Below are 84,251 nucleotides of genomic sequence, written 5' to 3' on the forward strand. Positions count from 1 at the left end.
TGATCTGATCACCAAACGTCATGAATGTTCCTATCTTTTTTATCTTATTGATATCGCAATATTATTTGTGGGGATACCTCAGACTCTGACCCCAATCTTCGAAATGTACTCTGACCCCACTATTTGCTGGGATTATGCTTCGGTTTGTAGGGCTTGCTTCTTCAGTGTTTCTATCATGTATTCGCGCATTTTAAACTTCTGAAGCTTCCCTGTTACCGTCATGGGGTACTCTTTAACTACGCTGATGTATTTGGGTACTTTAAAGTAGGCTAGTTTGGATTTAAGGTAGTCGCGTATCTGATCTTCGTCTATATGTCGATTTTCCTTTGCCTTAATCCATAGGCATACTTGCTCGCCATATTTGTTGTCAGGAATACCAAAGACAGCGGCGTCTGACACATCCGCATGTTGATACAAGACTTCTTCAATTTCTCGTGGATAAATGTTCTCGCCGCCGCGAATAATCATGTCCTTTATTCTACCAACTATTGTGACGTAGCCTTCTTCATCCATTTCTCCAAGATCGCCAGAATGAAGCCAACCTTCATCGTCTATGGTGGCTTTCGTCTTAACCTCATCACCCCAATAACCTTTCATTACACAGTAGCCTCTCGCGCAGATTTCGCCAGGTTCTCCAATAGGCACCGTATTGCCTTGGGGATCTATGATCTTCACTTCTGTATGGGGCATAGCGCGTCCTACGGTTTTGACCTGCTTTTCAAAAGGCGAGTCAATGTCAGTAATATGATTGATAGGGCTACACTCTGTCTGACCATAACCTATGACGACTTCTGTCATATGAAATTCACTATGGACCTTTCGCATGAGCTCTTCTGGACAGGTACTACCTGCCATGACACCTGTTCTTAGTGTTGATAGATCAAAAGCTTTGAAGTTGGATAGTTCGAGCTCGGCAATAAACATGGTTGGTACGCCATGTAATCCCGTGCACTTTTCTTCTTCTACTGTACGGAGTGTTGTCTCAGGGTCGAATGACTCCCCGGGGAATACTGCACATGCACCTGATGCTAAGCAAACTAAGTTGCCCAATACCATTCCAAAGCAGTGATAAAGCGGTACGGGAATACAAAGTTTGTCTTTGTGTGTGAACCTCATTGCTTGTGATACTAATAACCCATTATTTAGAATGTTTCGGTGCGTTAACGTTGCGCCTTTCGGATTTCCCGTCGTGCCAGAGGTAAACTGAATATTGATGTTATCATCCGCGCTAAGGTTCGATTCAACGGCCTCCAACTGAGACTTGAGCGCTTCCGTTGGTTCTATTTGCAATGCAGAAAAAGCCTGTAATCCTTCTACAGGCTTATCGCCAATAGTGTATACATATTTAAGTGAAGGCAACTTAGCAAGCGTTAGAGGACGCCTTGGTGTGTTCTTATCTTGGCTGTCTATTTCTGGCGCAAGCTCTTTCAACATGGCGACGTAATTTGACTGCTTGAATGACTGCGCCATGACTAAGTATTTTACGGAAACGTTATTAATAGCAAACGCTAATTCATCAGGACGATAAGCAGGGTTCAGGCATACCATGATCGCCCCGATTCGCGCAGTGGCCATCTGTACGATCGACCATTCGATATTGTTCGGAGACCATATACCCACGCGGTCGCCAGGTTCTACACCGTTTGCAAGTAAGCCGCAAGCAACACGTTCTACTTCATACCAATACTGCTGATAGGTCCAGCTAACGTCTTGATGTTTTACAATAATCGCTGGGTTATCGCCATAATTGTCGACAACATTTTTGAAATACTGACCGATAGTGAGTGACGTCAACTCAGCGTCATCAGAGCCAGTAAACTCACTTTTCTGAAGAGGGAGTAGTGAGTTTGGTGTAAATTTTGATTCCATCATATCTTGCCTCCATGCGCGTACGCATATGATTTATATATAAATAATAGAGTTGGCTGTTTCGGCTTTTGGTGCCAAATAACCAATGGCAACAATTGCAGTAAATGCTGAATACGCAACGAACAAAACAAATAATTTAATCTTTATTAACAATATTGTTGCAAACAAGTTTTGTCGACAAGATGTTAGTCGTATATGGCGTTATTCAACGATGAATTTGTGAGACTCGTCGTACACGCTGAAAGAAGAGTAATAACTAAAAGTGACAATGTATTTGATGTCTAAAGAAAATTGTCTCGACTTTAATGAAACAAAAAAGCCTCCGACGAAGGAGGCTTCTCAAAAATTTTTACTTTACGAGTGGTGAGCGTCTATTCAGACTCAATACCTTCGAAGTATGCACGATATTCCATACGGGTAACGTAAGAATCGCCATTTTCATCCATCATCTCAAAGTCACCTTCGACATGTGCAACCTTTAACTCCTCGGCTGTAAGCTTACCGTCGCTGTCTACATCAATTTCAGTAAACTTATTGTCGGCTGTGGCTGACATTTCAGTACGAAGCTCCTTATTCTTCTCTGATATCATTTCACCGTCTGCTTTAGAGAATAATTCAGGGTTGCCCTTTTCCGAGAGTAGAGCGTCATTGGTGCCTTCAGTTTTCACCTGAGTAATGATGTCGTCGCTAAACATTGATGGTTTTTCATCAACAAACTTGTTGAATTCAACACGGCTAATCATGCTGTCACCATCGGTATCCATTTTTGCGAGAAGCTTACTGTCAATAACGCCAGAAGACTCTGAACCGACGATATAGCCGTTTCCATCCTTATCCATTGCGTTAAATCCCATCGAGATCTTCTCTTCGTGGTGGCCTGCTACTGCTGAAGCAGATAGTGTTGCAGCAATAACAGCACTGGTAATCATACTTAGTTTTGTGATCTTCATAATCAAATTCCTTCTGGCTTTTACAGTGAACTCGGGCGTTCAATTGCCCTAACCACTAGGTCCACAGACCTCAACATAGGTGCAGATTGGAAGTAAGTTTCAATCTGACACCGCTAATGACTTACGTAATTCATTATTCATTGAATGTGCCAAATGCATAACTAACTGATTTAGTGAGGTAATAAAAATTTAAGGCGAGGTTTTCAATGTTATTGCTATGTTAAATTGTCGCAGTGTTTGCAAGATCTTCATACGTCAAACTTAAGCTGTTCTCAGATATAGATAGAACCCCATTAATGAGATTAAAACAGCGAGAGTTGATCGTTCGCTATTGTCTCAAAATTCAGGCCAATAAGTGGCAAGATACTATCGGCAATGGGTTGGATTTGCTTTTCAATATAGTGGTCATATTGAAGGGGGGCCGTGGCGGTTTCTGCTGTTTGAGGGCCCTGTACTGTAATAACATAAGCAATGGTAGTATTAAACTGATAGCGAAGTGGCAACCCCTGTTCTTTATAGTACTCGTCCGCTAATCGCGCTGCCTTTACGTGGGGAGGTAGCGACTTGGTATACGACGACAAAGGCTTTCGCAGCCGCTTTTTATAGACCAAAGCGTGATCCATTTCACCGGACTTTATCGCTGCTATCGTGCTATTTATGTAGTCTTCAACAGGCTGTCCAGTAAACACTTTTTTGTACAGCTCGTACTGGAAGGTTTTAGCTAGTACCGTCCAATCAGAGCGGACATTTTCTAAGCCTTTAAAGACAAGTTCACCGCCCTTCATTCCTGCGTAACGTTTTTTGCTGCCTTCGGAAGAGCCTCGGATCGTCGGCATAAAAAACGTAGAAAAGTGAGATTCAAACTCAATTTCTAAGTGGCAATCAATGTCGAACTCACTTTTTAGTAACTCTGTCCACTTTCGATTAATAATGCTAGCGAGCTCAAGTCCAGTCTCTGGGGGCGTACCCAGTGCATCATTCCCTTCTACATGAACAAATGTTGAGTCGGTATCGCCGTAAATAACCGTATAGCCTAGTTCTTCAATCCAACCCGCAGTGGTTTGCATAATCTCGTGACCCCTTAATGTGATTGAGCTAGCCAGGCGAGGATCGTAGAAAGGGCAACCTCCACTACCAAGCACACCATAGAAGGAGTTCATTAATATTTTGATGGCCTGAGAGCGCGGTGCGTCATTCTGTTTTTTGGCTTCGTCGCGCTGCAGCCATAGGTTTTCAATGATGGAAGGTAGAAAATGAGATTCGCGGCTAAATACTGCGCCTTTAAAACCTTCTATCGCCGTGTCAGGAGACTTAAGCCCTTCTGCAAGTCCTAACGGGTCGATTTTAAATGTACGAATGATGGAAGGATATAGGCTCTTAAAATCGAGGACTAAAACGTCTTTATATAAACCTGGCTGGGAACGCATGACATAACCACCCGGACTAGCCAAGCCTCCATTTTCAGGTCTTACCCCCGCGACATAAGACTTGCGGTGAAGCTTAGGCAAGTACACATTTAAAAACGCGGCCACTGACCCTCCGGGGCGACTCATATCTAGGCCGGTAAGAATACTGCGCAGCGCCAGAAAATCGATAAATTGGGTTTTATCCTGAATGCGATTGACCAGTTCCGTGTCTTTAAAGTTATAGTTAGCGAGTGCAACAGGGTCGCTATGATAAAGACGCTTTATCGCTTCAAGCTTGTCTGCAGCCTGAATAAGCTTATTTTCGCCAAGCAGTTCTTCAGATACGTGATCGAGCGAGAACGACTCGAATTGATAAGTCATTGTTTTTAGTGCTTCGATACCATCAATGACGCATCGTCCTGGCACATCAACGAGGGTTTGATCTTCCCACTGTCTTACAGAAGCCTCTCTGCCATGGCGGCCGATAGCATACTTTAGCGAGTTAGCCCTAGCGCGGCGTTCAAGTACTGCCATATCGAACTGTTTAACGTTCCAGCCTAAAATGATATCTGGGTCGTAGGATGTAAGATAAGAAAAAAATGCTTCAAGCAGTACTTTTTCTGATTCAACGGTAATGAGCTCGTACGCGCTGTCTTCTTGTCCCTGCAATGTTTGCCCAACAAAATGTGGTGGGCATAGTAGCAGCACAACGTTGAGTCCTTCACCGGCTAACGCAATGCTAAAGAGTTCTTCATGCTCATTGCATTCGATGTCTATGCTAAGTGATGTAAATGTGGTTCTGAATTGACAGGGTCTGATTTGCGCATTTTCTATAACGATCTGAGGCGTATCGTCGAAATCTTGCGGAGCCAGAAATTCCACCGCGCCATACACAAAGCGCTCCATTAAGTAGCGATCGGCAACGCGAATATCCGCTTCGTACAATATAATACTGCTTTCCTGCGCATGCTGGCGAAGCTGATGCATATGTGATTCGGTTGCGGTTTTTACCGTCGCAACAGGAACTTGTTCCAGCGTGTGAAACTCGTCATCTGAAATACTGATCTTTGCTGAAATACGCTCGGCGATATTGCGTAAATCATTGGCGTGATCAACAGATACAAAGCAAGTGGGGTATTGGGGTGAAGAAATTAACCTAGCGGTACTACTGGGCGTTTTAACCCATAGCTCAACATACACCTTGCCTCGCCGGGTAAACGTACTTTTATTGAGTATGAACCCTTGTTGTATTGTTGAGGCTGACATGAATCTAATTTACTAACCGGCTTTGTTGACGTTAATTTCTTTAAATAGCCTCATGGGCGTGTACGTTTTATAAACTCGCATTACCATTATCTGTTCAATAACTGGCGCAAAGGTGCAATAAAAATGCGCTACCACTGTGCACGAGAAACGGCAGTAGGCTCAGTATAACGTTTGTTATCACCTACTCCTATAGATCTCTATTCGACAGATATGTTTGTTTTTGTAAGCAGCGCGAGTTAAAACGAAAACGTACAGTCTTTGTGCACGTTAGACCATGCACGATAGAAAAGGTAAGGGCGATATGGAATATCTATTCGATAAACAGGTAGAGCCGGGCGAGCTAATAGAAGTGGCCGATGGTGTTCTTTGGCTAACAATGCCGCTTCCATTTGAACTTGACCACATAAATTTGTACCTGATCCGCGGTGAAGGCGGTTGGGTGGTCATTGATACTGGCATAGGAACGTCCACCACCAAAGCGCTGTGGGAGCGTATATTCAAGCAATTAGACGGGCCAATAGTTGGTGTCATCGTTACGCATTTACATCCTGATCATGTAGGGTTAGCGGGCTGGATAGCCGACACGTATAATGTTCCCTTTTATATGTCTCAAACTGAGTATTTTACTGCCCGAGCGTTTGCGGCTGGAAGAAATGGCGCAACGAATGACCGGGATGTGCAATATTACCAGCGAGCAGGTTTAGACGAATCCATGATCGCAAAGCTTACTTCTGGTGAAGGCAACGGCTACAGCAGCGTTGTTTCACCACTACCCATTAGCTACATCCGTCTAAAACATGGTATGACACTGCCACTTGGCGGTAACGAATGGCAGATCATCATTGGCCGCGGCCACTCTCCTGAGCATGCGTGCCTTTACAATAAGCAAAAAAATATTCTCATATCAGGCGATCATATTTTGCCGATTATCACGCCAAACATTGGCGCCTACTCAACTGAGCCTGACGCCAACACCTTAGATGACTACCTTACCACGCTGCCGCAATTCAAGAATTTGCCCAAAGATGCGACAGTATTACCTGCTCACAAGCTACCCTTTATCGGCCTGCATGAGCGAGTAGATTCGCTTATTGCTCATCATCACGAGCACCTAAAAGCACTGTTAAATGCTTGCGAGCAACCTCAAACGGTCGTAGAGCTATTACCGGTTATGTTTAAGCGCAAGCTCTCTAGTCGCAACATGGTGTTTGCAGTAGCAGAGTGTTTGTCTCACCTTAATTACTTGCTTAATGAAGGAGTCATTTCGCGGACGTTAAACAGCAAGGGTGTGTATACATTTAAAGCCTGTGAAGTAAAAAAGCTTGCTTGTTAGTTCAGTCAGAGGACATACAAACAGAGTGAGGATTAACAACGACTTACTCTGTACTGGGCTATCTGTTTTCTAGGCCGTTTGAGAATTTTCCGCTTCGTTCTCTTTATTCTCTTCATTATCTTCACTTGACGGGGGCTGTGTTGCAGGCTGTTTCGGAATGGTGATCTCTACCACGGTTCCTTTTGCCTCTTTGCTGCTAATAGATATTTTACCTTGATGTTGTTCGATGGCGGTGTAAGCCACAGAAAGGCCCAGCCCTTGGCCTTGCCCTTCGGGTTTTGTAGTAAAGAAGGGTTCAAAGACTCGCTTTAGATGTTTCGTAGGAATACCGCAACCCGAGTCCAGTATTTTGATAGTCACCAACGTAGGTGAATTGAGCACAGTAAGCTTAATGAAGCCCTTATCTTTTATGGCTTGCGCAGCATTTATCATGACGTTCATGAGCGCCTGTTTCAACGGTCCAGGGTTTCCCATTACCTCCACTTTCTCATGCTCACATTCAAATTTATATTGGGGCGCGCTGTACTGGGCAGAAATAAGAGTAATTAACTGGTGACACACGGCGCAAACATCTACTATCTGCACGCCTTCGGTAGTCTCCAGCGAAAAGTTCTTAAGGTTTTCGACGATATCTTTAACGCGGGTAAGACCGTCTGTCGATTCGGCAATAAGCTCAGTAATATCGTCCTTTAACAGGTCGTAGTGATTAGACTCAAACAGCGCGTCGATCTGTTCTTTAAGCTCGTCGGTAAAGTATTCGAGTTGCCCTTGGACGCCATCACAAATCGCAATAAGGTGAGCTGCGTATTGCTCAAGTGTATTGAGGTTGGCGTTCACAAAACCAATAGGGTTATTAATTTCGTGGGCGATCCCCGCCGCTAGCTGACCAGTAGAAGCCATTTTCTCTGCTTGAATAAGCTGGCTCTGTGCGGTATCGAGTTTGCGAATTAACTTTTTTTGCGCTTCGTGTTCTTTCTTCAATGCTTCAGAAAGCTTTTGCTGGGCTCTAAAATAGCTAGCTTGGGCGGTCACATCTTGCAGAAAAATACACGCCAATTTTTGCCCTGTGTTTTTGTCTTTAATGGGCAAGATTTCCATGTTTTGATACATCTGTGTTTCTTCACCCGTTATAGGGCGAGAGCTCTTAAACGGAAAGATGTGGGGGCGTTGTTCCCAATAGCTAAAGCTAGGATGCTGCAGAACAAAAACTGACTTTAGTCTGCGTTTTAGAAACTTACCTTGTCCTTGAAATAACTCAACAACTGGCGTTTCTTTATAGCAGTCGCGCATATTGTGAGGAAGTCGATCTAAAAAGAAGTCGTTTAGATAAACAACCTTAAAGCTCTCATCGACTATACCAATTCCGACAGGTAATTTACCTACCAGTTGTTCAAACATTATGCGAGTAACTCATCCAATGTGTCTTTCATGCGTGCAAGAGATTCATCGTCTAAGCAGAAAACAACGCGCATGCTAAACGACGAGATCGCGATAATAAACTGCACTTCCATCACTAAGCTGTGCTGCCATTGCAACTCATCGAAGTTCGCTTTATCGGGCAAGAATAACGTGGGCATGTTCAAATTAGTGGTAAGTTCCAACTGGTCGGAAAGACCAGCCAAACACGCACCTGCCAAAATGTTACAAAGCTCCAAGATAATCTCTTGAATATCTTCTTTGCTTAATGGTTCATCGTAATCCATTAACGTTGCGACCTCATTCAATCCAGCTTGAGATAGCACAGACATCACTTCGCCGTGTACGTCGCCTAAAAAAGACTGACGGGTATAGAAAGCGTCTTCGGTTTCAAATAAGAGACTGTAAAGCTCGGTGGGAGTAACCGCTGAAATTTTTGGAATAGAAATGCCGATTTTGGTTTCAATTAACTGCGCAAGAGAATTGGCTGCTTGTCCCATGGAAATATTTAGGAGTTCTTGAAGGGCGTCTCTTTGCTCTTCGTCTAGTGATAGGACAGTGCTCATAGATACCCCAACTCAAACAACGTCATTGCTAATTCTTCTTTATCAAGCGGTTTGCGCAGAAAGCGTTTAGCGCCGAGAGACATAACAATTTTTTGTTTTTCTGGCTGAAAGTCAGCGCTGATCACAATAACATTCGGGGCGTCGGGTCTCTCATGCAGGAATTCTAACACACCAACGCCGTCAACTTCTGGCATAGTAAGATCTAGAAGAACCAGAGCAAATTCACTCTCTGACAAAGCGTTTATAGCTTCTTGCCCGTTTGTTGCTTCGGTGATGTCATACTCTAAGTCTTGGGGAAGTGAGCGAATCACGCTGCGCCTCGCCAACTTAGAATCATCAGCTACTAATACAGAAATTGACATTTACAGCCTCCTAGAACGGCATTTAATGCGATGCCTTTTTAGTAAAGTATGTGCAACTTTAGCGTTACTGCAACAATACCGTAAAAATTTTCCAATTAGCGTATTCTTTGAGCAGCGGCGCTTTAATTTTAGTATATGACAGAAGTGACTTTTATGCGTATTAGACTTTTAGTTGAAAATGCGGAGAAGAGTGGAAAACAGTAAGAAGTAAAATATATAGGGTTTAAGTAGAGAGGTGTGCACTGGTAGACAATACACACCCTTAACGTTAAGTTAAGTATTCTGCATAGTGTACATTTTTTCAAGTGCACTGGGCATGGCATCAACATAGCGTTTTACATCGCCAATTTTTCCCATACTCACCCGAGACCAGTTGTCGTACGTACGGTAGATTCCTCTAATCAGCACGTCCCGTTCAGCCATGGCTTGGCGGAAGTACTCTGCGTTGCCGTCACCTAAATTAACAAAAATAAAGTTAGTACTAGAAGGTAGCGCTGTCAATCCATTTGCTTTTACTGCGTCCATAACCATAGATTTACCTTCATAAATTTTCTCTTTAGAGAAAGTTAAAAAGGCATCGTCATTGTAGCTGGCGATAGCCGCGGCAAGGCCTGCTTGATTCAATGTATAGCCGCCCATGCCGTAGCGATTAATCCACTCAGTATTTTCCTCTGATGCGATTAAATAGCCCACGCGCATACCCGCGAGGCCATAAATCTTTGAGAAGGTTCTGGCTACAATGACATTATGACCAGCTTTAACGAGCGGAATCATTGAATGCTTAGGAGGCTCATCGATAAGCTCGTTATATGCCTCATCGACCAACACCAGTGTTTTTTTAGATGCTTTTATGCAGAATTCGCGAAGCTTATTCGGATCGAGCACTTTTCCCGTTGGATTGTTCGGGTTACAAATGTGCACCATACCAATAGAGTCGTCTATTGCGGCGTACATGGCATCAAGGTCAATATCAAGCTCTGCCGTATTAGCAACTCTCACTATTTCTGGCGCACCTTGTTTTTCAGGTGCTTTAGACGTGGTGTCCCAAAAAAGGTCCGGGCCCAGAATTTTTCCGTTCTTGCTGGCCGCAAGGGCGGCGTAGGAAAGAATAGGGCTTGAACCTGCGCTTAAAGAAATGTGCTTTCGAGTAATGCCATAGCGCTCGGCAATCATATCTAATAGTGTCATAGCGGCAGGGTAAGCATAGTAGGCTCCACCTTCCGCCGATGCTTTTGCGATAGCGTCTAGCGCTTTTGGGCTCGGTCCAAACGGGTTTTCATTGGCGTTAAGCTTTGCAACCCCAGGCTTTGGTCCATACATAACAGACGATGGGGAAGCGCTTGCACTAACAGATTGGGCGCTCACAAGGTGACTTATGCCACTCGCACCTATTGCTGACGCTGCAACTGTGCCACCAATAAACAAGCGTCTTGAACGGTTATAACTCACGGGTTGTCTCCTTCTTCTTTTAAATGGCTTTATAGAACATTGCGCTAGAAACAATGACGAGATAGATGCCAAATAAGCGCTTTAGCTTCTTTTCACTGAAGTTGTGCGCCATTTTGGCTCCGATTGGAGCGGTAAAGATTGCCCCAATACTGATAGCAATAAGCGCAGGTATATTGATGTAGCCAATAGTGCCTACCGGCAACGAGGCGGTTTCAGGGTGCTTCATAAACAAAAAGCCAATGGCACCAGGAAGCCCGATAAGAAAACCGACGCCTGCGGCGGTCGCGACAGCCTGTTGAATGGTGCGCTGGCACATCACCATCGTGATTACGGTTGGCGTGCCACCACCTATGCCAAGCAGAGCAGAGAAACCACCCAGAACAAACGCCAAAACCGCTTTGCCTATGCCTTTAGGCATATCGAAAACAAGCCCGGGTCTTACAACGAACTCAGGGAAAAGGAAGTATACGGAGTAAAGTAGAACACCTGCAGCAAACACCACCGTTAAACCATTGGCGCTGGAGTTGTTTGCGATGAGCAGCCCGCCACCAACGCCAAGAATAAGCCAAATACTCCACGAGCGAAGAATGTCAAAATCCACCGCACCTTTAGCGCGATGCGCCATCACTGACCGAGCGCTTGATACCACAATGGATGCCAATGATGTTCCGATGGCTACCTTAACGAGGGCTTCTGATGGAGGAGTAAAAAACGGAAAAACAGCGAGAAGAGCAGGCACGACAACAAACCCCCCGCCATTACCAAACAGACCTGCCGTGATACCTGCAATGGCACCCGTTATACATAAAGTAACTACAAACCACAGTAGCTCTATTTCCATTTGCTTTTTACTCCGCATGAAACAGCTTTAAACATGAATGACCTTTTAAGTTTTTCTTATATACAGTTAACTACATACACAAACACCGACTTATGTCGGTGTTTGCAAGGAGCCAGTTAAAAACGGGCTGCAAGTCGGGTGTAGTAATATCCTCCCTGCCAATCAACCACCGAGGCAGAGTCATAGACTTCACCGCAACAGGCGTCGCCGTTAGTACTTACATCTGGGTAATTGTCGAAGAGATTTCTTACCCCCACTGACAGGGTGAGGTTCTCGTTAATAAGGTAGGAGCCCTCTATATCGAACATATATTCGTCACCGAAGGTTTGAATATTCGTGGCGTTTACCCCGTCATCGCTTCCCGCATTTTCGTATTCGCCAAAATAGCTAAGACGTGCAACGGCAGACCACACGTCGTAACTGTGGGTAACTGAGAAAACACCACGCATTTCGGGACGGCCATTTTCAAAGTCGAACTGATCCTCAGCGTTCAAGTATTCACTCGGATCAGAATCGAATTCTGTTTTGTTGTAATTCACAGAGCCGGTTAGCACGGTTGCGCCATACCTCGATTCCATCTTGTAAGTAGCAACAACGTCCACGCCTTCGGTTACGGTATCGAAAGCGTTTTGGAAGAAGAACACACCACCAATGGACTCGGCGCCAGAAACATTGGCACCTGATAGGGCTAGATAGTTTTGGTATGCGTCATAACCGTCTGCTTGAGGGTCGGTAACGACAGTGGTGGAAACATCTCGGGTAGACACAGAGTAAAGGCGGTCTTCAAGCTTGATGTTGTAGTAATCAACAGTGAGCGTTAAATCGCCATAGTTCGCAGTCATGCCCAGCGTAAAGTTGGTCGATTTTTCGGGTGAAAGCTCGTTGGCACCAAGCGCCTGCGCTACTTCGCCGCCGGCTGGGAACAAACCTGTTGCTACTGGGAAGCCATCGGGCAGACGTGTAGATACGTTGGTGGTGCCTTGCTGACCTGGAGTAGGGGCTCTAAAGCCAGTGCCAAAAGATGACCTAAAGCCTACTTCATCACTAAACTGATAGAACCCTGCTACTTTGTATACTACTTCTGAGCCAAAGTCAGAATAGTCTTCATAACGCAGCGCAGCCTGAGCAAACAACTCGTCTGTAATGTCACCAGAGATATCCGTGTATACCGCATATGAGTCACGCTCGTATGAGCCCGAATAGTCTGGTGAATAGCCAGGAAAGCCGTTGGAGCCAACGCCTACAACGGTATAAACGGCGTCTACTCCAGCGAATCCATCATCTTCAACCCCATCGTCGTTACTGTCAGCACTGGTGTAGTTGGCACAATTCAGAGTTGAACCGTTAGCAATGACAGCAGCGCCCAGTGCCGTAGTGGTGTAGTCGTCGTTACAAAACTCCCAAGGGTCGGATGTGGCGTAAGAGCCTGCAAAATAGGAACTTAGCTCGCCTTCAGAGATTTCGTATGACTCGTCTAAGTAACTTGCACCGAAGGCAAGAACATACTGGTTCAAGTCATAGGTGAAGTCAGCTTGAATCTGTGTTTCTTCGTTGGTTAAGTCACCCGGCTTAAATGAAGTAGGTGACTCGTTACCCAGTGACGGGTTAATGGTATTGGCTAGTGTGTAAGAGATTTCATTATTGCCGTAACGACCACTGATATCATAAGTAAGGTCGCCCGACATGCCCTTAACACCACCAACAAATGCGTAGTCAGTCACATCACCGAAGAAACGAGGCGTGAAGCCACCAGGGAAGAACTCTAGCGGGTTCCAGATTGAACCGTCCTCAAGTCGAATGTCTTCAATGGTGCCATTGCCTGGATAGCGATAATAGAATGAACCGTCACCTTCACTTTCTGAATAGTTACCGAATGCGTAGAGTTCAAGTTCACCGGATAGTGCGTAACCGGCGTTAAAGAAAACACGCGTCCCGCTTGTATTTGGTTGCCCCCATGGTTGGACTACGTCTGAACCATGAACGCTGTTGGCCATGGCCGTAGCATCAGCGATGTATTGATCTGACTGGTCATCCACACAAAACCATGGCTCACAATATTGCTCACCGCGAAAGGTGGCCTCGCTGTCAGAGTATTCGGCTGAAATACTGAAAAAGCCATCGTCGCCTAACGCGAAACCTTTATTCCCAGTAACGGTAATTTGATCGCCATCTCCTTCGTAGTAGCTGCCGTAGTCGGCAGTGAACGAGCCGCCTTCGGTGTTATTTTTTAATTGAAAGTTGATAACACCTGCAATGGCATCTGAGCCATATTGCGCAGCTGCACCGTCGCGCAACACTTCAACACTTTGAATTGCAGCGGTTGGAATAGTTGCGATGTCTGGCCCCTGTGTGCCAGAACCGCCAATTGAAACAAGTGCGGCCCTGTGACGACGTTTAGAGTTAACCAAAACAAGCGTTTTATCGGTGGGCATACCTCGAAGCGTTGCTGGACGGATAAACGTTCCGCCGTCGGAAATGGGTTGACGGCCTACGGAATAAGAGGGAACGAGTGTCATAAGGACATTGTTCATATCGGTAAACGCAACGGCTTCAACGTCTTCGGCGGTGAGTACATCAACCGGTACAGGGGAGCTGGTCACCGAACGCGGTGCACCGCGGGCACCAACAACGGCAATGCGTTCTAGGTCTTTGGCTTCTGTGGTTTCTTCAGTCACTTCTTGCGCCTGTACAAGCAATGAAGTAGTGAAAAGTGTTAATCCGGTAAGTGCGTAACGTACTGCAGTGTGGAGCTTTTTCTGTTTCATTTGTGTTCCCAATCGTGCTTATTGCTACTTAGTTTTGTGGGTGTGGATTATTAAAATCTGCACTCTTTTTAGGCACGCACGAGCACTACTTTGATGCGAGAAGCATCTTGTTATTGTTGTCTAGCCACTCGTGTACAAGAACAAGGCTAAAAACTCTTTGGCTTTGCAGGAAGAAAGAAGATTATTCAGGGGTATAAGAAAAATATTGAGCCGTCTCACAGGGCGCTAATTTAATGCTATTAGACTTAAGTATGGGGGGAGACAAGATTTTCATGCCCCACTGCTTTTAGCCCATTTTTACAATTTTGCTTCATATAACTTAATGGAATGGCATATTCGTTGCTGCCGTCTTCATTAAACCGTTCCCGTTCTAGAACTCACCACCTTTGTAAGGAGGGCAAGTGCATTCAAAACAGCTGCATTATTTTGTTATGACTGTGCGTAAGGGTAGTATTGCTGCGGCGGCAAGAGCATTGGATATCGCTCAACCCGCCATTAGTCAGCAGTTGGCAAGTTTAGAAAGAGAGATGAAAGCGACGCTGCTTGAAAGAAGTTTTTCGGGAGTAAACCTAACATCGGCGGGCGAAATTTTTTATAAACATGCATTAAAGCTGCTAACCGAAATAGACAACGTTAAGGCCGCATTGGAAGCCTTTCAAACTGGACAAAAGAAGGTAGTAAAAATAGGAATGCTACCATCAATCGGCAATGTGCTTTCTTTACCGCTGCTCACGGAAATAACGGCGAACCATAAAGGGCTCAAAGTCGAAATCAGCACTGGACCGTCTTACACCATTAATGATTGGCTTGAGTCAAAGCAGGTGGATGTTGCGCTTACTTATCAGCAAGCTGTCGACCCTAAATTCATGCGAGTCACACCGCTAATTCAAGAAGATCTTCATTTGGTTTTTTCTGCTTCCTCATCGTGTGAACAATACGCCAAGCTTCGAGATAGAACGACGATCCGTTTTTGGGAAATCAGTGAATTACCTTTGCTATCACCGGGTAACAAAGATGCATTGGGTCAACTAATTGCTGACTATGAAAAAGCAACGGGCGTTAGTTTGCAGCACGATTTGGCTTATTCTGGACAACTCATGACTGGCCTTAGGCAAGTTATGCAGGGAGAAGGCGTGATGATCCTTCCTACATCAGCTATTTTTCATTTAGAGGAGTCTGGCCTAGTTTCATCACTGAAAATAACACAGCCAGAAATGCAGCGTACTGTACTCGCTGCGACAAACAAAAGTGCCAAGACGCTGCTAGATAGCAGTCCGATCATTGATATTCTCAGAAAAGTAGTGGCTCAAGAAAACGCACTGAAGCACTGGTGCGGTACGTTAGAATTTGCCGCTTCATCGTTCATAGCGCAACCTGCGTAGCACTGTGCCAACACAAGATGAGGCTAAATCTCGCGTACGACGAGAATAATGCAACCCGTTAAGTGCAAAAGATCACTGGGTTAGTAGTTCTGGGGCAGTTCAATATCAACAAGTACAGGTAAATGATCTGACAAGATTCGAGTTTTCGCATTTTTTAATTTTCTGCACGCTTTTACCTTGATGTCGTCAGACACCCATACTCTATCAAGAGCAAATACAGGAAAATGGCTTGGAAATGTTGCCCCCACTTTTTGCTGTAATAGCAAGTCGTTAAGTGCTTTAAACGCTTTTGAGAAAAACTGCCACTCGTTGAAATCACCGGCTAGAACTAGAGGGATTTGCTTCTCTTTCATCCTTGAAGAAAGGTGCTCATGAAGCAAAGAAAACTGTGAGCGACGTTCTAGCTTCTTAAGTCCCTTATGGGTATTCACCACCGTAAGAGGTGTTTTTTCCGTCTTGAGCTCTACGATCTGAACATTTCTAGGCTGTCGCCCGTTTTGGCTAACATCCAGTGTATCGTGCGCCAACACGTCAAAGCGAGTGAGGATGGCGTTACCATACCAGCCATCAGATTCCCTAATGGCTGGTGATGGAATAAGCTTAAACGTGTTTTCAGCGCAGATATCTTTAACGTCCTGTGCTGTACTTCGCTCAGAGGGACGAGTATCCATTTCTTGCAGCAGCACCACGTCGGCGCCACTGTTTGCCAAGAATTGCCCTATGCGTTTGTAATCGTGCTTTTTGTCTCTACCTATTCCGCTGTGAATGTTGTAGGTCACTATGCGGCACATTTATCTACCTCATCTTTGTCACTATTATCACTGGCAGTATCTTGATTCCCCGACTCCTTTCGAGCTTGGTAGTAGCGGGCAAATTTTTGCGAGCCCCAAATCATAAGGCCCCATAAAACGATACCGCCAACTAAATAGCTAATGGTTTCCACAGAAGGGTTTTGCCAAATTTGTGCTATCGAATCACCCACAAGCCCTTTCGCAATCATGGGCGGGAACATGCCTAAAAATGTCCCTACTAAAAACTGGAAAATGCCAATAGATGAGATGCCCGCTACCAAATTCACCAAACTAAAGGGCGCTACAGGCAACATTCGAATGGCTGCGACGCCAACGATACCACTACGCTTTAGTTTTTCGTCAACGGCAGCTACCTTTGGACCTCCAATTTTTCTAAGCCCCGCGTTGCCTGATAGCTTGCCTATTCCAAACATGATTGCAGAGCTCATTAGTGCTCCCATGATGCCGTAGATGGGCCCCCATATAGGGCCAAAAATAGCAGCCACAGCAAGTGACAGTACAGTGACCGGGAAGAATAAAACGCCGCCGACCACATAGACCAGCAACACGGTAGGCAGAGCAAAGTAGGTTCCACGACTTTTCTCTAGAAAGGCGTTAATGCTGTCAGAACTTAACCAAGGTATTGACTGGCTAGCCCAAAACATAAGCCCGCCAAGAACAGCAATGATGGCAAGACCAATCAAAATCATAATACTGCGACGTCTTGGGTTACGTGCAGGCATAGCAGCTCCATCAAAGGTTGGCACCGAAATAAGGGGTTCTTCAGGGTCAGATAACGCTCTGAACACATTCTTAACGGATTGTTCGGTAAACACCTCATCGCGAACTTCGGTAAGTACGTAGCCGTGTGCTATCTGATCCTGCATTAATGCTTCAACCGGATATTCATTGTTGAATAACGCCGGCATTGCATCAATATCACGCCCCGTGTGCTCTGCGAGTAAGTCGTTTCTCACTTGCTCAATACACGCCTGATTGTCTTTGGTGTTACCAAACAGCACCGTGTCGATTTCGGTGTCTAGCGTCATTGAGCGATTACTCAAGTTTGATGACCCGATAACAAGGTATTTGTTATCAATGGTCATCACTTTGGAGTGGATGCGCTTGTATGCCTTGCGGCCTTGCATGTCTTCAATTGAAGAATAAGTCAGTTTTACTCGCTTAGGGTCAATCCCTTTTTCTAAAATTTCCTTGAATTCTATGCGGCTTGCCCAAAATGCTTCGCACTCAAACTTACCTTTTGGCTCGTAGGAACTTACGATAATGACCGAAAGATTAGGTTTCAGTTTGAGCTGCTTATTCAGCGCTTCAGCGATCTCCTGACGCGTTGTAAATTGATTCTCAATGTAGATTACAGACTCTGCTTCACCGATAAGATCAAGCAGCATATGACGTACCTCTTGAGCAGGCTCGACCTCATCCATAAATGGAATTGTTCTGGCAAGTGCACACTCTACGTCTTCAAAAAGGGGAGGATAATCTTGTGGCCAAGCATCAGGCAACGGGGCATTTTCATCAATGCGCGCGTCCTCGCGGATATCAATAGGTGAAGAGTCAGCAACACGCTGCCACCTCCATCGAACTAATTTTGAAAAGTCGGCTACTACAGGTCCACTTGATACCATTTGCACATCATGAAGAGGACCATACTCCCCATCAGGTCCATCACGCTCTTCTGAAACTACGGGGTGGTCACGGGTATCCCAGCGGTTGGTAGATACATCCATTCCACCTGAGAATACAAGTTCATCATCGATAACCACAATTTTTTGGTGCTGACTTCCGCCCATCGGAATCGTGTCATCGAGCTCGGTTTGCACATTGTCTGGAGTTTTTTCTTCCCACACTTCCTTTGCCCACATTTCGCGCTGCGCGAAAAAGGCTAGCGATGAGTCCCAACGTAGCAGGTAAATTTTAATGTCAGGATTTTGCTCAGCTTTCCACTTAAGTAAATCACTTATTACGCTCGGCGCTTCACTGTTCGCTTCGTCGTCGCCTCTCAGCAAGCGAATGCGGCTATCTATATCCCATCCAACAATGAAGATACTGTGCTTAGCTTTAACGATAGAGCTGTGCAAGGCTTTATAATAGTTTCCGCAATCTATCAAAGGTGTAGAAAAGCGAGCCTTGCTCTCTACCCAACAGTTTTGACCGGGTTGAAATACACTCTTTCCTGATTGCATGTGACGTTTCCTATTTATTCATTTTTCACTATTTGTATTCTGTTGCAGAATTTGTACCTCTATAAAACGCAAGAAAAAAATATATAAGTGTATGATTTTTAACTGATAAGTGGTGTTTTTAAGTTCGTGTGTAAGATGTATCAGTTCGCAATGTGTAATATTTTCACTGTGAAACGAGTTTAATATTCATAGTTGGAAAAACAGGCGCTAGATAAATCAAGTTTTATCCGAAGACTATTAAGCGATACAAGCGGCACGAGCAGGTGAAAGAGAAGAGGGTTTGCGGTTTTGGCTGATGAAGTACGAACGTTAGCGGGTAACTCCCAGTCCTCATCCAATGAAATTAACAACTTAGTTAAAACGACAGTGTCAAAAATAGAGGAACTGGCGCAGCTCATCCAGAAAGTAGATGGGTAGCAAAAAAAAGCCTTGGCTGTGTTGCCAAGGCTTTAGCATTCTCATTAAGTCACGTTGTTAAACGTGAGGCAACCAATGTCTTAGAAACGATACTCAACACCAATACTGGCTTGCTTAAGATCGGTTTCAAAATCAGTGTCGTCGATGTCATCAAACGCTTCGTCTGCATCAAGCTCTGTATCATAAACAGTGTACTCGGCGTTTACTAAAAAGTTACTAGTAATCGCGTAGCTTAGACCTGCGCCTACAAACAAGCTTTCGTCATCGTTATCACGTGAAACGCCAGCAAAGTTATACTCGGTTTCTGACCAAAGTTGACCTGCTTTCGCGTAGAGAGAAAAACGCTCTGTTAATGGAAGAATACCCTTGATCGCCGCTGTGTAGCCGTCTGTTTCAGCACCTGCAAGGTCGTTACCGTAATCACCAAAATCGATGTAGCCACCTTCAATTGCAATCCACTCATTGAATTTATATCCAACAAGGCCTTGCCAAACATCTTTGTCATCGTCAAAGTCATCTTCACCTTCAACGCGTAGGTAACCGTAATTACCACCTACATAAAAACCACTGTCTTTTGCTTCAATTTGATTTGATTGAGCATGCGCACCGAATGAAGCCATAGCACTGATAGAGGCAACAGCTGCAAGTCCGGTAAGTGTATTAAGTGTGTTTTTCATAAGTTCATCCTCATTACTTCTTTAACATTCCATCGACTTCTTATCTGAAGTTGATGCGTCTTTAATTGCATCATCTCCGTATCAATTGCTGTGCCATGGTAGAAATTGCAGAATGTATTTCAATTAGATGAAAACTTTACATAAACCGACACTTTTTAGTTGGTTATTTAGCCGCTTATAGAAAGTATGGAAAAGTTTCACTCTTCAAGAAGCGAAAAAATTTCCCAATCTCTGAAAGAGATTCACAGATCTAACTCATTTTCCGCATTACATAGTTCTGCTGAGCGACAGTCGTTTACGTCATAAAGTGAACTGGGTTTTTAAGGTGTTGAAATTATACAACTTTTGATTGATTGGATTTTCTAATCAGTTGAATTCATTTTATCAACTGTAAATATTCTCTAAGCCTGTCTATCTTTTAACTGCTTATGAGGTAAACAAAATGTTAACAAATTGGTGGTGTGATTTGCTCTCACGCTTTGGTAACTACAACAAACTCAGACGGGAAAAGACCATGACTATAAACAGGTTTAAAAAAACCACATTATCAGTACTTGTTGCCCTATCGCTTGGTGCAACAGGGGCTATTGCCAACGATCAAATTAGTAAGCCTGCTGGTGCTAAAGGCACGGGCACTGCTAAAGCTTTTCAAGCGAAAAATAATCAATTTTGGTGGCCTGATCAGCTCGATCTCTCTCCGTTAAGAGATCACGATAATCGCTCAAACCCACTAGGTGATGATTTCAGTTATGCAAAGGCATTCGCTAAGCTAGATCTCGACCAAGTAAAAAAAGATATTAATGAGCTACTCACTACTTCTCAAGATTGGTGGCCGGCCGACTTCGGAAATTATGGTCCTTTCTTCATTCGACTTTCATGGCACAGTGCAGGTACCTATCGTACGCTAGATGGTCGTGGCGGCGGTGACGGTGGTCAAATGCGTTTTGATCCGCTGAACAGCTGGCCAGACAACGGAAACCTTGATAAAGCGCGTCGCTTGCTTTGGCCTATTAAGCAAAAGTACGGTGAAAGTTTATCTTGGGGCGACTTAATGATCCTTGCGGGTACCGTAGGCATGGAAAACATGGGCTTTGACACCTATGGATTTGCGGGTGGTCGTACCGACGACTGGGAACCTGACATGGTTTATTGGGGCCCAGAAGTGGAAATGCTTGCGAGCGATCGTGAAGAGCGCGACGGTAAGCTTCAGCGTCCGTTGGGGGCAACGCACATGGGCTTGATCTATGTTAACCCTGAAGGCCCTAAAGGTGTGCCTGATCCGATGGGATCTGCTAAAAATATTCGCACTGCATTTGGCCGTATGGCGATGAATGATGAAGAGACCGTTGCCCTAATAGCGGGTGGTCATACATTTGGAAAAATGCACGGCGCACACAAGCCTGCTGATTGTTTAGAAGCTGAGCCAGGCGGTGCAGGCTTAGAAGAGCAGGGACTAGGTTGGAAGAACAATTGCGGTAAAGGCAATGCAGAAGACACAGTAACGAGCGGTTTGGAAGGTGCTTGGACACAGCTACCTACTAAATGGACGAGCCTATATCTCCAAAACTTATTGGGCTTTGAGTGGAAACAAACTCGCAGTCCTGCCGGCGCTATCCAGTGGATCCCTACCGATGAATCGCTTCATAAATCAGTACCAGATGCGCACGTAGAAGGTAAGAAAAATCCTCCTGTGATGACCACAGCTGACTTGGCGCTTAAGTATGATCCAGAGTATCGAAAAATTGCCGAGCGCTTCTTAGCGGATCCCAAAGAGTATCAAACGGCATTTGCTAAAGCGTGGTTCAAGCTAACTCACCGTGATATGGGTCCTAAGGCACGTTACTTGGGTAACGATATCCCAGAAGAGAACTTCATCTGGCAAGATCCAGTGCCTAAAGCTGACTATAAAGCGATCTCTGAAAAAGACGTTAAGAAACTTAAAGCTGACATCTTAGACAGTGGCTTAACCGTTCAGCAACTTGTGAAAACAGCATGGGCGGCAGCATCTAGCTTCCGAGCATCTGATTTACGCGGTGGAGCGAACGGTGCTCGTATTGCCCTTGAACCGCAAATGAATTGGGAAGCCAACGAGCCTGAAACCGTTCAAGCCGTTGTTTCTAAGCTTAAAGAGATGCAAGAAGACTACAATTCACGCATGTTTTCTAAGAAGAAAGTGTCTCTTGCTGACCTCATTGTGATTGGCGGTGCGGCAGCAATTGAAAAAGCAGCGGCAGATGCTGGCGTCAAGGTTACTGTGCCAGTGGTTCCGGGTCGAACTGATGCTACGCAAGAGCAAACAGACGTTAATTCGTTTTCATTGTTAGAGCCAACAGCCGATGCGTTTAGAAACTATTACAACGCAGAAGCTAGCTATCGTTCGCCAACCGACATGCTGGTAGACAAAGCCGATCAGCTTAATCTAACGGTACCAGAAATGACTGTTTTGCTTGGTGGTCTGCGTTCATTGGGAGCAAATACAGGTGGCACTAGCCACGGTGTATTTACTGACAAAGTAGGCACGCTTAACAACGATTTCTTCGTAACGCTTCTTGATATGGGCGTTAAGTGGAGAAAAACAGATAACCCGTCTGTATATGAAGGTGTAAACAGAACTACTGGTGAAGTTATGTATACAGGTACGCCTGTAGACCTGGTCTTTGGATCAAACAGTGAGCTGCGTGCAGTGGCCGAAGTTTATGCCTACGACAACGCGAAAAGCCGTTTTGTTAAAGACTTCGTCGACGCTTGGACCAAAGTGATGACGCTAGACCGTTTCGATTTACGTCACGATCTAAACGCCAGCTTGGGTAAATAGATGCGGTATAACTGCTATCGCGAATTAGCTTAACAACTAATTCTCAATAGACATAAATCTAAAAGGGCGCTTCCGCGCCCTTTTTAATTGATTTCTATAAGTTGTGTTATGAATTCTTAATGTGATTAAAACGCCCGCGAGACCATCGCAAACCCATCTTTAATTCGATACACTGAACCTTTATTTTTCGCTTCTATAGACAATTACCACAATGGCTAGTCTTCAACGAACGTTGGTCAATTTAGAAATGCTAAGCGACGATATTAATGCACTTCACGTCGATGCACTTAATACGCATGCCCACATTATGCTTTTACACAATGTGTTGAATGAGCTAAAGAACGCCGAGCAATTTGTTGCCTTAGAAACAGAGGCCAGTTTCCAAAAGTCGTTATCCGGCTCACTGTTTGAGAACATATTTGAGCGAAAGCGTATGGTGGGTGTTTACATAAAGCTGGTGGGCTATGTTATTACAGCGTGGGAAGCGACCAATAAAGCGAATGCAATCATCAGTGAAAACTTCGATTCAAGTGCCGATAAGCGATTGGAGTTACTGCAGGTAAAAGCAATCAAAGCCAAATCTCAGTTAAAAACCGTAGCGTCAGCGATGGGCAAAGAAGACTATGCAAAGTTTGTCCAGACGCTAGGTCTGTCTACTCAAGAGTGGCAGTGGGATACACTTCGCGCTAGGTTTTAGCCAGCGCGAAGGTATGACTGAAAGCGCTCATGTCATGAGCGAGTTTAGCTACGGTGTGGTATTTCGAATACCAATGTCTTGTTCGTTGATTACTCTTACTTCGCGTTGAGGGAACGGTATTTCAATGTTGTGCTCGCGTAATGTTTCAAACACAGTAAGCAGCAAATCGCCACCCACGCGGTTTTTACCATCGTCCACACCTTCCATCCAAAACTCAACGAACATGTTAACGCCAGAGTCGCCAAAGCTATCTATTTCACAGTCAGGCAGCTCTTCAAATGGAACATCATCGCCACTGATCACCTGCGGGTGTTCCGATACCGCCTCTTTAATAATCTCCACCATCGCGCGGATATCCGTTTTATAGGCGACAGAAAAGTCGATGCGGTAACGTTGTTTTTGGTTTTTGTGTGTCCAGTTTATCAGCAAGGAGCTAATGAACTTTTCGTTAGGCACCAGTACATCTTTACCGTCATAAGTCTCTAATACGGCATAGCGCATTTTAAATTCTCTGACGATACCTTTTTGCCCGTCTTCCAATTCAACGTAATCGCCTACGGTCAACGATTTATCCAATAGAATAATGATGCCCGAAATGAAGTTTGATGCGATGGATTGCAGACCTAAGCCTAAACCCACACCTACTGCACCACCGAACACGGCTAATGCGGTAAGGTTAATTCCCATGACGTTAAGCAATAAAAGAAACACCACACAGAACAGGGCAACTTCAAACAGCTTTGCGAACACTTCTTTGGTAGAAACGTCGAGCGACTTATGGTTTCGAATAATATCTTGACCAATGGCGTTCGAGCTGCGGCCTAGCCAGAACAGTAAGCCACCAAACAACAACACTCTTGTTACGCCATAAGCTGAAATTTCAACATTGCCGACTGATATTGCCATTGACTCCAATGCTGAAGTTATCAGCGGAAGCACGCCAACTAAGTGTAAAAATAGGATAGGTAAACCCACCCATCGCATAAACGCTGCAATGGTGTTGTTTTCGACAAAACCAGTAATCAAGGAATTAACAAACAGCATTAGTGCTACAACAACGGCTATTTCCAATAGCCATGCATCAAACTGAAATTGTGCCCCCAACACGGTAGTAAGCTTTAGCATACTGATGGTGATAAGCGGGAATAGTGCCTCACCCAGATTGTATAAAAAGCCGTGCACAGTATGTGCGCCTTGCTGTGGCTTTTCTCGGGTAAACTTAAATGGCTTTTTTACTTGTCGTGCAAGCAAAAACGCAACGCAATAAATAATTGCGATTGTTGTAAGCTGGATAACAAAGCTATCAGACATCACCGATGCTTTGACTAAAGCCAACTTTTCCTCAAAGTGCTGGGTTAAACTATCAACATTCATGTTTTCTACTTCACTTGTTTGCCACACTGCAGTAGCGTGGATGTAATTTGAGCGTGGAATAACTGCGCGCTTTTTATCTGTTATAACAAATATGGTAAAGCTTTTTTTATCCATCCAACAGAAATTGGCTATCAAGTTGTCTTTAATTTCAAAGGTTTTGAGGTGTTTTTACGTAGACGAGCCCTGTTTAACTTGTTTTTTTAACGCACACTTTTAAAAGCTAAATGTCTTAAGGTATTGATAAATAAAATTAAACTCTGTTACTTGATAAGTTTACGTTTCTAGGTCGCAAAATTCGTATTAAATAGATATTTATCGTTTTGATAAAAATATAAATATAACAATATCTCTCCTAAAAATGAGGGAAGACAGTACGGTTTAAGACCATTCCCTTAGTGCGAAAAGCCGATGAAACTTCCCTTGCTGTTATGCTATGTAAATTGGAACTTATTAAGTGAAACGTCAGGAAAGCTTAACTAGATTTTGAACAAAAAATGCGCTGGTGGCTTTCGGCTTTTAGTGGTAGACTCCGCGCGCAATTTGTAAGAGTAAACACCTACGTTCTTTTCTTGATGTCAAACACCAATAAGCCAAGTTGGCAATGGCGTATCTCTTTAGGTTTTCCCAGTAATCTATAACCCCCACGGTTAGCAATAAAGCACTAACGCACTAACGCTTATACCTTTGCGGTATGCAATTTTTCATAAATACCTATGACAGGAGTTTATTAATGTCATTTACCCAATTAGGGCTCGCTGAACCCTTGTTAAAAGCTATTGAAAAACGAGGATTTAGTACACCATCACCAATCCAGGAAAAGGCAATACCAGAAGTATTGCAAGGAAAGGATGTGTTGGCAGCTGCGCAAACGGGAACAGGGAAAACTGCAGGATTTGGACTTCCTATTTTACAGAGATTGATGGAAGGACAACCTGTATCTGGCAACAATGTTCGGGCACTTATCTTAACACCCACACGAGAACTTGCTGCTCAGGTAGAAGAGAGCATCAGAGCGTTCAGCGAGTTTTTGCCGTTAAAAACTGCTGTGGTATTTGGTGGTGTAGGCATTAATCCTCAAATGATGAAGCTGCGTAAAGGTGTGGATGTGTTAATTGCTACGCCTGGACGATTGCTTGACCTCTACCAGCAAAACGCTGTTAAGTTTTCTCAGCTTGAAGTGTTGGTATTGGATGAAGCCGACAGAATGCTTGATATGGGCTTTATTCACGACATTAAGAGAGTATTGAAGCTATTGCCACAAGAGCGTCAAAGCTTACTGTTTTCAGCCACGTTTTCTGATGAAATCACTGCGCTGGCGAAAACAATAACGCGCAACCCTGTGAGTATTTCAACCGCGCCAGCGAATACCACGGTAGAAGCGGTTCAGCAGCACTTAGTGACCATTGATAAATCTAAAAAGACGACCGCGCTTATTTGTCTGATCAAACAGCAGAAGTGGGAGCAGGTGTTAGTATTTAGCCGCACGAAACACGGTGCTAATCGTATTGCAGAAAAGCTAACTCGGTCAAAAATTCCAAGTGCCGCTATTCACGGTAATAAAAGCCAAGGAGCGAGAACTAAAGCGCTTGCTGACTTTAAAAATGGCGCAATTAAAGTGCTAGTAGCCACCGATATCGCAGCACGCGGCATCGACATTAGTGAATTGCCTATCGTTGTAAACCTAGACTTACCCAATACGGCAGCTGATTATGTTCACCGAATTGGTCGTACAGGGCGCGCAGGCGCTAGTGGACAGGCTTGGTCATTTGTATGTGCTGAAGAACTACAAAACCTGAAAGATATTGAGACGTTGATTCAAAAGCTGCTTCCTCGTGAAATGTTGGAAGGTTTCGAGCCTCAGCAAGCCGTGCCTGTTACCACGCTTTCTAAGCCTAAAAAGCCCAAGAAGCCGAAAAAGCCGAAAGCACCACATGGTGAGAGCGGCAGCGAAGGTAAACGAAGTGGCGAGAATAAAAAGTCGGGTCAACGTCAAGGCAACCGTAGCGGAAATGGTAATCCGCGCGCAGGTAAACCGGATTCGCGCAACAATAGCGGTGGAAAGCCTGCAGGTCGAAGACGCTCAGGAAGTGAAGGAAGTGCCGCTAAACGACCAGCTAAGCGCAGAAGTAATCCGTCAAATAGCACCACTAATAATACGGCATCAAACAGGGCAAAAGCGTAAACAGCTGAACTGCGCTTCATAAAACCGAGTTTATTAAAAAAGGGCCGTTGGAAAGGCCCTTTTTAATGTCCGTATTCTTTGTTGCGTCACCTTGATGTAGAACCACTATACTTGCGATAACACGCCGCGATTACGAACATTTTAAATCTCGCTGAGTGGGTAATGAATTATGTGGACTGGTATTAGGGCCTATTGATCTTTGTTGTACATTTTTGCAGCGGTCTGTGTGCCATCTAGACAAGGCGAATGTTTGACGGTTTAGTGGTTCTAAATCGAGAACATTCAACGCAGTATAGACACCAAAGGTCAACAGGCCCTAATTATGTTCCCACGAAAACGGATTGTAGTGTCGCAATGCTGGCGTGGTGTTTACTCCGTTGCCATTCTCAGAATCTAACGTAAGCTCGGCGCGCTTTATCAGCGTTTTTTGCAGTTCAGTGCGAAACCCTTTGGTCTCTTTCCATAGCTCGTTAAGCCCTTGTGGGGTATTACCTTGTAAATCTAGCGCAAGTAGCGGACCCAGTTTGTCATAAGCGCTTTGTAATCTGAGTGCTTGCTCTTTATTGTAAGCTTCTTCTTCATCTGTCGCTTCCCAGTTAATAAACGGGGCTTTTTGCGCAGTTGTCATTGCAGGAAAGCGAGAGAAATACTGAATGTACTCCGATAAGGGAATGCTGTCAGCGCGCCCCCATATATCCATTGACGTTCTGTTTAACAATGCGCTGGTTTTAGGTTCAACCACCATTACTGTTGGTGTGGCGTAATAAATGGGGTAGTCAAATCGCTCGGTTATATTTCTTCTGTCTTCAAGTGTTCCCACATCAACAAATACGGTTTCATAATGAGCGCGTAGAATAAGGTCCATTTCCTTTGTCGCAAAACGCTCAGCTAAGCCAGTACTGTCGTGGCACCACTGAGCACCCAGTACAACCAAAAGTAATTTGCTTTGTTCCACAGCTCGCTGCTGTGCATTGACCACATCTTGATAGGGTGATGCAGACGGAGCGTAAGTGTAAGGACTTTCATTTTGAGTACTTACACAGCCATTTAACGTGGTGACAGCGGCAATTAGGACAGCAATGTTTAGGCACTGTCTAAAAAAGGGGGCTCGGCGAGTAATGAAATTTTTTTGCATACGGTTATCAAAATAGTAGTTAAATCAACAGCAATGTAGCATAAAAAGGATGCAGCGACGCACCTAAAACGCAGTAGAGTAACTTAAGCTCTGTAGGGCAAAGCCAGGCAAACTCGGGTGCCTGATGGTTTGTTCTGGGAAATATCAAACTCGCCATTTATCAACTTTGCGCGTTCTCTCATCGACAGCAGGCCGAGTGTGGGTTCGGCGTTTGCTAGTTGGGCAATATGCTCAGGGATGCCGCCGCCGTCGTCAGTAACGGTAAACACGGCACTGTGTTGCGCATAGTTGATATCAATGCTGAGCGACGTCGCATTGGCATATTTTATACTGTTTGTCACCGCTTCCTGCACAATGCGATAGATGTGTATTTTCTGGTCTGAATCGAACGGTACTGGCGTGCCGCTAACGTTAAACGAATAGTCTATGTTTGCGCGTTTGAGCGTGGTAATAATCTCTGAACGTTGAATCACGCTTTCAATGGGAAGTGTATCAATACCGGACGGACGCAATCCCCCTAAGCTTTTCTTCATTGCGTGGTATAGAGCATCTATCTTATTGAGCATCATGTCGTTGTCGCTTTCTCTGCTATCTAACGACAGTTGAAGTTTCAAATCGACTATGCGGTGACCAAAGTCGTCGTGTAAATCCCGCGATAAGCGCTTTCGTTCATCTTCTTGCACTACCACTAATTGACTGGCCAGTGCTTGAGCGCTTTGCACCGATAGTTCAAGAGCCTCGTTTTTCTTCGCAAGCTTCATATTCAACAAGGTAGATTGGTTAATTGACGCACCTAAAATGAGGCAACCTGTACATGATGCTAAGATGTAAAACTGATGCTCAATGGGAGGAAGTGCGCTCTGGCTTGCCACCACGAGCGCAGTAATGCCTATGAGTAAACACGAAAACGCACTGCCAACTATGGCATAGCGATATGATAAAAACAGCGCAGGGAAAACCGCTAGATATTTAACCTGATAGCTGATGTTAATTTGTTGGGAGAAGGCATAGCTGCTCAGTATCAGCAAAACCAGCCAAGCGATTGTTGTAAGGTATAGTGCTAAGTGACTCTTAGGGATAGATGGCCGTTTATATAATGCGAAGAGAAACGGACAAAGAACAACAATTCCTACAAAATCACCTAATGAAAAATCAAACAAAATAGAAAGAAAAACCTCTATGCCTGTTTGCAGTTCAATAGCCCTTCTGCCCAAAAATACCGCCCCAAGAGCAACACTTATAAGAATACCAAAAGCCAACGTGGCAAGGGTGCTGGAAACATTGTCTATATAAGGTGCGCTAAAGCGACGTCTGAATAAATAAACGCATGTACAAATTACCGCGGGTGACAGCACTAAATGGACTAAATACCAACCTATTGTTCCACTTAAAAACGCCGTATTGTCGAGAATGCCACCGGGGTGAAATAAAATGAAGTGGGTTAATTTTTCTGCGATGAGTAGCAGTGGCCAGCTGTAAATTGGCAGTAGTAAAAACGCCGCCAGGCGAACACCAGCGGGCAAATACCAGCTCACCGTACCTGAAATAATTTCAAATTGGGTGCTGAGCAACCACACGCCGTGAAATAGCGCGGTATAACCTAATCCCATTAGTAAATAGGTAACGTTGAAATACCGCGTTAAATTCATCAATTTGCTTTGACTAGCGTATCGTCGTAGATAACGTCAGAAACGTCGAGGTACCCAGTTTCTAACGCAATTCTAAGTAAACCAAATTGGGAGGTTACATTGAGTTTCTTGTAAATATTAGTTCTGTGAACCATCACTGTTTTCGGGGCTGTGTCTATGTAGTAGGCAATCTGTTTTGGCTGGAATCCTTTTGCTAACAGTAAGAAAATTTCCTTTTCCCTTTCAGTAAGGATAGAGGTTAGCTGTTTATCACCGAAAGCTAACTTTTTACTAATATCAGTGCTTAGATAATTCTCGTCTTTTTCTAGAGCTTCCAACGCGTCCATTAACTCTTTGGTGGCAGCATTCTTTGTAACGTAGCCATCGGCGCCGAGTTCAAGCGCTTTACTGATATAGCCAACATGATCATACATGCTCAGCATTAAGCACTTTATAAACGGCGCGTCTTTCTTGATTTTTACTAGTGTGTCGAAACCACTTTCCTGTGCTAACGAGATATCTAGAATGGCAACGTCAATATCGTCTAACGTAGCGAAGGAGGGAAGAGCATCCAGAGAGCTTACTGCGTAAGAAACATGCCAGCCATACTCTTGCTCGATGAGTGTTTTAATGCCATCCCTTACAATTTCGTGATCGTCAATAATGAGTATGTGCATGAAAAAGTGCTTATTATTTCTTAATGCATCAAGTGTACGTTGTATTTGGCTTATAGTGAATAAGCCGATGGCTTAGAGTGGTGCTCTCTTTAATTCAGAATAAAAAAGCCGGCCTATCCTTGGCCGGCTATTGCTTAACTTTTAACTGTTCAGCGTTTCATTCGCCAACTGTCACGAAGAGCGCGTCAGCGATACGCAAACTACATTAAAGGTTTACAGACACTGGTGCAGAGCATGCAGAGGTTTCATCACAAACCATATAAGTATACTCACCAGGTTGAACGCCTCTGCTTCTGTCGCGATAACGTCCAGTGTTGCTTACTACTTCAACTAACTCACCGTTGCGATAAATCATTACAGTATCGGCCATCGAGCCACTATATGATAAATCTACGCGTAACGAACCGAATCGAGACAGCATAGCGCGGTCAATCTCGGCAACAATGGTGCTATCTGAAACTGATACGGTTTCTGTTGATACGCCAGTTTGACCTTCAGAGTCGGTAACCGTAAGGGTTACGTCATAGGCGCCAGTGCTCGCGTAAACATGCGTTGGGTTCTCTTCCGTTGAAGTAGAGCCATCGCCAAAGTCCCAGCTATAGCTGACAATGTCGTCATTAACGTCGTTACTGTTATTAGTAAAGCTTACTGATAAGCCTGAAGCGTCATAGGTAAACGCAGAGTTAGGCGGTGTTGGGCCTACTTCACCAATACCGGTCACCACAAGGCTCCATGTGTTTACAGTGCCGTTGTCACCGTTGAACGTATCAAGCACGTTCAAGGTCCAATCGCCTGTTGCTACTTCGCCGTTGAAGGCATCAGAGTTATAGCTCTCAACGATATCATCTGTACCGCCACCTTGGTTCTGACGAAGAACGGTGGTTGTACCCTGAGGAGAAGTCAGTGATAGTACGAGGTCACCGCTATAGGTGTGTGTGATATCTACCGACGCCTGCATACCGAATACTGTTAAGTCGTCAGGAACGTTAATCACTAGGTCAACGCCAACATCGTCAGGATCTTCTTCATTCGGTAACGTAGGTACTGCATCACCAGAATACGCGTAAGGGAATTCGTTTAGCCCTTGAGGGTAAACATAAAGGTTCGCTGATTTAGATTTCTCAATATCACCGCTTACACCGTTAACCGTAAAGCTGTACGGACCCCAAGGCGTTTCCTCAGATGTCTCTACGGTCAGTGTTACTGTATCGCCAGGCATTGCCGAGCTTGCGCTTAAAGACGCGATATCACTTGGCTCAGCAAGCGATAGCTGTACTTCTTCTTCGTAGCCAGCAATTGAACCAACTTCAATAGTGAAGGTGTAGGTCTCACCCGCTTCTATTTCAGCTGAACCAGGTGTAATGCCCAGTTTAAAACCTGGAGTAGGATCAGCTTCTTCAAGTGCATTAAGTACATTTAGGCGGTTGCCAGACACGGTGCGACCATCAGCCCATAGGCTAGTTTCACCTGTAGACATTAACAGCTCTTTCATTTCAGATGGCGTAAGTTCTGGGTTTAGCGACCACACAAGTGCTGCTGCACCCGTAACATGTGGCGTTGCCATTGATGTGCCCGAGTATGTCGCATAGCCGTCACCTGGTATTGTAGATAGGATAGCTGTACCCGGCGCCGCGATGTCTACAGTTTCAATACCGTATGAGAAGCCGCTGTCTCCGTCAGTACGAGTGTGGCTAGCAACTGCAACCAGACTGTTTGTTGTAGTGACATAGTTAGACGGGTAGTTATCTACGTTGTCGTTGTTTGAACCAGAGTTACCTGCCGCAGCAACAAACAAAATACCCGCTTGGCCAGCTTCTTCAATAGCGGTTTCTAGCGCTTCACTATAGCCGCCGCCACCCCAGCTGTTGTTGGTAGCCTTAATATTGATGCCACGGTTCTCTTTAAGGTCGGTGAAGTAATCGATACATTCAATAGCGCCAGCGGTTGAACCCGTTCCATCTGCTCCAAGGAATTTACAGCCAGCGATTGACACGTCATGGTTTACACCAACTACACCGATGCCATTACCGCCCACAGCACCAATGGTGCCTGCTACGTGTGTACCGTGAGAGTCGTCGTCCATTGGGTCGGTATCACCGTTTGCGGTATCGATACCGTAAACATCGTCAATATAGCCGTTGCCATCATCATCAATACCGTTTCCAGCGATTTCACCTGGGTTAATCCATGCGTTATCTGCAAGGTCTTCATGATTGTAGTCAACACCCGTATCGATAACGCCGATGACCACATCGCTATCACCGGTTGTAATATCCCATGCTTCTGGTGCGTCAATATCCACATCTGCAGTACCGCCGGCTTGACCTGTGTTATTCAAACCCCATAGGTCACCATAAGAAGGATCGTTAGGTACCAGGGCTTTGCGGTACAAGAAGTTTGGCTCGGCGATTTTAACCGCAGGATTTTTCTTTAAGATTTCTATGGCGTCTTTTACAGACTTGCCACGAAGTTCCAGTTTGGCAATGCGACCATTTAAAAGGTTAAAGAAGCGATCATCTACTTCATCACGGTTTGCGTCACTAATTCGTGCACGTACCGAAGAGCGAGCGCGCATCTTTTCCGCTTTGCTTACATTTTCTTTGTACACAACGATAACGCTATCGTCGAAAATTTCGGCTTTTGCGGCGTGTGCATGACTAGATACCATTAGCGGTAGAAGGGCTAATGAAAGTGCTGAAAGGCCTGTTTTAAAAGGCTTTGTTTTCATAATTAGATTCCATAATTAGCAATAATGCTTTAATCACAGAACCTTCTCGTTCGGTCTGATATAACTAACGGTTAAAACTTATAACGCAAATTTAAAAACCTGCCACCCCTAACAGTAAAATTTACTTAAAAATACTACTTAAACACTAGGGGAAAGTGAAAAGAGAAGCCTAAAGTGGTACTTAATTACTATGATTTTTGACATGTAGTTGAGGTCTTTATGTCTCAGAGTCTCGCTATAGCAATACCCATTAAGAGACCCTACAAAAACTAGGTGGTCTTACCAATAATTACTCGGTGCGTGAGTTTTCGTCAAATCTAGCACTATGGTATTACCCATTATAAATAACTTGTTGATTTACCGTGTGCTAACTGTATTTGACCTGTAATAAATACAACTTATTGGTGATGGATTATTGCCGTCTTAAAGAGTGTTATAGAGGGGTCACCTTTGTTGTTAATCAAGGAAACAGTCGTTCGCATGGACAAGAAGTTAAAGGTTAAAAAGAGCCAGTTTGCTTATAACGCTAAGGCATGCAGAGCCGTTGCGTTGGCAGCCATAACGGGGTGCAGTCTTCTAGCCGTAAATCTTCCTGTTTATGCGCAACAGTCCGACTTATCAACAAGCTCAGACATGGTGGAATCTTCTCTTTCAATGAGTCTGAATGCTCAAGCTATAACGATAGACGATGAAACGGTCTTCATCGCTGTTAGTCAGTTTGGGTTAAATAACATAACTAACATTATCCAAAGCGGCAACGGCGCCAACCTATCGAATGTTGTTCAAAACGGCAGTAATAACGAAGCTCTTATCACTCAGTTGGGTGAGGGGAACGTCGTTAATTTATTGCAGCAAAACAACAATAACTATTTCGAGATTATACAAGATGGGTTCGACAATGTAGCCAATGTTAATCAATTGGGTGAACAGTCTTTTACTGTTTACCAGATAGGGAATGAAATGGTGATTAACATCACACAATATCAAGAATGATGTGATTACCATAGGGAGACAAATGTGAAAATGAAAAAAACAAAAATAGCGAGTGCATTGCTTTTAGTAGCAGCGACAGGGTGGGCATCAGCTCAGGAAGTTCCAGCGAGTAAGACAGTTGATTTCAGTGCTTCCGCAGATTTTATTGCTGCAGCTGAAGGCAATGAAATTACGCTAATCCAAACGGCACCAGAGGGAAATGAGGTAGGTAATGAATCTATTTTAAGTCAGGAAGGTGACTTAAATGCAATCTTTGTAGAAATAACGGGTGACGCAAACGAAGTACTTGCTTCACAAATGCAGTCAGGTAATACCTTCTTTGCTAGTGTCACAGGTAACGGCAACTTCTTAGAATCTGAGCAAGATAGTTTAAATAGTACAGCCGATGTGGTTGTCGAAGGGGACGATAACACGGTTTCACTTGTTCAATTAGGTGATGGCGGCCCTATCGGTTTTATTTTTAATCGCTCAATAAACAGCATTTCTGGCAGTGGAAACACGTTGTCAGTGTATCAGGGCGATGGTGGTAACTGGGCTAATAATGCCATTGCGGGTAACGACAATACCGTGTTTGTTGATCAAAGTGGTGACTGGCACGAATCGTATGTCCGCGAGCTAAGCGGTGATGCAAACGTCATCGATGTTATTCAGGACGGCTATTACAACGTGTCTGATTTAACCGTTATCGGCTCAGAAAACGAAGTTGAAATTGACCAAGATGGCGACCGGAACGCTGTGGGTTGGAGTATGGTTGGCGACGGTAATGTGCTAGGGTTTGAACAAGATGGTGATGGCAACGAGATTACCACAGGAGTATTTGAAGGCTCTGGCAATGAAGTTAATATCGATCAAATCGGTGATGTTAACTTAGCTACCGTAGAAACTATCGGCGGACAAGCGAATACGTTCGAAATTAACCAAGTGGGCGAAGGCAACACGGCTTATGCTGGCGTAATTGGCTTATTGAACGAATTTGATTTAACTCAAGTAGGTGATGCCAACGAAATCAGCACAGTTAATTTCGATGGCCTGTTTAACACCGTCGAAATTGAGCAAGATGGCGATGCCAACTTGGCGTTAGCGCAAGCTGGTATTGGTGATGCAACTTACTACGCTGATGGCAACATCATTGAAATGTCTCAAGAAGGTGTTGAAAATACAGCATCAGTTGAGTTGGCAAGCGACGTTACATCAAGCTACAACGAAATTATGGTTTCGCAAACAGGCGAGCTTAACTTACTAGACCTACTGGTTAACGGTGACGACAATATTGTTAGTGTTATGCAAGAAGGAGTAGGAAACTGGGTAACGGACGACGCGGGTGGTCAGTTCGTTATTTCTGGTGATATGAATACATTTGAAGTTACGCAAATGGGTAACGATAATTTAGTTACAGGTAGTATCACTGGCAACGGCGGCACAGTAAGTGTTACGCAGGTTGGTGACTACAACGTAGCTACCGTTGTTCAGATGTAAACCTACAGATGTAAAAGTGAGTAGCCGGGCATTTGCCCGGCTATATTCAGTTAAATGAAGTACTTGTATTGTTTCTCTTTTATCACACTGCTTTTTAGTGTGTTCTTTTCTCCGATTCACGCAGAAGAAATTCGGCTAGGCGGACTGCTGCTCGATAACAGTATTAGCCGCCAAGGCCACGAATTTGCCTCTCGCATTAGCCAATACTGGCGAGAAGTCCCAGACAGTTCGGGTAAGAACCTTGTTGTTAAAGAAATTATTGTGCCACAAGCGGGTACTCTTCTTTCGGTGATTTACGACAATAGAGTGGTTTATCAAACGTACATGGGGCGCAGACAAGTACCATTAGATGAAAAAGTACAGCAAGCCATCATGTTAGTTTTAGACGCGGTGGCAAACGCGAGTGTAGACAGTAGAAGCCCAGATTTAGCAGGGGACGAATGGTAATGAAAAAAGGGATATTGATAGCAGCCTTAATCGCGACTGGCTCGTGGACTTCAGCTAGTGTGAAAGCAACAGAGTTGGTGTATGAACCGATCAACCCATCATTCGGTGGTAATCCACTTAACGGATCATTTTTATTAAGTAAGGCGAATTCACAAAACGCTCATACAGCGCCTTACAGCGAGCGCTCCTATGACGAACGCCTTCAAGAATCACTCGAACGCGCCTATATCAATCGTATAGTCCGCGAAATCACAGACATCGCATTTGGCGAACAAGAATATGATGAAGATGGAAACCCGATAGATAGCATATTCAATCAGGATAGTATTTTTGTTAGTGGTGACTTTCAGGTAGAACTAATAACGAGTAATCCTGACAGCATTGTTGTGAACATTACTAACTTACTGACAGGTGAGGTTACTGTCGTTGAAATTCCACGGTTTGGGTAGGGAAACACATGAGAAGTACCGTTTTTTTAATAGTGGCCATGGCGCTTGCAGGATGCCAGTCCATCACTAATACGCTGCCGCCTGATACAACGGCCGCTGATGTAATTACAGACAGTGCCACATTGGCTGAAGTAAAAAGCTTGCCAGCGCCTATGGGACAAATTCCGGTTTCTGTATATGCGTTTAGAGACCAGACCGGGCAATATAAACCTAGCACTGGGGCAAGTTCGTTTTCTACTGCGGTGACTCAAGGCGCAACCTCTATTCTTGTTCAGACTTTAAGCGAGACATCGTGGTTTTTACCTGTTGAGCGTGAAGGGCTGCAGAACATTCTTACCGAACGCAAAATAATTAGAGCCGACGAAAGCAGCGGAGGCGATTTACCGCCACTCACTACAGCTAGAATTATTATAGAAGGTGGGATAATTAGCTACGATACCAACATTCGTACCGGCGGCGCTGGTGTAGAGTACTTTGGCATTGGAGCGAGTGAGCTGTTTAGGGAAGATCAAATTTCCATTTACATGCGTGCAGTTGATGTGAGAACAGGCCAAGTACTGGTGTCGGTTTCAACATCTAAGAAAGTACTAAGCCAGGAGGTGAGAGCAGGCCTGTTTAGGTATGTTTCGCTTAAGCGCTTGCTTGAAGCAGAAACGGGCTACACGACTAATGAACCCATGTTCGAGTGCGTTAAACAAAGCATAGAAAAAGCGGTGACGGAGTTGGTGCTACAAGGAATGGAGAAAGGCGTATGGCGCGCGAAAGCGTAGACGCCATACGCAATTAGATTCAATGGATTATCAGTTTAGATACTTACTCGTTGTGGTTGGCTAAACTGATGATCGAACCACTTTATAAGCTCAACGCGATTTCGGCAGTCCGTCTTTCTAAATATGCTGTAAACGTGAGTTTTCACCGTATTTACGCTGATGTGTAAGCAGTCTGCAATCTCCTGATTTTGGGCACCATCTGCAATTTTGCGTGTGATGGATAATTCCCTCTTGGTCAGCACAGTATGTGACGATTGAAGTGCAGCAACGGGTTTTGGTTTAGACACTAGGTTGGCATCAATATAGCGACTCATAATCTCGCGACTGAACCATTTGTTGCCCGCCTGAACTTGTTGAACACCGCGAACCAGAAGTTCTAAGCTATCTTCAATATGGAAAATACCGTTAATACCATGTTGTAATGCCGCATAATGAAAATCGACGTCAGACTCTGGCACGTTGAAAATGACTTTGTTCAACTCTGGATTATCGTTGACTACAGGCAAGTTGAGCATAGTGGCAGAGTCACAATACTGCGCATCGATAAAGAAGGTATAGGTGTTATTAAGCACGCTTCGAGGTGGATGAATCGCACCGGTTGAGACGACAAATCCACATGACGGCAAAATACTTAGGAATCGTTCGTGAGCCCCATCCTGTTTAGTATTTTCTGAAAAACTTTTTCTTGTTAAAACGAACGCTTGATGTGACATGAAAGCTCCTTTTCGTGTCTATCAACTTTACGAACTATACATTGGCTTTACAATACTCCTCTGGTCTAACTTGCTCCGCCAAAGCGTAACAAAATGTAACAGTGAAAAACGCCTGTAATTTTTGCTTAAATGCTAGAGCTTCTAAGTGTTCAACGAATTAAATATAAGTAAATTATCTTGATAAAAGCGGCTTGCCCCCTTTGTTAATAATGGTGTTAGTGTATAGTTCAACACCAAGTCATTCCTTCCATTATTTCAACACACAGAGAGAACCATGACCGTAAACGTTGACACTCAGTCTTTGATTGCATCAATGCGCGATGTAGTAGGGCAGGCCTATTTGTTAACTGATAAAGCGAAGAAGCAGCCTTACACTAAAGGGTTTCGTTTTGGCGCGGGCGAAGCGCTTGCGGTAGTGCGCCCAGGAACGCTTGTCGAAATTTGGCGAGTGCTTAAGCTGTGTGTTGAAGCCGACGTTGCGGTTATCATGCAGGCGGCCAATACAGGGTTAACGGGCGGCTCTACGCCAGATGGTAAAGATTACGACAGGCCTCTCGTTATTATCAGTACTATGCGTATTGATGATATTCAGTTAGTCGACAATGGAAAGCAGATCGTTGGCTTGGCTGGGAGTACCTTGTTTGGATTGGAAGAGACGCTTGCGCCTTATGGTCGCGAACCTCACTCTGTGATTGGTTCTTCATGTATTGGCGCATCGATCGTGGGGGGAATATGTAACAATTCAGGTGGTGCTTTGGTCAAGCGAGGCCCTGCCTATACTGAACTAGCGCTTTTTGCCCAAATCGACGCTAATGGCAATCTATCTTTGGTAAACAATCTGGGGATTAACCTAGGTAGTGAGCCAGAAGAAATTCTGAATAATCTTGAGAACAAACGTTACAAAGAAGCTGACGTTCAGCACCCTGACGCTCGTGCATCAGACAACGAGTATGATGAACGAGTTCGAGACATTGATTCAGACACACCTTCGCGCTTCAACAATGACGGCAGAAGACTTCATGATGCTTCAGGCTGTGCAGGTAAGCTTGCCGTGTTCGCAGTGAGGTTAGACACCTTTCCTATTCCTGAGAAAAAGCAGGTATTTTATGTGGGGTCTAACGACGCCGCAGTGTTTACCAAAGTGCGTCGCGACATACTTTCTACTTTCAAGAACTTGCCTGACTCGGGTGAGTACCTTCACCGTGACTGCTACGACGTATCCAAGAAATACGGTAAAGATATGTTTATCGTTATCAGCAAGCTTGGCGCCAAATTTATTCCTAAGCTGTTTGCATTTAAGCGCAAATTTGACGCATTTACTGACAAACTGGGCTTCTTACCCAACAAAATGTCAGATCGCGTTATGCAGTATATGAGCTACGTTTTTCCTAACCACTTGCCTAAGCGAATGGAAGAGTACAGAGACAAGTATCAGCATCATTGGATATTGGAGATGAGCAACGACGGGGTAGATGAGGCCAAAGCCTACCTTGATGCTTTCTTTAAAACCAATGAAGGTAGTTATTTTGAGTGTACAGAAGAAGAAGCTGATAAGGCTATTTTGCATCGCTTTGTTGCTGGTGGCGCGATAGGTCGTTACCACGTTATGCACAGCAAAGACGTGGGCGCTATGATGACCATCGATGTTGCACTTCGCCGTAACGATCCTGACTGGTTTGAAGTGTTGCCTAAAGAAATAGACGACCAGATAGACACGAAACTGTATTACGGCCATTTACTCTGCCACGTAATGCACCAGAATTACGTGTTGAAAAAAGGGGCGGATGCCAAATTGTTAAAGGGTAAAATTCTGGAAACTTTTGATGCGAGAAGCGCTGAATATCCAGCAGAGCACAATGTGGGACACGAGTACTTTGCAAAAGTTGCGCTGAAAAACTTTTACCGAGAATTAGACCCCACCAATAGTTTTAACCCGGGAATAGGCAAAACCACCAAACTTAAAAATTGGGCTGAGCATGATGGAAGTTGTTGTGGTGGGCATCATTAAGCGCAAATAACACTTCCAGCCACTTGTGCATTGATAAAAGAGCCGAAAAAAGTGAAGTGACCCCCAATAGTTGGACTATCCAATTACTGGGGGTCTTTTTAGTGGCCTTGGTGCCAGCGATACTAAGAAGCGAGAGAGTCGAGGTTAAGTTCACTGACTGATTTTGCACCGCATAGTGTCATCGCGACATGCATTTCCTGTTTGTACAGATCGAGTAAGTTCTCAACCCCTTTTTGGCCTTCAGCAGCAAGTGCATAAATAAAAGAGCGCCCTAGTAAAGTACAATCGGCACCTAATGCCAGCATTCTCACCACGTCCAAGCCGTTACGAATACCTGAGTCTACGAAAATACTTAGATCGCCTTTCACCGCGCTAGCAATCGCTGGAAGAGCCTTAGCGGTAGAAAGCACGCCATCTAGCTGACGACCGCCGTGATTGGATACTACAATGCCTTCTGCGCCAAAACTCAGCGCATCTTTGGCATCTTGTTCAGTTAAAATGCCTTTGATAATCATTGGGCCGTCCCAAAACTCTCTGATCCATTCTAAGTCTTTCCAACTGATAGACGGATCGAAATTGGCGCCCAACCAGCCAATATAGTCTTCCAACTGGGTCGGTTCGCCACGATAAGTAGAAATATTGCCAAGATCATGAGGCTTACCGAATACGCCTACATCAAATGCCCAACGAGGATGAGTCATCGCTTGTAGTACGCGACGGCTTGCAGCAAATGGCCCACTCATACCGGAGTGTTTATCGCGATAGCGAGCCCCTGGTACAGGCATATCTACGGTAAAAACCAACGTTGTTACACCCGCTGCTTTGGCGCGCTCCAGAACATTCTTCATAAAGCCGCGATCGCGAAGCACATAGAGCTGAAACCACATTGGACGTTCAATGGCTGGTGCGACTTCTTCAATAGGACATACTGACACCGTCGACATGGTAAACGGTATGCCTTTGTTTGCTGCCGCTTTAGCGGCTTGCACTTCACCACGTCGCGCATACATTCCGGTTAATCCCACGGGAGCAAGGGCAATAGGTAAAGCCAATTCTTCACCAAAGACCGTTGTGGAAAGGTCAAGCGACGACATATTTCTCAGCACTTGCTGCTTTAATGCTATGTCAGCCAAGTCAGCTTCATTGCGTTTAAGTGTATGCTCTCGATAGGCACCACCATCAATGTAGTGAAATAGGAACGGCGGTAATATTTTTTGCGCAGCGCGTCGATAATCAGTCGGCGATGAAATAATCATGTCTTTAATCGATTGTAATTAACTTGATAAAAATATAACGTTTCTCGCCTTAGGGATATACGGCAACAATGAAATTTATCTTTTCCAAAAGTGAAGTAATAACGTGAGAGCAGACGATTTAATTCTCTTTGCACAAATTGCGGAGATGGGCAGTTTTAGCAAAGTAGCAGAGGCGAACAACATTACCAACTCGGTAGTCAGTAAGCGAATAGCAAAGCTTGAAAAAGAGCTGGGAACGCAGCTTTTGTATCGCACTACTCGCAAACTCACGCTTACCGAAGCGGGTCAAGCTTTGAAGCAAGGCGCCATGAATGTAAAGGCGTCCACGCAAGAAGCTATCGACACAATTTCTGGATACAGTGAACAAATATCCGGACACATTAAAATGTCGGTTCCAACGATTTCGGGCGATTTACTGTTAGCCGATGCGGTAGCTGAGTTTTGTACACTTCATCCAGGGCTAAGCGTTGATATGTCTCTAGATAATCGATTTGTAAATCTAGTCGAGGAAGGGTTTGATCTTGTTATTCGAACGGGATATTTGGAAGACTCAAGTCTGATTGCGCGGCACTTTTTAGATTCCCATTGGGTGGTTTGCACATCGCCGGATTACATTAGACGAAAAGGCAGGCCCAAAGCACCAGAGGATTTGAGCTTTCACAACTGTTTGTTGTATTCCTACCACACATCCGGCGCAAGGGAGTGGGAGTTTACGTCGTCTCAAGGCAGTTACACCATCACCGTAGATGGCGCATTTTCAAGTGACAACGCAGGGGCGCTTCGCAAAGCAGCTCTTGCTGGTAGAGGTATTGCCTACGTACCTAAATGTTTGGTATTCGAAGATTTATGTAATGGAACACTGGTCGATTTGTTTCCAGAGCGGGTAGGTAAGGTGTTAGGCGTTTATGCCGTTTATCCTTACAGCCGCCAGCCATCTCGAAAAATTAAGCTGTTAATTGAACATATCAGGCAGCGCTATTTATCTATGTCTGATTATTTTTGATACGCTAGCGGCAATCAAGCCATTTAATCTCTTGTTCCAAAGCAGGTCGTTGCCGCTTGGAGCGTCTTATTTACTTGAAATCACGGTCTGTAGCGCCAAGAAAAGAATATATCTGGGTAATTATCTGAACCAAAGCAAATCCTCACTAGTAGAAAAAAACAGCTTTTAAGTTTTCGCAGGGTTTCAACTTTCCTGTCAGTGAAAAGGGATTTGCTATGAAAGGCCAAGTAAACAACTCCACCATTCTTCTTCCTGTATTTCTCCCCGCCGTCGTCATTATTTTGCTTCTGGTGATCGGAACCATCAGCGACCCCGAACTTGCCGGTGAGGCCTTCGACAGTACATTGGCATGGATTACAGAAACCTTTGGTTGGTTTTACATGTTGTCGGTCGCTATTTTTTTGGTATTCATTGTATCGGTAGCATCATCTAGCTGGGGAAACATAAAGTTGGGGCCCGATCATGCAGAGCCTCAATATAGCTTTCCCGAATGGTTTTCTATGTTGTTCTCAGCAGGCTACGGCGTAGCGCTGCTCTACTTTGGCGTAGCAGAGCCTGTTCTACACTATTCTTCACCGCCTGCAGGAGCAGCTGAAACTGTTGATGCGGCGAAACAAGCCATGCAAATCGCATTTTTTCATTGGGGTTTTCACATCTGGGCGATCTACGGGCTAGTCGGTTTGGTTCTTGCCTATTTTGCTTTTCGACATGGCTTGCCCTTGTCTATACGTTCAGCTTTGTATCCACTGATAGGGGATAAAATTTATGGCCCTATAGGTCACGCGGTAGATGTATTTGCCATTCTCGGTACACTATTTGGTATCGCCACTACGCTCGGGCTATCCGTTACACAGATTAATGCAGGGCTTAACTATCTTTCCGGCGATATCCCCATTGATATCATGGTGCAGGTAGGCACCATTGCGATCGTAACCATTGCCGCAACAATATCGGTTGTCGCGGGCATGGATAAGGGCATTAAAAGGCTATCAATTCTTAATATGGTTCTGGCTGTATCGCTTATGAGTATCGTTTTTATCTTCGGAGAAACGGTACATATTTTAGAAACCTTTTTACAGAACACGGGAAGTTATATCAACGGCATCATTGAGCGCACCTTTAATCTTCAGGCCTATAGTCGTAGCGATTGGATTGGGAACTGGACGCTGTTTATTTTTGGCTGGACCATCGCTTGGGCGCCGTTTGTAGGCATGTTTATCGCCAAAATAAGTCGAGGTAGAACCATTAGGCAGTTTGTTTTTGGTGTAATGCTTGTACCTACCATGTTCACCTTCCTTTGGTTTTCCGTGTTTGGCGACACCGCGCTAAATGCCATTATGAACCAAGGTGTTACTACACTCATTAGCGATGTGCAGGAAAACGAAGCTGTTGCCTTATTTAAGCTCTATGACTTGCTACCTGGCGCGTCAATCATGTCAGGCTTGACCGTGTTATTGATCATCACGTTCTTCGTGACGTCATCAGATTCTGGGTCGCTGGTTATCGATTCTCTTGCTTCTGGTGGTAAAGAAGAAAGCCCGGTTTGGCAGCGTATCTTCTGGGCGTGTCTGGAAGGAACCGTTGCTGCAGTGTTGCTGTTGGCTGGCGGGCTGAATGCCCTGCAAACGATGACCATTGCGAGCGCCTTACCATTCGCCTTCATTATGCTAGCGTCTGCAGCAGGTCTATGGCGTGCGCTAGTCATTGAAGGCTACCGAAACAACAGTTTGAAGGCGAATACGCTTAATAGAAACCACGGTCGCTCGACTAGCCTAAAAGGCCGACTGGCAGCAATGGTAGATTACCCAAGCCGAAATGAGGTGCATGAGTTTATTGATAAAACTGTGATTGCAGCGATGAAAGACGTACAGGCTGCTTTGAAAGCGCGAGAGTGGGAGGCGTTTGTTAAGCTTGATGAGGAAACGGGAAGGGCCACCTTCACTGTTGAGCGTCACGATCACATGGACTTTATCTACGATATTCGTATGACTGAATATTTAGTGCCAGGGTTTAGCTACGCAGAGCTGCGTTCAGAAGAAGACGAGTCGGAAAAATATTTTCGCGCTGAAGTGTTCCTTCGCCGCGGAGGGCAAGCTTACGATATTTACGGATATGACAAAGAGAGTATTACTAAGGACATCTTAGATCAGTTCGAAAGTTATCTGCACTTCCTCGATACCAGCCCAGGCGAACTGCCTTGGGAAATGGATGCGTATGATGACATGTTGACGCAGCCTAAAGAGTAAACAATCCGCAGGGGGTTAGGTAGAAGGGAAAGCAAGGCTGCTTTCCCTTATTTATCCCCTAATTAATTACTTACTTAGAAGTAGTTAGCAATTTGGTTAATAACCGCATTTACTGCGCGGTAAGCATTAGATTCGTTTTCAACGCCACAGGCTTGGCCATTACAGCCTGACCAGTAAGGGTCAGAGAAATAGTCTAGCTGGGTGGCACTACCGAACGCCTGAGGATAGGCCATGATAGTTGAGAAGTTATTATCAACGCCGTGACCGATACCATCATCATATACACCGCCTACTGAACCTTGGCGAACAGAGTGGCCTAAGCCCATGTTGTGACCGAGTTCATGAACAAATGTGGACAGACCGCAATCAACGGCGCTGATGCTGTACATGCGGCTTTGCGAGCTAGAGTACAGTGTACCGTTGTTGCCTTGACCTACCCAGCCAATGCCGCACACGTAACCCACTAGCTGACCGCCTTCATAAATGTTTTCACGATTACCTAAAAGCACAACCATGTCTGCGCCGTTTGAAGATCGTGCGTTTTGCACACCACTGCTATCAGTTAACAAGTCTAGCGCACTTTCGGTAGGTTGAAGGTCGCTAGATGTAGCAGCAGAAGACTGAGCGCCTACTAAACGCAACTGTAGATCTACCGCATTATTTTGATAAACACGGTTGGCGTGTGAGATGTATTGGTTGATTTTAGTGTCGATATTAGACACATTATTTGCAGCAGGTTGGGTGTAAAGCACCATTACATCGATGGTGGCTGCTGTTACTGATGTTGCACAAAGCAGTGAAACTGCCATTGCCGTTAAACACTTAAATGTGTGTTTCATTTTTATTTCCTTCTTGTTGTTTTATTTGAGCTTGTTGAATTTCCTGTGAAGCTCAACAGGCACTAGGGGATTAGTTTTGGCCGAGATCGAAGACTTCTTCAGCGTTGTCGTCGCTAAGCGGGCGTTCGCTGTCGGGTTCACGTTCGATGTGGTTTTGCATCATTGAAGACTTTGGTGCGATCCACGCGTATTTATCATTGCCTTCAAGCACAAACACGTCGCGAGGCGTGGCTAAGTTTCCGTAGGTGGCGTTTTCGCCAAGCGTTATAACGGCGGCGTAGAGAGAGCCTGCACCTGGGATGTGGGCCTCTACGGTACGATCGCCGTTTGGGTGAGTGATAACGTGGTCAACTTCACCGGTGTAACTGCCACCAAACTGTGGGATGTATAAATCGAGATACTCGCCAACTTCTACCGTCATTAATTCTTCACGATCAAGCTCAATGTAAGCTTCATCGGTTACGTCAGCGGGAATATAGCCTTCTGCTTCAAGTACCTTTTTGCCATCTTCTGATGTTGTCCAGACGATGGTGTCTTTCTCTGATTTACCGTTAGTAGTAGTTGTAGCCTGAGCTTTTAGCTCGGCTTCATTTTTGGGTTTGAAGTTATCGACACCGGTCGATAACACTTTGCCGTTTCGTTGCCTTTCAATAGCGCTTTCTTTACCAGCAGGTTTTGTCTCAGCATTCGCCGCTGCTACCTCTTTTTTGCCCGAGGGGGCTGTATCGATAAAGGCGAAAATACAACCAATAGCTACAATTGCCGTCGAAGCGGCAACAATACGCTTTTTCATAGTGTGTTCCTTTTATTTTTACTTACTGAATTTAGGAAATTGAACGTTAGAAATTAGCGACACTCTGTTTCTCAAAGCGCGCTCTAAGTGAGCGATAAAGAGAACCAATGTGTTTAGTGAAATTGCTTAGTGAATTAAGTAAGTCATTAAAACGTATAATATTTTCACGGTTATAAAAGTATCGCTTTGCATAAGGGTGTATAAAATTTAGCCCTTTAATGCAGTGTAAATTTCTTAGGCTAAATACGGGATTGCAAGATGTAGACCGAACGCCGAATTGGCTCGTTTTGACCATGTGAGTGAGAACGAATAAGCCACCTAAAAATGGCTTCTGGATGATGAAAAGGGAACACCAAATAACAAAGGAACAATTCCACTTAATAAGAGAGCTTGCGAGGTAACAACAGCGCAAAAACAAGCGAGATAGGTAGGGAAATGATAAAAAAAGAGCGAGTAAAATTCTTTACTCGCTCAGTAAGAAGGCCACCTCTTCTGAGGGAAAGTAGCCGTCGGAGAACTGTTGGTTTTCTCTTACGCTAATCGGTTGATTATTGAAGAGAAATCCATCCCTGCATTGCCTTCTTCGCAATGCATTTCAAACCACTTTGCAGCAAGCTCACCCATAGGTACTTGCGCGTTGACGCCCTTCGCGCCCTGCATGGCCAGCCCCAAGTCTTTGAGCATAAGCGCAGAAGCGAAACCGCCAGCAAAATCGTTATCAGCAGGGCTTTGTGGCCCCACACCTTTTACAGGGCAGTAGGTGGTCATTGACCATGTCTGTCCCGAGGCATTTGACGCGATATCGAAGAACACTTGCGCATCTAAGCCTAGTTTTTGTGCCAGCTGGAAGCTTTCACACGTCGCAATCATGGTCGCGCCAAGTAACATGTTGTTACAAATCTTTGCTGCTTGTCCCGCACCATGGCCGCCCGCATGAACGATTTTTTTGCCCATTGCGCTAAGTACACCATGGGCTTTGTCAAAGGCATCAGCGTCGCCACCCACCATAAACGTAAGTGTGCCGCCGGCAGCTGCTGCAACACCACCAGAAACTGGCGCATCCAGCATTTTAAGGCCTTTTTTCTCAGCTAATTCTGACACACTCTTCGCCGTTTCTACGTCGATGGTGGAGCAATCAATAAGCAAGGTGCCTTCGCGGACAGAAGCCAAGATCTGATTTGAATAGATATCTTTTACGTGCTTGCCTGCTGGTAACATAGTAATAACGATGTCGGCCTCAGCAGCAGCTTGCTCGGTACTTTGCGCAATAGTGCAGCCTGCTTCTTTGGCTTTGGCCAGTGCCGCTTCGCTTAAGTCAAAAGCCAATACGTTGTAATCGTTCTTAACCAGGTTATCTGCCATCCCTGAGCCCATATTACCTAGGCCAATAAATGCAACTGTGGTCATAATAGTCTCCTCACTTAGCCCATGGTTGGAATAACAAAGGCGTTGTCGTTCGTATCTGAGCCATCAGGCCAGCGCTGCGTAATGGTCTTAACCTTGGTCCAGAATTTCACCCCTTCCATACCGTGCTGGTTGGTATCACCAAATGCAGAGCGCTTCCAGCCCCCAAAAGTGTGGTAAGCAACTGGCACTGGAATAGGTACATTAATCCCTACCATGCCCACGTTTACACGTTGCGCAAATTCGCGCGCCGCATGGCCGTTACGGGTGTACATAGCAACACCGTTACCGTATTGATGATCACTTGCTAAGTTAACCGCTTCGTTGAAATCTTTCGCGCGCACCATTTGCAGCACTGGACCAAAAATCTCCTCTTGGTATGAGCGCATGTCTTTGGTCACGTGGTCGAAGAACGTTGGGCCGATGAAGTAGCCTTGACTGTCGTCTGGGATCTGACTGGTTCTGCCGTCGTAAACAAGCTCTGCACCTTCTTCTATGCAAAGGTCGATATAGCCTTCAACGCGCTCTTTGTGAGCAGCAGTAACCACAGGGCCATAATGAGCGTTAGGATCTTCACTATGACTTACCATAATGTCTTTAATAGCCGGAATAAGCTTGGCTTTCAGTTTCTCTGCGGTTTCATCGCCCACTGGAACGACAACCGGTAGCGCCATACAGCGTTCACCGGCACTGCCGTATGCAGCACCAACTAAGTCGGTTACCACCTGATCTAGATCTGCATCAGGCATTACAATGCCGTGGTTTTTCGCGCCGCCCATAGCTTGAACGCGCTTACCTGCACGAGCGCCACGCTCGTACACGTAATTAGCGATATCAGAAGAGCCTACAAAGCTCACCGCCTTAATAGTTTGATGATCTAAAATACCATCAACCACTTCTTTGTTACCGTGTACAACGTTAAGTACACCTGCAGGAAGGCCTGCTTCAATCATAAGCTTTGCCAGTTCAACAGGTACTGACGGATCGCGCTCTGATGGCTTTAAAATGAACGCGTTACCGCAGGCAATTGCCACACCGAACATCCACATTGGGATCATGGCCGGGAAGTTAAATGGCGTAATACCTGCCACTACACCAAGTGCTTGGCGCATGGAGTACACATCGATTCCTGGGCCTGCGCCTTCGGTATATTCACCTTTTTGTGCATGAGGGATTCCACAGGCAAACTCGATAACTTCAAGGCCACGCTGAATATCACCTTGCGCATCAACCAACACTTTACCGTGCTCGCTTGATAATAGTGCTGCTAAGCGATCGCGGTTTGCTTCAACCAACTCTTTAAACTTGAACATAACACGAGCGCGTCGTTGAGGATTTGTTGCTGCCCACTCAACCTGTGCAGCTTGGGCTGTTTCAATTGCATAGGCCAAAGTTGAAGTGTTAGCCAAGCTTACTTCAGCCTGAACTTCACCTGTGTTGGGCGCAAATACCGACGCGGTATTTTCGCTGCTATCCTCAAAATCTTTACCTGCAATAAAGTGAACAATCTTTCTCATGACATAGCTCCTGTGATTTTTAACAATATTGAAACCTTGTGTTTGCAAAGACAATACATATACTTGCAGTATGGTGCTGTAAAAATGCAGGTGTTTAAGTGAATTGGGACGACATGCGTTTGTTTCTTGGTTTGGCAAGAAATGGTCGTGTATCTATTGCAGCTAAAGGCTTGAAGGTAGACCCTACGACATTAATTCGTCGTGTAAAAAAACTGGAGGACTCATTAAATTGCAAGTTGTTCGAGCTAACTAAAAAGGGGTATGTGCTTACCACCCATGGCAGTGAGTTAGTTACGTATATTGAAAAAGCAGAGCATTACTTTCTAGAGGCACAAAATGAATTAGGTGATGAACGCTCGCATTTGGCAGGTACGATCAGAGTGAGTGTTTCTGAAGGTTTCGGTAGCTGGTTTTTAGCGCCTTTACTACCCGATTTTAAAAAGCAGTATCCGGGGATCAGTATTGAGCTTGTGGCAACCAGCGGCTTTTTAAACCTGAACAAACGAGAAGCCGATATGGCTATCTTGTTAGAAAAGCCCAGTAAAGGCTTGCTGGTTACACAAAAATTAACTGACTATAACCTCTATCTTTATACCCACCAGTCCCTTATCAGCGACAACGAACCACGAACATTACAAGAGCTCACCGCCTTCAATTTAGTGAGTTACGTGCCCGATTTGGTTTACGCTCCTCAATTAAAGTTCATTGAAGAGACTGCTTTGTCACAGTTAAGTGCGCTTCGCAGCACCAGTATTAATGCGCAATATCAAATGCTTGTAAATGGCGCAGGGGTAGGCATTTTACCTAAATTTATGGCTGAAACTCAGCCAGGCTTAGTTCGACTCATTGAAAACGAGATTCACATTAAGCGTACATTCTGGCTGGCCACACACAAAGAAACTCATTCTCAAGCACGCTTTCAGGTATTTACAAAATGGCTTACAGATAAAGTTACGCAATACCATTCAAAATTTCTCGACTAAAAAATTAGACGTTTATCTGCTGTCTTTTGCAGGGTAAATATGTAAAAAATAGCGTAGCAGCGTCGAAAAACTCGCCACGCATTAATACAAGTGGCTGAATGTGGTCTAGGCTTTAATAAATTAGGCCCTAGTTAAAAAGACATTGTCTAGCGAACCGTTTGCTAAACCTTGTGTAGATTAATCAAATTATCGTTAAGGCAAGGTTAGTTACTGCCGATAAACGGCATAGTACTGTAATTCTCTGTCAGGGCAGGCCCTATGTTCAATAAAAACTTAGTGAAAGAAAACGAAGCGCTTCGCGAGGAGCTACATATACTCAAGCAAGTGCGAGATGGCTTGCGCGAAGAAATGATCTTTCTCAATCTTAATGAGCGTGGTGAAATTGAAGCCGTCAACGAGGTGTTCGAGAAAGAGCTGGGTTACTCACTCTCTCAAGTGAAAGGGCATCGCTTCTTTGAATTTGTTCCCGAGATTGCCAGAAGCACGCCTCATTTTAAAAAGCTAAAAGATTCTATCGAGCAGCGTGTTCATTACTGGGGGGCGATTGAGTTTCTTCGTGAAAATGGTGAAGAAGCGTGGTTAAGGGGCGTAGTTGAACCTATTTTTGACGGAAAAGGGAATATTCACAAATTCTCAGTCAACCTCAACGACCTCACGCGCACTATAGCCAACTCGAAAGAGCACGAAGATTTGGTGGCCGCATTACACAAGTCAAATGCGGTGATTGAATTCGATTTAAACGGAAATATTCAGGACGCAAACGAAGCTTTCCTGAAAGCCGTTAAGTACCGCCTTAATGACATTAAAGGTCAGCATCATAGAATCTTCTGTGATACGGAGTATGCGAATTCCCGCGAATATAAAACGTTTTGGGAACGACTTACTCAGGGGGAATTCGTCGCAGGAAGATTCGAACGTTTCGATGCTCACGGCAACACTATTTGGCTGGAAGCCACCTATAACCCGATTTGTGATTCTCACGGTCGTATGTATAAAGTGGTTAAGCTGGCTACTGATATTACTGAGCAGGTGGCACGAGAAAATGCCGTGTCCAGTGCCGCTGATATCGCCTACCGTTCTTCAAACACAACGGATCAAATCGCCACGCGAGGAAAGGAAGTCATTAGCGAACTGCTTTCTGAAATGTCTTCGCTGTCGCAACAAATGGATAGGGCAAAAGAAGGAATTAACGCGTTGGACGCTCAATCTCAACAAATTGCCACGATTATCGGAAGTATCAGTGCGATTGCCGAACAAACCAACTTGCTTGCTCTAAATGCTGCGATTGAGGCGGCACGTGCTGGCGATCAGGGGCGAGGTTTCGCTGTGGTTGCTGACGAGGTGCGTCAATTAGCATCGCGTACAACCGAAGCCACAGAAGAAATCATCAATGTGGTTAAACACAACCAGACATTGGCCACCGACGCAGTGAACTTGGTTAATGAAGGCGATGAAAAGGCGCAATCAGGGCTCAATTACGCCAGAGAGGCGGGTGAAGTTATCGAACAAATTCAATACGGTGCAAAAGAAGTCGTTGATGCAGTAGGCCAATTCAGCAGTCGACTGGGAAGTTAGTAGCACCGAGAAACAGGCTTACCGATAAGTGTAAACTGTCTAAGTTCTTACCAAATAAAACATCGCTCAAAACAGAATTCATCCTACCTTGGTAGGATGAATTCGCCCCTATTGCAGGATGTGCTTTTTAACGTAGCCTGTATAGCATAACCCTGTAATAAAAGGCTTGCGGGGGCGGTTATGTCAGGTTTTACGAAAATATCTACAGCTATAGTGGCCGTATTCATTGGCTGCTTTTTGGTTTTTACCTGTCTGGTCTACTTCCACATACAAGATAACATTGAGGAAGAGATGACGGGCGCGCTTAATCAAGTGCGAGAAATGGTCAACCTCAATATCCCTGTTGCTGATATCGAAGCGATTGTTGAGCCTAGCCCTCACTTATCCGCCCATTATTTCACGGGTCGCCTTCAGGCAGAACAGACTTCAGTAATGTCGACAACTGAACGCACTGCACTCACACCTGTTATCATTCCAATTCAGGAAAATCAGTATCTTATCGTTACGCCTTTTGATGCTACTGAACTCACCCAGAATCTCACTTTTTTTGCCTTGGTGGCGGGACTGTTTTTCGCAACCTTTGTGCTGTTGCTGTTTACGTTAAAAGTGGCGGTTAAGCAAAGGTTAGTGCCGCTAAATCAGCTCGCTGACGCATTATCTGAGCTACGAGAAGGCAAGGAATCACAGCCCCTGCCACATTCAGATATCACCGAAATGAACAGGGTATTAGACCAGTTTAAGCACCTACAAAATGCACTTAAATCAAAAGAAAAGCAGCTCATCAAAATAGATAAGCAATTAGCGCTTCTTCAAGAGCAAGAGCGAAATTACCTTGCCAGAGAGCTTCACGATAATGTGGGGCAGTTGCTGACCACGATAAAAGCCCACGCTTATATTTTGGTTAACGCAAAAGAGCGATCTGTTGTTGAACTGTCGGCGCAGAAGGTTCAAGTGATGTCACATCAAATAAGCGATGCAATTAGAAAGCTCACTGCTCACCTTCATCCGCTTGTTTTAGATAGAGTCTCTCTTCAGTCGTCGCTTGAGCGACTGGTGTACGAACAAGAAGTAGCGCAGCCCGATACGCAGTGGGACGTGTCAATTAATCTAAAGCGCTATCAAGAAGATAATGAGCGAGATATTCATCTTTACCGATTTGCTCAAGAAGCCATTAACAACGTGATTAAGCATGCGAAGGCCACCAAGGTTAGCATTCAAATTTATGGCGATACTCACCGGGTCTCTGTGATGGTTAAAGACAACGGCAGGGGGCTGGGAAATCACATCGTGGAAAACATTGGCATGTCATCAATGCGCAGCCGAGCGCGTTGTATAGGAGCAAATTGCAGTGTGACGTCACCCGATGATGGCGGCGTTGCTGTATCGCTGTCCCTTACCCTTAAAAAAATGCCTCCTCTTATGGGCGCTAACGTCGCATGAATATTCTTATCGTCGACGACCACGCTGTGGTGCGTGAAGGTTACAAAGCTTTACTTAATGCGATGATGCCCGACTGCCGTATTTTTGATGCTGAAAACGGTGCACAAACCCATCGTTTATTAGCCAGTAGTGACATTGAGATCTTAATCCTCGACATAAACCTTTCAAATGAAAGTGGCCTTGTTTTAGCCAAGATTTTTTTGAAGCGACATCCAGATTTAAAAATTATCTTTTTCAGTATGTTCGAAGACAGCGTCATATTGCACCGCGCCATGCAGACCGGTGCTATGGGGTACATCAGTAAAAGTAGTTCGCCTGAAATATTGATCTCGGCAATTAAGGTCGTCGCAAAAGGGCAAAAGTATATTGAGAGAGGCCTGGCGGTAAATTTAGCCAATCAACTTCTCGATACTAATGTGGACATTGCTGCCAAATTAACCAAACGTGAATTCGAGATATTTATTGCGATAGCGATGAATAAATCCCGCTTTGATGTTGCTGACGAGTTGGGCCTATCGGCTAAGACTGTCTCTAACGCACTTACCGTCATTAAGCGAAAGCTTGACGCGGTGCCCTCGCAGTTTTCAGCCATTGCGGCTAAACACGGTTATATCGGTGATGCAGAGCTTTCAGCGTCTCAATCGGTATCGTTTGTCGAGAAGAGTGAGAAGTAGCCATAGGTTTCCCCTCCTAAAGTAGGAGTCAAATCGGTCTATCGCATCATGGTAGGTACAACGTAAAAGTACCATTATCAAACTACACAACAAACCAAGTTAGTGCGCGTGGTACGCGCAAAGTTATCAAAAGGTACTTCTTATGATTTATGCAAAGCCAGGTAGTGAAGGTTCGGTCGTAAGCTTCAAAGAAAGCTACGGTAATTTTATCAATGGCGAATGGGTAGCACCGGTTAAAGGTGAGTACTTCACCGCAACATCTCCAGTAGACGGCAGCGACATCGCACAAATCCCACGCTCAACATCTGAAGACATTGAGCTTGCGTTAGATGCCGCTCACGCTGCGAAAAAGGGCTGGGCAGATACGTCAGTAGCTGAGCGTTCTAACATTCTTCTGAAAATAGCCGATCGCATTGAAGAAAACCTAGAGCTACTTGCCGTTGCGGAAACATGGGACAATGGTAAAGCCGTTCGCGAAACGCTTAATGCAGACATTCCGCTGTGCGCAGACCACTTCCGTTATTACGCAGGCTGTATTCGAAGCCAAGAAGGCACCATCGGTGAAATTGATAAAAACACGGTGGCGTATCACTTCCACGAACCTTATGGTGTTGTTGGGCAAATCATTCCATGGAACTTCCCGCTACTTATGGCTGCATGGAAACTTGCGCCAGCACTTGTTACCGGTAACGTAGTGGTGCTAAAGCCAGCAGAACAAACGCCAGTATCTATCTTATTGTTCGCCGAACTAATCCAAGACCTACTACCACCGGGTGTACTAAACATCGTTAACGGGTTCGGGGCAGAAGCCGGACAGGCTCTTGCAACAAGCACAAGAATCGCAAAAATTGCGTTTACTGGCTCTACACCTGTTGGCGGACATATCCTTCGCTGTGCTGCTGAAAACCTTATTCCATCTACCGTTGAGCTTGGCGGCAAGTCGCCAAACTTATTCTTCCCAGACATCATGAATCACGAGCCTGAATTTATTGATAAGTGTGCGGAAGGTTTAGTGCTTGGATACTTCAACCAAGGTGAAGTATGTACGTGTCCTTCTCGAGCGATTATTCACGAAGACATCTATGATGCATTCATGGAAAAAGTGTTGGAAAAAATTCAGAAGATCAAACGTGGCAACCCACTAGACACAGACACCATGGTAGGTGCACAGGCATCTAATGAGCAGTTCGAAAAGATCCTTAAATACATCGATATCGGTAAGTCAGAAGGGGCTCAGGTTGTCACTGGTGGTGAGAAAGAGCAGCTACCTGGCTTTGATGGAGGCTACTACATTCAGCCGACTATCTTGAAGGGTGAAAACCACATGCGTGTGTTCCAGGAAGAGATTTTTGGTCCGGTAATCGCTGTTCAAACCTTCAAAACCGAAGAAGAGGCGATTGAGATTGCCAATAATACAAGCTTCGGACTTGGCGCTGGTGTATGGAGCCGCGATGCGAATGTAGCATTCCGCGTAGGTCGAGCGATTGAAGCAGGTCGCGTGTGGACGAACTGTTATCACTTGTATCCAGCTCACGCTGCGTTTGGCGGCTACAAGAAATCGGGCATTGGCCGCGAAACCCACAAGATGATGCTAGATCACTACCAGCAGACAAAAAATCTATTGGTAAGCTACGACATCAACCCACTTGGTTTCTTCTAAGTAAACCTGAGGGCGGCGCCTACCGCCGCCCGCTACTTTTATGCGCATCGCATTTTCCTCAATCATTTTCTTGCTGTTTCTCAGCACCAATGTGTTGGCGCAGTCTGACGCGACAGACATTCCACAAGACATTTACAAAATATTTCCCAACGCTACACGCGTGGGGGAGATGCACACTGACATCAAGGTAACCCCGGTCTATCAGCTTCAGCAACTACTCGGATATGTTTTTGAGTCGAATGACTTTGTCGACTTCATAGGCTTTTCAGGCAAACCGGTTAATGTAGTGATTGGGCTAGACACGCAAGGCAATGTGGTCGATCTTTTCGTCAAGCAGCATAGCGAGCCGATTTTTTTGCACGGGCTTGGCGAGAAATCCATGTTTGATTTCGTTGCTCAATATCAAGGGCACAGTGTCAAAGAACGTTTTATCATTGGTGGTAAAAGCAATGTAGGCAAAGACGCTACCTACTTTGATGGGGTTACGAAAGCCACCGTATCGGTGCTGGTTATCAACGATACCATCGTGACATCTGCATTAGCCGTTGCCAGAGCTAAGCTCGATGGCTTTGTTGCGCCTAGCAACAATATTATCAATCCAGACTTTTACGAACCTCTTACTTTTAGCGAATTGGTGGACAAGGGCTACATTCAAAAGCACCAGATTACTCAGCAAAATACCGAAGGGCTTTCGAGAGAAGTGGTTCGGGCGGTTGACGATATTCAAAGCGAGTTTGCTCTTGATGGTGACATCATTGCCGAACACTACTATGCGTTTTTAAGTCTTCCTGTTGTGGGGAAAAACCTGCTGGATGAAGAGGAATTTGCTCGGTTACAGGAAAATCTAAATCCGGGTGAAATGGCACTGATGGTACTGAATACGAAAGGGTTCAGTTTTATCAGCGATGAGTTTATTCCCCAAACCACACCTGAGCATTTACGGGTATCTCAAGGCGGTTTTCCCACGGCTATCCGCGATATCGATTTTTATAGCTTCTATGACCCCGCATTTTCACAAGCATTGCCCGACTACAACGAGATCAAAGTACTTCGAGTAAAATCGAAAGGTGGGCTGTCACTTGACCAAGAAATGGAAATAGCGATTAGTGTGCCGTTTAAGCCAAGTTTCTTCGAGCAAGATGAGCATCTGTTCCCTTTGAAAGTGACACTGCCTAGTGAACTATTTATGGAAAATCCTGAGGCTCAGTTAGCGAAGCCCATTCCGTTGTGGCAGAAAATTTGGAGGGACAGAACCTTAACGATAAGCACCACCGTTGTTTATCTTGTAGCGCTGTCGTTGTTTTTTGCATTCCAGCAAAGGCTAACGCCTTACACCAAGTTTGTGCATACAGTACGGGCATTTTCCCTTGTGTTCGTGCTGTTTTTTATTGGCTTTTACGCTCAAGGGCAACTGTCTGTTGTCAACATATACACGCTGCTACTGGATATTATCGACGGATTTTCCTTAGAGGTATATCTTCTCGACCCGGTCATTTTTATTTTGTGGAGCTTTGTATTTGTCTCGTTGTTTATCGTTGGGCGGGGACTATTTTGCGGCTGGCTTTGCCCCTTCGGAGCACTCCAGGAAATGATGGGAATACTGGCTGAAAAGCTCAGGATAAAACAAATTAGAATTAAGCCACAGCACCACAAACGGGCACAAAAAATTAAATATGGGTTGCTTATAGGGCTTGTTGCGTGCTCATTCTATTCGCTAAACCTTGCAGAGAAGCTCGCTGAGATAGAGCCGTTCAAAACGTCCATAACCCTACACTTTGTTCGATATTGGCCTTTTGTACTGTATTCGGTTTTATTGCTGCTACTTAGTTTAAAAATTCATAAAGTGTACTGCCGCTATTTATGTCCGTTGGGAGCGGGGCTTGCCATTTTGGGGCGTTTCCCTTTAGTTAAATTGCTTACACGTAAAGATGCCTGTGGTAATCCGTGTCAGCTGTGCAAACAAAAGAAATGTGGTATTGATGCTATAGAACAAGACGGCAGCATTGACTATGCTGAATGTATTCAGTGCCTTGAGTGTGTGGTTACGTTAGATAACCCTGACTTGTGCAAAATCGATAAATATAAAAAGAAAAAGGTGCCAACGCGTGTCAAAAACCTCAATCCTGTCCGCACTTAGTCAACCTGCTAATAGCAAGGTTAACGATGACAACCATTCTAGTTTATACGGTGCTAAAGAAGCCTGCCGTGATGTGGCCAATGAGATTTTAGCCAACGTTAAGTGCGATGAAATAGAGCTATTACTCTTTCATACCAGCACGCTGTTTGACTTAGACACCGTAGCAAAGGAAATCTCCGCACGTTTTCCTCACGTGAATATTGTTGGCTGCACCAGTGCTGGAGAATTTAATAAAAATGGCTACGGAACAGAAAAACTCTTGGCCGTCGCGTTTTTGAAAAACGAATTTTCTATTGCCACAGCATTGGTGCCTAATTTAGGCGAAGTAAACTTTGATGAAGCCCACGATATTGCCAGTGGTTTGCGCCGAGCCTTACAGGGGAGGGAGCGTCGTTACGATACAGAGCAGCACTTCGTTATTTCTGTGCTCGATGGACTTACCCGCCATGAGGAACATTTTCTAGAAACCTTTGCGACCGCATTTGGCAATATTCCACACTTAGGTGGTAGCGCTGGCGACGATTTAAAGCTTGAAGCCACCTATGTGTTTTACAACGGTGAATTTCATCGAGACGCAGCAGTACTGCTGCTTGTTGGCACGGGAAAGCCCTTCACCGTATTCTCCATTGATCACATTAACTCTCCCGTATCGAAGCTGGTGGTCACCCACGCCGATCCTGAGTCGCGAACCGTGTATGAAATAAACGGTGAACCTGCTGCGCAGTATTACGCCAGTTTATTGGGAATGAAAGCTGAAGACTTAACGCCTGATGTGTTTTCCATGTTTCCCCTTGCAGTGATGGTAGGTGGCAAATATTTCATCCGCTCTATTCAAAAAGTAGATTTGGCCACTAACGCCATTACCTTTTACTGCGCGGTAGATATTGGCATTATTCTTACGTTTGTTCAGTTGGGTGACTGCATTGAAGCATTAGAAAGTAAACTAGACAAACTGCGCGCTCAGCTTGGCGAGCCCGAATTTGTCTATGCTTGCGATTGCTTTTTGCGAAGGCTCGAAATTCAACAAGGCAAAAACGACCACGAAATAAGACGGCTACAGCAAAGGTACAATGTCGCGGGCTTCAATGCCTATGGCGAGCATATTCACTCGGTTCACTTGAACCAAACGTTTACGGGGGTGTATTTTGCAGCCCAATAATCAATTTACCGACGTGGAAGCGCTCCAAAAGGCCCTTTACGAGCAACGGCGTGAAAACGAAAAGCTTGAAAAAATAAACGCAGCGCTGATGTATCGCATGGAAGAGGGCGGTTTTAATCATCACAGCTACCGCGCCTTCGAACATTCGGTTCAACTTTCTGAAAAAGTGAGTCAGAAAACCGAAGAACTGCAGTCAGTACTGCAAAAGCTGGAGCAGTCAAATGCCGAGCTAGTGCGGGCTCACGAAGAAACCCATCAGGTTAAACAGCGTTTACACGACGCCATTGAAAGCACTAATCAGGCGATGGTGTTGCTAGATAGACTGGGCGGGATCATCTTCTTTAATCGGCACTTTGAAACTGTTTGGGATGACCTTTCCATTACCCCTAAAATTGGCGATAACTATTACGATATCACCCAAGCTGCCAAGCATTCCGGGGTTATTCGCCGCGCCCTGCCTGCTGATGTCGAAGGCAGGATGATCTATCAGTTGTCGAACCGGCGATGGTATCAGCTGACCAATCGACCCACGCAAGAAGGCGGGAACGTTATTCTGTTTAACGACATCACTGAAGTAAAACTGCTTGAGTCGAATCGCTACGAGCAAGTCATTAAAGAGAAAAACAAGCTGTTGCAAAGCCTTATCGATAATATTGATGTTGGAATATTGCTCATTGATAAAGAAGGTGGCATTGCGTTTTGGAATAACACGTTTTTGACCCAGTCAAACGTGCCCCAGCACGTACTGGTAAACAGTAAGAATATTTATGCCCTTCAAAATAACCGTCACTGGAGCGGGCTCAACTTAAAGCCGGTGGGGCCAAGTACCCAGATTATACACGAGCAATTGGTGGTTGAACGCAACATCACTACACTGCCCGACGGCAATACGCTGTGCACGTTCACCAATGTTACATCGCAGCATCACTACGCGGAAACGCTGAAGCAAAACGAAAGCTGGATCCGCATGATAACCGATAATGTACCGGCGCTTATTGCTTACATTGGTACCGATAAAAAGTTTCAATACACCAATAAAGGTTATCGCGATTGGTATGGCGTTAGTGAGCAAGACATTAATGATATGCCTATGGATCGAAGCCATCTGAAAGAGGTTTACCCCAATCTTATTCAGTACTTGCGCCGTGTTAACCAAGGCGAAGTTGTGAGCTTTCAAAGCAAAGAAAAAAATGCTCATGGCGACGTTGGCTTTTTACAGAAAGTTTATTTGCCTCATTTCAATGAATCCGGCGATATCACCGGGCACTTTGTCTTGGCAACAGACGTGTCGCAGCAGGTAGAAAGCCAACTCCAGCTTAAAGCGGCTAAAGACCAATTAGAATCGAATGTAGAAAAGCGTACCCGTGAACTCAATCACGCCAACATCGCCCTTCAAGAAGCGATTGATTCAAAGAGCAAATTTTTGGCTGCTATTAGCCACGATCTTATGCAGCCCCTTAGCGCTGCCATCTTGTTCAACGAAACATTGAAAGATCAAGTGGATAGTTCATCCAGCCCCATTGTTACCGCCCTCGATAATTCACTGTCTGATTTACATGGCCTTATTCGCACGCTTATTGAAACATCCAAACTGGACGCTGGGGTGTTACAGCCCGATAAGCAGCAAGAAAATGTATTGCCGTTACTTATGCAGCTAGCCGAAGAGTTTACGCATATCAGTAAAGACTACAGTGTAGATTTTCGCTATCGCTTGAAAGAAGCTTTCGTGGTGACAGACGTGAACTTACTTTCTCGAATATTGCGAAATTTACTAATAAATGCAATGAAATACGGTGCCAACGGCAAGGTGTTACTGGCAGCACGAAAGGTGAATGAGAACCTAGAAATTAGCATCTATGATCAAGGTGTGGGTATAAGCGAAGACGATCAGAAAGTTATTTTTAAAGAGTTTTCCAGATTAGAAAACGATTTTAACTACTCTTACAGTTTGGGTCTGGGATTATACATTGTAGATAAAATGAGTAAGTTGCTAGAGCACGATATTCGAGTGCGCTCGAAAGAGGGCGTAGGCGCATGTTTCACGGTGACCATTCCTATTACCGAAGTGTGTGATACGAGTCAGGAACAAGACTATCTTTATACTTTGGAGCCATCGTTACCAGATTACGTTTTGGATAAGCATATATGGCACATTGATAACGATGCGAATATGCGCATTGCTATGCAAACGTTGTTCGCAAACTGGGACATGGAAGTAGACACTTTCTCAGGTTTTGAACAATGCAGTGCTGTAAATAATGGCAGTTTTGACGAGTGCGACATGCTTATTGTCGATTACCACCTAGATGAAGAAGAAACCGGTTTAGACATTGCGAAACGCGTAAGAAAAATCGCGCCTTCAATGCCCATTATGATTTGCACCGCTAATCACTCAAAAGCGTTAGCGAATGAACTTGAAGGCACCGACATTCAGCTGCTGCACAAACCTGTTAACTCCGCGGTGCTTAAGGCGGCGCTAGTCTCAAGCTTGAATGGCTAAAAGTATAGGAACATGGGGTCTGTTAATCTTCGGTGCACAGCAAAGATCAACAGGTCTTAATTAAATACGTATTGGTTAAAGTCGATATTCGCGGCACTGGCCACAACCTTTACTCGGTTGCTGGCGCCTAATTTTTTGAGAATAGATGAGACGTGAGACTTAACCGTGGTTTCAGAAATATTAAGCTCGTAGGCAATCACTTTATTGGCTAACCCTTGAGTTAGATATTTCAGTACAGTCAGCTCTTTTCGTGTTAATGAACGAATTTGCTCAGGCGAAATACCGTTGTCATTGGTCATGCGTGTTCTGGTAGACGGCGTTCTCAATATCTCTGATGGTAAACACACGTTCCCTTCAAAAATACTCTCGATAGATGTGGCGATTTCTTCAATCTTGCTGCTTTTTGAAATGAAGCCAACGGCACCATAAGAAATGGTTTGCAGTATATTTTGCTTTTCCGTTTCAGCGGAAATAATCACTACAGGTACATTAGGGTGTTGGTTTCGAATTTCTAAAAGTCCGTTTAAGCCACAGGTTTCCGGCATATTTAAATCAAGCATGATTAAGTCGAACTTCGCGTCTTGCTCTAGCAACGTTAACGCTTCAGAAATTGAATTGGCTTCGAGGGTTTCTGAGTCGGGAAACTTTTTCCCTAAGATAGTAATCATTGCGTGACGAAAAATAGGGTGGTCGTCAATTATCAAGATACGGTGCATGGTCTTTCCCTCAGCTAAAAAAGCGACATTTGCCGCTGGCCTTGTGACTTATTTGGGCTGGCGTTTTATTCACACATAAGCCTTTTAGTAAGACAAAATTATGGCGTAAATGAAACGCTTCAAAGTGACCAAATTCTCCGAAATATTAAAAGCTAAACAGTCACTTCACGTGTTTACAATGTTAACATTAATATAACATTAAATCAGGCCTAATAAGACCAATGGCTTATAATAAAAAAGCACGTAAGACCAGTACTGACGGGACTTTCGTTCTATAACTCGTCAAGTAACTGCCTTCTTTTTTCGGCGTATTCTGTTTCGCTAATTAGGTTTGCCTTTTTTAGTGCGTCTAACCGTTTAAAACGAGCAACGATATCGTTTTCTGCTGGTAAGGGGGCCGAGCCAGCTACGTCTTTCTTACTGGGTGTGTTTTCCCTATTCGCTGGGGAAAGTGTTTCCTTTTCTACAGGTGCTTCAAATGCCAGCTGAGTCGGTGCGACCACCCAATCGAAGCGATTTTTCGTTTTCAGTTCTATACCAGGTGCGGAAAAAGAGAGTGGGGAATCGAATGAGAACTTTGCTTGTTTGCGATTACCAAAATCAAAGTCGTATTTTACCAAGCCCTGAGAAGTAGGATCATAAGCCATTTCGTAGGCTTTATTGGCTACTTTATCGAACTCGCCAATAAGAATATTGAGCTGGTCGTCTGCAACGAAAATACTGCCTGCAACGTAATACGTTTGGGTTTTAAGGCCGGCCAAATAGCGCTTCTCTTTACTAAGGGCAAAAATTACGTCTTGCTGAGCAGTCGCTGTTCGCAGCGCCTCAGGCAGATAGGCGGCAAGTAACGCAACCTGTTCGTTGGAAAAAAGCGGTGTTGACGTATTTTTGTTCTTAACCACCTGAATAGCGCTAAGTATGGCGGATACATCCTGCTCTTGCAGCGTAAAGGGGTGCTGGTTGGCACGCATGTCACTGTCTGTTTCGTTTTGCTTTTCAACAAGGCGAATAAAATTGTTTTTGTCCTCCTGAAATATGACCTGTGCGTCTGCGATATGTACTGTCGTTATGAAGAGTAGGGCTAACAGAATGGGTTGAGCTGAACGTAATGAAAATAGAGATATATTTTTCATGATCTTTCCTTTTTCAATAGGAAAAGCGAGAGTGAATCTCGCTTTTTTATGTCATATCTTTTAGCTTAATTTTAATTTCTTAATTAAGTGTAAAATTAATCAGTTTTTTATCATTAATTAAATGAATCGAGTAATTTTTAAGTTTCAGAGTAATTAGATATAAGTTCAATGTTAAAATATGACTGATTTTTAATTCTCAATTAAAAGAACACAGTGCCACCTAGTTGAATTAGGGTTAAGTCTTCTGCGCTGTTATAAATTCCTTGCGCAGATTCTGAACCATCAATATCTAAACTTAGATTTTCGTATTTCGCGTACACCAAGAAGCGCGATCCAAAATATTGTTCTGCTGCAACGCCCCACTGACTAAGCTCTGAGCCGGTAACGCCATCTAAATGAGCCATGCCGTATTGGTCGTTATAACTGGCATATTCAGCATAGAAAGCAGAATCACCAAAGCGATTAAACTGTTTTCTTATGCCTGCTTTAAAGTAATAAGCATCTGTATCGTCACCCGACCCAACAATCGCATCGTCAGCTTCTTCCATCTGATAAGTGGCTACCCCAAATACTCCTGACTCAATATGCATGAGCCCTGCTTGCAGTTGCAGCGTAGTTGAACTGTTGCCCCCAACATTGCTACCGCCATCTTTATTCACTGAGTAACCTGCATGAAGGTTAGTTTTGAAGCCTTCGTGCTCAGCCGCATACTTAACCGCAATATCGTAAATTTCGTCGTTTGCATAACCTACTGCAATACTCACGTTGCCCATTTGAGGGAGATCGTAGCGCACGCCGTTGCGATATATACCGTTACAGTCAATACCAATACCCAAGCCAGGCGTAGCTAAGCACTGAGCAAATTGACCCCACGCGACATTGGTTGAACCTTCTTCTACGCCTCGAATAAAGAAGCCATTTGCTCTAAATAATGGAGAAATTCCCGACCAGATTGTGCCAGAAGGATCGGCTAGAACGGCAATGTTATCGGTGGGAAGGCTTTGTAAACCAATGGTGATTTTGCCCCAGTCGCCACCAAAGTAGAGGCTACTGCCCAATAGGCCTATGTCGCCGCCGTTGAAGGTGTCTAAGTTATCTTGGTTTGCAAATAAAAGCGGCGTTTGATGGCCACCACCGGCGTAGTTCGGTGCGCCTGAAAGAGGTTCAATAATGACCTCAAAGCCCACGTCCATGCCTTGTTCTTCCAGTTTATAATTCCCTGAAAGCGTAATACGGCTGCCTAGCGTTGTACCGTTGTCTGAAAGTTGTGCCACATCACTACCCACACCGTCGTCGTAATAGGTTAAGCCTTCATTTATCCATCCAGAGATATTCCATGAATAGGGCTCGTCTTGGGCAAAACTATGGCTACTGACTGTGCTTAAAATGGCAATAGATAAACAGGTTTTTGTAAATGTATTCTTTTTCATTTTACTGTCCCAATATTGGTAGTGTTGATTAATTACAGTGGCTTTTTATTTTTATTTTTGACTGGTTTTAATGCTTTCGGTGTCCAGTAAATTGATAATAGGTTCTATTGAATTTTGAACCATCGGCCGTAAGGCGTGTTAATCTCCTTCTTTAGTAGCGGGAAAATTAAATGTATAAATGATAAAAAACGCGACTACTGTGAAAAAGTAAGTCGCGTTTTTTTGATTTTTTTGCAGCTTTTGTGTGGATAAAAGCGCGTGTGGTAACAACTGCTATCTGATTAGAATCTCGCTTTTAGATTTACACTGACCATTCGCGGTTGTGCGGGGCCCACGAACTCTGCACCTTCTACGTCGGGATAAATGTCTTCTAATACCTCATCAGCCTCGCCATACGTGCCAAAGGTTTCATAGTCTTTGTCGAACACATTATTCACACGAAGCGATGCGGTAAATGTGTCGTTGAACCGGTACGATGCATAAATGTTTGCAATAACGTATCCGTCAATCTTTTCGTTTTCGTTAGCCTCATCGCCCCTAAAGTACTGACTAGATGCTGAAATAACTTCTGCGCCTAAACGCGCTTTATCCGTTAAGGCGTAATCTGCGTAGAGCTTGACTAAATGCTCTGGCTGGCCTGGAATTTTGTCACCTGGTGTTACGAGTCTGTCTGGACCCTGAGGGTTAAAGGGGCTAAACGACGTGAATGTTGATTCATAGGTTGCGTTAAGATAGTTGTAGTTTAACCGGTAGGTTAGTTTTTCCCACGTTGAACCTACGCTGAATTCTACGCCCTGACGCTGGGTTTCATCAACGTTAATAAAGTATCCGCGAGAGGCAACAGAGCCAGCTTGTTGGAAAATAATGTCATCCTTACTTCTACTGTGAAAAACATTTAGCATCAGGTCGATGTTATCAATGCGTGTGGTGTAGTTCGCTTCAATAGTCTGGGTGACCACCTGATCAAGAGGAGGATCGGCCACAAAACCGTTCGGTAAGCGGCACGGGTCGTCTTCATCTGCACAGCTTAACTCTGCTGGGCTTGGCGTTCTTGAAGACTGGCTGATTGCAAGATTCAACTGGCTTTGCTCATCAATAGTAATGTCTACACCTACCGCTGGGTTAAATTGGGTAAAACGGTGATTGCCGTCCAATGAACCTTCACCGTCATCAATCAGGTCTTCCATAACAATATGGTCTCGGTTAAAACGTCCACCAAGATTGAGTGATACGGCTGAAGAGAGCTGTGTACTATTCATGAAAAATAGCGACCATGCGGTGGTGTCTACATCTAATCTAACCCTGGCTTCTTGTGCCATGAGCCCGTCGATGGGTAAAACGGTGCGTGAGTCTTGTGCAGATTCGTTTTCCAAAATACCAAATGTAGTATCAGCGGCGTAGTTAACATCTCCTTTGGTGTAGCTGGCACCAACAATTAACTCTGAACTGAAGCCGCTTAAGGCATATTGTTTTGCTAGCTGAAAAGATAACCCAGTAGCTTTGGCGTCTGTCCGGCCCGTATTGTATGTTCCATCAAGTTCATCTGCGTCCACATCTGATATTTCGGCAAGCGCGGTGTCGTCATCAAAGCCAATAAATTCAACCGCTTCTATATCGTCGCCTTCGCCTACAACAGGCAAATCATCGTCATCATCGTCGTCGCCATCATCATCACTATCAAGCGGAGCATCATCATCATCGTCGTCATCATCTTCAAATTCACACAGTGTTACGCGTCCATCAGCGAACTGGCAGGCACCAAAATCACTGTCATCGCCGTTGATTGATTGAGTTTGTGTGTCGCGATAAAACATATTGGCGGTTAAAGATAAGGTGTCAGTTAAAACGAAATCACCGGTTATATTAACGTGCGTAAGTTCGTTGTTGGTCTGATCGGGGTGGGTGTAGACCGCTTCTCTTCCTTCAATATCCAGCAGTTCAATAGGCGACGCACCATTTCCGAGTAACTCGTTATCGGCCATAAAGAGGTTCATGTCGAGATGCATTTTGTCACTTTTATAGGCAAGCGATGTAAATACTTGCTGCACTTCAGATGGCGAATAGTCACGCCAGCCATCTTCCTCATAATGATTCAGGTTCACGTAATACGCCCAGTGATCGTTATGACCACCTGATTCCACAGACGCGGCTTTCTGGCCGAATTGTCCAGCCTCTAAATCTATTTCATTGGCGTTGAAGCTAAACCCTGTTTTCGTTCTTAGCGCAAGGGCGCCGCCTAGCGTGTTTTGGCCAAACAGAGGGTTTGAACCAGAGTACAAAGAAACGGTATCTATAGCATCTAGAGGCATTAGGTCCCAATGCACAGTATCGCCAAACGCTTCATTAACCCGACCGCCGTTTAAGTACACCGAAATGCCCTGAGGTAGACCAAGCAGCGGAGAGGCAGTAAACCCGCGGTATTGCAGATCGGGTTGAAACGGATTGTTTTGAACATCGTTTAGGTTCACGCTTGCCAGTTGAGTTTTGAGTAGCTCCGGTAGTGAACGGTTGACGCTCCCTTCAATATCGTCTTGAGTGAGTGTCTGAACGTTACCAAATACAGCAGAGTTATTGCTGTTGGCGCTAAGCGGTGTCGCTCCCTGTACCTCTATAACCTCGTAGTGGTCCATTGCATCGTTAGCTTCTGCAGCAGAGCTAAACGCATAGGTTACAGCGCTTGCAATAATCGCAAGAGCAAATGGTGAACGGGCAAGTTGATGTGTTGGGGATTGTGCAACGTTTTGGCTAGAGCTTTTAGTAGAAATTCGCGTAGGCATGGTCTTGACTGCTTCGTTATTATTTATACTTTCAGTATTGCCTTAACCATTCCCTAAAAATATCCTCCTTAAGTGGGAGGAAGTATCATAAATTGGTAGCAGTGTTTTTTCCCGAATTCCCTACGAGAGAATCGATAAAACCTTATGACACCAGTTTTCACGCTCTATGATATTTGTGTCGCTGGCACCAAATAGAAAAAGGTTATTTTCATAGGTTGCAGCGCCCAGTGCGTAGCATTCCCCCGAGGTTCTTGGTTGCCAGAAAAGGTGGTGTGCCAGTACCGCTTGTAGTCTTGACTGTTGATAGAACGCGATGCGATACACCCAGTGCGAGGCCAAATAACCAGAAGCAGAATTTAGATAAGCCGACTCTAGAGTTATTGAGGGCGATGGAATGGAAAACGGCGTTAAGTGCGAAGCAATGTGTTCAGCGTTAAAGCGTTTCAAATTGGTGGTCTTGTTGGCGAGTGGCCGCAATAAACGTGGAAGTGCAGGCAAGTGCTCTAACGCAATAAAATGTCGGTATTTAGAGGTAAGACGCGGTATTAAAAGTGACTGCTCGCTATTGGAAGCGCTGGCTTGCGCGGAAAAGACTTTGCGTGCCTTTCTAATCCGCTCGAGAGCGACTGACTTTTCTGGTGAAGGTAGAGCCCTCAGGTAGGAGTGCGATACCTTATTAGCACTCGCTAAATAAGTGCTTTTGGTGGCACAATCTTTGGCGGCACACTTGTTAGAACCCAACGCATCTGTTAGTTGCGCAAAATAGCGAATAGCCGCCCCCACACCCTCTGCGTGTTTATCAGTGTCTGGCATTGGCTTTGAAGGTTTAATATCAAATGAGGCAAGACACGCGGATACCACATGTTTTAGTTGTCGCAGCCTTTTATCATAATCATCGCTCACGAGCTTGTGTGTAAGATTTTGTGAAAGCTTTGGAAGTGCTTCTATCGAAAGCTCGCTTGCTACTTCCTTCATCGCTTTGTTTATGACGAGGCGAATTGCAAAGTTACCTTGTTGATTGATTTCGGGGTCGATAAATAAGGTGTTTTCAAGGCCTGCTACGGTGCTAAGTGTTGCTTCTTGCTGTTGTAAACCATTTAAAAAGCACCGAGGAAACCACCAGGTTAATACATGCCTTATTGATTCGTTTTCGCCTTTTGTCGTTTGCGCATCAAGAGAGGCTTCTTTGTCTAAATGTGAGTGTTCACGTTGAGATGCGTGCTGACTCAGAGAGGCGTTTCTGTTCAGTGTTGATTCTTCGCTCAAGGCTGCTTTCTCGCTCAAGGCTGTTTCCGCGCTCAAGGCTGTTTCCGCGCTCAAGGTTTTTTCAGCGCTCAAGGCTGTTTCCGCGCTCAAGGTTTTTTCAGCGCTCAAGGCTGTTTCTACGCTCTGCGCTTTCATTGCGCTCAGGGCTATTTCTTCGCTCAGGGCTGTAACAGCCTCTTTGCACTGCTCAAAAAATTGGGCTGAATCACTGTAAACCAGCGTGGTGATATTGCTTGGCTGATACCACTGGCGTTTGTAGTCTTGAAGCGCTTGAATGCTATTGCTGCCTATGGTTTGTGTAAAACCACCCGCGTGTTTATAGGCATTTTTATTGGTATCGGCCAATCGAATAGCGGCGTTTAATGCATAGTCGCTGTTTGCCTCTAGCATGGCGAGCTCGTTAAAAATTACCCCGTCACGCTCTATGGTAACCTCATCGGTACCGTAATCCCGGTTAAGCAGGCCACAGTACAGGTAATTTACAGCATCAAGCAGCACGTTCGCTTTTTCAGACGAAGCGAAAAAGAAGGTGTACTCGGCGAGTGTGGTAGCGTTAATAGTAACAGGCAGAAGTGTATTGGCCGTAAAAAGCTCGTGGGCAGCAGGGTATGGGTGAGAGCGTCGAAAGCTCATGTGCTCAGCTAAATGAGACAACCCAGTGTGGCCTGCTGCAGGGGTTTTTAGCGCAAAAACAACGCTATGCACTTTTGACCCAGAGCCGGCATCAATGAAATGAAAATCAGACATACACTTTTATCATTGCGGTTTAACGGTATCTCTTTTTATTTTGTACTTATCGCAGCGCACTCATTTCGTATTACTTGTCTCGTAGCGCTTACCTCGTAGCACTTACTTCTAGGATGGGAATCGGCTTTTCCACCTTCCGATACTGTAGTGCCTTCGACGGTGCAGTACCTGCTTTATCGGTAATGCCTTTCATCAAATGGTGGTCGGGCGACTTGCTGCAAACCGGATCCGTCTTATACATATCACCTGTTAGCAGGTAGGCCTGACATCGGCAGCCGCCAAAGTCTTTGTCTTTTTCATCGCAGTCCCTACAGGGCGACGGCATCCAACTATCGCCACGGAAATGATTAAAGCTAAAGTCTTGGTGCCAAATATCGTGCAACGAGCGTTCTTTCACATTAGGAAAACGAAGGGGTAATATCTTTGCACTGTGACACGGAAGGGCACTGCCATCTGGCGTTACGGTTAAAAACGTTGTGCCCCAGCCATTCATGCATGCCTTAGGGCGAGATTCGTAGTAGTCGGGCGACACAAATATGAAGGTTGGGCCTTTACCGTTTTGTTGCGCGCGGTAGCGGTTCACTGCGGCCTCAGCTTCCTGTAGCTGCTGTGAGGTAGGTAACAGATGGTCTCTGTTTTCATAGGCCCAGCCGTAATACTGCACGGTAGCTAGCTCGACAAAATCAGCGTTCAGCTGCTCGCTGAGCGCCATCACATCTTCTATTTCGTGAATGTTCTGCGCGGTAATACAGAAGTTAAGCACCATAGGATAGTTGTATTGTTTTACCAGCTTCGCAATTTTAAGTTTTTGTTCAAATGAGTGACGCTTGTTGCCTATTAAGTCGTTGACTTCAGCATTGGCTGCCTGAAAGCTCAGCTGAATGTGGTCAAGGCCGGCTTCTTTGAGTTTGGCAATACGTTTTTCTGTCATGCCAATGCCAGAGGTGATCAAGTTGGTGTAAAAACCCAAAGCCCGCGCATAAGCGACTAAGTGCTCTAAGTCTTTTCGAAGCAATGGCTCTCCGCCAGAAAAGCCCAATTGCACGGCGCCCATTTCCCGCGCTTCACGCAGCACACGCTCCCAATGCTCAGTAGAGAGCTCATTAAATGTTTCTTCCATGTTTACTGGGTTAGAGCAATAGGGGCAATGCAATGGGCACTGATAAGTAATTTCGGCTAGGAGCCACAGCGGAGGCGTTATGCTATTTTGTACGTCGGTTTGTAAATCAACGTTTGTATTATTCGTCATAGCGGATCCACTTCTTTTGCTCGGCATGGACCAGAAATGCATGAACATCTTCTTCTAAATCTTCAGGTGCATCAGGGAACGCTTGGCGAAGCTCAGCACAAATGGCATTTTCCGTATTGCTGCCATCCACACGCTTAAGAATTTCTGCCGCAGAAGGGTTAAGTTTGATCATTCCTTCGGGGAACAACAAAATATAACAACCCTGAGCTTTCTCGTACTGCATGCGAAAAAGCGGATTTAAAGAAGCCGTTTTGTCTCTTGTGCGGCCGCCCTCGTTGTTGTGACTGCTGCTATTTTCAATGTTATCTTCCACGTTATCAGCACCGACGCTATCAGCATCTAAGTGGTGCTCGGTTTGTGATTGTAAATTCGACATCATTAAAACCTCCCTTTATGGCACACCCGCTGGTCGGCAATACCATCAAACGGCTTTCTCTTGTATTCATAGGCAAAGCAAATGGCATCAGCAATGCTCCACAAAATATCAATTTTGAACTGCAGTATATTGAGCGCATGTTCTTGCTGTTGTCGGGTAACAAAGTGGTCAAGGGTAATCTGCAGGCCATGCTCTACATCACGGCGCGCCTGACTTAACCGCATTTGAAAGTAGGTAAAGCCTTCACTATCAATCCATGTATAGTGCCTAGGCCAGGTATCTAATCGGCTTTGATGTATTTCAGGGGCGAACATTTCAGTTAACGATGAGCAGGCAGCCTCTTCCCACGACGCACGGCGGGCAAAATTCACATAGGCATTTACTGCAAATTTAACCGCTGGCAACAGGTGGGTTTCATCAAGTAATTCACTGCGGTTCAAGCCTACCGCTTCGCCTAACCGCAACCAGGCTTCTATGCCGCCCAGTCCGTCTTCACCTTCCCGTCCATCGTGATCGATAATTCGTTGGATCCAAGTTCTGCGTACCGGTTGATCTTCGCAATTCGCTAAAATTGCCGCGTCTTTAACCGGTATCGCCATTTGATAATACAGTCGGTTGGCCACCCAACCCTGAATCTCATCAACGCTGCAGTGTCCTTCATTCATGCGTTTATGAAACGGGTGATGAATATGGTAGTAAGCGCCTTTTTCTCTCAGTTTTTGTTCGAATTCTTGTCTAGACCATGCGTGTTCTGTCATTACTACACCTCAATTTCCATACCGTCGTAAGCCAATTCAATGCCTTGCTCACACAGGCTGTGATAAGCACTGGAGTCTTCGTCAAGCACGCGATTAGTGTTGTTGATATGAATAAGTACTTTACGCTCAACGTTAAATTCATTTAGCAGCGCAATGGCTCCGCCCTTTCCATTAACCGGCATGTGTCCCATATCAGTGCCCAGCTTGTTGCTAAAGCCGTGATCTATCATTTCTTCATTGGCCCACAGCGTACCGTCAAATAGCACGCAGTGAGATTCGCGCATCACCTGTTTTACTGTGTCGTTTGCCTGCATACATCCCGGCGCGTAAAAAAGCACGTTGCCCGTGGTGTCGTCAGTTATCTTCAGGCCGATATTGTTGCCCGGCACAATGTTGTCGCGATACGTCGAGTAAGGGGGCGCATTAGACTCTAATACCACGGGTTGGAAAGTCAGGCCTTCTGCCCCCTTTGGTACAAAGCGTTGATGATAATCGGTATTAATTGAATGCTGTTGTAGTCCGCCGTGCCAGTGTTTTAATACGGTAAAAAGCGGGAAGCTGGTGGTTAGGTCTTCGGCCACAACATCGGTACAATAAACGGGAAGGGGTAAGCCTTCGCGCAATGTTAGCAGGCCTGTAGTATGATCTATTTGACTGTCGGTAAGCACAATTGCGCTTATGCGTGTGCCGCGAGAAACATGGGCGTCGGGCCACAGCTGCGGATGGCTATTTATCTGCTCCCTTAAATCGGGGGAGGCATTAATGAGAACCCAATTTTTACCATCGCTACTGACAGCAATGCTCGACTGTGTTCTGCCTTTCGCCTTTATTTTACCTTCGCGTAAACCCTTACAATTTGGGCAGTGGCAGTTCCATTGCGGAAATCCACCCCCAGCGGCAGCACCAAGAATCAATACGTGCATAACAACTCCATACTACAAGTAAAAAAAGGCTGCATCGGCAGCCTTTTTGTTCATCATCCCAGAGGGCGTTGCCTAGCGGTTATTGATGTAAAGGGTTACTTCAAAACCAAGGCGCATTTCTGTGTATTGGGGTTTAGTCCACATAATTGTTCCTCTTCTTTATGATTAAACGCATGACTGAGTATATGTTGAATATGTGTTAACAGATATCCTCCTAAGGGAGGAGAACTGTCATGAATTTTGATGATTTATTGATTATTTTCGATAGCGCAGCTGCTTAAGTAAGATAACAGCAAAGGGATAGGGCGGCCGGTCGCCGATAACGATTTGGTGTAGGTAAAAGCGGTTCCTGCCACATCGAGGTGAGCCCACGGGGTGCCGTCAGCAAAGTGAGAGAGAAAGCAGCCTGCCGAAATAGCACCGGGAGAGTTTATGCCCGTATTCATCATATCCGCGTGCTGAGAGGTAATGGCGTCTTGATATTCTGGCCAAAGTGGGAAAGGCCAGCACCTGTCGTTAGCCTGTTCACCCGCTTCAACTAACGCATTTTCAAGCGCTGGAGCGTTGCTAAAAAGCGCAGTGGCTTTGTGCCCCAGTGCGCTAATGGCCGCGCCGGTTAGGGTTGCAATATCGATAATAACCGAGGGGGAGAACTGTTTCGCGTAGCTGATTGCATCGGCCATAAGCATACGCCCTTCTGCATCGGTGCTCATGACTTCCACGGTTTTTCCTGAGTGCATAGTAATGATGTCACCCGGGCAATAGGCTTTGCCATCAATCGCATTATCAGCGCTCGCCACAATACCAACAATATTTATATTTAACCCCAGTGTGGCAACCGCCTGAATGACGCCCAATACACAGCCAGCGCCTGCCATGTCGTAAATCATATGGCGCATATCAGGGCTGCGTTTTAACGTTATGCCGCCGCTGTCAAAGGTTACACCTTTGCCAATTAACACTACTGGCGGTGAATTCTCTAAACCTTTGGCTGTATAGCGAAGAATAGGCATGGTGGCAGCAAACTGTGAACCTGCATTTACCGCTAAATACCCGTTCATGCCTAACTGCTTTAGCGCACTTTCATTGAGGATATCGCAAGACACCGTATTAAAGGTTTGCGCCAGATGCAGAGCTTGTTCGGCCAGATAATCTGGCGTACATAAGTTGGCTGGCATGTGGGCGAGATCTTTAGCCCACGTCATCGCGGCATTCAGGGCCGTTTCATAGCTTATAGTGTGTGAAACGAGACGCTTTTGCGCTTTATTAAAATGCTTGGCATCTAATGCAAGAGACAGCGTGCCTCTAATATCAGTTGCTTGGTTAATTGCTTCATTAGTTGCGGCGTTTTTTTCAACACTAGTTGCGTTGTTGTTGCCATCGCGGACTCGACTGCTAGAAACCGAACGATTATTCGTCTTATAGCCCTTAAAGTGATAACCGTGCTTGAAATAGCTTCTAAGTAGCGCACTCAGAAATGGTGAGTGGCTTGCAATGGTGTTAACAGGGTCATTGCTTGCTGTTTCAGCGGTAGAAAGCGCCATAAACGACAGTTTTTCCAAGGTTACTGACACGCTTTTAAGCTTTTTAAACAATGCATCGAACTGCTGTTCTAGGTAGCGAAATGCTGGCGCGTTAGTTTGGTTCAAGTCACTAGTGCTTTTCGAATAGAACGCGGAGTTTGCATCGCTAGCGTAGCTTAAGCGGTTAACCATGGAAGGGTCATTAGTTTTAGAAAAAGTCGAGGCACGGCTAGAGACGTTGGGTGCATTTGACGCTTCAAAAAACGCAAAATCGACACCATAAAACAGCACCCGTTTTACTTCAGCTAATTGTTGGCTAATTTTGTTTTTTCCGCTGTTTTCAGTGTCTGAGATGTAACTTGTTTTAAACGCCTTAAGGCCTTGTACGAATACACATTCGCCTTTATTTCCTGCAAAACCTTCATCGTCAAAAACCTGCTCAATGTATGCCTTTGCGGGTGTTGAAAAGTGAAAGAGTTGGCTCGCCAACAACGTGGGCGTAGTTAAAATAAGTAAGCAGTCACTATCGTCTAATGTTTTAACTTTATTGCTTTCATTAGCCCAGATTAGGTTTGCTTTTATCACGAGAAGCGCCCTTTTGAGGCTTTGGGGCGAAAGCTTCTCACAGCGAAAATAAAAGTGATAGCCGTAAGGCAAAGTACAACGGCAAGCGCGTTGTGTTCGAGTTTTTCATAAAGCGCAAATCGCAGTAATTCTACGCCGCTACTAAAGGGGTTAAAGGCACAAATCTGATACAGCCATTCGCTGGCCTCACGCATTTTCCAAAGCGGGTATAGGGCGCTTGATAGAAAGAACAAGGGGAAAATGACAAAATTCATGACTCCGGCAAAGTTCTCTAGCTGCTTAATATAGTTTGCCAGTAATAATCCTAACGAACCTAAAAACAATGACAGTAGCGCAATAACAGGCAACGCATAAACGTATCCCAACGCAGAAAGACGTACATCTAGTAAAAGCGCAAAGGCAAAGAAGATGTATACCTGAATAACGCTTACCAAGGTGTTGGCTATAAGCTTGCTGCCTAGCAGAAAAGGGCGGGGAACCGGGCTTAACAGCAGTACTTTCATGCTGCCCATTTCTCTGTCGTACACCATGGACAATGAACTTTGCATACTATTAAAAAGCACAATCATGGCGGCAAGCCCAGGTACAATGTACTCTTCGTATAAAATATAACTCTCGTAAGGCTCGGTCATTGAAAGACCCAGGGCCGAACGAAACCCTGCGGCAAAAACAAATAGCCAAAGCAGCGGGCGCACCAATGCACTTAACAGGCGTGTACGTTGCTGCCAGAACTTCAGCATCTCTCGGGTAAGTACGCCCACAAAACAGCGCCAGTACATCAGGAGCCTTCCTGCATCAAATGCTGCCAAAGGTGCTCAATATCTTGTTGATGATACTTGGCTAACAAGGCTTCACATTGGTCGTGGGCTAACACTCGTCCTTTTGATAAGACTATCAAGTTGTTGTTGTGCTTCACTTCTTCAAATAAATGCGTGGCCCATAGTACACTTACGTTTTGCGAATGAGCGAGTGCTTGTACTACCCGCAAAATAAGGTGACGGGATTCTATATCTAAGCCAACGGTAGGCTCGTCTAGTAGCAGCAAGGATGGCTTGTGAATAAGGCACCGAGCTAACTCGACCCGACGTCTGTGCCCGCCATTTAAGTTGCGAATTTTTGTGTTGAGCTTACTCGTAAGATCGAGCTCGTCGAGCAGGCCATGAATATGAGATAGCGCGCAAGTGGTAGTTATGCCGTGGAGCGAAGCAAAGTAGGACAAATTTTGTTTTACCGACAGGTCGATATCTAAGGTACTTTGCTGAAATACCACGCCCATTTTCGCCATAATACTTGTGCGAGATTGAGACAGTGTAGCACCATCAAAGGTAATGCTGCCTTGCGTGAGTTTTTGAAGGCCCGTAATAAGCGCAAATAAGGTACTTTTGCCTGCGCCATTTGGCCCAAGCAGCATGGTTAAGCCTGGTTTTAGGCAAAGGCTTATATTGTCCAGCGCGTGATGGCCGCCGTACTGATGTGAAACCGCCTGAACCGCTATTTCCATTTAACCGCCACGCCCCAAGGGTAACGCCCCACTTTTACCGTATGCTCTACGTTTAACGTGTGGGTATTGATGACAGAAACATCACCGCTTACACCGTTAGTGGTCAGCAATAAAGACTGATCTTGGTTAAACGCTAATTGCCACACTCGTCGCCCAACCAAAATGTAGTCTTCCACTTCAAAGGTATCGGTATTGATGACCGCTATGCGATTCGCTGGGCCAAGCGCCACGAAGGCGTAGGGTTTATCTTTCATAAGCACAATACCCACTGGCTGAACCTTGTCGCGATAAACGCCTTTAATGGCAAAGGAAAGGGTCTTCACTTTTTGCTTAGTAGCAGTTTCGAAAATACTAACGGTTCCACCTATTTCCGAGCTTACCCAAAGGTACTTGTCATCTCTGGTAAAGTGAGCATCTCTGGGTCTTGCGTCAACCAAGCTATTTGCAATATTTTCGTGCGTTTTGGTATCTATCCAGTGCACCATGTTAGTGGTTTCTGATGTGACTACCATCATGCTGCCGTCGTGACTCACAGCCAGCCCCTCAGGCTCTACGCCTACATCTATCTGAGAAATGACCTGAGCCGTTGGAATGTCGATAACAGTAAGAAGGGCATCGTCTTCATTAGCTGTGTAAATAGTGGTGCCGTTAGGATGTAATGCTATGGTTTCAGGATCTGCACCTGAGGGAAGATCGCCCACTATGGAATGGGTAGACAAATCCATAATTTGAATGCGATCAGCATCAGAGGCACAGATATACGCGTGGGACTGGTCTGCACTTAAAATAAACCCTCGGGGTCGCTCTCCAACCTCGATAGTTTCAACCACATCAAATGTCGTCATATCAATGACAGATAGCGTGTTGTCTTTTTCGTTAGTGACATACGCCTGAGGAAGTGCAAAGGCTTGAGGAAGTGCAAAGCTTGCCATTAAACTGCCAAGCAAGAGTGCAAAGCGATAGCTCATAACTTGTCCTTACAGGTAGTGTGTGTTGCGCCTAATGTGTCCAGTTCGTTGGTTTGGTGCAAAAAGCCTTCAAGGGGCGCATGAGTCACCAATGCGTCTTCGTGGGCCAGCGCAATAGGCTGACGAAATTGGTGGGTGTAGGGGCGAATAGAAAGAGGGCGGCCTTTATAGGCACCCAGCGTGTAGTGGTCGCTAAGCAAGGTTTTAAGTATTCCCTGCTGCGTTAAATCGCTTCCTTGCTGCGCAGCATTTGCCACCGCCGTTACCGCAAGATACGCGGCGAAGTCGACTTCATTCATGTGTCTGTTAAACCCGTCGTTAAAACGGCTTTGAAGCTGACGGGCGCCCCATTGTTCGTGGGTAAAATGCCAACCTAGAGCTTTTAGGCCGGCAGCACCTACCACAGGTACGGGATAATAGGTGTTAAAGGGTAGGCTATACGCGAATTGCGCCGCGCTATCGGCGGTAAAAACAGCCTGATAGGTTTCGGTTGTTCGCGTAAATTGAGGAATTTCAGCAAAGGCAGCCCTGCGTAAATCAAAACTGTCCTGCCACTGTTTAGTTTCAACAAGTGAAAGCTTGAATTTTTTAGCGCTGCGTTTAAACGCGGCTAGGTATGCAGCATCGTCAGCGGTTTTTCCGTAAACTGCAAATATCTCGTCAATACGCTTAGTGCGAAACCACTGGGCTAGCGCGTCGGCTTTCATCTGATAACTGGGGATTGTATGAAACAAGGGCAGGCGACATGAATTTTGTCTCAGCAAATCATCGCTATTAGCTACGTTAAAAAATACGGCATTAGGAAGCGTGCTTTGAATATTGGCAATCAACTGCTCAATTGAGGCAGCCTTTACCTTATCACTGCTTCGCATGTCCAGTAGTACAACGGGTGCAATGTTGCCTTGCTGATTGCTGCTTATTTCTTTGTGATTTGTGTTAGCACTTGAACCAGAGTGCTTACGTGTTTTAGCTAAAGAAGCTTGCAGTTCGCCGATAGAAGGCACACTGATTTCAGTTAACTCAAACTGATAACCAAGAAATTTTCCCGTGATATTGGCATCCTCTATCGCCACACTTGCGCCAGCTGTCCCCTCATTGCTGGGGGACTTTAAATAGTCTGGTGTGCCTGGTGGAGATGTGCCCGCAACTTTTATGTAAATGACCACAATAGTGGCAAAAGAGGCCTGTGGTGCAGCTTGTTGGGCCTGAGAAGATTGCGCTTCATTAAATGCGAGCGCGCTGTTTAAAAACGACAACAGAACGCAGCAAAAAAGTGACGCTACACACTTTTGATAGCGCTTACCGGTTAATCGTCTTTCAACCGTGCTTTTTACACCCTTTGCCATATACCACCCTGAGCTCAGCTGCATGCTTTTGCTGATATGTGTTTGTCTGACATAAGGGTATATGGCAATTTTCCCGAAGAACATCCTCCTAAAGGAGGAATGCTATGGCGCTAAAGTAGCATTAGTAAAATCACGCTAACCCCTTAGTATGCTTAAGAAGTTCGATTGAATAAGTGGGTAAGCTGTGCAGTTAGTTAAACCTTTTCGAGTTATTTTCATTTTACTCTGCCTGATAACGGTTTCTGCGTTCGGGGAAGCAAGATCGTTAGACGATATTAAAGACAGCGGTTTAATTAGAATTGCGGTGTACACCGACTATCCTCCATTTTCATTTATTGAAAACGACAACCCCACAGGTATTGATATTGATATCGCCCGTGAAATCGCGAGCGCCCTTGGTGTTGAGCTAGAACTGATATGGATGACACCAGGTGAAACGACAGAGGACGATTTCAGAAATTACCTATGGAAGGGCCATATTATCCACCGAATTAAGGCTGATGTGATGATGCGCGCGCCTTACGACCCAAGCTTTTCTCAAAAACGTGACGACGTGGGCTTGTTGGTTAATGAGCTTGTTCATATGTTTGCCCCTTATCAGCGTGAAAGCTGGCAAATCATTCACAACACGCACACTTTGCCCGAAGTGGAAACCATGGGCATGTTTCAGTATCACACGATTGGTGCGGAAATAGACAGCATTCCCCACTTTTACTTAACGTCAGCGTTTGGCGGCCGGTTGCGAGAAAAAACATCGCACTATGGTTCAAACGCAGAAGCGATTGACGCAATGAAAGCAGGAACCGTCGAAGCGGTAATGGGATTGCGCTCGCAAATATCCTACCTCAGTCAGTTTGTCGATAATGAGCAATATCGCCTTGCAAGCAACGCGTTTCCGCTCATTGGAAAGCAAAAGTGGGACATAGGACTTGCTGTTCATACTAATTATCGCGCGCTTGGCTATGAAATTGGTGATGTAATTACGCGAATGGTGGTAGAGGGTGATATGCAACGGTTATTTGAGAAATACAAAACCATTTATGAGATGCCGCCTTATTTTGCGGGGCAAGAGCTTTCAGAATAAGCGCACTCTGAACGATAGCGTTCAGAACGAAAGCACTTTAGGCAATACTTCTGTGGCCATCAGCTTTATTATCTTAATCACTGCTATCAATATTGGAAGAACGCATTTCTTTAAAAAGACGTGAAAGCGTAAAGGCATTGATCAAAAGGGAAAATAGCCCTTCATTCCTCCTCCTAAAGGAGGAGTCAAATCACTCCGCTGTTGCATAGGCATCGACATCCCCCCTAGCTATGCTAATCCTAACGAATAGTCTGAAACAGACCATTTATGGCCTACATGCAACTAGGAACCGTTATGAATAATAATATGCCAATTAAAAAACTTGCCCTATCTATGCTGGTTTGTGCAAGTGCGTTAACTCCTGTCCATGCTGTTGTCACCGACAAAGATATTCAAAATGACCACGTTACCACTGACGACGTAGTGACGTATGGAATGGGCTTGAAAGCTCAGCGCTATAGCCCGTTAACCGCCATTAACCGCGATACAGTAGAAGAAGTACGTCCTGTGTGGGCGTTTTCATTAGGTGGTGAAAAGCAGCGGGGTCAAGAATCGCAGCCTCTGGTAAAAGATGGTGTGATGTATGTAACCGGATCTTACTCTCGTGTGTGGGCCATCGATGCGAGAACTGGTGAAGAGCTATGGCAATATGAAGCGCGTTTGCCCGACGGCATTATGCCTTGCTGTGACGTGATAAACCGTGGCGTTGCGCTTTACGATAATCTGGTCATATTTGGCACCTTGGATGCCAAGTTAGTAGCACTGGATAAAGACACGGGAAAAACTGTTTGGAAGAAAAAAGTTGAAGACTACCGAGCGGGCTACGCCATTACTGCAGCGCCTATTGTAGTTGACGGAAAAGTCATTACAGGGATTTCCGGTGGTGAGTTCGGGATCGTCGGTAAAGTGTATGCTTACGACGCGAAGTCTGGCAAACAGCTATGGGTTAGACCTACCGTTGAAGGGCACATGGGGTACTTATGGAAAGACGGTAAGAAAACCGAAAATGGTATTTCAGGCGGCGCACCAGGTAAAACATGGCCTGCTGATTTATGGAAAACCGGTGGTGCAGCAACGTGGCTAGGTGGTACTTACGACTCAGATACAGGCTTGCTATTTTTCGGTACGGGTAACCCTGCACCGTGGAACTCTCACCTACGTCCGGGCGATAACTACTTCTCGTCGTCGCGCTTAGCTATTGACCCTAATACAGGAAAAATTGTGTGGCACTTCCAAACCACACCACACGATGGCTGGGACTTCGATGGCGTAAACGAGCTTATCTCGTTTGACTACCAGGAAAACGGCAAGACAGTGAAAGCGGCGGCAACCGCCGACAGAAACGGCTTTTTCTACGTCCTTAACCGCGAAAACGGTGACTTTATCCGCGGCTTCCCGTTTGTTGATAAATTAAACTGGGCAAAGGGACTGGATGAAAAAGGTCGACCTATCTACGTTGACGAAAATCGCCCAGGAAGCCCAGCGCAATCAGCTGATGGTAAACAAGGTGCACAGGTTGTCGCTCGCCCTGCGTTCTTAGGTGGTAAAAACTGGATGCCAATGGCCTATTCAAAGGATACTGAACTCTTCTATGTTCCTTCAAACGAATGGGAAATGGATATCTGGAACGAGCCTACCTCTTACAAGAAAGGTGCAGCGTACCTAGGTGCAGGTTTCACCATTAAATCAGTGAATGAGGACTTTATTGGCGTACTTAAAGCGATTGACCCCAAAACAGGTAAAACCGTTTGGCGCTATAACAACTTCTCTCCACTTTGGGGCGGCGTGTTAACTACAGGTGGTGGTCTGGTTTGGACCGGTAACCCTGAAGGTTATCTTATGGCCTTTGACGACAAAACCGGCGAAATGGTTTACAAGTTTCAAACTGGCTCAGGTATTGTTGGCTCTCCAGTGACATGGGAAATGGATGGTGAGCAGTACATCTCTGTACTATCTGGATGGGGCGGCGCAGTGCCATTATGGGGCGGTGAAGTTGCAAAACGCGTGAAGCACTTCAACCAAGGCGGCACCGTGTGGACGTTTAAATTACCCAAGCGCTATCAGCAGGTGGCAAAAAACTAACCTTAGCTGAGCGGTAAATAGTGATTAATACATGGCCAGCGCCTTCGTGCGCTGGCCTTTTTTATCATCTATTCATTTACCTGTTGTCAAGATAAGTCTGCATTATTCTTATGGGCGTTATTTCGACTCTGACTCTAGCACTAACGTTGAAGCAGCAACGGTAAAGTTTGCGCTTTCAGTGGCTATCATTGTGGTCTCCTACCAAAGGAGGAGCCTTTCAAAACCAAAGTAGAGTTACCCCTTATTTCCTCGTACGTATACTTAATTCATAGTCTTTTGAGGATGTATGAATTATGAAAACAAAAATATCGATGTTGTTTGCGGCACTCGTGGTGACTGGCTTGTCTGGCCACGTGCTTGCACATGGAAATGTTATCCCTCAAGGAGCAGATAGCTCAGCTATGCCGCCAATCACTGATGGCGATGAGTCTGAAAATGGCTGGGTGTTTGAAAACCCATATCGAAGCCTTGATGAAGAAACCAAAACGAAGGTCATCAAGTTTGGTGAGTCCGCTTATGCAAATAACTGTGCAGGTTGTCACGGCTTGCACGCGCAGTCTGGCGGAATAAACCCAGACCTTCGTGAACTCGACCCAGAAAGCTTTGAAGACGATGAATGGTTCGTTGAGCGCTTGCGTTTTGGCTCGGCGAAAGGCATGCCTGCACTTGGCGGCATTCCTGAAGGTCAAACCGATCCTATCTTAGACCAAGAGACACTTTGGGCTATTAAAACCTACGTTGAAGCACGTCGCGTTGTGGCTATTGAAGAGGGTGAGATAGAAGCAGATTAGGGCGACGTCTGTTACGCCTTTTTCGCCGGGTTAACGTCGAGTTACCCGGCGCTTTTCGTTTCCAATAACGTCCAACACTACATCAATAGCCTCACTCTTCACTGTTTATAAACTTAAAATGTGCTTAACAAAGACATATTTTCATCACACTAGCTGTAGTTTACTTAATATTCCAAAGGCGAGGGCGGTAATAGGCAAAGATGCCAATGTGCTCACTGCGATGATACTTGCCGCCAAACGATAATCACCGCCTAAGTTTCTAACCATGACATAGCTTGCTGCAGCAGTAGGTGAAATGGCGAGAAGAAGAACAATGCCCAGCTCCATACCTCTAAATCCAAAAGCATAGGCAAACGCGACTAATATAGTGGGATAAACCACGCATTTACTGGTTGTGCTAAGCACAATGTTAAACCAGTCACTGGAGAATGAGCGGAACTGTAGGGAAGCACCGGTACAAATAAGTGCAAGTGGCAGTGTTAGCTGCGCAAAGTATTCACCGGTTTTTATCAAGGTGGTGGGCAATTGCCATTCGAAGTAAGAGAAGGGGAGCGCTGCCGCGATAGAAAGAATTAGCGGGTTTTTCGCCATGCCAGTAACTTGACCCAATAAAGAACGCGACGCGCCTTGATAAAAATTAAGAACAAAGACAGACAATACGTTAAACAATATAGTAATACACCCCATATAGACCGAGGCTACAGCAAGCCCTTCTTGCCCATAGGTATTGGCACAATAAGCAAGGCCAATAATGCCCATATTGGCTCTGAAACCGCCTTGTACAACCACACCTCTGGCTTTGTACGGATGTACGGTCAGATGAGAGGTAATCATCAGAGCGGCAAAAACAATGAGCGTGCCCATAACCCCAACGCCTATCAGCGATAGGTTGGCGGCTTTAGAAAAGTCTGCTCGCGCTATCGATAAAAATAACAGCGCAGGGAGCGCAACGTTAAATACCAGTTTAGATCCAGCTTCTATAAACCCTTCATTGAGCCATTTAATGCGAAAAAATAGCCATCCCATTAACAGAAGGATCAAAACAGGAATCAGCGTGCTGGTAATAAAACTAAGCATAAAAGATACGTAAGCCTTTACATGTGGAAACGAAACAACACAAAAACGCATTTGTAGAATATTGATGAATTTAACCTATTCACAAACGGTTTTGATAAGCGTAACTTAATATTTATATAAGAAAGGGGTGCCGATACAAAAGCTAGCCCTGTGTTCAAAAGCCCCTATTCAAAAGAATTGATGTATGAAAGCACTTCTTTTATTTGTTGGTTTTGTAATAGTTAATTGCTTGTGGGGCGGGCTCTCTCACGCTTACGCTAAAAGTACTGCGTCTTTAGATAAAATGCAGTTAGTTAACGACAAGCTGTGGATGTATTACGAGGAAGGTAGTCAGCTTACTGCTGAAGACATCCTGACTAAATATCAGCAGAATACACTTATAAAAAATACTAATGGGCGCGTTCGTTATGGGCTCACTGGTAACACGGTTTGGGGGGGGCTGTTGAATTAGATTCATATAGTGTTCTTGTTACTCATATTGCTAAAAATAGCCCAATAAAAGTCGCTGAAGAAATTAAAGGGCAAGTTAGGGGCTCTGACATTACCTTTCGCTGGGGCGGAGAAGAGTTTTTGGTATTTTTGCCCCATACTCGGGTGCATTACGCCAAGCAAATTGCCAAGAATCTCCGCGTACACCTTTTCACCCACGACATCAACAAATTCATACGAGTGACAGTAAGTATAGGTGTGGCAGGAACCTCGCCAGGCGAAGAGGATATAAATGTTCTCATTAAACAGTCAGACCAAGCCTTGTACCTAGCGAAAGCAAAAGGTCGAAACAAAGTGGTGATTTGGGAGGAAGATTCAGAATAAGAGAAAATAACCAAGAGGAGAAATAAAGGGAAGTATCTAGGGCCTGTTGACCTTTGGTGTACGAATTTTGGTCTAAATGGAAGCCTTTTAATCGCGAAACAGTCCTGCAAGCCTAGCGGGCTAAGTTAAAGGAC

The 84,251-nt window shown here is 45.1% G+C and carries 65 protein-coding genes; 27 read left to right on the top strand and 38 right to left on the bottom strand.

Annotated elements, in window-relative coordinates; all coding sequences use genetic code 11:
* Positions 1-132: 132 nt before the first annotated feature.
* The 3 genes from MHN09_RS12730 to MHN09_RS12740 all read right to left on the bottom strand — a co-directional run bounded on the left by MHN09_RS12730 (position 133) and on the right by MHN09_RS12740 (position 5,491).
* On the bottom strand, positions 133-1,872 hold the full coding sequence (locus MHN09_RS12730; protein WP_049588937.1) for an AMP-binding protein: 1,740 nt from the start codon (positions 1,870-1,872) through the stop codon (positions 133-135).
* Positions 1,873-2,240: 368 nt separating this feature from the next.
* Positions 2,241-2,819, bottom strand: coding sequence for a hypothetical protein (locus MHN09_RS12735; protein ID WP_014949496.1), 579 nt, complete (start codon positions 2,817-2,819; stop codon positions 2,241-2,243).
* Positions 2,820-3,121: 302 nt separating this feature from the next.
* Positions 3,122-5,491: a DNA polymerase II gene (locus tag MHN09_RS12740; protein WP_049588938.1), complete on the bottom strand. Its 2,370-nt coding sequence runs from the start codon at positions 5,489-5,491 to the stop codon at positions 3,122-3,124.
* 301 nt (positions 5,492-5,792) lie between these two features.
* Between MHN09_RS12740 and MHN09_RS12745 the strand changes: the two genes are divergently transcribed.
* The gene (locus MHN09_RS12745) at positions 5,793-6,824 is read left to right on the top strand and encodes an MBL fold metallo-hydrolase (RefSeq protein WP_049588939.1); all 1,032 of its coding nucleotides are present in this window, start codon (positions 5,793-5,795) and stop codon (positions 6,822-6,824) included.
* 69 nt (positions 6,825-6,893) lie between these two features.
* Here the strand turns inward: MHN09_RS12745 and MHN09_RS12750 are convergent, their stop codons facing one another.
* The 6 genes from MHN09_RS12750 to MHN09_RS12775 all read right to left on the bottom strand — a co-directional run bounded on the left by MHN09_RS12750 (position 6,894) and on the right by MHN09_RS12775 (position 14,223).
* Positions 6,894-8,222 carry an ATP-binding protein gene (locus MHN09_RS12750; RefSeq protein WP_049588940.1) on the bottom strand — a complete coding sequence of 443 codons (1,329 nt, stop codon included), beginning with the start codon at positions 8,220-8,222 and terminating at the stop codon, positions 6,894-6,896.
* Positions 8,222-8,806 (bottom strand): chemotaxis protein CheX, encoded by a 585-nt coding sequence (locus MHN09_RS12755; RefSeq protein ID WP_049588941.1) that lies wholly within the window; start codon positions 8,804-8,806, stop codon positions 8,222-8,224. Before MHN09_RS12755 ends, MHN09_RS12750 begins: the two co-directional genes overlap by 1 nt.
* The gene (locus MHN09_RS12760; RefSeq protein WP_049588942.1) at positions 8,803-9,168 is read right to left on the bottom strand and encodes a response regulator; all 366 of its coding nucleotides are present in this window, start codon (positions 9,166-9,168) and stop codon (positions 8,803-8,805) included. Before MHN09_RS12760 ends, MHN09_RS12755 begins: the two co-directional genes overlap by 4 nt.
* Before the next feature lie 273 nt (positions 9,169-9,441).
* Positions 9,442-10,617 (bottom strand): histidinol-phosphate transaminase, encoded by a 1,176-nt coding sequence (locus MHN09_RS12765; protein WP_049588943.1) that lies wholly within the window; start codon positions 10,615-10,617, stop codon positions 9,442-9,444.
* A gap of 19 nt (positions 10,618-10,636) precedes the next feature.
* A complete protein-coding gene (locus MHN09_RS12770; protein WP_014949489.1) occupies positions 10,637-11,458 on the bottom strand; it encodes a sulfite exporter TauE/SafE family protein in 822 nt (273 codons plus the stop codon).
* A gap of 116 nt (positions 11,459-11,574) precedes the next feature.
* Positions 11,575-14,223, bottom strand: a complete 2,649-nt coding sequence (locus MHN09_RS12775; RefSeq protein ID WP_239241007.1) for a TonB-dependent receptor — start codon at positions 14,221-14,223, stop codon at positions 11,575-11,577.
* A 401-nt stretch (positions 14,224-14,624) separates the two neighbouring features.
* Between MHN09_RS12775 and MHN09_RS12780 the strand changes: the two genes are divergently transcribed.
* Positions 14,625-15,605 (top strand): LysR family transcriptional regulator, encoded by a 981-nt coding sequence (locus tag MHN09_RS12780; RefSeq protein WP_239241010.1) that lies wholly within the window; start codon positions 14,625-14,627, stop codon positions 15,603-15,605.
* A gap of 80 nt (positions 15,606-15,685) precedes the next feature.
* Here MHN09_RS12780 and MHN09_RS12785 read toward each other — a convergent pair whose 3' ends face one another.
* Together MHN09_RS12785 and MHN09_RS12790 are read right to left on the bottom strand one after the other, a co-directional pair.
* Positions 15,686-16,396 carry an endonuclease/exonuclease/phosphatase family protein gene (locus MHN09_RS12785; RefSeq protein WP_168463520.1) on the bottom strand — a complete coding sequence of 237 codons (711 nt, stop codon included), beginning with the start codon at positions 16,394-16,396 and terminating at the stop codon, positions 15,686-15,688.
* Positions 16,384-18,600: a VTT domain-containing protein gene (locus MHN09_RS12790; protein WP_239241013.1), complete on the bottom strand. Its 2,217-nt coding sequence runs from the start codon at positions 18,598-18,600 to the stop codon at positions 16,384-16,386. The genes MHN09_RS12785 and MHN09_RS12790 overlap by 13 nt, the downstream gene beginning before the upstream one ends.
* Before the next feature lie 288 nt (positions 18,601-18,888).
* Here MHN09_RS12790 and MHN09_RS12795 point away from each other — a divergent pair, with 288 nt between their 5' ends.
* Entirely contained in the window at positions 18,889-19,017 is a 129-nt protein-coding gene (locus MHN09_RS12795; RefSeq protein WP_275446519.1) for a hypothetical protein, read from the top strand.
* Between the two features lie 80 nt (positions 19,018-19,097).
* Here the strand turns inward: MHN09_RS12795 and MHN09_RS12800 are convergent, their stop codons facing one another.
* A complete protein-coding gene (locus MHN09_RS12800) occupies positions 19,098-19,694 on the bottom strand; it encodes a porin family protein (RefSeq protein ID WP_061486540.1) in 597 nt (198 codons plus the stop codon).
* A gap of 514 nt (positions 19,695-20,208) precedes the next feature.
* Here MHN09_RS12800 and katG point away from each other — a divergent pair.
* On the top strand, positions 20,209-22,509 hold the full coding sequence (katG, locus tag MHN09_RS12805) for a catalase/peroxidase HPI (protein ID WP_239241033.1): 2,301 nt from the start codon (positions 20,209-20,211) through the stop codon (positions 22,507-22,509).
* 211 nt (positions 22,510-22,720) lie between these two features.
* Positions 22,721-23,206 (top strand): hypothetical protein, encoded by a 486-nt coding sequence (locus MHN09_RS12810; RefSeq protein WP_168463521.1) that lies wholly within the window; start codon positions 22,721-22,723, stop codon positions 23,204-23,206.
* A 48-nt stretch (positions 23,207-23,254) separates the two neighbouring features.
* On the opposite strand, the gene MHN09_RS12815 is transcribed toward MHN09_RS12810, so the two are convergent.
* Positions 23,255-24,580 carry a mechanosensitive ion channel domain-containing protein gene (locus tag MHN09_RS12815; protein WP_239241035.1) on the bottom strand — a complete coding sequence of 442 codons (1,326 nt, stop codon included), beginning with the start codon at positions 24,578-24,580 and terminating at the stop codon, positions 23,255-23,257.
* A 730-nt stretch (positions 24,581-25,310) separates the two neighbouring features.
* On the opposite strand from MHN09_RS12815, the gene MHN09_RS12820 reads away from it, so the two are divergent.
* Positions 25,311-26,762, top strand: coding sequence for a DEAD/DEAH box helicase (locus MHN09_RS12820; RefSeq protein WP_168463523.1), 1,452 nt, complete (start codon positions 25,311-25,313; stop codon positions 26,760-26,762).
* Positions 26,763-27,078: 316 nt separating this feature from the next.
* On the opposite strand, the gene MHN09_RS12825 is transcribed toward MHN09_RS12820, so the two are convergent.
* From MHN09_RS12825 to MHN09_RS12840, 4 genes are all read right to left on the bottom strand, one after another.
* On the bottom strand, positions 27,079-27,897 hold the full coding sequence (locus MHN09_RS12825) for a thioredoxin family protein (protein WP_049588831.1): 819 nt from the start codon (positions 27,895-27,897) through the stop codon (positions 27,079-27,081).
* An 83-nt stretch (positions 27,898-27,980) separates the two neighbouring features.
* Positions 27,981-29,546, bottom strand: coding sequence for an ATP-binding protein (locus tag MHN09_RS12830; protein WP_239241015.1), 1,566 nt, complete (start codon positions 29,544-29,546; stop codon positions 27,981-27,983).
* Positions 29,546-30,202, bottom strand: coding sequence for a response regulator transcription factor (locus MHN09_RS12835; RefSeq protein ID WP_014950704.1), 657 nt, complete (start codon positions 30,200-30,202; stop codon positions 29,546-29,548). Before MHN09_RS12835 ends, MHN09_RS12830 begins: the two co-directional genes overlap by 1 nt.
* A 205-nt stretch (positions 30,203-30,407) precedes the next feature.
* Positions 30,408-32,930, bottom strand: a complete 2,523-nt coding sequence (locus MHN09_RS12840) for a S8 family serine peptidase (protein WP_239241017.1) — start codon at positions 32,928-32,930, stop codon at positions 30,408-30,410.
* Between the two features lie 480 nt (positions 32,931-33,410).
* Here MHN09_RS12840 and MHN09_RS12845 point away from each other — a divergent pair, with 480 nt between their 5' ends.
* The 5 genes from MHN09_RS12845 to MHN09_RS12865 are packed head-to-tail and all read left to right on the top strand — an operon-like array spanning position 33,411 to position 37,065.
* Positions 33,411-33,923, top strand: coding sequence for a curlin subunit CsgB (locus MHN09_RS12845; protein WP_239241019.1), 513 nt, complete (start codon positions 33,411-33,413; stop codon positions 33,921-33,923).
* 30 nt (positions 33,924-33,953) lie between these two features.
* Positions 33,954-35,399, top strand: a complete 1,446-nt coding sequence (locus MHN09_RS12850) for a curlin (RefSeq protein ID WP_049588832.1) — start codon at positions 33,954-33,956, stop codon at positions 35,397-35,399.
* Positions 35,400-35,453: 54 nt separating this feature from the next.
* Positions 35,454-35,846 (top strand): CsgE family curli-type amyloid fiber assembly protein, encoded by a 393-nt coding sequence (locus tag MHN09_RS12855; RefSeq protein WP_049588826.1) that lies wholly within the window; start codon positions 35,454-35,456, stop codon positions 35,844-35,846.
* Entirely contained in the window at positions 35,846-36,295 is a 450-nt protein-coding gene (locus tag MHN09_RS12860) for a curli assembly protein CsgF (RefSeq protein WP_014950699.1), read from the top strand. The genes MHN09_RS12855 and MHN09_RS12860 overlap by 1 nt, the downstream gene beginning before the upstream one ends.
* Positions 36,296-36,303: 8 nt before the next feature.
* A complete protein-coding gene (locus MHN09_RS12865) occupies positions 36,304-37,065 on the top strand; it encodes a CsgG/HfaB family protein (RefSeq protein WP_168463013.1) in 762 nt (253 codons plus the stop codon).
* Between the two features lie 35 nt (positions 37,066-37,100).
* Here MHN09_RS12865 and MHN09_RS12870 read toward each other — a convergent pair whose 3' ends face one another.
* Positions 37,101-37,778, bottom strand: coding sequence for a response regulator transcription factor (locus MHN09_RS12870; protein ID WP_168463012.1), 678 nt, complete (start codon positions 37,776-37,778; stop codon positions 37,101-37,103).
* Between the two features lie 274 nt (positions 37,779-38,052).
* Between MHN09_RS12870 and dld the strand changes: the two genes are divergently transcribed.
* On the top strand, positions 38,053-39,786 hold the full coding sequence (gene dld / locus MHN09_RS12875) for a D-lactate dehydrogenase (protein WP_168463011.1): 1,734 nt from the start codon (positions 38,053-38,055) through the stop codon (positions 39,784-39,786).
* A 122-nt stretch (positions 39,787-39,908) separates the two neighbouring features.
* Here dld and lldD read toward each other — a convergent pair whose 3' ends face one another.
* On the bottom strand, positions 39,909-41,042 hold the full coding sequence (gene lldD, locus MHN09_RS12880; RefSeq protein ID WP_168463010.1) for an FMN-dependent L-lactate dehydrogenase LldD: 1,134 nt from the start codon (positions 41,040-41,042) through the stop codon (positions 39,909-39,911).
* A gap of 103 nt (positions 41,043-41,145) precedes the next feature.
* Here lldD and MHN09_RS12885 point away from each other — a divergent pair, with 103 nt between their 5' ends.
* Together MHN09_RS12885 and MHN09_RS12890 are read left to right on the top strand one after the other, a co-directional pair.
* On the top strand, positions 41,146-42,045 hold the full coding sequence (locus MHN09_RS12885; RefSeq protein WP_014950694.1) for a LysR family transcriptional regulator: 900 nt from the start codon (positions 41,146-41,148) through the stop codon (positions 42,043-42,045).
* A gap of 215 nt (positions 42,046-42,260) precedes the next feature.
* A complete protein-coding gene (locus MHN09_RS12890) occupies positions 42,261-44,291 on the top strand; it encodes a BCCT family transporter (protein ID WP_168463009.1) in 2,031 nt (676 codons plus the stop codon).
* 74 nt (positions 44,292-44,365) lie between these two features.
* On the opposite strand, the gene MHN09_RS12895 is transcribed toward MHN09_RS12890, so the two are convergent.
* The 4 genes from MHN09_RS12895 to MHN09_RS12910 form a co-directional block, all read right to left on the bottom strand.
* Entirely contained in the window at positions 44,366-45,130 is a 765-nt protein-coding gene (locus MHN09_RS12895; RefSeq protein ID WP_110288103.1) for a zinc-dependent metalloprotease family protein, read from the bottom strand.
* Between the two features lie 70 nt (positions 45,131-45,200).
* On the bottom strand, positions 45,201-45,923 hold the full coding sequence (locus tag MHN09_RS12900) for a hypothetical protein (RefSeq protein ID WP_168463008.1): 723 nt from the start codon (positions 45,921-45,923) through the stop codon (positions 45,201-45,203).
* Positions 45,924-46,454: 531 nt separating this feature from the next.
* Positions 46,455-47,330, bottom strand: coding sequence for a 3-hydroxyisobutyrate dehydrogenase (mmsB, locus tag MHN09_RS12905; protein WP_014950690.1), 876 nt, complete (start codon positions 47,328-47,330; stop codon positions 46,455-46,457).
* Between the two features lie 14 nt (positions 47,331-47,344).
* Complete coding sequence (locus MHN09_RS12910) at positions 47,345-48,844, bottom strand: CoA-acylating methylmalonate-semialdehyde dehydrogenase (RefSeq protein WP_020744244.1); 1,500 nt, start codon at positions 48,842-48,844, stop codon at positions 47,345-47,347.
* A gap of 98 nt (positions 48,845-48,942) precedes the next feature.
* Here MHN09_RS12910 and MHN09_RS12915 point away from each other — a divergent pair, with 98 nt between their 5' ends.
* The 8 genes from MHN09_RS12915 to MHN09_RS12950 all read left to right on the top strand — a co-directional run bounded on the left by MHN09_RS12915 (position 48,943) and on the right by MHN09_RS12950 (position 60,972).
* Entirely contained in the window at positions 48,943-49,827 is an 885-nt protein-coding gene (locus tag MHN09_RS12915; protein WP_239241021.1) for a LysR family transcriptional regulator, read from the top strand.
* A gap of 258 nt (positions 49,828-50,085) precedes the next feature.
* Positions 50,086-51,402 carry a PAS domain-containing methyl-accepting chemotaxis protein gene (locus MHN09_RS12920; protein ID WP_168463007.1) on the top strand — a complete coding sequence of 439 codons (1,317 nt, stop codon included), beginning with the start codon at positions 50,086-50,088 and terminating at the stop codon, positions 51,400-51,402.
* Between the two features lie 180 nt (positions 51,403-51,582).
* Complete coding sequence (locus tag MHN09_RS12925) at positions 51,583-52,842, top strand: histidine kinase (RefSeq protein ID WP_061486528.1); 1,260 nt, start codon at positions 51,583-51,585, stop codon at positions 52,840-52,842.
* Complete coding sequence (locus MHN09_RS12930) at positions 52,839-53,516, top strand: response regulator transcription factor (protein WP_049588819.1); 678 nt, start codon at positions 52,839-52,841, stop codon at positions 53,514-53,516. Before MHN09_RS12925 ends, MHN09_RS12930 begins: the two co-directional genes overlap by 4 nt.
* Positions 53,517-53,658: 142 nt before the next feature.
* Positions 53,659-55,176: an aldehyde dehydrogenase family protein gene (locus MHN09_RS12935; RefSeq protein WP_014950684.1), complete on the top strand. Its 1,518-nt coding sequence runs from the start codon at positions 53,659-53,661 to the stop codon at positions 55,174-55,176.
* Positions 55,177-55,216: 40 nt separating this feature from the next.
* Positions 55,217-57,313, top strand: a complete 2,097-nt coding sequence (locus MHN09_RS12940) for a 4Fe-4S binding protein (protein WP_239241023.1) — start codon at positions 55,217-55,219, stop codon at positions 57,311-57,313.
* Positions 57,282-58,472 (top strand): nitric oxide-sensing protein NosP, encoded by a 1,191-nt coding sequence (gene nosP / locus MHN09_RS12945; RefSeq protein WP_014980253.1) that lies wholly within the window; start codon positions 57,282-57,284, stop codon positions 58,470-58,472. The genes MHN09_RS12940 and nosP overlap by 32 nt, the downstream gene beginning before the upstream one ends.
* The gene (locus tag MHN09_RS12950) at positions 58,459-60,972 is read left to right on the top strand and encodes an ATP-binding protein (protein ID WP_239241025.1); all 2,514 of its coding nucleotides are present in this window, start codon (positions 58,459-58,461) and stop codon (positions 60,970-60,972) included. The genes nosP and MHN09_RS12950 overlap by 14 nt, the downstream gene beginning before the upstream one ends.
* Positions 60,973-61,028: 56 nt before the next feature.
* Here the strand turns inward: MHN09_RS12950 and MHN09_RS12955 are convergent, their stop codons facing one another.
* The 14 genes from MHN09_RS12955 to MHN09_RS13020 form a co-directional block, all read right to left on the bottom strand.
* Complete coding sequence (locus MHN09_RS12955; RefSeq protein ID WP_014950680.1) at positions 61,029-61,688, bottom strand: response regulator transcription factor; 660 nt, start codon at positions 61,686-61,688, stop codon at positions 61,029-61,031.
* A 272-nt stretch (positions 61,689-61,960) separates the two neighbouring features.
* The gene (locus MHN09_RS12960; protein WP_014980251.1) at positions 61,961-62,821 is read right to left on the bottom strand and encodes a hypothetical protein; all 861 of its coding nucleotides are present in this window, start codon (positions 62,819-62,821) and stop codon (positions 61,961-61,963) included.
* A 200-nt stretch (positions 62,822-63,021) separates the two neighbouring features.
* The gene (locus MHN09_RS12965; RefSeq protein WP_014980250.1) at positions 63,022-64,251 is read right to left on the bottom strand and encodes a porin; all 1,230 of its coding nucleotides are present in this window, start codon (positions 64,249-64,251) and stop codon (positions 63,022-63,024) included.
* A gap of 281 nt (positions 64,252-64,532) precedes the next feature.
* On the bottom strand, positions 64,533-67,028 hold the full coding sequence (locus MHN09_RS12970; protein ID WP_239241026.1) for a TonB-dependent receptor: 2,496 nt from the start codon (positions 67,026-67,028) through the stop codon (positions 64,533-64,535).
* A gap of 120 nt (positions 67,029-67,148) precedes the next feature.
* On the bottom strand, positions 67,149-69,041 hold the full coding sequence (locus MHN09_RS12975; RefSeq protein ID WP_239241027.1) for an insulinase family protein: 1,893 nt from the start codon (positions 69,039-69,041) through the stop codon (positions 67,149-67,151).
* Positions 69,042-69,129: 88 nt separating this feature from the next.
* A complete protein-coding gene (gene pqqE, locus MHN09_RS12980) occupies positions 69,130-70,290 on the bottom strand; it encodes a pyrroloquinoline quinone biosynthesis protein PqqE (protein WP_239241028.1) in 1,161 nt (386 codons plus the stop codon).
* Positions 70,280-70,669, bottom strand: coding sequence for a pyrroloquinoline quinone biosynthesis peptide chaperone PqqD (gene pqqD / locus MHN09_RS12985; protein WP_239241029.1), 390 nt, complete (start codon positions 70,667-70,669; stop codon positions 70,280-70,282). Before pqqD ends, pqqE begins: the two co-directional genes overlap by 11 nt.
* Positions 70,669-71,424, bottom strand: coding sequence for a pyrroloquinoline-quinone synthase PqqC (gene pqqC / locus MHN09_RS12990; protein ID WP_239241030.1), 756 nt, complete (start codon positions 71,422-71,424; stop codon positions 70,669-70,671). The genes pqqD and pqqC overlap by 1 nt, the downstream gene beginning before the upstream one ends.
* 2 nt (positions 71,425-71,426) lie before the next feature.
* Positions 71,427-72,347: a pyrroloquinoline quinone biosynthesis protein PqqB gene (gene pqqB / locus MHN09_RS12995; RefSeq protein WP_014950672.1), complete on the bottom strand. Its 921-nt coding sequence runs from the start codon at positions 72,345-72,347 to the stop codon at positions 71,427-71,429.
* Positions 72,348-72,595: 248 nt separating this feature from the next.
* Positions 72,596-74,455 (bottom strand): leucyl aminopeptidase, encoded by a 1,860-nt coding sequence (locus MHN09_RS13000; RefSeq protein WP_239241031.1) that lies wholly within the window; start codon positions 74,453-74,455, stop codon positions 72,596-72,598.
* Positions 74,452-75,234, bottom strand: a complete 783-nt coding sequence (locus MHN09_RS13005; protein WP_239241032.1) for an ABC transporter permease — start codon at positions 75,232-75,234, stop codon at positions 74,452-74,454. Before MHN09_RS13005 ends, MHN09_RS13000 begins: the two co-directional genes overlap by 4 nt.
* Entirely contained in the window at positions 75,234-75,956 is a 723-nt protein-coding gene (locus MHN09_RS13010) for an ATP-binding cassette domain-containing protein (protein ID WP_049588476.1), read from the bottom strand. Before MHN09_RS13010 ends, MHN09_RS13005 begins: the two co-directional genes overlap by 1 nt.
* Positions 75,947-76,924 (bottom strand): PQQ-dependent catabolism-associated beta-propeller protein, encoded by a 978-nt coding sequence (locus MHN09_RS13015; protein ID WP_168463002.1) that lies wholly within the window; start codon positions 76,922-76,924, stop codon positions 75,947-75,949. The genes MHN09_RS13010 and MHN09_RS13015 overlap by 10 nt, the downstream gene beginning before the upstream one ends.
* Positions 76,921-78,270 carry an ABC transporter substrate-binding protein gene (locus tag MHN09_RS13020; protein WP_231514324.1) on the bottom strand — a complete coding sequence of 450 codons (1,350 nt, stop codon included), beginning with the start codon at positions 78,268-78,270 and terminating at the stop codon, positions 76,921-76,923. Before MHN09_RS13020 ends, MHN09_RS13015 begins: the two co-directional genes overlap by 4 nt.
* Positions 78,271-78,454: 184 nt before the next feature.
* On the opposite strand from MHN09_RS13020, the gene MHN09_RS13025 reads away from it, so the two are divergent.
* The 3 genes from MHN09_RS13025 (at position 78,455) to pedF (ending at position 82,227) form a co-directional block, all read left to right on the top strand.
* On the top strand, positions 78,455-79,354 hold the full coding sequence (locus MHN09_RS13025; RefSeq protein WP_049588471.1) for an ABC transporter substrate-binding protein: 900 nt from the start codon (positions 78,455-78,457) through the stop codon (positions 79,352-79,354).
* A gap of 294 nt (positions 79,355-79,648) precedes the next feature.
* The gene (locus MHN09_RS13030) at positions 79,649-81,436 is read left to right on the top strand and encodes a PQQ-dependent methanol/ethanol family dehydrogenase (RefSeq protein ID WP_197047979.1); all 1,788 of its coding nucleotides are present in this window, start codon (positions 79,649-79,651) and stop codon (positions 81,434-81,436) included.
* A gap of 293 nt (positions 81,437-81,729) precedes the next feature.
* Positions 81,730-82,227: a cytochrome c-550 PedF gene (gene pedF, locus MHN09_RS13035; RefSeq protein WP_014950662.1), complete on the top strand. Its 498-nt coding sequence runs from the start codon at positions 81,730-81,732 to the stop codon at positions 82,225-82,227.
* Positions 82,228-82,371: 144 nt separating this feature from the next.
* Here pedF and MHN09_RS13040 read toward each other — a convergent pair whose 3' ends face one another.
* Entirely contained in the window at positions 82,372-83,304 is a 933-nt protein-coding gene (locus MHN09_RS13040; protein WP_049588469.1) for an AEC family transporter, read from the bottom strand.
* A gap of 184 nt (positions 83,305-83,488) precedes the next feature.
* Here MHN09_RS13040 and MHN09_RS13045 point away from each other — a divergent pair, with 184 nt between their 5' ends.
* Both MHN09_RS13045 and MHN09_RS13050 read left to right on the top strand, forming a co-directional pair.
* Positions 83,489-83,755 (top strand): hypothetical protein, encoded by a 267-nt coding sequence (locus tag MHN09_RS13045; RefSeq protein ID WP_049588468.1) that lies wholly within the window; start codon positions 83,489-83,491, stop codon positions 83,753-83,755.
* Positions 83,734-84,117 carry a GGDEF domain-containing protein gene (locus MHN09_RS13050; protein ID WP_049588467.1) on the top strand — a complete coding sequence of 128 codons (384 nt, stop codon included), beginning with the start codon at positions 83,734-83,736 and terminating at the stop codon, positions 84,115-84,117. Before MHN09_RS13045 ends, MHN09_RS13050 begins: the two co-directional genes overlap by 22 nt.
* Positions 84,118-84,251 lie beyond the last annotated feature (134 nt).

It is taken from the genome of Alteromonas sp. MmMcT2-5, from assembly GCF_022348315.1.
GTDB lineage: Bacteria > Pseudomonadota > Gammaproteobacteria > Enterobacterales > Alteromonadaceae > Alteromonas > Alteromonas macleodii.

Bases quoted from the DNA above. Each gene is read 5' to 3' on its own strand.
- MHN09_RS12730 (WP_049588937.1), bottom strand. From the start codon at position 1,872: ATGATGGAATCAAAATTTACACCAAACTCACTACTCCCTCTTCAGAAA.
- MHN09_RS12735 (WP_014949496.1), bottom strand. From the start codon at position 2,819: ATGAAGATCACAAAACTAAGTATGATTACCAGTGCTGTTATTGCTGCA.
- MHN09_RS12740 (WP_049588938.1), bottom strand. From the start codon at position 5,491: ATGTCAGCCTCAACAATACAACAAGGGTTCATACTCAATAAAAGTACG.
- MHN09_RS12745 (WP_049588939.1), top strand. From the start codon at position 5,793: ATGGAATATCTATTCGATAAACAGGTAGAGCCGGGCGAGCTAATAGAA.
- MHN09_RS12750 (WP_049588940.1), bottom strand. From the start codon at position 8,222: ATGTTTGAACAACTGGTAGGTAAATTACCTGTCGGAATTGGTATAGTC.
- MHN09_RS12755 (WP_049588941.1), bottom strand. From the start codon at position 8,806: ATGAGCACTGTCCTATCACTAGACGAAGAGCAAAGAGACGCCCTTCAA.
- MHN09_RS12760 (WP_049588942.1), bottom strand. From the start codon at position 9,168: ATGTCAATTTCTGTATTAGTAGCTGATGATTCTAAGTTGGCGAGGCGC.
- MHN09_RS12770 (WP_014949489.1), bottom strand. From the start codon at position 11,458: ATGGAAATAGAGCTACTGTGGTTTGTAGTTACTTTATGTATAACGGGT.
- MHN09_RS12775 (WP_239241007.1), bottom strand. From the start codon at position 14,223: ATGAAACAGAAAAAGCTCCACACTGCAGTACGTTACGCACTTACCGGA.
- MHN09_RS12785 (WP_168463520.1), bottom strand. From the start codon at position 16,396: ATGTGCCGCATAGTGACCTACAACATTCACAGCGGAATAGGTAGAGAC.
- MHN09_RS12790 (WP_239241013.1), bottom strand. From the start codon at position 18,600: ATGCAATCAGGAAAGAGTGTATTTCAACCCGGTCAAAACTGTTGGGTA.
- MHN09_RS12800 (WP_061486540.1), bottom strand. From the start codon at position 19,694: ATGAAAAACACACTTAATACACTTACCGGACTTGCAGCTGTTGCCTCT.
- katG (WP_239241033.1), top strand. From the start codon at position 20,209: ATGACTATAAACAGGTTTAAAAAAACCACATTATCAGTACTTGTTGCC.
- MHN09_RS12810 (WP_168463521.1), top strand. From the start codon at position 22,721: ATGGCTAGTCTTCAACGAACGTTGGTCAATTTAGAAATGCTAAGCGAC.
- MHN09_RS12815 (WP_239241035.1), bottom strand. From the start codon at position 24,580: ATGAATGTTGATAGTTTAACCCAGCACTTTGAGGAAAAGTTGGCTTTA.
- MHN09_RS12820 (WP_168463523.1), top strand. From the start codon at position 25,311: ATGTCATTTACCCAATTAGGGCTCGCTGAACCCTTGTTAAAAGCTATT.
- MHN09_RS12825 (WP_049588831.1), bottom strand. From the start codon at position 27,897: ATGCAAAAAAATTTCATTACTCGCCGAGCCCCCTTTTTTAGACAGTGC.
- MHN09_RS12830 (WP_239241015.1), bottom strand. From the start codon at position 29,546: ATGAATTTAACGCGGTATTTCAACGTTACCTATTTACTAATGGGATTA.
- MHN09_RS12835 (WP_014950704.1), bottom strand. From the start codon at position 30,202: ATGCACATACTCATTATTGACGATCACGAAATTGTAAGGGATGGCATT.
- MHN09_RS12840 (WP_239241017.1), bottom strand. From the start codon at position 32,930: ATGAAAACAAAGCCTTTTAAAACAGGCCTTTCAGCACTTTCATTAGCC.
- MHN09_RS12845 (WP_239241019.1), top strand. From the start codon at position 33,411: ATGGACAAGAAGTTAAAGGTTAAAAAGAGCCAGTTTGCTTATAACGCT.
- MHN09_RS12850 (WP_049588832.1), top strand. From the start codon at position 33,954: ATGAAAAAAACAAAAATAGCGAGTGCATTGCTTTTAGTAGCAGCGACA.
- MHN09_RS12855 (WP_049588826.1), top strand. From the start codon at position 35,454: ATGAAGTACTTGTATTGTTTCTCTTTTATCACACTGCTTTTTAGTGTG.
- MHN09_RS12860 (WP_014950699.1), top strand. From the start codon at position 35,846: ATGAAAAAAGGGATATTGATAGCAGCCTTAATCGCGACTGGCTCGTGG.
- MHN09_RS12865 (WP_168463013.1), top strand. From the start codon at position 36,304: ATGAGAAGTACCGTTTTTTTAATAGTGGCCATGGCGCTTGCAGGATGC.
- MHN09_RS12870 (WP_168463012.1), bottom strand. From the start codon at position 37,778: ATGTCACATCAAGCGTTCGTTTTAACAAGAAAAAGTTTTTCAGAAAAT.
- dld (WP_168463011.1), top strand. From the start codon at position 38,053: ATGACCGTAAACGTTGACACTCAGTCTTTGATTGCATCAATGCGCGAT.
- lldD (WP_168463010.1), bottom strand. From the start codon at position 41,042: ATGATTATTTCATCGCCGACTGATTATCGACGCGCTGCGCAAAAAATA.
- MHN09_RS12890 (WP_168463009.1), top strand. From the start codon at position 42,261: ATGAAAGGCCAAGTAAACAACTCCACCATTCTTCTTCCTGTATTTCTC.
- MHN09_RS12895 (WP_110288103.1), bottom strand. From the start codon at position 45,130: ATGAAACACACATTTAAGTGTTTAACGGCAATGGCAGTTTCACTGCTT.
- MHN09_RS12900 (WP_168463008.1), bottom strand. From the start codon at position 45,923: ATGAAAAAGCGTATTGTTGCCGCTTCGACGGCAATTGTAGCTATTGGT.
- mmsB (WP_014950690.1), bottom strand. From the start codon at position 47,330: ATGACCACAGTTGCATTTATTGGCCTAGGTAATATGGGCTCAGGGATG.
- MHN09_RS12910 (WP_020744244.1), bottom strand. From the start codon at position 48,844: ATGAGAAAGATTGTTCACTTTATTGCAGGTAAAGATTTTGAGGATAGC.
- MHN09_RS12920 (WP_168463007.1), top strand. From the start codon at position 50,086: ATGTTCAATAAAAACTTAGTGAAAGAAAACGAAGCGCTTCGCGAGGAG.
- MHN09_RS12925 (WP_061486528.1), top strand. From the start codon at position 51,583: ATGTCAGGTTTTACGAAAATATCTACAGCTATAGTGGCCGTATTCATT.
- MHN09_RS12930 (WP_049588819.1), top strand. From the start codon at position 52,839: ATGAATATTCTTATCGTCGACGACCACGCTGTGGTGCGTGAAGGTTAC.
- MHN09_RS12935 (WP_014950684.1), top strand. From the start codon at position 53,659: ATGATTTATGCAAAGCCAGGTAGTGAAGGTTCGGTCGTAAGCTTCAAA.
- MHN09_RS12940 (WP_239241023.1), top strand. From the start codon at position 55,217: ATGCGCATCGCATTTTCCTCAATCATTTTCTTGCTGTTTCTCAGCACC.
- MHN09_RS12955 (WP_014950680.1), bottom strand. From the start codon at position 61,688: ATGCACCGTATCTTGATAATTGACGACCACCCTATTTTTCGTCACGCA.
- MHN09_RS12960 (WP_014980251.1), bottom strand. From the start codon at position 62,821: ATGAAAAATATATCTCTATTTTCATTACGTTCAGCTCAACCCATTCTG.
- MHN09_RS12965 (WP_014980250.1), bottom strand. From the start codon at position 64,251: ATGAAAAAGAATACATTTACAAAAACCTGTTTATCTATTGCCATTTTA.
- MHN09_RS12970 (WP_239241026.1), bottom strand. From the start codon at position 67,028: ATGCCTACGCGAATTTCTACTAAAAGCTCTAGCCAAAACGTTGCACAA.
- MHN09_RS12975 (WP_239241027.1), bottom strand. From the start codon at position 69,041: ATGTCTGATTTTCATTTCATTGATGCCGGCTCTGGGTCAAAAGTGCAT.
- pqqE (WP_239241028.1), bottom strand. From the start codon at position 70,290: ATGACGAATAATACAAACGTTGATTTACAAACCGACGTACAAAATAGC.
- pqqD (WP_239241029.1), bottom strand. From the start codon at position 70,669: ATGATGTCGAATTTACAATCACAAACCGAGCACCACTTAGATGCTGAT.
- pqqC (WP_239241030.1), bottom strand. From the start codon at position 71,424: ATGACAGAACACGCATGGTCTAGACAAGAATTCGAACAAAAACTGAGA.
- pqqB (WP_014950672.1), bottom strand. From the start codon at position 72,347: ATGCACGTATTGATTCTTGGTGCTGCCGCTGGGGGTGGATTTCCGCAA.
- MHN09_RS13005 (WP_239241032.1), bottom strand. From the start codon at position 75,234: ATGTACTGGCGCTGTTTTGTGGGCGTACTTACCCGAGAGATGCTGAAG.
- MHN09_RS13010 (WP_049588476.1), bottom strand. From the start codon at position 75,956: ATGGAAATAGCGGTTCAGGCGGTTTCACATCAGTACGGCGGCCATCAC.
- MHN09_RS13015 (WP_168463002.1), bottom strand. From the start codon at position 76,924: ATGAGCTATCGCTTTGCACTCTTGCTTGGCAGTTTAATGGCAAGCTTT.
- MHN09_RS13020 (WP_231514324.1), bottom strand. From the start codon at position 78,270: ATGGCAAAGGGTGTAAAAAGCACGGTTGAAAGACGATTAACCGGTAAG.
- MHN09_RS13030 (WP_197047979.1), top strand. From the start codon at position 79,649: ATGAATAATAATATGCCAATTAAAAAACTTGCCCTATCTATGCTGGTT.
- pedF (WP_014950662.1), top strand. From the start codon at position 81,730: ATGAAAACAAAAATATCGATGTTGTTTGCGGCACTCGTGGTGACTGGC.
- MHN09_RS13040 (WP_049588469.1), bottom strand. From the start codon at position 83,304: ATGCTTAGTTTTATTACCAGCACGCTGATTCCTGTTTTGATCCTTCTG.
- MHN09_RS13045 (WP_049588468.1), top strand. From the start codon at position 83,489: ATGAAAGCACTTCTTTTATTTGTTGGTTTTGTAATAGTTAATTGCTTG.